98 protein-coding genes and 1 pseudogene (1 of these 99 running past the window's edge) are annotated in these 115343 nt (G+C 69.6%); 66 read left to right on the top strand and 33 right to left on the bottom strand.

Annotated elements, in window-relative coordinates; all coding sequences use genetic code 11:
- The first annotated feature begins 31 nt into the window (after positions 1-31).
- Positions 32-766, top strand: coding sequence for an ESX secretion-associated protein EspG (locus ACWEVP_RS04010; RefSeq protein ID WP_452061142.1), 735 nt, complete (start codon positions 32-34; stop codon positions 764-766).
- Positions 767-771: 5 nt separating this feature from the next.
- Here the strand turns inward: ACWEVP_RS04010 and ACWEVP_RS04005 are convergent, their stop codons facing one another.
- The 6 genes from ACWEVP_RS04005 to ACWEVP_RS03980 all read right to left on the bottom strand — a co-directional run bounded on the left by ACWEVP_RS04005 (position 772) and on the right by ACWEVP_RS03980 (position 6724).
- Positions 772-1353, bottom strand: a complete 582-nt coding sequence (locus tag ACWEVP_RS04005) for a DUF3558 family protein (RefSeq protein ID WP_452061141.1) — start codon at positions 1351-1353, stop codon at positions 772-774.
- Positions 1346-2332, bottom strand: a complete 987-nt coding sequence (locus ACWEVP_RS04000; protein ID WP_452061140.1) for a hypothetical protein — start codon at positions 2330-2332, stop codon at positions 1346-1348. The genes ACWEVP_RS04005 and ACWEVP_RS04000 overlap by 8 nt, the downstream gene beginning before the upstream one ends.
- Positions 2333-2334: 2 nt before the next feature.
- Complete coding sequence (locus ACWEVP_RS03995) at positions 2335-2622, bottom strand: hypothetical protein (RefSeq protein ID WP_452061139.1); 288 nt, start codon at positions 2620-2622, stop codon at positions 2335-2337.
- Positions 2623-2750: 128 nt separating this feature from the next.
- Positions 2751-5306: an FxSxx-COOH system tetratricopeptide repeat protein gene (fxsT, locus tag ACWEVP_RS03990; RefSeq protein ID WP_452061315.1), complete on the bottom strand. Its 2556-nt coding sequence runs from the start codon at positions 5304-5306 to the stop codon at positions 2751-2753.
- A gap of 84 nt (positions 5307-5390) precedes the next feature.
- Positions 5391-5750 (bottom strand): RIP homotypic interaction motif-containing protein, encoded by a 360-nt coding sequence (locus ACWEVP_RS03985; RefSeq protein ID WP_452061138.1) that lies wholly within the window; start codon positions 5748-5750, stop codon positions 5391-5393.
- Positions 5751-6328: 578 nt separating this feature from the next.
- Complete coding sequence (locus ACWEVP_RS03980) at positions 6329-6724, bottom strand: histone-like nucleoid-structuring protein Lsr2 (RefSeq protein WP_452061314.1); 396 nt, start codon at positions 6722-6724, stop codon at positions 6329-6331.
- A 576-nt stretch (positions 6725-7300) separates the two neighbouring features.
- Here ACWEVP_RS03980 and ACWEVP_RS03975 point away from each other — a divergent pair.
- The 11 genes from ACWEVP_RS03975 to ACWEVP_RS03925 all read left to right on the top strand — a co-directional run bounded on the left by ACWEVP_RS03975 (position 7301) and on the right by ACWEVP_RS03925 (position 18384).
- Positions 7301-9088 (top strand): ATP-binding protein, encoded by a 1788-nt coding sequence (locus tag ACWEVP_RS03975; protein ID WP_452061137.1) that lies wholly within the window; start codon positions 7301-7303, stop codon positions 9086-9088.
- A gap of 5 nt (positions 9089-9093) precedes the next feature.
- On the top strand, positions 9094-9948 hold the full coding sequence (locus ACWEVP_RS03970) for a replication-relaxation family protein (protein ID WP_452061136.1): 855 nt from the start codon (positions 9094-9096) through the stop codon (positions 9946-9948).
- Entirely contained in the window at positions 9945-11045 is a 1101-nt protein-coding gene (locus ACWEVP_RS03965) for a ParB/RepB/Spo0J family partition protein (protein WP_452061135.1), read from the top strand. The genes ACWEVP_RS03970 and ACWEVP_RS03965 overlap by 4 nt, the downstream gene beginning before the upstream one ends.
- Positions 11042-12133, top strand: a complete 1092-nt coding sequence (locus tag ACWEVP_RS03960; protein ID WP_452061134.1) for a DUF4417 domain-containing protein — start codon at positions 11042-11044, stop codon at positions 12131-12133. Before ACWEVP_RS03965 ends, ACWEVP_RS03960 begins: the two co-directional genes overlap by 4 nt.
- A complete protein-coding gene (locus tag ACWEVP_RS03955; RefSeq protein WP_452061133.1) occupies positions 12133-12438 on the top strand; it encodes a hypothetical protein in 306 nt (101 codons plus the stop codon). The genes ACWEVP_RS03960 and ACWEVP_RS03955 overlap by 1 nt, the downstream gene beginning before the upstream one ends.
- Before the next feature lie 12 nt (positions 12439-12450).
- Positions 12451-14868 carry a hypothetical protein gene (locus ACWEVP_RS03950; RefSeq protein WP_452061132.1) on the top strand — a complete coding sequence of 806 codons (2418 nt, stop codon included), beginning with the start codon at positions 12451-12453 and terminating at the stop codon, positions 14866-14868.
- On the top strand, positions 14868-16844 hold the full coding sequence (locus ACWEVP_RS03945; RefSeq protein WP_452061131.1) for a hypothetical protein: 1977 nt from the start codon (positions 14868-14870) through the stop codon (positions 16842-16844). Before ACWEVP_RS03950 ends, ACWEVP_RS03945 begins: the two co-directional genes overlap by 1 nt.
- Positions 16832-17278, top strand: coding sequence for a hypothetical protein (locus tag ACWEVP_RS03940; protein WP_452061130.1), 447 nt, complete (start codon positions 16832-16834; stop codon positions 17276-17278). The genes ACWEVP_RS03945 and ACWEVP_RS03940 overlap by 13 nt, the downstream gene beginning before the upstream one ends.
- A gap of 53 nt (positions 17279-17331) precedes the next feature.
- Complete coding sequence (locus ACWEVP_RS03935) at positions 17332-17640, top strand: hypothetical protein (protein WP_452061129.1); 309 nt, start codon at positions 17332-17334, stop codon at positions 17638-17640.
- A gap of 70 nt (positions 17641-17710) precedes the next feature.
- Complete coding sequence (locus tag ACWEVP_RS03930; RefSeq protein ID WP_452061128.1) at positions 17711-17944, top strand: hypothetical protein; 234 nt, start codon at positions 17711-17713, stop codon at positions 17942-17944.
- The gene (locus ACWEVP_RS03925) at positions 17941-18384 is read left to right on the top strand and encodes a hypothetical protein (RefSeq protein WP_452061127.1); all 444 of its coding nucleotides are present in this window, start codon (positions 17941-17943) and stop codon (positions 18382-18384) included. Before ACWEVP_RS03930 ends, ACWEVP_RS03925 begins: the two co-directional genes overlap by 4 nt.
- A 277-nt stretch (positions 18385-18661) precedes the next feature.
- Here the strand turns inward: ACWEVP_RS03925 and ACWEVP_RS03920 are convergent, their stop codons facing one another.
- Positions 18662-19717, bottom strand: a complete 1056-nt coding sequence (locus ACWEVP_RS03920) for a hypothetical protein (protein ID WP_452061126.1) — start codon at positions 19715-19717, stop codon at positions 18662-18664.
- Positions 19718-19808: 91 nt separating this feature from the next.
- On the opposite strand from ACWEVP_RS03920, the gene ACWEVP_RS03915 reads away from it, so the two are divergent.
- On the top strand, positions 19809-20669 hold the full coding sequence (locus ACWEVP_RS03915) for an N-6 DNA methylase (RefSeq protein ID WP_452061125.1): 861 nt from the start codon (positions 19809-19811) through the stop codon (positions 20667-20669).
- Positions 20670-20709: 40 nt separating this feature from the next.
- A complete protein-coding gene (locus ACWEVP_RS03910; protein ID WP_452061124.1) occupies positions 20710-20991 on the top strand; it encodes a hypothetical protein in 282 nt (93 codons plus the stop codon).
- Positions 20992-21516: 525 nt separating this feature from the next.
- Here ACWEVP_RS03910 and ACWEVP_RS03905 read toward each other — a convergent pair.
- Positions 21517-22500 carry a LacI family DNA-binding transcriptional regulator gene (locus ACWEVP_RS03905; RefSeq protein ID WP_452061123.1) on the bottom strand — a complete coding sequence of 328 codons (984 nt, stop codon included), beginning with the start codon at positions 22498-22500 and terminating at the stop codon, positions 21517-21519.
- Positions 22501-22691: 191 nt separating this feature from the next.
- Between ACWEVP_RS03905 and iolC the strand changes: the two genes are divergently transcribed.
- The 11 genes from iolC to ACWEVP_RS03850 all read left to right on the top strand — a co-directional run bounded on the left by iolC (position 22692) and on the right by ACWEVP_RS03850 (position 34384).
- Positions 22692-23645 (top strand): 5-dehydro-2-deoxygluconokinase, encoded by a 954-nt coding sequence (gene iolC / locus ACWEVP_RS03900; protein WP_452061122.1) that lies wholly within the window; start codon positions 22692-22694, stop codon positions 23643-23645.
- The gene (locus ACWEVP_RS03895; RefSeq protein WP_452061121.1) at positions 23638-24507 is read left to right on the top strand and encodes a Cgl0159 family (beta/alpha)8-fold protein; all 870 of its coding nucleotides are present in this window, start codon (positions 23638-23640) and stop codon (positions 24505-24507) included. The genes iolC and ACWEVP_RS03895 overlap by 8 nt, the downstream gene beginning before the upstream one ends.
- Complete coding sequence (gene iolB, locus ACWEVP_RS03890; RefSeq protein ID WP_452061120.1) at positions 24504-25325, top strand: 5-deoxy-glucuronate isomerase; 822 nt, start codon at positions 24504-24506, stop codon at positions 25323-25325. Before ACWEVP_RS03895 ends, iolB begins: the two co-directional genes overlap by 4 nt.
- Positions 25322-27181: a 3D-(3,5/4)-trihydroxycyclohexane-1,2-dione acylhydrolase (decyclizing) gene (gene iolD, locus ACWEVP_RS03885; protein ID WP_452061119.1), complete on the top strand. Its 1860-nt coding sequence runs from the start codon at positions 25322-25324 to the stop codon at positions 27179-27181. Before iolB ends, iolD begins: the two co-directional genes overlap by 4 nt.
- Before the next feature lie 10 nt (positions 27182-27191).
- The gene (locus ACWEVP_RS03880) at positions 27192-28676 is read left to right on the top strand and encodes a CoA-acylating methylmalonate-semialdehyde dehydrogenase (RefSeq protein WP_452061118.1); all 1485 of its coding nucleotides are present in this window, start codon (positions 27192-27194) and stop codon (positions 28674-28676) included.
- 14 nt (positions 28677-28690) lie between these two features.
- Entirely contained in the window at positions 28691-29632 is a 942-nt protein-coding gene (locus tag ACWEVP_RS03875; protein ID WP_452061117.1) for a TIM barrel protein, read from the top strand.
- A gap of 89 nt (positions 29633-29721) precedes the next feature.
- Positions 29722-31167 (top strand): sugar porter family MFS transporter, encoded by a 1446-nt coding sequence (locus ACWEVP_RS03870; RefSeq protein ID WP_452061116.1) that lies wholly within the window; start codon positions 29722-29724, stop codon positions 31165-31167.
- 2 nt (positions 31168-31169) lie between these two features.
- A complete protein-coding gene (locus ACWEVP_RS03865; protein WP_452061115.1) occupies positions 31170-31511 on the top strand; it encodes a universal stress protein in 342 nt (113 codons plus the stop codon).
- A 16-nt stretch (positions 31512-31527) separates the two neighbouring features.
- Complete coding sequence (locus ACWEVP_RS03860; protein WP_452061114.1) at positions 31528-32544, top strand: Gfo/Idh/MocA family oxidoreductase; 1017 nt, start codon at positions 31528-31530, stop codon at positions 32542-32544.
- Positions 32541-33404 carry a sugar phosphate isomerase/epimerase family protein gene (locus ACWEVP_RS03855; RefSeq protein WP_452061113.1) on the top strand — a complete coding sequence of 288 codons (864 nt, stop codon included), beginning with the start codon at positions 32541-32543 and terminating at the stop codon, positions 33402-33404. Before ACWEVP_RS03860 ends, ACWEVP_RS03855 begins: the two co-directional genes overlap by 4 nt.
- Positions 33401-34384, top strand: a complete 984-nt coding sequence (locus ACWEVP_RS03850; protein WP_452061112.1) for a sugar phosphate isomerase/epimerase family protein — start codon at positions 33401-33403, stop codon at positions 34382-34384. Before ACWEVP_RS03855 ends, ACWEVP_RS03850 begins: the two co-directional genes overlap by 4 nt.
- A gap of 1288 nt (positions 34385-35672) precedes the next feature.
- On the opposite strand, the gene ACWEVP_RS03845 is transcribed toward ACWEVP_RS03850, so the two are convergent.
- On the bottom strand, positions 35673-37160 hold the full coding sequence (locus tag ACWEVP_RS03845) for an MFS transporter (RefSeq protein ID WP_452061111.1): 1488 nt from the start codon (positions 37158-37160) through the stop codon (positions 35673-35675).
- A 397-nt stretch (positions 37161-37557) separates the two neighbouring features.
- On the opposite strand from ACWEVP_RS03845, the gene ACWEVP_RS03840 reads away from it, so the two are divergent.
- The 11 genes from ACWEVP_RS03840 (at position 37558) to ACWEVP_RS03790 (ending at position 48989) form a co-directional block, all read left to right on the top strand.
- Entirely contained in the window at positions 37558-39003 is a 1446-nt protein-coding gene (locus ACWEVP_RS03840) for an APC family permease (RefSeq protein WP_452061110.1), read from the top strand.
- 86 nt (positions 39004-39089) lie between these two features.
- Positions 39090-40742, top strand: a complete 1653-nt coding sequence (locus tag ACWEVP_RS03835; RefSeq protein WP_452061109.1) for a CocE/NonD family hydrolase — start codon at positions 39090-39092, stop codon at positions 40740-40742.
- Between the two features lie 134 nt (positions 40743-40876).
- Positions 40877-41995: a nitronate monooxygenase gene (locus tag ACWEVP_RS03830; RefSeq protein WP_452061108.1), complete on the top strand. Its 1119-nt coding sequence runs from the start codon at positions 40877-40879 to the stop codon at positions 41993-41995.
- Positions 41992-42543, top strand: coding sequence for an acyl-CoA thioesterase (locus ACWEVP_RS03825; protein WP_452061107.1), 552 nt, complete (start codon positions 41992-41994; stop codon positions 42541-42543). The genes ACWEVP_RS03830 and ACWEVP_RS03825 overlap by 4 nt, the downstream gene beginning before the upstream one ends.
- The gene (locus ACWEVP_RS03820) at positions 42540-43796 is read left to right on the top strand and encodes an NAD(P)/FAD-dependent oxidoreductase (protein ID WP_452061106.1); all 1257 of its coding nucleotides are present in this window, start codon (positions 42540-42542) and stop codon (positions 43794-43796) included. The genes ACWEVP_RS03825 and ACWEVP_RS03820 overlap by 4 nt, the downstream gene beginning before the upstream one ends.
- Positions 43797-43825: 29 nt before the next feature.
- A complete protein-coding gene (locus ACWEVP_RS03815; RefSeq protein WP_452061105.1) occupies positions 43826-44431 on the top strand; it encodes a CoxG family protein in 606 nt (201 codons plus the stop codon).
- Between the two features lies 1 nt (position 44432).
- On the top strand, positions 44433-44933 hold the full coding sequence (locus ACWEVP_RS03810) for a MaoC/PaaZ C-terminal domain-containing protein (RefSeq protein WP_452061104.1): 501 nt from the start codon (positions 44433-44435) through the stop codon (positions 44931-44933).
- Positions 44934-44957: 24 nt separating this feature from the next.
- Positions 44958-45746, top strand: a complete 789-nt coding sequence (locus ACWEVP_RS03805) for an SDR family NAD(P)-dependent oxidoreductase (protein ID WP_452061103.1) — start codon at positions 44958-44960, stop codon at positions 45744-45746.
- Positions 45743-47278: a class I adenylate-forming enzyme family protein gene (locus ACWEVP_RS03800; RefSeq protein WP_452061102.1), complete on the top strand. Its 1536-nt coding sequence runs from the start codon at positions 45743-45745 to the stop codon at positions 47276-47278. Before ACWEVP_RS03805 ends, ACWEVP_RS03800 begins: the two co-directional genes overlap by 4 nt.
- Entirely contained in the window at positions 47275-48129 is an 855-nt protein-coding gene (locus ACWEVP_RS03795) for a citryl-CoA lyase (protein ID WP_452061101.1), read from the top strand. The genes ACWEVP_RS03800 and ACWEVP_RS03795 overlap by 4 nt, the downstream gene beginning before the upstream one ends.
- Positions 48126-48989: a polysaccharide deacetylase family protein gene (locus ACWEVP_RS03790; RefSeq protein ID WP_452061100.1), complete on the top strand. Its 864-nt coding sequence runs from the start codon at positions 48126-48128 to the stop codon at positions 48987-48989. Before ACWEVP_RS03795 ends, ACWEVP_RS03790 begins: the two co-directional genes overlap by 4 nt.
- 12 nt (positions 48990-49001) lie before the next feature.
- Here the strand turns inward: ACWEVP_RS03790 and ACWEVP_RS03785 are convergent, their stop codons facing one another.
- Positions 49002-50678 (bottom strand): PucR family transcriptional regulator, encoded by a 1677-nt coding sequence (locus ACWEVP_RS03785; RefSeq protein ID WP_452061099.1) that lies wholly within the window; start codon positions 50676-50678, stop codon positions 49002-49004.
- Between the two features lie 230 nt (positions 50679-50908).
- On the opposite strand from ACWEVP_RS03785, the gene ACWEVP_RS03780 reads away from it, so the two are divergent.
- From ACWEVP_RS03780 to ACWEVP_RS03745, 8 genes and pseudogenes are all read left to right on the top strand, one after another.
- A complete protein-coding gene (locus ACWEVP_RS03780; protein WP_452061098.1) occupies positions 50909-52120 on the top strand; it encodes an NAD(P)/FAD-dependent oxidoreductase in 1212 nt (403 codons plus the stop codon).
- A gap of 183 nt (positions 52121-52303) precedes the next feature.
- A complete protein-coding gene (locus ACWEVP_RS03775) occupies positions 52304-53188 on the top strand; it encodes a nitrilase-related carbon-nitrogen hydrolase (RefSeq protein WP_452061097.1) in 885 nt (294 codons plus the stop codon).
- On the top strand, positions 53185-54270 hold the full coding sequence (locus tag ACWEVP_RS03770; protein WP_452061096.1) for a tartrate dehydrogenase: 1086 nt from the start codon (positions 53185-53187) through the stop codon (positions 54268-54270). The genes ACWEVP_RS03775 and ACWEVP_RS03770 overlap by 4 nt, the downstream gene beginning before the upstream one ends.
- A gap of 57 nt (positions 54271-54327) precedes the next feature.
- Positions 54328-55770: an aldehyde dehydrogenase family protein gene (locus ACWEVP_RS03765; RefSeq protein ID WP_452061095.1), complete on the top strand. Its 1443-nt coding sequence runs from the start codon at positions 54328-54330 to the stop codon at positions 55768-55770.
- A gap of 14 nt (positions 55771-55784) precedes the next feature.
- Positions 55785-56897: an alcohol dehydrogenase family protein gene (locus ACWEVP_RS03760; protein WP_452061094.1), complete on the top strand. Its 1113-nt coding sequence runs from the start codon at positions 55785-55787 to the stop codon at positions 56895-56897.
- Positions 56898-56953: 56 nt separating this feature from the next.
- Positions 56954-58615 (top strand): choline dehydrogenase, encoded by a 1662-nt coding sequence (locus ACWEVP_RS03755; protein WP_452061093.1) that lies wholly within the window; start codon positions 56954-56956, stop codon positions 58613-58615.
- A 296-nt stretch (positions 58616-58911) separates the two neighbouring features.
- Positions 58912-59394, top strand: a complete 483-nt coding sequence (locus ACWEVP_RS03750; RefSeq protein WP_452061092.1) for a MaoC/PaaZ C-terminal domain-containing protein — start codon at positions 58912-58914, stop codon at positions 59392-59394.
- Positions 59395-59416: 22 nt separating this feature from the next.
- A pseudogene (locus ACWEVP_RS03745) lies at positions 59417-60091 on the top strand (LLM class flavin-dependent oxidoreductase); the annotation flags it as partial.
- On the opposite strand, the gene ACWEVP_RS03740 reads toward ACWEVP_RS03745, so the two are convergent.
- Positions 60088-62418 (bottom strand): molybdopterin-dependent oxidoreductase, encoded by a 2331-nt coding sequence (locus ACWEVP_RS03740; RefSeq protein WP_452061091.1) that lies wholly within the window; start codon positions 62416-62418, stop codon positions 60088-60090. The pseudogene ACWEVP_RS03745 and the gene ACWEVP_RS03740 overlap by 4 nt on opposite strands.
- A gap of 157 nt (positions 62419-62575) precedes the next feature.
- On the opposite strand from ACWEVP_RS03740, the gene ACWEVP_RS03735 reads away from it, so the two are divergent.
- Both ACWEVP_RS03735 and ACWEVP_RS03730 read left to right on the top strand, forming a co-directional pair.
- Positions 62576-62818 (top strand): hypothetical protein, encoded by a 243-nt coding sequence (locus tag ACWEVP_RS03735; protein ID WP_452061090.1) that lies wholly within the window; start codon positions 62576-62578, stop codon positions 62816-62818.
- 110 nt (positions 62819-62928) lie between these two features.
- Positions 62929-63912 (top strand): ABC transporter substrate-binding protein, encoded by a 984-nt coding sequence (locus ACWEVP_RS03730; RefSeq protein WP_452061313.1) that lies wholly within the window; start codon positions 62929-62931, stop codon positions 63910-63912.
- A 13-nt stretch (positions 63913-63925) separates the two neighbouring features.
- On the opposite strand, the gene ACWEVP_RS03725 is transcribed toward ACWEVP_RS03730, so the two are convergent.
- On the bottom strand, positions 63926-64489 hold the full coding sequence (locus ACWEVP_RS03725; protein WP_452061089.1) for a 3,4-dihydroxy-2-butanone-4-phosphate synthase: 564 nt from the start codon (positions 64487-64489) through the stop codon (positions 63926-63928).
- A 12-nt stretch (positions 64490-64501) separates the two neighbouring features.
- Positions 64502-66094: a carboxylesterase/lipase family protein gene (locus tag ACWEVP_RS03720; RefSeq protein ID WP_452061088.1), complete on the bottom strand. Its 1593-nt coding sequence runs from the start codon at positions 66092-66094 to the stop codon at positions 64502-64504.
- A gap of 314 nt (positions 66095-66408) precedes the next feature.
- Between ACWEVP_RS03720 and ACWEVP_RS03715 the strand changes: the two genes are divergently transcribed.
- Both ACWEVP_RS03715 and ACWEVP_RS03710 read left to right on the top strand, forming a co-directional pair.
- Positions 66409-67728 carry an NtaA/DmoA family FMN-dependent monooxygenase gene (locus ACWEVP_RS03715; protein WP_452061087.1) on the top strand — a complete coding sequence of 440 codons (1320 nt, stop codon included), beginning with the start codon at positions 66409-66411 and terminating at the stop codon, positions 67726-67728.
- Position 67729: 1 nt separating this feature from the next.
- Entirely contained in the window at positions 67730-69550 is a 1821-nt protein-coding gene (locus ACWEVP_RS03710; protein ID WP_452061086.1) for a flavin-containing monooxygenase, read from the top strand.
- A 119-nt stretch (positions 69551-69669) separates the two neighbouring features.
- Here the strand turns inward: ACWEVP_RS03710 and ACWEVP_RS03705 are convergent, their stop codons facing one another.
- From ACWEVP_RS03705 to ACWEVP_RS03695, 3 genes are read right to left on the bottom strand one after another with little or no spacing between them, the layout of a single operon-like run.
- Positions 69670-70212 carry a TetR family transcriptional regulator gene (locus tag ACWEVP_RS03705; RefSeq protein ID WP_452061085.1) on the bottom strand — a complete coding sequence of 181 codons (543 nt, stop codon included), beginning with the start codon at positions 70210-70212 and terminating at the stop codon, positions 69670-69672.
- Positions 70209-71414, bottom strand: coding sequence for an NAD(P)/FAD-dependent oxidoreductase (locus ACWEVP_RS03700; RefSeq protein ID WP_452061084.1), 1206 nt, complete (start codon positions 71412-71414; stop codon positions 70209-70211). The genes ACWEVP_RS03705 and ACWEVP_RS03700 overlap by 4 nt, the downstream gene beginning before the upstream one ends.
- Before the next feature lie 34 nt (positions 71415-71448).
- Positions 71449-72075: a TetR/AcrR family transcriptional regulator gene (locus ACWEVP_RS03695; protein ID WP_452061083.1), complete on the bottom strand. Its 627-nt coding sequence runs from the start codon at positions 72073-72075 to the stop codon at positions 71449-71451.
- Positions 72076-72426: 351 nt separating this feature from the next.
- Here ACWEVP_RS03695 and ACWEVP_RS03690 point away from each other — a divergent pair, with 351 nt between their 5' ends.
- The 3 genes from ACWEVP_RS03690 to ACWEVP_RS03680 are packed head-to-tail and all read left to right on the top strand — an operon-like array spanning position 72427 to position 75826.
- Entirely contained in the window at positions 72427-74049 is a 1623-nt protein-coding gene (locus ACWEVP_RS03690) for a GMC oxidoreductase (protein ID WP_452061082.1), read from the top strand.
- A gap of 35 nt (positions 74050-74084) precedes the next feature.
- Positions 74085-75011 (top strand): ATP-binding cassette domain-containing protein, encoded by a 927-nt coding sequence (locus tag ACWEVP_RS03685; RefSeq protein ID WP_452061081.1) that lies wholly within the window; start codon positions 74085-74087, stop codon positions 75009-75011.
- Positions 75008-75826 carry an ABC transporter permease gene (locus tag ACWEVP_RS03680; protein ID WP_452061080.1) on the top strand — a complete coding sequence of 273 codons (819 nt, stop codon included), beginning with the start codon at positions 75008-75010 and terminating at the stop codon, positions 75824-75826. The genes ACWEVP_RS03685 and ACWEVP_RS03680 overlap by 4 nt, the downstream gene beginning before the upstream one ends.
- Here the strand turns inward: ACWEVP_RS03680 and ACWEVP_RS03675 are convergent.
- From ACWEVP_RS03675 to ACWEVP_RS03615, 13 genes are all read right to left on the bottom strand, one after another.
- Positions 75799-76965 (bottom strand): nucleotide disphospho-sugar-binding domain-containing protein, encoded by a 1167-nt coding sequence (locus ACWEVP_RS03675; RefSeq protein WP_452061079.1) that lies wholly within the window; start codon positions 76963-76965, stop codon positions 75799-75801. The two genes, ACWEVP_RS03680 and ACWEVP_RS03675, sit on opposite strands and share 28 nt — an antisense overlap.
- Positions 76962-77780, bottom strand: coding sequence for an alpha/beta fold hydrolase (locus ACWEVP_RS03670; protein WP_452061078.1), 819 nt, complete (start codon positions 77778-77780; stop codon positions 76962-76964). The genes ACWEVP_RS03675 and ACWEVP_RS03670 overlap by 4 nt, the downstream gene beginning before the upstream one ends.
- Positions 77777-78091: a phosphopantetheine-binding protein gene (locus ACWEVP_RS03665; protein WP_452061077.1), complete on the bottom strand. Its 315-nt coding sequence runs from the start codon at positions 78089-78091 to the stop codon at positions 77777-77779. The genes ACWEVP_RS03670 and ACWEVP_RS03665 overlap by 4 nt, the downstream gene beginning before the upstream one ends.
- A 16-nt stretch (positions 78092-78107) precedes the next feature.
- On the bottom strand, positions 78108-80726 hold the full coding sequence (locus tag ACWEVP_RS03660) for an acyltransferase domain-containing protein (RefSeq protein WP_452061076.1): 2619 nt from the start codon (positions 80724-80726) through the stop codon (positions 78108-78110).
- A 6-nt stretch (positions 80727-80732) separates the two neighbouring features.
- Positions 80733-87362 carry an SDR family NAD(P)-dependent oxidoreductase gene (locus tag ACWEVP_RS03655; protein ID WP_452061075.1) on the bottom strand — a complete coding sequence of 2210 codons (6630 nt, stop codon included), beginning with the start codon at positions 87360-87362 and terminating at the stop codon, positions 80733-80735.
- A gap of 13 nt (positions 87363-87375) precedes the next feature.
- A complete protein-coding gene (locus ACWEVP_RS03650; protein ID WP_452061312.1) occupies positions 87376-88149 on the bottom strand; it encodes an SDR family oxidoreductase in 774 nt (257 codons plus the stop codon).
- Between the two features lie 133 nt (positions 88150-88282).
- Positions 88283-89506: a PucR family transcriptional regulator gene (locus tag ACWEVP_RS03645; protein WP_452061074.1), complete on the bottom strand. Its 1224-nt coding sequence runs from the start codon at positions 89504-89506 to the stop codon at positions 88283-88285.
- Positions 89507-89731: 225 nt separating this feature from the next.
- Entirely contained in the window at positions 89732-90697 is a 966-nt protein-coding gene (locus ACWEVP_RS03640; RefSeq protein WP_452061073.1) for a transketolase C-terminal domain-containing protein, read from the bottom strand.
- Complete coding sequence (locus ACWEVP_RS03635) at positions 90694-91572, bottom strand: thiamine pyrophosphate-dependent enzyme (protein ID WP_452061072.1); 879 nt, start codon at positions 91570-91572, stop codon at positions 90694-90696. The genes ACWEVP_RS03640 and ACWEVP_RS03635 overlap by 4 nt, the downstream gene beginning before the upstream one ends.
- Before the next feature lie 22 nt (positions 91573-91594).
- Positions 91595-93073: a class I adenylate-forming enzyme family protein gene (locus ACWEVP_RS03630; RefSeq protein ID WP_452061071.1), complete on the bottom strand. Its 1479-nt coding sequence runs from the start codon at positions 93071-93073 to the stop codon at positions 91595-91597.
- A 5-nt stretch (positions 93074-93078) separates the two neighbouring features.
- Positions 93079-93390: a hypothetical protein gene (locus tag ACWEVP_RS03625; protein WP_452061070.1), complete on the bottom strand. Its 312-nt coding sequence runs from the start codon at positions 93388-93390 to the stop codon at positions 93079-93081.
- Between the two features lie 31 nt (positions 93391-93421).
- Positions 93422-95821: a CaiB/BaiF CoA transferase family protein gene (locus ACWEVP_RS03620; RefSeq protein WP_452061069.1), complete on the bottom strand. Its 2400-nt coding sequence runs from the start codon at positions 95819-95821 to the stop codon at positions 93422-93424.
- A gap of 2 nt (positions 95822-95823) precedes the next feature.
- Positions 95824-96786 carry an enoyl-CoA hydratase/isomerase family protein gene (locus ACWEVP_RS03615; RefSeq protein WP_452061068.1) on the bottom strand — a complete coding sequence of 321 codons (963 nt, stop codon included), beginning with the start codon at positions 96784-96786 and terminating at the stop codon, positions 95824-95826.
- 361 nt (positions 96787-97147) lie between these two features.
- Here ACWEVP_RS03615 and ACWEVP_RS03610 point away from each other — a divergent pair, with 361 nt between their 5' ends.
- The 6 genes from ACWEVP_RS03610 to ACWEVP_RS03585 all read left to right on the top strand — a co-directional run bounded on the left by ACWEVP_RS03610 (position 97148) and on the right by ACWEVP_RS03585 (position 102655).
- A complete protein-coding gene (locus ACWEVP_RS03610; protein WP_452061311.1) occupies positions 97148-97342 on the top strand; it encodes a ferredoxin in 195 nt (64 codons plus the stop codon).
- Positions 97343-97374: 32 nt separating this feature from the next.
- Positions 97375-98607, top strand: coding sequence for a cytochrome P450 (locus tag ACWEVP_RS03605; protein WP_452061067.1), 1233 nt, complete (start codon positions 97375-97377; stop codon positions 98605-98607).
- Between the two features lie 26 nt (positions 98608-98633).
- Positions 98634-99455 (top strand): SDR family NAD(P)-dependent oxidoreductase, encoded by an 822-nt coding sequence (locus ACWEVP_RS03600; protein ID WP_452061066.1) that lies wholly within the window; start codon positions 98634-98636, stop codon positions 99453-99455.
- 124 nt (positions 99456-99579) lie between these two features.
- The gene (locus ACWEVP_RS03595) at positions 99580-100203 is read left to right on the top strand and encodes a TetR family transcriptional regulator (RefSeq protein WP_452061065.1); all 624 of its coding nucleotides are present in this window, start codon (positions 99580-99582) and stop codon (positions 100201-100203) included.
- Positions 100200-100952: a TetR/AcrR family transcriptional regulator gene (locus ACWEVP_RS03590; RefSeq protein ID WP_452061064.1), complete on the top strand. Its 753-nt coding sequence runs from the start codon at positions 100200-100202 to the stop codon at positions 100950-100952. The genes ACWEVP_RS03595 and ACWEVP_RS03590 overlap by 4 nt, the downstream gene beginning before the upstream one ends.
- Before the next feature lie 38 nt (positions 100953-100990).
- A complete protein-coding gene (locus tag ACWEVP_RS03585) occupies positions 100991-102655 on the top strand; it encodes an FAD-binding protein (RefSeq protein WP_452061063.1) in 1665 nt (554 codons plus the stop codon).
- 55 nt (positions 102656-102710) lie between these two features.
- Here ACWEVP_RS03585 and ACWEVP_RS03580 read toward each other — a convergent pair whose 3' ends face one another.
- Complete coding sequence (locus ACWEVP_RS03580) at positions 102711-104189, bottom strand: aldehyde dehydrogenase family protein (protein WP_452061062.1); 1479 nt, start codon at positions 104187-104189, stop codon at positions 102711-102713.
- Between the two features lie 148 nt (positions 104190-104337).
- Between ACWEVP_RS03580 and folP the strand changes: the two genes are divergently transcribed.
- Positions 104338-105174, top strand: a complete 837-nt coding sequence (folP, locus tag ACWEVP_RS03575; protein ID WP_452061310.1) for a dihydropteroate synthase — start codon at positions 104338-104340, stop codon at positions 105172-105174.
- Positions 105171-105854 (top strand): hypothetical protein, encoded by a 684-nt coding sequence (locus ACWEVP_RS03570; RefSeq protein ID WP_452061061.1) that lies wholly within the window; start codon positions 105171-105173, stop codon positions 105852-105854. The genes folP and ACWEVP_RS03570 overlap by 4 nt, the downstream gene beginning before the upstream one ends.
- Here ACWEVP_RS03570 and ACWEVP_RS03565 read toward each other — a convergent pair.
- The gene (locus ACWEVP_RS03565; RefSeq protein ID WP_452061060.1) at positions 105797-106885 is read right to left on the bottom strand and encodes an enoyl-CoA hydratase/isomerase family protein; all 1089 of its coding nucleotides are present in this window, start codon (positions 106883-106885) and stop codon (positions 105797-105799) included. The genes ACWEVP_RS03570 and ACWEVP_RS03565 overlap by 58 nt on opposite strands.
- 26 nt (positions 106886-106911) lie before the next feature.
- Between ACWEVP_RS03565 and ACWEVP_RS03560 the strand changes: the two genes are divergently transcribed.
- Positions 106912-108066, top strand: a complete 1155-nt coding sequence (locus tag ACWEVP_RS03560; RefSeq protein WP_452061059.1) for a CoA transferase — start codon at positions 106912-106914, stop codon at positions 108064-108066.
- Between the two features lie 5 nt (positions 108067-108071).
- Positions 108072-109424, top strand: a complete 1353-nt coding sequence (locus ACWEVP_RS03555; RefSeq protein ID WP_452061058.1) for an amidohydrolase family protein — start codon at positions 108072-108074, stop codon at positions 109422-109424.
- Here ACWEVP_RS03555 and ACWEVP_RS03550 read toward each other — a convergent pair.
- Complete coding sequence (locus tag ACWEVP_RS03550) at positions 109417-110397, bottom strand: LLM class flavin-dependent oxidoreductase (RefSeq protein ID WP_452061057.1); 981 nt, start codon at positions 110395-110397, stop codon at positions 109417-109419. The two genes, ACWEVP_RS03555 and ACWEVP_RS03550, sit on opposite strands and share 8 nt — an antisense overlap.
- Before the next feature lie 36 nt (positions 110398-110433).
- Positions 110434-111204 carry an enoyl-CoA hydratase/isomerase family protein gene (locus ACWEVP_RS03545; protein ID WP_452061056.1) on the bottom strand — a complete coding sequence of 257 codons (771 nt, stop codon included), beginning with the start codon at positions 111202-111204 and terminating at the stop codon, positions 110434-110436.
- A 66-nt stretch (positions 111205-111270) separates the two neighbouring features.
- Between ACWEVP_RS03545 and ACWEVP_RS03540 the strand changes: the two genes are divergently transcribed.
- The 5 genes in view from ACWEVP_RS03540 to ACWEVP_RS03520 are tightly spaced (at most 20 nt apart) and all read left to right on the top strand, a layout consistent with a single transcriptional unit that may run on beyond the window.
- Positions 111271-112431 (top strand): thiolase family protein, encoded by a 1161-nt coding sequence (locus ACWEVP_RS03540; RefSeq protein WP_452061055.1) that lies wholly within the window; start codon positions 111271-111273, stop codon positions 112429-112431.
- Entirely contained in the window at positions 112428-113174 is a 747-nt protein-coding gene (locus ACWEVP_RS03535) for an enoyl-CoA hydratase (RefSeq protein WP_452061054.1), read from the top strand. The genes ACWEVP_RS03540 and ACWEVP_RS03535 overlap by 4 nt, the downstream gene beginning before the upstream one ends.
- 13 nt (positions 113175-113187) lie before the next feature.
- A complete protein-coding gene (locus ACWEVP_RS03530; RefSeq protein WP_452061053.1) occupies positions 113188-113685 on the top strand; it encodes a DoxX family protein in 498 nt (165 codons plus the stop codon).
- Positions 113682-114545 (top strand): crotonase/enoyl-CoA hydratase family protein, encoded by an 864-nt coding sequence (locus ACWEVP_RS03525; protein WP_452061052.1) that lies wholly within the window; start codon positions 113682-113684, stop codon positions 114543-114545. The genes ACWEVP_RS03530 and ACWEVP_RS03525 overlap by 4 nt, the downstream gene beginning before the upstream one ends.
- A gap of 20 nt (positions 114546-114565) precedes the next feature.
- A protein-coding gene (locus ACWEVP_RS03520) for a class I adenylate-forming enzyme family protein (RefSeq protein WP_452061051.1) crosses the window boundary here: on the top strand, positions 114566-115343 show its 5' portion. 713 nt of this gene lie beyond the right edge of the window; 778 of the gene's 1491 nt are visible here — the first part of the coding sequence; it begins with the start codon at positions 114566-114568; its stop codon lies off the right edge, out of view.

Raw genomic sequence — 115343 nt, 5'->3', positions numbered from 1 at the left:
GCCTGTCGTCCTACATCACGGAGTGTGTGTCGTGGCCGTCATCGACCGACCCATCGTCCTGCCCAAGCTCGCCTTCTTGACCGCGTGGAGCATGGTCGAGACGAGTGAGCTGCCGCCCGCGTTCGGTACCAGCCTGCACAACTGGGTCACCGCGGACGGTCGCCGTGAACTCGAAATCCGGGCGATGGCAGCGTTGACCGATCTCGGCTTGGCCCGTAACAATCGGCTGAATGGGCTGTGGAGGTCGACGGCGGCTGTGCTCGCTGGTGCGGGTCGTGAGTACTACGCGTTCAGCAACTTCGCAGACGGGCGCTCCTGCGCGGTTCTCCTGGCGGCGCGGAATGGTGACGCCGTCCGGGCGGTCATCGACGACAACGTCGTTTCGCTCGGGCCGGTACGGGACAAGTGGCTGGCGACCGCGCTGCTGGACACGTTGCCCGATGTGCCCGCTGCGAAGGTCCTGCCGACAGTCGTGACGAAGTCCGCGCGGAACGGTGGTGGCGCGTTGCCGGGGCACCCGAGCGACAAGGCAGCCGGCTACCTCGACGAGGTGATGCAGCGGCCGCGGCGCGCAGTCCACCAGATTTACGTCGCCCGTCGTGACTCCGCCGGCGAACGGCACCGAAGCATGCCGATCACCGCGATCGATCTCGAGGAGCCAGGCCGAGTACTCGTTTACTCTGACTCCGAAGACAACGTGGTCTTGATCCCGGCGGGCGCAAGGGAATTCGTCTCGACGCTGAACAAGACTTTTGCGGGCCTATGACGCCGTCAGCGGCGCAAAGCCGCGAGCACTCCCTCGACGAGCTGCGTCGCTTTGGCGCAGGAAGCGGTGACCGGTTCGCCGCTCGGGCCGTTGTACAGCGTCGCCAGACCTTGGCTGGGCGCGACGTCGACGATCACCTGGCAGGACGTGAAACTGCCGTCCTCTCCTTTGCTGAGCACCCATTCTCCGGCCGGGTAGCCGGCCACGGTCGTGGGTTTGACTTGACTGCCAGGGCCGGTGACGAGGGGTAGCGGGCGCGCCTTGGCGTAGAAGCGGACTTCGGCTGCGGCCGTAAGCGGTGGTCCACTCGATAGCTGGCATTCCGACTGGTCGCCTGCGCCGACGAGGACGGTGTCGTGGGCGTCTTTGCGCTGGGGGAGGCCGAGCTGCGTAGTGAGGTCGGTGGGCACTCCCGAGCATGGCTCCGCCAGGTGGGCAGCAACGTCCAGCGGGGTGGCTGTGACCGGAGGCGCGGTCGCCGACGGCGTAGTCGTCGTCGGTGACGTGCTGGGCCCGGTGCAGGAGGTGGCGGTCACGGAGATCGCGACGGCGCACAATGCGGCTCGGCGGCGGATCGTGTCAGCCATCGAGGCGCCTCTGAATCGGAGTGGCCGGGGCGGTGAGACCCGCGGGGCCGTGCTGGTCGATCAGCTTCCGGTGCTCCTGGTCCACTTTGGAGTCGAACCCCACAACCGGTCGGTCGCCGGAGGAAAAGTCTCCGTAGTGGAAGCTCGGCGACGCCACGGTGATGCTCGGCGGCATCGGGGCGAACAGCTCGTTCTTCTCGCCGAGCAGATCTCGTTCGGATTCCTGTACCCTGCTCAGCGCCGTCTGGATGACGTCTTGGTAGGTGGTCAGGACCTGGTCTTTGGCGGTTTTGTAGCCGGAGGCGACCTCGGCGAACTTGTCGCCGTCGACGGCCAGCTGCAGTCCTGCGGAGGACGCGCCGATGACCACGCCGGCGCTGGCGGTGAACCAGGCGCCACCGGTGGCGACGCCCAGAACGGCCGAGACGACGCTCGCGCCGACGGAGATCGCGATCTTCGTGTCGGCGTCGGCGTGCTGTTGCAGCGCCTTCGCGACAGCGGCGCTGGTGGCGTCGGCGGCGGCGATGTAGTCCCGCCGTGCTTGCACCGACGCGGCCAGCAGGATCGCGAGCGACTCGACGGTTTTGACGAGGTAGCTGGCTTGCTGGCCGAGGAAGGCCTGGATCATCGAGATCTGGTGCCGGAAGGCGTCGGCTCCGCCGCCCTCCCAGTCCTGGACCGAGTAGTCGATCGTGCGGAAAGCGTCGATGATGTCGGTCGAGGTCTCCTGGTCCAGAGCGCGGCCGACCTTCTTCATCCGCTCGAACTCGTCGATGATCTTCTGCGGATCGAGGCTGATGACCTTGCCGGCGTCATCGAGCAGGCCCCGCAGGAGGACGGCACCACCCCCGCTGGGGTAGGTCTCCGGTGAGCCGAGCCACTTGCCGTTGGGCTGTTCGTCATCAAAGAGATCGATGAGCCGGTGGGCAGCCTGGTCGGCGGCAGTGCGCACCTCGTCGTCGGTTTTCCAGTCGCTCACGGCTACCCCTGCCCGTCGGCGCGGCGGTAAAGCGCGACGATCGCTTTGGCGGCTTCCGCGGTGGCATCGACGACTTCGGCGCCGTGTTTCTGCCGGGCGGCGATTTCATCGGTAAATCGGGCGTAGGCCAGTTGAAAATCGTTGACAGCGCCGAACGAACCAGGTCCGCCGAGACCCTCGTGCGCGTTCAACACCGGCAGCTGAGCTTCCATGATGTCGCGTAACGCAGGAAGAGCGCTGTCGCCGACACGTTGCAACTCGTCGAGCGCGACCTTGAAGCCATTCCCCACGGGGCCTCCCCACCCTCGTACAGGTCATGTCAACTCACCATAGCTGATCGATTACACAGCGCAAGTAGGTTGCGTGGCGGACCACTGTGATGATTGCCGAGGCTTCGGCCGGCATGATCCGTTATGTGTTAGCGGTGTGAGTCTTCGGCGCGACCAAGGGCAGCGGAGTCAGTGGCGACGTCGTCGGCAGTGGCGAGGGTGTCCGGGTGATTGTCGCCGAGGATGCGTTTGCGGCGGGTCAGGGTGTCCCGGTTGAGGTCGTAGGCTCGTTGAAGCTCACCGAGTGCTCTGAGGTCGAGTGCGAGGTTGCTGGCGGTGGCCAGGGTCTCGGGGTGACTCTCGCCGAGGACGCGCTTGGACCGGGTCAGAGTGTCTTGGTTCAGGTCGTGCGCCCGCTGGTACTCACCAAGCAACCTGAGGTCGACAGCGAGGTTTTTGGCGGAAATGAGGGTATAGGGGTGGTTGTCGCCGAGGATGTGTTTGCGGCGGGTCAGGGTGTCCTGATTGAGGTCGTGCGCCCGTTGAAGCTCGCCGAGTGCTCTGAGGTCGAGTGCGAGGTTGCTGGCGGTGGCGAGCGTTTCAGCGTGGTCATTGCCGAGGACGCGTTGGAAGCGAGTGAGGGTGTCCTCGTTGAGGTCGTGGGCCCTCTGGTGCTCGCCGAGAGCTCTAAGAGTGAATGCAAGGTTGCCAGCCGTTACGAGGGTAATCCGGTGGTCGTCACCAAGGGCATGTCTGGCACGGACGAGGATGTCTTGATGGAGGTTGTACGCCCGTTGGTACTCGCCGAGTGCCCTGAGGTCGACGGCCAAGCTGCTAGCTGTGTCGAGGGTATCGGGGTGATCGTCGCCTCTTGCAGCCCGAAAAAGTTCGTAGCTACGCTCGAACAGAGGCAGGGCGGCCCGCGGGTCACCTCGAGTTTGAAGGTAGATTGCGGCGCGCTCAAGCATATATGCAACGTCTGAGATTGCTGGCTGGAGGTCGCGTTCACTATCTGTCGCGACGAGGATATGGGGCAACAGCGGTTGCCAAATTGGCCATGCGGATGGGTTACCCCAGGGATCGACAGGAGGAAGCCCGGCCCGAAGTAGTCGAACGACGACGACAGGCCAGTCGAGACTCCCTGCTGTGAGGACGTGTTTGGTGCGTGCACGTAGCAAAGCAGCGGGGACTCGGTGCAGTTTCGCGGTTGTCGCTGTGACATCAGCCATGCCGCGTGTACGAAGTATGGAGATGAGGTCAGCGAACGCTAACGGATCCCGGGCGACGGATGCCAGTTCTTCCGGCAGTTCGGCCAGCTGCTGAGTCAGCAGAGTGAGCGGGACCGGTTCAGGTGCGAGCCAGGCCATGCAGGTCAACGCAAGCAAGGCGGCGGGGTGATCGTGTGCGAGTCGGTCGAATGACAGTGTCCAAGATGCGGCCACTGAGATCGGATAGCCGCTGGTCTGTTCATGGCGCGCCAGCAGTTCTTCGGTGCGTTCGGCGAGCAGGCTGAGGTAGGTGTCGGCGGTCCATCGGGTGACGGATAGAAGCCAGCCGGCCTGGTCGACCGCGAGCGGGAGGTCGCCCAGTGCTTCGGCAATGCGATCGGCGTCAGCACCGGTCAGCTCAGCTAGGCGAGTCCGCAACACCTCGATCGACTCGGCGCGTGTGAACACGTTCACCGGCAGCGCGACGCCGACGCCGCCCCAGTTTGGGTTACGAGACGTGATGATCACGTGTCCCTCGCCGCCGGGCAGAAACGGTTGCAAGCTCTTGGCGTCTTCGGCGTTGTCGAAAATTAGCAACCAGTGGTTTCGTGTGCGCAGTGCGCCGTGGAGCCGGGCGAGAGCAGCGTTAGCCGAGTCTTGCTCGCTCGCAAGGTCCAGTGTGCGAGCGAGGTCGGCCAAGCGCCCTGCGATGAGGTCAGGATCTTCCGCCGGTATCCACCAGGCCACGTCGTAGTCATCGCCGAAGCGATGTGCGTACTCCAACGCCATGGTGGTTTTGCCGACCCCTCCCATCCCATACATTGCGTGTACTACTGCTGGTCGCCCGCTCTGGAGCGACTCATGCAAGCTGGCCAGTAAGCCTTCGCGGCCTGTGAACTCCACGGTCCGACCTGGTATTCCCCAAATCCGTCCTGCGGGCATCGATTGCTGCTGGGGGCGGGCAAGCTCCGTCAATGCCTGGAACAACGCAGTTTCCAATTGATCGGGCGTGGAGACGGTCTGGAGCGCGATCCCGCTTCCCTGCAGTCGCTGTCGGAACGCCTCCTGACGGTCGCCATGCCGCGGATCGCTGAATAACGCCCGCGGCCCCTCGGTCTCGTCGCCGAGCATGAAGACCAGTCGCGGTAGGCCAGCACTGGTCGCGGTCTGGAATTCTTGCTCGGTACTCGACATATCCGTGCGGCCGTGCGCTAGAGAGCCGTAGCAAAACCCGGCAAGCAGGACGTAGACATCGGCCTCAGCCAATTTCTCCAGATCAACTTGCTCGGGTGTGACGTTCCGGGTAGTGAAGTAGGCCATGTCTGCGACCGCGTCACCGGCTCGAGTAATTGCTGACTCCATAGCCTCTACGAAGGACCGTTGCTTCGGCAGTTCGCCGAGCTCGCTCGTGTGACTGAGGAAGACCCTTCTGGCGCATGGCTTTTTGGCCTGCTCCGGCCACAATGCAGCCCACGCTACTCGCGGGTGGATGTGCATCGTGTTACCAGAGCCGATTTGCATAGCTTGGCCGCGATCGATGTGGATGTGGGGATCCGGTGTCATCACTGCGCCTTAATCGGATCAGAATCTCAGATGCATCGTGTTGCCGTCACCTACTTGAATCCCTTGGGAGTCGTTGATTTGTATGTCGTACTTCCCCGCTTGGCCGAGCTGCGCCAATAGAGTCTGGGCGGCGATCAACACGTCATGGTCATCCGCGGCACCCGCCGCGGTTAGGGCTGTCACGAGCTCGGGTCGGTGCTCGACGGGGGTTTCGAGCAATGCAACGTCTGCTTCGCTACCTCTGATCAACAAGCGCCGGACAGCGTTCTGCAAGCTGGCATAGCTATCCTTCACGGCGGTGGTCGCCGTATCCTTCACCCCCGCAGCTGCGCCTGCCATCAGTGCCGTCACAACCAGCTCCACGGCGTCAACCGTCACCGCGCACCACTCCTCGAGAAGTCGGGCAGTACGCAAAAAGTCTGCTTCAAGCGGCTCTGCGTTACAACTAGTGGTGAAGTTCGGGTGCGTCGCCGATGGGGAAGTCGTCGCACGGGAGACCGACTCGGGGAAGATCATCGTCCGTGGCGACTCGTTGATGTTGGGGGTTTCTCTCCGGTGAGCTGGGCCGGGAGACCTAGCAGCGGAATCGTTGTCGGTCATCGCTCCGTCGGGTTCCAGCACCCAATCTTGACGGAAGGGCTTCGACCAGCCCTGATGGGTTGGGACGGAGCTTTCGGGAAGTTGGCGAACCCGTGCACGATCGGCGCCGCAGTCGGTCGTCGGGGTGCGGATGAGGTTGGCGCGGAGCGCAAGTCGTGAGACTGGTGATGAGCGTGGAGCGCGCGCGTCGGTGACCGGCGTGCTCAACAAGTTTGCCTACCCGACGTCGAGGTTCGGCGAGCGGCGTCCGAAGATGAAGCGTTCCATGTCGGCGGCGAGGGTGATGTCCCCTCGCCGCCGACCGCGCAACCGCTGTGAATCTCTCCCCAGTAATCTGCCAGCCGCGGTGCCTGGCGTCAGGCGGCGGCTTTCTTGCGCGGAGTGCGCTTCTTTGGCGCAGGGGCTTCCGCCTCCACGTTCTGCGCCGCCTCGTAAGCGGAGACCACCTCGGAGGACAGCCGTCCCCGTTCGGAGACCTCGTAGTCGTTCGCGTTCGCCCAAGCGCGGATCTGCTGATTGCGCTCACGATCGGACGTGGTGGTGGTCGACTGCCCGGTGGCGACGCGGACCTTGCGGCCGCCGATGCGTCGACCGGCGCCGATGTAGCGGGCCAGTTCGTCACGTAGGGCGGAGGCGTTCTCGTCGGACAGGTCGATCTCATAGGTCACGCCGTTGAGACCGAACTGCACGGTCTGGGCGGCAGGGCTGCCGTCGATGTCGTCGAGGATCTCGACGAGGACTTTCTGGGCCATTGAATGCTCCTCGGGGATGGATGTGCGTCCAGGAATCACCTGCAAGTTGCAGATTCTGCGACGTTCTGTCAGCGAGTGTATCCACAGTACAGCGAGAAAGGAAAAGTCACCCCCGTGGTTGGCTGCATCAAAACCGGGCTCGTCTCCCATGACTGATGGTGCATACCGTTCGTGGGAGGAGAACCCGCCGTGCATCGACAGTCGCCCTCTCCGAACGTTCACGTGGCGCGAGCCGAGCTCGTCCTCGCGCGGCCTGCACACCTTCCGTTGTCTGCTTTGCCGATCCGGCCGGACGATCCACTCCAGACGCTGGCGAACGCACTCGGCGACGTTCGCATCGATCTCGGCGAGTCGGTGCAGGTCTGCCTTGACCTCATCCCGTTGACGCCGGCGCGTATCCGGCACCTTGCTCGTCGAGCCGTGCCAAATTCCGGTGGAAACGGTCTGAGGCCGTTCGGCGTAGTCGTCGACGTTGCTGCAGAACTGGTCGGCGAGTTCTTGCCGATAGCTCGTACGCAGGCGAGCGCCCGTTTCCGGAATGTGACAGCGTCGCCTCGACGAGTGAAGAACAAGTTCGTGACCGATGAGCCGGTATTCGCCATCCAGCTCCTGATCCGCTGTGTCTCGGAAACCCCGGGCCGGGCGCAGGCGCACCTGCGCAGCGTCATCGGGGCGTTCGACATCTTCCGTGGCGAGAACTACTGGCGGGTACGTGGTCCGCGGGTGCTCGGCTGGCACTTCGGAGCGGACACCATGGGCGCGCGCTGGCTGTTCGACCGCCGCTTCCGGACAGGCCTGGCGAAGCCGCGTCCGGGCTCGCTGGTGACGACCAGCGAAATCGCCGGCCTGCTGAAGCCACCGTCGGGCCGCTGCCAGTCGCCGGCGATCGCCCGCTCCCGCGGCTGGGTGCTCCCGGCGCCGCGCGAGGTGCCGACCTACCGGCCGGGGACAGGACTCGTGCGGCTCGGATACGTCACCGACGTCAACGGCGATGAGCGTCTCGTCGGCGTGCCCCTGCGGGAACTGCTGTTCTCCGCCCGCTTCGGCAAGGCCGGCTTCGGGAAGACCGAGGAGGCCCTGGCCCAGGCGATCGAGATCGCGCGGCTCGGCGGCGGCGTCTGGTTCCTCGATCCGCACGCCGACGGCTGGAAACGCGCCAAGCCCTACCTGTCCGATCCGGCGCTGCGAAGTCGGCTCTGGGAGGTCAACCTCGACGTCCGCGGCCGGAGCAAGCGCTTGCCAGGCTGGAATCCGCTGAGCATGCAGGGCTTCACCGAGTCCGACATCGAGGACCGCGTCGACGCCGTCGTGACCTCGTTCGCCGCGGCGCTGGGCTGGGGTGACGCGGCGCCGCGGGCGAAGTCGATCCTCACCAAGGCCTGCGAGGCGCTCTGCTACCTCGCCATGCGGCTCCCGGTCGACTGCGCGCCGACGATCTTCCAGATTCCGACGCTGTTGGACGACGAGACCTGGCGCGAATCGATCCTGCCGGTGCTGAAGCCGTCGGTGCGCAGGTACTGGACGGACTCGTTCCCGAAGCTGGCTCCGGACGCGACGACGGTGGTCACGAACATCATCAACCGGTTGCGGACCAGCCCGACGCTCTCGGCGTTCCTTGGCTCCTCGGTCACGACCTACGACGTCCGGCGGGCGATGGACACGGGGCGGATCGTGTTCGTCTGCACCACCGGGACCGGCGAGACGAACAAGCTGATCACCTCGTTCGTGATCTACGACTTGTTCCGGGCCGGCCGCTCCCGCGCGGACACCGCGGCGGACAAGCGGCGCAGGTGCGATGCGTTCGTCGACGAGCTCGCGGCGGTCGACGGTGCCTCCCGCGGGTACCTCGCCGCGATCCTCGAGCAGCTGCGCAAGTACGGGGTCGCGCTGCACGCGATGAACCAGATGCCCGACCGGCTCGCCGCCGAGACGCGCCGGGCGCTGCTGCAGAACCAGTCGCTGCTGATGACCTCGGCCGCGGCGATCGACGGCGCGAGGACCGTGGCCCGGGAGTTCGGTGGTCTCGTGCAGCCGGCGACGGTGACCGAGCTGGAGCAGTTCCATCATGTCGTCACCGTCACCCTCGGCGGCCAGCGCACGACTCCGTTCAAGATTCGCGGCCTGCACGTCGACGACGAGTTCGCCGAGCACTTCCACCCCGAGTGGAACGACGAGGTCGACCAGGCCCTCGACGCCAACCTCGCCCGCCGCCCGATCGGGGACGTCCTCGACGAGCTCGAGGACCTGGATGACCGGATCCTCGATGCCCTGCAGGCCGAGCAGCCCGCTCCGCCGTCGCGACGTGGACGGCCGCCGACGCGGGGCAGCGGCGCCGGCATCGACCTGACCTCGACCGTGGAGTGATCGCCGTGGACGTCTTCCAACGCGAAGCCCTGACCGTCCTCTACTGGCACCGACTGGTGTCCACGGAGCAGGTCCGGCGCTTGGTCGCTCCGACCTTCTCCCCGGTCACCGTCCGGCGGAAGCTCGCCGGCCTGCGCCGTGCCGGCCTGGCCGACCGGATCGCCCGGGAACACCTGCCCCGCACCTGGCACGTCACCCTCGCCGGGGCGGAAGCGGTCGAGGCGGCCGGGACGGTCGATGCCCGCGCCTACCGGCTACCGGGCACCGCAGTGGCACACCTGCTGCAGGAGCACACCCTCGACGTCGTCGAGACCGGTCTCGCGTTCGTCGAGACAGCACGGGAACACGGTTACGAGTGCGGGCCCCTGTCCTGGACCCCGGAGGTCGCCCACCAGTTCCGTGACCGGTCTGGCGACCGGCGCGGGGTCGTGATTGCCGACGCGGTCCTGCACTACGTGACCGAGGAGGCCGGGCGCCGGACGCAGCGGACGCTGTTCGTCGAGCTGGACCGCGCGACGATGCCGGTCGCCCGGCTGGCGCGCAAAGTCGTCGGCTACATCCGCTATCACGACCACACCCCAGCTGGAGCAAGCCGAAGGACTGCCTGGCGGGAGCGCTACCCGAGATTCCCGCGGGTGTTGATCGTCCTGTCCGGTGCTGAGCCGCCGGTGCTCGAGCGCCGGCTGGCCGACCTGCGCGCCCACACGCAGGCGATGCCCGTGGTGAGCACGGCCGCCGGGCGGGTCGACATGGTCGTGACGACTTTGCCCCGGCTCCGGGAGCATGGCCCGCTGGCGCCGGTGGCGATGCCGCTGCTCGGCGACCCGCAATGGGTCAGCGTGTTCGGCAGGCTGTCATGACCGAAGTCGTCCAGCAGTTCGGGTTGTCACCGCGGCTGCGGCAACGCCGGTTCGCGCTGCTGCCGCTGCGCGGCGAGGGCACACCGTTCACCGAGCTGCAGGGGCGGCTGCCCGGCGACGCCACCACGCCGGCCGACCTCGCGGACCTGATCTCCTCGATCGCCAACGTCGGGGTGCTGCAGCCGGTGCTGGTCGAGGAGATCGACGTCGGCGACGGGATGCACCCATTGATGAAGCTGGCCGCGGGGGAGCGGCGGCTGCGTGCGTGCCGGTGGGGCGCGGTGAACCGGCCGGACAACCCGCACTTCGCCGCGCTGCCCGCCGTGATCTGCCCGGGGCCACTGTCCGATGAGGAACGGCGGATCTGGCAGCTGGTCGAGAACCTCGCCCGGGAAAGCTTGCGGCCCGGCGAGCTCGCCGCCGCGCTGGTGCTCGACCGCTGCGCCGTCCTGCTGGGCAAGCTCCTGGCCGGCGGGCACGCCGTCCCGGCCGAAGTCTACGCGATCGACGACCCGATCGCCCGCTTCGCCGCCATGGAGCGCATCCGCGGTACCGACAACCACTGCGCCGCCCCGTGGGCCGAGGTCCTGAGCCGGCTGGGCCTGCAGCTGAGCCCGCGCAAGGCCCGGGAGCTGGTGCGTGCGTTCGCCGAGATGCCACGCGAGGTCGCCGAGGAGATGGACGAGGCCAAGGTGTCCCTGCACACCCGCATCCGGTTCATCGAGCTGCGCCGCGGCCGTGAGCAAGCCGCCGCCGACATCTGGGCCGCGGTCAAGAACACCGGCCGCACCCGGCTGCTGCCCACCGCGCTCGCCGCCGCCACGGCCGACAACGAGCTGAGCGCGGAGCAAGCCCTGGACCAAGCCGAACGCGTCCAGGAGCGCGCCGACGCCGCTCGCGCCGACAAGCTCCGTTCGAAGCCAGAGGGGCAGGTCGTCGGCATCGACGCCCGGCTCGTCGAACGGGCGCTCGGAGCCCTGCGCCAGCTGCTTCTCGCGCTCGTCCAAGGCGCCGAGCTGGGCGAGCACGATCGCGGCTCGCTCGCGTTGCTGCTGGATCAGCTTCTCGACGTCGTCCACAAGGGAGCGGCCGCATGAGCACCTTCCTCGGCATGCCCACCGCGCCGGCCGCGCGGTGCGACTGCCGTATCTGCCCCTGGTACGTCGACGCGGATCCGGCGGTCGCGATCGCCCCGTTGTGCTCCGGCTGCAACTCCGACTGCGCCTACTGCGGCTGCGCCCGCTCGGACTGCCGGGCCTGTCCGATCCGCTGCGGCTCCCGCACCGACATCGACGCCTGGATGCGCGACGTCGGCGGCACGCTCGAGTTCGACGACCTCACGGTCGCCGCGCCGCTGCCGGCATCGATCCCGGCCTTCGTGCCGCAGGTCGACGGCTCCAGCGTCGCGGAGCTGGATGAGGTCGTGCGGTGGCCGGCGTACGCGGTCGGGCTGCGACGGGTGTTTTCTCCCCGCACCCACACGCTCTATCCACGGTGGACCGACGGCCGGACCGCCGCCGAGATCCTCGACGTTCCGGGCACCGCGCTGACCGTCCTGAGTGGATACGGCGAAGACCCACTCGTCGAAGCCTTCTGGACCGCCCGCCACCGCGACGACCTCATCACCCGGATCGCCGCCCTGCGGTTCGGCCTGGTGCTGGCGCCGAACTACTCGATCTACGGCAACTGGCCCCGCGCCGAGCACCTGATCAACATGCGCCGCTCGCTCATCATCGCCGCCGAGTTCGCCGCGGCGGGCGTCCCGACCGTGCCGAATCTGTACTGGTATCGGCTGGAGGACCTGCAGCGGATCGTGGACTGGATCGTCGCCGCTGAGCCGGCCGCGGTCGCGGTCAACGTCCAGACCGTCCGGGAGAACGCGAACTGGCAGAGCTGGGTGCTGCCTGGCCTGCACTGGCTGGCTGAGAACACCCCGCCGGAGCTGGTCGTGATCTTGACCGGGCTGTCCCGGCGCGACCGGGTCGGGACAGCGCTCGAGCTGTTCGGCGACCGGCTTGTCGTCATCAGCCAGAACCCGGCGCAGTACGCGCTGCACGGTGCCGTGATGACCGAGACCGGCCGCCTCGACGTCCGTGCCCGCATTCCCGACGCCTTCGCTCGCTCCGTCCGGTTCATGGCCTCGCTGCTGCCGCACGGCACCGTCACCACCAGGACAGCTGCGTGATGGCGCGGCAGATCTGGGTCCTGCTCGGTTGGTCCTCGGAGCACGGGGTGGCGAGCACTCCGGTCGGGGTGCTCGGTCTCGACGTGGCGGAGGTGTTCGTCGAATGGGTCCCGCGCGAGCACGCCGTCGGCCGGATCTGGCGCGAACGGCTGGTCGGCGCAGGCACCGCCGAGGCCGCAGAGCGGATCGCCGGGTGGGCCGAGACGCCGAGCGCACCGGCAGTGCGAGTCGAGCCGCTTCTGGATGGTGCGCTCGCTGATGTGGTGCGAGCGCAGCTGGACGACGTTCTCGGATCGGCGCGCTGACCGGCGGCGGGTATGGGAACGAACGCGAAAGCCGGCCACGCCGCCTACGCCGTTGCGCCCACCGGTGCGTCCGCCGAGGCGCCGGCGTCGGCAGATGACGCGATCCTGCAGCACCTCGTCGCGGTGTGCGCCTACGCCGTGGAGCCGGCGAACGCGGCGGAGGAGAACCTCAAGTTCGTGGCGGGCATCGTGGCCGGCGGCGTCGACCCCGAGGACCCGCTCGGGCCGCCCGCGATCGACCTGCCGGACGATCCGGTCGAGGGGTACGGCGTGTTCTCGGCCGCCGTCGCCAGCGCGCTCGCCGCCGAGAGCCAGCTGTCCGACACTGCGGCCGGTCCCTACCAGCAGCAGCTGCAGGCGCTGACCGCCGAGTACCTGGCCGGCCTCACGCCCGAGGAGCTCGAGGCGGCCGCGGCGGCGGCCGGGTTCGAGAACCCGGAGCTGGTCGGGTTCACCGGGCACGCGCCCCACCCGCTCGCGGTGTGGCTCGACCCGTCCATACCGGCCGACGCCGATGCCAAGAAGAAGATCCAGGCCCTCGCACAGGCTCGCCACGACGCCTTGTGCGCCGGGGCGGAGATCAACGGCAAGGGCCTTGGGCAGTGGGACCTTGCGGCGGCGTCATCTGCGCTGCCGGAGGGGTTCGACAGCTGGCTGGCGACCGAAGCCGACCTCGCCGAAGTCCAGTACGACCTCGACACCGCCGCAGCGGTGGTCGCTCACTTCGGCGAGGACGCGAAACCTGAGCAGGTCGCTCAGCTGGTGCGCCTGGAAAACCGGATCGCCACCGCGCAGAATTTCGAATCGGGCGTCGACTACGGGACCGCCACCGCGGCGGCCCGCCACCACGTCGACGAGCTGCTCGGTGCCGTCACCGCCGCCCAGCTCGGCAACGCCGTGGCAGAAGCCAAATACCACGGTCAAATCACCGACGCACAGCTTCAGACGCTCGACGCGCATCAAGTCCTGCAGCTGATGCGCGCGTCGACGCCGGCTGTCGAACGCCAGGACATCGCCGACACTGTCGCCGAACGAACGGCGCTGCTGGCCAACTCCGCCACCTGCGCCGCCAACGTCAGCGCCGCGCTCGAGGCCGGCCCTGTTGATGCGTCGAATGCCGGAGCGCTGGTGGAGGAGCTGCGGGCGATCGCCGAGGTCCACACAGCGGCGGCCTCGTGGGACACCTTCAGCGCGGCTCCGCTGAACCAGGCGGTGATGCAGGCCGGCCAGGCGAAGGTGCTCGCGTGGGCCGACGAGCTGAAGGTCGGCGCTCTGCGGAAGTTCCTCAGCGACACTGGCGTCACTACCGCGGCGCAAGCGGCCGTGGCGACCAAGTCCCAGCTCGGCAAGCTGCTGCAGGGCCACCTGAGCAACTCGAGCGCGGTCGTCACCGCGGTCAAGAACGAGCTGCCGCCACCGAAACCGGCGGCCAAGCCCGTCAACGCGCCATCCCCGAAGCCGGCGGAAGCAACGTCGGCCGCCAAGCCGAGCAGCCGATTCGGGATGCAGCACGCCCAGTTGCTCGCCGCGCTGCAGCAGGCCCAGGCCGCCCACGCCGCCGTCCCGAAGCCGATGGACGCCGCCGCGGTCGCGGAGTGGGACTTCGGACCGGGCACACCGGCGAACCTCGGCGGCACACACCCCAAGACCCTCCACACCGGACCCGACGGCGCCACCTGGATCGCGAAACGCGAAGGCAAGCCACACGCCGGCGCCATCACCCACACCGAGGCCGCCGCCTCACGTCTGGCCGCCCGGGCCGGGCTGCCCGTCGTCCCGGTCTACGCCACGAAGGTCGACGGCCACCCCGTCAGCGTCCAGCCCCTGCTGGCCGGCGCGAAGCCGATCTCGGGTAGCGAGTCGAGCTGGTCGCAGGCCGACGTCGACGAGATCGTCCGGCTGCACGTCACCAGTTGGGCGCTGGGCAACCACGACGCCCACCACGACAACGTCCTGCGCACCAGCACCGGCGGCCTCGTCCCCATCGACCAGGGCCAGGCCTTCAAGAACTTCGGCCACGACAAGCTGAAACTCGGCTACCGGCCCAGCACCACGGCCGTCTACCACCAGGTCTACGACGCCCACCTCGCCGGCCAGCTGGGCAAGGGCGTGCAGGTGAACCCGGCCGCGGCGCACTCGGTGATCCGCCGGCTCGAAGCAGTCCCCGACGCCGAATGGCGCGCCACCCTGCACACCGTCGCCCACGCCGGCGCCGCGCAGAACCTGACCTGGGTCGCGCCCATGCGGGCCCGCGCGGCGAAAACCCTCGGCATCGTCGAGTCCGCGGTCACCACCAAGCAGATCGCCGAGGCCTTCCTCGACCACGCCGTCGAGCGGAAGAACAACCTGCGGCGCGACTTCGTCGAGTTCTTCACCGGCGACCTGAAGATCGCCTCCGCCGCGGCCCTGCAGCACTTCGGCAAAGGCTGATGGGCACCAACGCCAAAACCACGCACACCCCATACGCCCTCGCGCCCGCCGGTAGCGACGAGCAGGGGGAGGTCGACGAGCCGATCCAGACCGACGACGACGTCGGCGAACCGCCGCTGACCGTCGTCGATGAGCTGCCGCTCGAACAGGGTCAGCTCCCGGTGACGCCGATCCCGCTGACCCCGGACGTCGGGCACGCCTACGGCGAACCCGTCCTCGTCGGCGGCGCCGACCTGCTCGCCTCGACCGCCACGCTGGTCAGCTACGCCAGCGATCACGGTCCCCGCACCGTGCTGCACGCCCGCGTCGACGAGGACGCCGAGGCCAAACTCCTGGACGCGCTGAACATCAGCCCGGAGATGGTTCCGACGCAGGTCGAGCAGCAGGTCACCGGCCGGCTGCCGATCGATGAGCAGCACAGCGTCGCCGAGAAGATCATCACCGCGGCTAAGAGCGTCAACCACCACATCGCCAACGGCACCCTCACGGCCGGCGGCGCGACCCCCGGGACGACCGCGGCGAAGATCGACGCCGCGGAGACCGCCATCGACGGGCTCGCCGGCGACCTCGGCGACGCCTCGCCCGTCGAGCAGGCGATGCTCGACCACTACGTGGCCCAGTTCCAGGCCGTCCAGCACGCCGTCTCCTCCGGCACCCCGGTCGACCACGTCACGCCGTTTCTGCACGAGGGCACCGCGGTGGTGACCGTCATGGTCCCGGCCCTGCCGTCGGAGTCGTTCGGCGGCGCTGCGGTCGCGGTGCTGCGCGCTGCGACGCGGATCAAGCCGACGCTGGACGCCGACACCGGGCAGGCGAGCTGGGGTGGCGATCGCACGACCGGCGTGCTGGGCAAGGAGTACGCGATCGACCTCGGCGAGGGTTACCAGGCGGTGTACCGCCCCTACGGTGTCAACGATCCGGCGAAGAGCGAGTACAGCCTGCGCGGCCGGCTCGAGATCATCGCGCCTGCAGGGGAGGGGCACGGGCCCGACGTCGTCCGCCGGCTTGGTCAGCTGAATCTCGCGAACCGGCCGATGACCCGCGACGAGGGGGAGTACAGCTATCTCGCCGCCAACGTCACCGCGCAAAGCCTCGGCGCGCATGCCGAGGTCGCGGCCGCGCAGGTCACCGGGGATCACCTCGAGGAGATGGTCCGGCAGGAGCTCTTCCACGAACGCGCTCACCAGGCGGTCGGCATGAGCGACGCTCAACTGGCGGAGTTCGCCAAGGACATCCAGCTCGAGGCGCACACCCGCGCGTTGCCGGCGAAGGTGGGGGTGCTGCGCGACGCGGTCGCCAAGGCCACCGGGTTCGCCGACGGCGCCGCGCTTGCGTCCAGTCCGGGCTACGACCCGGCGCCACGGCGCACGGCCGGCTGGCTCTCGTGGACGCGCTTCGATGTCGGCAACGCCACCGGCAAGCTCACGGCCGCGACTGCCGGCCGGTCCCTGACCCACTCGACATCCTTCACCGGACTGAAGGCAATGCTCGCCACCGGAGTCCTGGCCTCCACCGAACGCCGGGCGACGATGGGAACCGGCACAGGTATCGGCAAGAGCGAGGACGCGGACAAGCTCACCGGAGGCGCGAGCTCGGTCTTCCTGCGAATGCGGCAAAGCTCCTCGCTCGACAACTCGCCCACCCTGGTGTGGGACCAGCCGGAGCGGCTCCTGGCTCGCGCCGACTACTACGGCGCCAATGCCGACACCTTCGGCGTGATCAACCCGGCCAAGGCCGGCGAGTATGCCAAGGCGCCGCTGACCCGGAATCCCTTCAAAATCGCGAAGTTCAGCAATGCCTGCAACGAGGTCATGTTCGCCGACGGGATCGATCTGCTCGGCGCCGAAGGCCCCAGCCGCATCCTCTGCAAGACCACCGCGCAACGCGACGAGATCAAGGCGCTCCTGCACGGCAAGGGCGTCGCCAGCATCGCCGGCAAGCCGATCGAGGAAGTCGTCACACTATGCAGCACCTGACCGATGACACGCTCTGGACCACGCTCGGCGAGTTGCTTCGCGGCAGCGGCCAAGACGTCGGCGACGATCTGCCGGGAGCAGAACTGGTCGTGTTCGAGGGCGGAGTCGAGGTATTCCGAGCTGCACTCGCGCGGCACGCCCGTCGCGACCGCGATGACCCGGCGCTCATCTGGATCCGCCCGCTCGTCGCGCCTGCGGCCTCGCATGACGGGCTGCCGGCCTTTGACCTGGCGGTCGTGCGCCGCCGCGCGCTTCACGTCGCCGACGCTCGGATCGACGGGGACGGCCTGGCGCTCGACCTACACAGCGGCCAGCACGCACGCATCGAACCCGCACACGACGACTGCCTCGCTCGGCTGCAGGACTTCGACACCTGGATGACCACCCTCGCCCTCGAGCAGCGCACCGACCTCGAAGGGCTCGAGCACGACTGAATTCCGGCGGGACGGGGGCGACGTGTCTTCACCGAACGAAGCGGTGAGGCCACATGGGAGAAGAAGTCACGCCGACACCCAGGGCTGTCGAATGGGTCACCCATCACGGCGAGGCCCACGGCCACCTGCTCATCCGGGCCGGAACCCTCAGCGAGATCATCCAGCGCGCCCAGGCTACGCCAGGCACGGAGCGGGCGCGCCTGAAGATCCACCCCGGTTGGTGGCGCACCGAACGCTGCCGATGCCGACAGACCCTGGCCAGTTCGAACCACCCAGCCTGGCACTACCGCCCGGCGGCAGCGACGGACGACGGGGCATGGCGCGGTGCTGAAGTTCGGCTGATCCTCACCTGCCGCACGTGATCATGAATTAGTGGGCCTCGGCCACAGCCCTGTCTTCGTCGCACCGACGATTCGCCAGTGGGAGACAAGCATGGACGAGTACACCGAGGACGATCTCGACAACGCCGCCGCCTACGCGGCCCAAGGCTACGACCTCGACCAGGACGAAGCACGCAGCCTGGTCGACCTGGTCGCCGGAGCGCTCGGCGACGGCGGTGACGCGATCGACGACGCCGCGTGGGACGTGCAGAACCGCGACGCGCGCATCGACGGACAGAACTTCGTCGAAGACGTCGCGACGAACCTCGGCTACGACTTCCCATGACCACCGGCTTGGACGACGGCGCCGAGAACTACCTGGTGCTGCAACGAAAGGGGCAGCTGTTTCCGGCGGTCACGCTCGCCGCCTATCGGCTGCACCGAATCCCGGTCTGGCGCGACCGGGCACCGGTCGATCCGCAGCCGGCGTTCGACGCGCTGGAAAACGCCGTCGTCCAAGCAACGTTCTTCGGCGACGAAACCCTCAACGTAATGCTCGACAGCGTGTTGGTCACAGGCCGGTCCCTAGTGGAGACAGTTCGGATGATTCAGGACTCCAGTCGTGCGGGTTTCGGCGGCACCGTGCAGGAACCTCAACGTGGTGACGACGACGTTGCACGGCAGAAGTTCCAGGACACGATCGAGGGCTTCGTGACCGTCGCGCGGGCAGATCTGCGCATCGAGGGGGCTTGGCGGTCAGCGTTTGGTGATTCGCCAGCGACGTGACGAAGGGTCCCACGTCGCTTCCGCGTAGAGTCGGTTGAAGTCCGGGAAGCCGGTGTCGGTCGTGAGGTCGAAGATAAGGCAGTCCTGCAAGCCAGGCCAGTGCCCGTCCTAACGGTCGGCGCCGCACCGGCGTGCGGCGGTGCAACTGTTTCGCTGAAGTCCCGTTTTCAGGCAGCGGGCGACGTCGCACATCCGATCGTGCTTCCTGCTGGCAGCGGCATCGCAGCCAGGACACGTTTCGCTGAAGCAGGCTTCCATGCCCATTGTGGACCCTCCTTCAATCGCGAGGGCGGTCGAGCGGGGTGTCGACGAGGTTGACCTTCTTGGAGATCTGGACCGGTGCGTCGGCGGGTCCCCGCCAGTGCCCGGCGACAGGCGTGAGTTTGCGCAGCTGTCGACCGGGTCCGTAAGCCTGGCGCCGGAAGAACGGAGCGACCGGGAACCGCACGCTCACGGTGCGACTCGAAGGCTCGCCCCGGCGCGCGGACTTCGAGGACGTCCGATGCCGCACTGACACGACGCGAACCGGTGACGTCGTGTGCCCGGCACGTTCGGCCCGGACGCGCTGAGTTCGGGGCAGATGTTCCTCCGCCGTGTCGGTCAGCGTGTTGGGGCTGCAGAAGATCCAGCCCGCATGGACGGTCTGCAGCCAGGTGATCGTCGTCTCGGCGGCCGCGACCTTGCTCGGGTCGATCGATCGGACGCGTGGCAGCGACTTGTCGAGCGCCGGCGCGGTCGCGCCCCACGGCAGGTAGATTTCGTTGTCCCACGTCAGTTCGGCGTGTTGGCGCCGGGCCGAGACCTCAGCCTGCCGCTCGGTGGCGCCGGCTTCGCGGGCCAACCTCTTGGTCGTCGCGAAGTCCGTGACGCTCCAGAAGCTCAACCACAGCCCGCCGGTCTCACTGGTCAGCAACTCCGTGCCACCCCACGACACACCGACGATGTCGATCCGCTTGCCGTCGGTGTCCCGGATGTACTCGGCCATCGGCTCGGCGAACAGCATGAAACCGGTCTGGGCGGGAAGGTCGTGTGGCTGGATCTCCCACTTGTCCTGCAGGCTCGGCGCCGCTTGGCGGACGAGCTTCGTGATGTCGGCGGTCACGTAGAACAGCTGCGCGTCGCGGAGCCGCTGGTATTCGTCGGCCAGCAGGAGCACGGCTCCGGCTTCCGGGCCGGCGTCCGGCCGGAGGGTTCCGCGCCCTTCTCGCAGTGCTTTCGCGGTGAACAGGTACGCGTACTCGGTTTGCAGATAGTCGGCGAGGTGCTCGCGTAGAGCGGGCAGCTCTCGCGGTGCGGGTGGCCGCCACCGGGCTGGCTCGGGTTTAGACGTCATCGCAGCTCCATAAACCTTGTGTACTTGGTCATCTCGGTTTACGGTAAGCAAACTGCGAGTACTAAGTCAACAAGGATATTTGGAGGACGCGATGAATCACCGAGCGGGTGCGGCCGGGCCGGGGAACCCGATCAACGCCGAGTGTCATGCCCTGAAGATAGCCGTCGAGGTGGCTCGGGCCTGGCACCGCGGCGGCGGGCCCGACCGGCCGGATGTGCCGCTGGGGATCGTCGCCACACTGGCGCTCGCCGGCCTGGCCGGACGCCGGAATGTCGACTTCGCGGAGTGGGTCCGTGGCCGGTCGCCAGCCGAGTTCCTCGGCTTGGCTCGCTGGGTGTGGCGAGCGGTGCTGGCGCAGCGACCGGACGTCCTGCGCATGGCCGCTCCCATCGTGGACTGGCTCCACGGAGGGGACGAGCAGCTGGCCGTCCGCATCAAACGCACCGCCGACGCCGCCCTTGCGGCAGGGCAGCTCGAGCTGACCAGTGGTGACCGCCGGTTCGGCGCCGACCTGTTCGGGCCGGTGCTCGGCGCGCTGCGGTCTCCGGCGGCCACGAAGGTCGACGCCCAGATGTACACCCCTGGAGACGTCGCCCTCGCTCTGACCTCGGTCATGCTCGGGGACGTCAAGCCTGGCCAGTCCTTCGTCGACGACACGGTCGGCACCGGCGGGCTCTTCCGGGCGGCAGCGCAGGTGATCCGCAATCGCGGCTTGGACCCGACGGCTTTGACTTGGTACGGCGCCGACGTCGACGAGCTGGCGGTTGCGGCCGCCGCGGTCAACAGCGTGCTCTGGCAGCTCGGCCCGAACGTCGTCCTCTACGTCGGCGACCCGCTTGCCGAACCGGACTGGTCGGCCGCGGCTGCCCAGCAGAAGGTGCAGTTCCTGCGAGAGGTCAATGCATTGCGGGGCGTGCTGGTGGCGCTGGACCTGGAGAACACGCCGAGGTAAGTGCCCAGGTCGCAGCGGCAGTCCCTGCTAGGTTCGCCGGGTGGGCGACGGCCAGCGCAAGATCACCGACGGTCCTCCGGCGAACCCGGACACGACCTACCGCTACGTCGACATGGTCGAAATCGCCGGCTGGTTCGGCATCACCCACCGTGCGGTCGCCAACTGGCGCTCTCGTTACGCCGACACGCACCCTTTTCCCGAGCCCGACGTCATCATCGGCCGCACGCCGGGGTGGGCCCGGGATCGCAGGCCTGAGATCGAGATGTGGGCGGCCGGCCGTCCCGGCCCGGGAGTCGGAGGTGGGCGGCCGCGGAAGCTGTGACCGCCCAGTCGGCGGCCGTCATCCCGCGTGGCCGACGGCGCTCCTTAATGGGTCACCCCCTGGTTCGACGGCGAAGCCTTCCGAGGCCGCTTAGCCTCCCTCGTCGGTCCCTTCGTTCACTGTCTTGGTTCAGCTGAGCCGGTAGAGACGTCCGCTCTGGATGGCTAGCACGGCGAGGACTCCATGAGTGGTGTCGGCCGTTTCCTGGCCGCGCAATGCGACCTGCTCCAGCAGCTCTGGCCCAAGTGGGGCGGCTCGTGGGAGGCCGCGCACGCCTTCGTCCGCGCCGGAAGCGTGCCTGCTGTTACTCCGCAGCGAAGGGGCGCTTGTTGACCACTGTCGAGCTTGCGGAGATGGTCGGCCACCTCGTGAGGAACTGGCCGAGGCCAGGCAGGGGCAGGCGCGGAGCCGCTGTTCGAGCTCGGTTCGGTTGAGCTGGAACTGACGATCGCAATGCCCAGGGAGGCGGGCCGTCTGCGAAGGTCAAGTTCTGGGCGGCCGAACTGGGCGCGTAGTGCCGCGACGTCACCCGAGCTGGTCGCGCGGCGGCCCGGTCGTCCCTCGCACCACCAGCTTGGGGTCAAGGACGGTTTCCGTTGGCAAAGCCGAGTCGTCTTCGAGGCGGCTGATCGCCACGCGGACCGCGTGTTCCGCCAGTCCCGTCGCGTCCTGGCGGACCGTCGTCAGGTCGATGTGAGACAGGTGGGACAGGTGACTGTCGTCGTAGCCGACCACGGAAATGTCGCGGGGCACCTCCAACCCGGCCCGGGTCAGGGTGGCCATCAGGCCGATTGCGCACCGGTCGTTGCCCGCCAGCACCGCGGTCGGCAGATGGTCCTCGGCCAGCAGCTGCCGGGCTGCGGCCATGCCGGCCTCTTCATCGTGGGCGCCGGGCAGCACGCGGTCGGGGAGTTTGTGACGGCGGACGGCCGCCCGGTACGCGCGGCGGCGGTCGGCCGAGCCAGGTTCCTTGCCGCCGTCGATGTGGACGATCTCCCGGTGGCCCAGCTCTACCAGGTAGTCGATCGCCTGGCGGACCCCCTTCGTGTCGGCCGTGTGGACGCTGTCGACGTGGGCGCCCGGCAGCCGCCGTCCGACGATCGACACGACGGTGCGGCGCCCCAGCTCGTCCAGGGTGCGGTACTCGGCGGTGGGGCCGAGCAGGATGAGGGCCTCGCACCGGTGGGACAGCAGCGCTTCGACGGCTTTGGCCTCGTCCCGCGCCGGCGCCGTGGCTGACAGCAGCACGTCGTAGCCGAGCCGTTCGGCTTCGGGGTAAATCCCTTCGACGAGGTCGGCCTGGAACGGCTGGTGCACCGTCAGCATGACGCCGAGGGTGCGGCTGCGGCCGCGGGCGAGCAGCCGCGCGGCGTTGTCCGGGCGGTAGCCCAGCTCCTCCGCCGCAGCGAACACGCGGTCGCGGGTCTCCTGGCTGGCACCGGGCTGACCTCGGAAAACCAGCGAGACGAGCGCCCGGGAGACGCCGACCTTCGCAGCGACGTCCGCCATCGTGGGCTTGGCTGACCTGCTCGTGGGTTCGCCGTCGTGCACGTCCGCTCCGCCTCTGCTCCGTTGGCCGGAATCTGCCACCCCGATTCTTCCAGGGCCTTGACATCCCGTGTTCGAGGACAGCATAGTTCCTGCCACTAGAGCGCGCTAGTAGAGCGCGACAGTCAGCGTGACGCGGCGGAGGTACGCAGGTGGAACCGGAGTTCGAGGTGCTGACCATGGGCCGGGTGGGGGTGGACGTCTACCCGCAGCAAGTCGGGGTCGGGCTGGAGGACGTCACGTCCTTCGGCAAGTTCCTGGGCGGCAGTGCGACCAACGTGGCGGTCGCCGCGGCCCGCCACGGCCGCCGGTCGGCCGTGGTCACCAAGGTCGGGGCCGACCCGTTCGGCCGGTTCGTCTACAAGGCCCTGGGCGGCTACGGGGTTTCGGACCGTTTCGTCGGCGAGTCCGCGGACCTGCCCACCCCGGTGACGTTCTGCGAAATCTTCCCGCCGGACGACTTCCCGCTCTACTTCTACCGCGCGCCGAAGGCGCCTGACCTCGACATCGCGCCGGACGAGGTCGACTTCGACGCCGTCCGGGCCGCGGACGTGTTCTGGGTGACCGTCACCGGGCTGTGTGAGGAACCGAGCCGCGCCGCGACCCTGGCGGCGCTGGAAGCCCGCGGCCGCCGGGGCGTCACCGTGCTCGACCTCGACTACCGGCCGATGTTCTGGGCCTCCCGCGACGAGGCTCGGCACTGGGTCGGCGAGGCCCTGCGCCATGTCACCGTCACCGCTGGGAATCTCGACGAGTGCGAGACGGCGGTCGGCACCCGCGACCCGCACGAGGCAGTCAAAGCCCTGCGAGACAAGGGTGTTTCGCTCGCGGTCGTCAAGCAGGGCCCCCGCGGCGTGCTCGCGGCCGACGACGACGGGCCGGTCGAGGTGCCGCCCGTCCCGGTCGAGGTGGTCAACGGCCTCGGTGCCGGTGACGCGTTCGGCGGCGCGCTCTGCCACGGCCTGCTCGCCGGCTGGGACACCCGCCGCACGATCGGATTCGCCAACGCCGCCGGCGCGCACGTCGCCGGAGAGCTGTCCTGCGCCGACGCCATGCCCACCGAGGCCCAGGTCCTTGCCAAGCTCGCGGAGGTCTCCCGTGTCTGACCGTGTCCGCACGATCGTCACCACTCGCGTCCAAGACCCCGGCGCGATCGCCGAGGCCGCGGCGAAGCGCGCCAAGGCGAAGTCCGTGCTCGGCGACCACGGCCGGGCCATGATCATCGCCGCCGACCACCCTGCCCGCGGCGCGAACGCCGTCGGCGCCGACCCGGCCGCCATGGCCGATCGCGGTGAACTGCTCGACCGTCTGTGCGTCGCGCTCGAGCGCCCCGGCGTCACCGGTGTCCTCGGGACCGCCGACATCCTCGAGGATCTGCTGCTGCTCGGCGTGCTCGACGGCAAGAGCGTGTTCGGCTCGATGAACCGCGGCGGCCTCGCGGGGTCGGCGTTCGAGATCGACGACCGCTTCACCGGCTACGACGCCGAAACCCTCGCCGACCTCGGCTTCGACGGCGGCAAGATGCTCACGCGCATCGCGCTGGAGGACCCGGCCACCGCCGATGCGCTCGAAAACTCCGCCCACGCGATCGACGCTCTCAACGACCGCGCCCTCATCGCCATGGTCGAACCGTTCCTGTCCCACTGGGAGAACGGCCGCATCCGCAACGACCTCACCCCGGACGCGGTGATCAAGTCGATCACCATCGCCTCCGGTCTCGGCCGGCGCACCGCGTACACCTGGCTCAAGCTCCCGGTAGTGGACGACATGCCCCGCGTCCTGGCGGCTTCCACGCTGCCGGTGCTGCTGCTCGGCGGCGAAGTAGCCGACGCCGAGGCCGCCTTCAAGGCCTGGCGGCAGGCGCTTGCTCAGCCGACCGTGCAGGGCCTGGTCGTCGGCCGGTCGCTGCTCTACCCGGCCTCCGGCGACGTCGCCGGCGCGGTCGACCGGGCGGTGAGCCTGCTGTGAGCAAGCACCACCTGCCCGCGCTGTCCACGAGCGACGGTCCCTTCCCGACGGTCGTCAGACCCGAATCCGCCGGCTGGGGCTACTCCGGCCTGCGCATCCTCGACCTGCCGCCAGGTGGCTCGGCCCGGATCACCACCGGCGACGCCGAGCACCTCGTCCTCCCATTGTCCGGATCCTGCCGCGTCACGACCGACGGCGACGTCTTCGACCTGGCGGGCAGGAAGGACGTCTTCGATGGCGTCACCGACTTCGCCTACCTGCCGCGCGACACGGAGTTCACCGTCACCAGCGACGCCGGGGGCCGCTTCGCGCTGCCGTCCGCGCGGTGCGAGAAGCACCTGCCAGCGCGGTACGGCCCGGCCGCCGACGTGCCGAGCGAAGCCCGCGGCGCCGGCACGTGCGCCCGCGAGGTGCACAACTACTGCCTGCCGGGCACGTTCGACGCCGATCGGCTGCTGGTCTGCGAGGTGCTCACCCCGGGCGGGCACTGGTCGTCCTACCCGCCGCACAAGCACGACGAGCACGGCGAGAACGAGCGCGAACTGGAGGAGATCTACTACTTCGAGGTCGCCGGCGACGGGATGGGCTACCAGCGCGTCTACGGCACCGAAGACCGCCCGATCGACGTGCTCGCCGAGGTTCGCTCCGGCGACGTCGTGCTCGTGCCGCACGGCTGGCACGGCCCGTCGATGGCCGCGCCCGGCTACGACCTCTACTACCTCAACGTCATGGCCGGCCCCGGTACGGACCGAGCGTGGCTGATCACCGACGATCCGGCGCACGCCTGGGTCCGCGAAACCTGGGGGAGCGTCCGATGAGGCTGACCACCGCTCAGGCACTCGTCCGGTTCCTGGCCGTCCAGTACAGCGAGCGCGACGGCGTCGAACAGCGGCTCATCCCCGGCTGCTTCGGCATCTTCGGCCACGGCAATGTCGCCGGGCTCGGCCAGGCCCTGTTGCAGGCCGCCGAGACCGGCGAAGCTGACCTGCCGTACTACCTGGGCCGCAACGAGCAGGGCATGGTCCACGCCGCCGCGGCCTACGCCAAGACCCGCGACCGGCTGGCGACCTTCGCCTGCACCGCGTCCACCGGCCCGGGCTCGACCAACATGATCACCGGTGCCGCGCTGGCCACCACCAACCGCCTCCCGGTGCTCCTGCTGCCCAGCGACATGTTCGCCACCCGCGCGCCGGACCCCGTGCTCCAGCAGCTGGAGGACCCCCGTGCCGGAGACGTCACGGTCAACGACGCCTTCCGTCCGGTATCCAAGTACTTCGACCGCATCACCCGGCCCGAGCAGCTGATCCCGGCCGCCCTTTCCGCGATGCGGGTGCTCACCGACCCGGCCGAAACCGGCGCCGTGACGCTCTGCCTGCCGCAGGACGTCCAAGCTGAGGCCTACGACTGGCCGGAGGAGTTCTTCCGCCGCCGCGTCTGGCACATCGGACGTCCGGTACCCGAACCGGACGCCGTGATCCGCGCCGTCGAAGCACTGCGCAAGGCCCGGAAACCGCTGATCGTCGCCGGCGGCGGGGTCGTCTACGCCCAGGCCACCGCACAGCTGCGCGCGTTCGCCGCGGCCACCGGCATCCCGGTCGCCGACACCCACGCCGGCAAGGGCGCGATCCCGTGGGACCACCCGTGCGCGGTCGGCGGCCTCGGCTCGACCGGCACGGCGGCCGCCAACGCACTCGCCGCCGAAGCCGACGTCGTGCTCGGCATCGGCACTCGCTACAGCGACTTCACCACCGCCAGCCACACCGCCTTCGGCGACCCGGTGTTCGTCAACCTCAACGTCACGCGCCTCGACGCGGTCAAGCACGCGGCGATCCCGCTGCAGGCCGACGCCCGCCTCGGCATCGACGCCCTGCACCAGGCCCTCGACGGCTGGCAGGTCGACGACGCGTACCGCACCCGCCCCCGGCTGCTGGCCGACGACTGGCGCCGCACCACGGACGCCTGCTTCACCGCCGGGCATGGGCCCCTGCCCGCACAGACGGAGATCCTCGGCGCGCTGCAGGACGTACTCGACGACCGAGATGTCGTGATCAACGCCGCCGGCTCGCTCCCCGGTGACCTCCAGATGCTCTGGCGCGCCCGCGACCCCAAGTCGTATAACGTCGAATACGCCTACTCGTGCATGGGCTACGAAGTCGCCGCGGGGCTCGGGGTCAAGCTCGCGGCGCCGGACCGCGAGGTCGTCGTGCTCGTCGGTGACGGCTCGTACCTGATGATGGCCCAGGAACTGGTCACCATGGTGTCCGAAGGACTCAAGGTGATCGTGGTACTCGTGCAGAACCACGGGTTCGCCTCGATCGGCTCACTCTCGGAGTCCTTGGGTTCGCAGCGGTTCGGCACGCAGTACCGCTACCGCGGCGACACCGGCCGGCTCGACGGCGGTGTGCTGCCCGTCGACCTGGCGGCCAACGCGGCCAGCCTCGGCGCGAACGTGCTCCAAGCGTCCACCGTCGCGGACTTCCGCGCCGCCATGGCCCAGGCGAAGGCGGCCCGGGCGACGACCGTCGTGCATGTGGAAACCGACCTCTACGGCCCGAATCCGCCGGGATCCGGCTGGTGGGACGTCCCGGTGAGCGAAGTGTCCGAACTGGACACCACCCGCAAGGCCCGCGAAGACTACGCCGCCGCGAAACGCGGCCAGCGCCACTACCTCTAGGAGAACCAGCGTGCAGACCATCGAACACCGGATCAACGGCTCCGCCGCCGGTTCCGGCCGGGCCGCCCCGGTCTACAACCCGGCCACCGGCCGGCAACAGGCAGAAGTCCTCCTAGCCGGCAAGTCCGAGGTGGACACCGCCGTCGCCGCGGCGGGCAAGGCCTTCGAAACCTGGGCCAACTCGTCGCTCTCGCAGCGATCCCAGATCCTGTTCGCCTTCCGCGAGCTGCTCGTCCGGCACGAGACCGACCTGGCGAAGATCATCTCGGCCGAGCACGGCAAGGTCCTCGACGACGCCCGCGGCGAGATCGTCCGCGGCCGCGAGGTCGTCGAGTACGCCTGCGGCATCGCCGACGCGCTCAAGGGCGGCTTCTCCGACCAGGTTTCCCGCGACGTCGACGTGCTCAGCTTCCGCCAGCCCCTCGGCGTGTGCGCCGGGATCACGCCGTTCAACTTCCCGGTGATGGTCCCGTTCTGGATGCACCCGATGGCCATCGCCACCGGCAACACCTTCGTGCTCAAACCGAGCGAGCGCGTCCCCTCGGCGTCGAACCTCGTCGCCGAGCTGTACGCCGAGGCCGGCCTGCCCGACGGGGTCTTCAACGTCGTGCACGGCGACAAGACCGCCGTCGACGCGCTGTTGGAGCACCCGGACGTTGCCGCGGTGTCGTTCGTCGGGTCGACGCCCATCGCGAAGTACGTCCACGAGCGCGCCACCGCGACCGGCAAGCGCGTGCAGGCACTCGGCGGCGCGAAGAACCACGCCGTGGTCCTGCCGGACGCCGATCTGGAGTTCGCCGCCAACCACCTGACTGCGGCGGCGTTCGGCTCGGCCGGGCAGCGGTGCATGGCGATCTCGGTCTCCGTCGCGGTCGGCGACGCCGCGGACGCGCTGGTCGCGACGCTGGCCGCCAAGGCCCGTGCGGTCAAGGTCGGTCCCGGCGACGACCCGGCCAGCGAGATGGGCCCGGTCATCACCGCCGCGGCCAAGGACCGCGTCGAGAACGCCGTCGCGACCGCCGCCGCCCAGGGCGCCACCGTGGTCGTCGACGGCCGTGAGCTGGACGCCGGGGGCGACGGCTTCTTCACCGGCCCGTCGCTGGTCGACCACGTCCGGCCGTCGATGGACGTCTACCGCGACGAGGTTTTCGGTCCCCTGCTCGCCGTCGTGCGCGTCGAGACCCTCGACGAGGCGATCGCCCTGATCAACGCCAACCCCTACGGCAACGGCACCGCGCTGTTCACCTCCAGCGGCGAGGCCGCGCGCCGGTTCCAGCGCGAGGTGCGGGTCGGGATGATCGGCGTCAACGTGCCGATCCCGGTCCCGATGTCCTACTACTCCTTCGGCGGCTGGAAGGACTCCCTGATCGGCGACAGCCCGATCCACGGCCCCGAGGGCATCCGCTTTTACACCCGCCCGAAGGTCGTCACGACCCGATGGCCGCGCGTCACCCGATCCGTCGACGCCGCCTTCCACTTCCCGACCTCGTCCTAGAAAGGGCCCCTTCCGTGACAACGACGTCCGCACGCACCGTCGCCGGCAATCTCTGCCTGGGCTCCGCGCCCGACTCCTGGGGGGTCTGGTTCCCCGAGGACGCGCAGCAGGTGCCCTACACCCGCTTCCTCGACGAGCTCGTCACCGCCGGCTACACCTGGCTGGAGCTCGGCCCGTACGGCTACCTCCCGACCGACCCGCGTGAACTGGCCGACGCGCTGAGCGTTCGCGGCCTGCAGGTCTCCGGCGGCACCACGTTCGGCGCCCTGCACCGCCCGGAGGCCTGGGACACGATGCTCGCCGAGACCCGCCGGGTCGCCGAGCTGACCGCCGCGGCCGGAGCGCACCACCTGGTCTACATCCCGCCGATGTACCGCGACGAGAAAACCGGCGAGTACACCGAAAGCCCGGAGCTGACCGCCGAGCAGTGGAACTCCCTCGGCGGCCGCGCGAACGAGCTCGGCCGGATCCTGCTGGAGGAGTACGACGTGCAGCTGTGCCTGCACCCGCACGCCGACAGCCACATCCAGACCCAGCCCGAGATCGAGCGGTTCCTGAACGAGACCGACTCGCGCTACGCGAACCTGTGCCTCGACACCGGGCACGTGGCTTACGGCGGCGGTGACAACCTCGACCTGATCCGCCGGTTCGGTGAGCGTGTCGGGTACGTCCACATCAAGCAGATGGACGCCGACGTGCTGGCCCACGTCGCCGCCGAGAAGCTTTCCTTCGGGGAGGCGGTGAAGCGCGGTGTCTGCGTCGAGCCGCCCGCCGGCGTGCCCGACCCGGCGTCGATCGTCGACGCGCTGGCCGCCCTGGACGCGGATCTGTTCGTCATCGTCGAGCAGGACCTCTACCCCTGTGCCGCCGAGGTGCCGCTGCCGATCGCGGTGCGCACCCGCGAGTACCTGGCCGGGTGCGGCTTGTCCGGCCGCAAGCGGCCCGCCGCCCGCTGAACCATCCGACGCACCAGGGATCCACGGGGACACCAAACCGATCCGCGCCGGTGGGGACCGGCGCACCACTCCTGCACAGGAGCACATCCATGGCACACAGCGCAGCAACGAAGCCGCCGGCTGTTCCGCTCGACACCAAGGGCCCGCACGGGCGCCGCCTCCGGCTGGTCACGATCATCGCCACCTTCGGCGGCCTGCTCTTCGGCTACGACACCGGCGTCATCAACGGAGCCCTGCCCTACATGGCCACCGACCTCGGGCTCACCCCGTTCACCGAAGGCCTGGTCACCAGCTCCCTGCTGCTCGGCGCCGCCCTCGGCGCGGTCGTCGGCGGGCGGCTGTCCGACCGGCGCGGCCGGCGCAGGAACATCCTCATGCTGGCCGTCATCTTCTTGCTCGGCACGCTGACCTGCACCTTCGCCCCAACCACGGCGGTGATGGTGCTGGGCCGGTTCGTCCTTGGCCTCGCCGTCGGCGGCGCGTCGGTCACCGTGCCGACCTACCTCGCCGAGGTGTCGCCGACCGAACGGCGGGGACGGCTGGTCACCCAGAACGAGCTGATGATCGTCACCGGCCAGCTGCTCGCCTTCACCTTCAACGCGATCATCGGCAACGCCTTCGGCGAGTCCGGCGGCGTCTGGCGCTGGATGCTCGTCATCGCGACCTTGCCGGCGGTCGTGCTGTGGTTCGGCATGCTCGCCATGCCGGAAAGCCCGCGCTGGCTGGCGTCGAAGGACCGCTTCGCCGATGCGCTGGCCGTGCTGAAGCAGGTCCGCTCGGCGCAGCGCGCCCAAGCCGAGCTGGCCGAGGTCGAGCAGCTGGCGCTGGAGGACAAGAAGTCCCAGACCGGCGGCTTGCGCGACCTGGCGACGCCGTGGATCCGGCGGCTCGTGTTCGTCGGGATCGGGATCGCGATCGTCCAGCAGATCACCGGCGTCAACTCGATCATGTACTACGGCACGCAGATCCTGAAGGACGCCGGCTTCTCGGCCAACGGCGCCCTGACGGCGAACATCGCCAACGGCGTCATCTCGGTGCTGGCCACGTTCGTCGGGATCTACCTGCTGGGAAAGGTGAACCGGCGGCCGATGCTGATCGTCGGGCAGCTCGGCACGACGACTGCGCTGCTGCTGATCGGCGTGTTCTCCCTGCTGCTGCCGGCGGGGGAGGGCCGCGCGTTCGTCGTGCTGGCGCTGACGGTCACGTTCCTGGCGTTCCAGCAGGGCGCGATCTCGCCGGTCACCTGGCTGATGCTCTCGGAAATCTTCCCGCTCAAGCTGCGCGGGTTCGGGTTCGGCATCTGCGGGCTGGTGCTCTGGCTGACGAACTTCGCGATCGGGCTGACCTTCCCCGTGCTGGTCGACGCCCTGCACATCTCGAACACGTTCTTCATCTTCGTTGTCCTCGGCGTCGCAGCGATCACCTTCGTCGCGAAGGTCGTCCCGGAAACCCGGGGCCGCTCGCTGGAAAACCTGGAAACCGAGCTGCACACCCGGTTCACCCGGGAGCCCGCCATCGCCGGAACGGAGGCCTGACCATGGCGATCCTCGTGGCCGTCACCGATTCCGAGGAAGGCGACCTCGCGCTGGCCCGCGCGGCTGAGGAAGCCGAGCTGCGGCGCACCCCGCTGCTCGTGGCGAACCTGCGGTTGAGCCCGCTCGAAGCACCCGCCGACGCGAAGGTGCTCGAACGGCCGCCGAACGTCGACGTCGCCGACCACGTCCTGGCGCTGCTCGACGAGCGCGCCGGCGAGGTCGACCTGCTGGTCATCGGCATGAAACGTCGTTCGCCGGTGGGCAAGCTCGTGCTGGGCAGCCTCGCCCAGCGCCTGCTGCTCGCCGCGGACGTCCCCGTCTTGGCCGTGAAGACGGCCGACTGAGAAAGGAGAGCCCGCCGTGACCGTACGGGTGGGAGTGATCGGGGCCGGCATGATCGGCCAGGACCACGTGCGACGCCTGACCGATGTCATCACCGGCGCGGAGGTCGTCGCCGTGACCGACCTCGACGCCGCGCGCGCCACCGAGGTCGCCACCGCGGTGGGGGCCCGTGCCGTCGAGTCCGCCGATGTCCTCATCGGACTGCCCGAGGTAGATGCCGTGCTGGTGACGTCGTGGGGGCCGACGCACGCCGAGCACGTGCTGGCCGCCATCGCCGCCGGCAAGCCGGTGTTCTGCGAGAAACCGCTGGCCACCGAGGCCGCGGACTGCCTGCGGATCGTCGAGGCCGAGATGGCGTTCGGACGCCGGCTGGTCCAGGTCGGCTTCATGCGGCGCTACGACCGCGGCTACCGCGAGCTGAAGTCCGTTCTGGACGCCGGTGAGATCGGCGTGCCGCTGATGGTGCACTGCGCGCACCGCAACGCGACCGTGCCGGAGTCGTACCACTCGGAGATGGCCGCGCTGGACACCGCCGTGCACGAGATCGACGTCTTGCGCTGGCTGCTCGACGACGAGATCACCGGCGTCCAGGTCCTGACGCCGCGGCGGACCCGCCACGCCCGCGAGGGGTTGCGGGACCCGCAGATCATGCTGTTCGAGACCGCGGCGGGCGTCCGGATCGACCTTGAGGTGTTCGTCAACTGCCAGTGGGGCTACGACATCCAGTGCGAGGCGGTGGGGGAGACGGGGCTGGTTCGCCTCCCCGAGCCGGCGCGCGCCGCGGTCCGGACGTCGGGTACGACCCGGACCGCCGTCCCGGCGGACTGGCGCGAACGGTTCGTGACAGCCTTCGATGTCGAGTTCCAGGAGTGGGTCGACGCCGTCGCGGTGGGCGAGCCGACCGGGCCGTCGGCCTGGGACGGCTACGCCGCCACCGTGATCGGCGACGCGCTGGTCGAAGCTTTGCGGACCGGCCGGATCGTCGGCGTCACGATGAAGGACCGGCCCGCCTTCTACGCCGGAGGTGCGCGGTGAAGATCGCCCTCGACCCGTACATGTTGCGGAAGCTGCCGATGGCCGAGATGGTACGGACGGTGGCGGACATCGGCTACGAGTACATCGAGCTGTCGCCCCGCGATGACTTCATGCCGTTCTTCCTGCATCCGCGAGCCGACGACGGCAAGGTCGCCGAACTCAAGGCGGTGCTGCGCGAGTCCGGCGTGTCGCTGTCGAGCGTGCTGCCGCTGTACAAGTGGTCCAGCCCGGACGAGACCGAGCGGCAGGCCGCCGTGCGGTACTGGAAGCGGATGATCGAGGTCACCGCCGAGCTCGGCTGCGAGCTGATGAACTCCGAGTTCAACGGCCGCCCGGAGCGTGCGGCCGAGAGCGAGGCCGCGTTCTGGCGTTCGATGGAGGAGCTGCTGCCGGTGTTCGAGCGCGAGGGCATCGCGCTCACCCTCGAGCCGCACCCGGATGATTTCTGCGAGGTCAACGACGCGGGTGTCGACCTGGTGCGGGCGATCAACAAGCCGTGGGTGAACTACCTCTACTGCGCGCCGCACACGTTCCACCTCTCCGGCGACGACCCCGGTGCCGACGTCGGCCGGATGCTGCGCTACGCGGGACCGAAGCTGACGCACTTGCACCTCGCCGATTCGTTCAACCACAAGGGTTCTTCGGGCCTGCGGTACATCATGAACCCGCCCGGCACGCCGGCGCGGATCCACCAGCACCTCGACATCGGCCAGGGCGAAGTCGACTGGGACGCGTTCTTCGGCACCCTGCGGGACATCGAGTTCGACGGCGTCGCGACGGTCTGCGTCTTCGCCTGGGAAGAACGCGCCGTCGAATCCTCGAAATTCATGCTCGAACGTGTCACGAAGGAGCTGGGATGAAGCTCGGCGTCTACACCGCGATCCTGCACGACCGGCCCCTCGCCGAGGCCCTGGACGTGATCGCGTCGCTCGGTCTCACGGGAGCCGAGGTGAACGCGGGCGGCTTCCTCCCCGCGCCGCACCTGCCGGTCGCCGACCTCCTCGACGGTTCGCTGGCCGCCGCCGACTACCTGGCTGTGTTCGAGAAGGCGGGGTTGGAGCTGACCGGGCTCAACGTCAACGGCAACGTCCTGCACCCCGACTCGGCGGTCAGCGGGCCGGACGCCGAGGAGCTGGAACGCGCGATCCGCGTCGCTGGTCTGCTCGGCGTTGGCCGGGTGGTCGCCATGTCGGGGTTGCCGGCCGCCGAGCCGGTTGGCACGGTCCCGGCCTGGAACGTCGTCCCGTGGGACAGCGCGTACCTGGATTCCCTGGAGTACCAGTGGGAGCTGGCAGCCGAGTTCTGGCGGCGGATCGACGCGCTCGCCGTCGAGCACGGCGTGAAGGTGTGCCTGGAGATGCACCCGCACAACCTGGTCTTCAACCCGGCGACGCTGCGGCGGCTGGTCGAACGGATCGGTGCCCGCGCGCTGGGCGCGGAGCTGGACCCGAGTCACCTGTTCTGGCAGGGCATCGACCCGGTCGCGGCGGTAGAGGACCTGGGCGAGCTGGTCTTCCACGCCGCGGCGAAGGACACGCGGATCAACGACCGGGCCCGCGTGAACGGGGTGCTGGACGACCGCTTCACCCGGGTCACTCGCGATCCGGTGTCCCTGGGCGGCCGGTACACGCTGAACGCGTGGCCGCCGGCGTCGAGCTGGGACTTCGTCGCGGTCGGCCGCGGGCACGACACTGCGTGGTGGACGGAGTTCCTGCGTGCGTTGCGCAAGGTCGACCCGGACATGGCGGTCAACATCGAGCACGAGGATCTCGAGCTGGGCACCTTGGACGGCCTGCAGGTGGCGGCAGCAGCCCTGATGAAGGCAGCGGCCGGGGCATAGTCGCCTTCCTTCATGCTCGACTTCGGCGGCCACCGCGAGTCGATTCGGTCCGACCGGCCAGACCGCTCCGCCATGTTCCGCCGGCCAACGGCCTTCTCGCCCGCATGGACAATCGGCCTGGACTAACGTGCGAACCTTTTTGGTTTGTCCGCTTCTTCGTCGAAGCGTCGTCGCCAGACGGTGGTGGCCGGATTTCCCGGGCTGAATGCTGGACAGGACAGGTCCCTTGCGCGGTGCTCCACTCGCCGTCCGGCCAGCCCGATGCGCTGGAGGCTTCGGCCATGCTGCAGATCTACTGCTCGAGCTAGTCGGCTCGCCAAGGGCGCAGGTGCCAGGCGCGCAGCCGATATGCCGGGGACTGTCTGATGATCGGCGAGGCTCCGCTAAGCACCTCAGAAGACCAACGGTATCTGAACCCGCTTGTTAAGAGTGGTGATCTCTAGGTTTCGGATGGTGTGAAGTTCGTAGGAATGTTATCGGCGACACCACGGGATGACGACGAGGAACACCCTGCGCGTCGGTGACCGCGGAGCCGGCCTTCCAGGCGCGGCGGTCAAGTTGCCCGATGAGGTCGGCCGCGGCGGTGAAGATCGCTGTGGGGGCCGGCTGGACGGGAAGTCGGCCAGGGTGAAGCAGCGGCCGAGGTCCGGGAGGACTGGTTCGCCCCGTCGGGGATGCCGGAGATGGCACAGCGCGGCGTAGGGCAACCGTGGAAACACGCGCTGCCTCTGCTTGCTCGCCTTTCACGAGATCATCGCGGGTACGTAGTAGGAGATAGTCGGTGCCCGGACTCGCGCTCGCAGGTTCCGGTGCCCGCCGCCTTCACGCGCTCGGGCGGCTGGATTCGCTGCGCGCCAAAGGATGATCTGTGGCAGGCGACAGTCCTCCGAGAAGCGTGGCCGGGGGAGGCTAGCCCGGCATGCTTGACGAGCCCGGCCACCGGGCGGACCGTCGCCCGGGGCCGGTCAGCGCGGCCTCGTCCCAATCGCGCTCGGTCAGGGGCTGGAGCCGCTGATCGCGCGCCGGACGAAAACAGCTGGGAGCTGCGGGGGAGGCGCCCGCGCGTTGCGGGGGCGGGGAACTTCTGTGTGGCAGGGAAACGAGCTTCGAGCGCACGGCGTCCCGGCATGGCGCGCACGCCGGTACGAGCACGGTCCGCCTGCTTCCCGCCAGCGGGACAACCGCTCCGGGCTGGGCCGCTCCGGCGCAGATGTTGTGTTCGTGGCCGGACGGGACGCATAGGCAGAGACATTCGGTGGTCGAGATCATCATCGGTCCCATCTTCGAATTACCTGGCGCGGTTTCCCGGTTCGGCTGAGCTGCTGTCGGCCAGGGAAAGCGGCATGGCGTCGAGGTCGAGGTCCGGGTTGTCGTCCTGGGTTCGGACCAGCTCAGCCGCCTCGGCCTCGGAACCGGCGGTGGGTAGCGAGCCCGGTAGCGGACGCCGTGCTGTCTCCCGGATGAAGAAGACGGACACCCCACCGATCACGGCCGCCGCGATCAAGTAGTACGCGGGGATCAGTTTGTCGCCGGTAGTGCCGATCAACGCTGCGATGACGAGCGGAGCGGTACCGCCCAGCGCGGCGTTGCCGACGTTGTAGGAGAGGCCAAGCGCACTCGACCGTGCTCGCGTGGGGAACTGCGCTGGCAGGGTTGCCGCGAAGCTGGACGAGAACACCATCGCCGGGAGGGCGATGAACGCGGTGCCCAGGAGAGCCTCGATCGGCCGACCGCCGGCCATCAGAAGGAACGCGGGTATGGGCAGCACGATCCCGGCTGCCGCGCCGAAGAACAGGATCGGCTTGCGTCCGAGGCGGTCGGACAGTGTCGCGAAACGCTGTACACCGATCGCGGCCACGACGTAGAGCGGAAACGTCACTGCCGCGCCTTGGGTCGAGCCGAATCCGAGAGACGACGTCAGGTAGGTGGGCACGTACGAGGTGAGGGTGTAGGCGATGACGTTCCCCGCGGCCGAAATCCCCGTCACCGCGAGGATGCGCCGCCACTGCGACTTCAACACCGTCGCCACGCCATCCGGTTTCGTGTCGGTCGCGAAGGCGTTTTTCGCCGCATCCGAAAACGCCGGAGATTCTTCGATGCGGTACCGGAAATAGACGGCGATGCCGGCGAGTGGGGCGGCGATGAGGAACGGGAGGCGCCAGCCGAACCGCACCATCTCGTCGTGGTCGAGGCCGAGTTCCAGCAATGCGACGAGGCCGGCGCCGAGGGCGAAGCCGAGGTAGCTGGTGCCCATGAAGCCCGTATAAAAGCCGCGGCGGCGGTCCGGTGCGTGTTCGCTGATGAACGTGGCGCCGCCGGTGTATTCGCCGCTGGCCGAGAACCCTTGCACGAGTTTGAGGAACACGAGCAGGACCGGTGCCCAGAACCCGATGACCGCGTAGCCGGGCAGCAAGCCCGTGGCGAACGTGGCGATCGCCATGACGAACAGCGTGATCGTCAGCGTGCGCCGGCGTCCGATGCGGTCGCCGAGCCAGCCGAAGAAGATGCCGCCCAGCGGGCGCGCGAGGAAGGTGACGGCGAACGTGCCGAACAGGTAGAGCGACTGGACCGCCGGGTCCGACTTGGGCAGGAAGACAGCGCCCATCGTGGTGACCAGGTAACCGAATACGCCGAACTCGTACCATTCGATGACATTGCCGACGATCGTTCCGGTGACCGCCCGGCGCAACACCGGCCGATCGACGATCCGGACGTCGCCGGGCCGCAGCCGGCGCTTCGGCAGGTGGCCCTCGGGCTGTGGTGCGGGGCTGGGCATGTGTTCTCCGCTTCTACCGGACTCGGGTGCCTCGCCGGCGCGGCGGTCGCCGTGTCGATTGTGGAATCGTGGCCGACGACGGGGCTTCGGGCCATTGGCCGGATTGCGACCCTGTCGGTGATCTTTGGGAGAAATCCGACTGGCTCAACTGGCAGGGCCCCGATGGCGAGCGGGGTACCGTGTGCGGAACGCCGGTTGCCGGTTCGCGGACGACTGGTGAAACACCAAATGCCCGCCTCGCGCCTTGGTCATGTGACTAGTGCCACAGGGGTGTGGCATGCGCGCATACTCGCACAACTTCACCAGCAGAGGCGTTCCCCGTACCGGGGCACCGCGTTTGACGCGGGGTGTCACCAGGACGAGCGTGGAGCGTCCCTTCCCACGAAAGAGGACCGGCGTGAGCAATTCGCAAACCTCGACCGACGCCGTGCGGCAGGACGGTCCCCGCCTCCGTGGCAATCTCGGGCCGCTCGAGCTCTTCTTCAGCATCCTGGGCTACAACGCGCCACTGGTGGTCGTCGTCGGTGTGCTCCCGGTGATGCTGATCGCCGGCAACGGCATCGGCACCCCTATGGTCTTCGTGATCAGCGGTGTCATCCTCGCCGCCTTCGCGAACGGCTTCATCCGCATGTCCAAGGCCTTGCCCCGGCCGGGCGCCTTCTACTCGCTGATCACGGAAGGATTGGGCCGGGCAGTCGGTCTCGGGTCGGGCTTCCTCATGCTCGTCGCCTACTTCGTCGTCGCCTTCGGCACCATCGTCTTCGGTGGCATCGTGCTCGGTTCGCTGGTCACCGACACACTGCACGGTCCGCACGCACCCTGGTACGTCTGGGGAGCCGTGTTCTGGGCGATCACCGCCGTGCTGGGATACCTGCGCATCAGCGTTTCGGCGAAACTGACCACCATCCTGCTGTTCTGCGAGCTGATCGTCATCGCCGTCTACGACTTCGCCGTCGCCGGACATGGCGGCGCGTCGGGGATCAGCGCGGCGCCGTTGTCGCCGAGCCACCTGTTCGACGGGTCCTTCGGGGTCGGCCTCCTGCTGGCGATGAGCATGTTCGGCGGGTTCGAGGTCGCCGTTCTGTTCCGCGACGAGGTGCGCAAGCCGGATCGGACGATCCCGCGGGCGACGTACGGCGTGATCGTGGCCGCCGGCCTGATCTACGCCCTCACGTCGTGGCTTTTCATCAATTCGCTCGGCGTCGATCACGCGATGGCGATTGTAACGGGTGACCCGGAGGGAAGCATGCACTCCAGCATGCAGACGTTCGGCGGTCTGTTCGTCGCCGACGCCGCCCGGGTGCTGGTCAACACCAGCTCGTTCGCGGTCCTGCTGTGCGCGCACAACTACGCGGCGCGGTACGCGTTCAACCTCAGCGCGGACGGCATTCTGCCGAGCGCGCTGAGCGGGATCCACAAGAAGCACGGATCACCCCACATCGCCTCGATGGTGGTGACCGTCGCGTCGGCACTCGTCATGGTTCCGGTTGTGCTGCTGAACGTCGAGCCCTACGAGTTCTACGCGGCGAGCCTCGGGGTCGCGGCCCTCGCCGGTATGATCGTGTTCTTCACCAGCAGCGTTGCCGTGACGCGCTACCTGCGCAGGAACGGCACAGGGGAGCGGGCACTCAACCGGACCGTGCTGCCGGTCGTCGCGACCGCCGGGCTTGGCATCACCCTGGTCCTGGGCGTGCTGAACTTCCCGGTGCTGACCGGTGGTTCGGCGCTCGTCTCCAACCTGCTGATGGCGCTGGTCGCGCTGATCTTCGCGCTGGGGGTCGCGATTGCGATCAGGTACCGGCGCACCCGGCCGGAGGTGTACCAGCGCATCGGACGTCAGTGACCAACGTTCCCGCCCTGAGCGGCGTGCCTGGTGAGTCCCGGGCACGCCGCGTTCAGGGCCTTGACCCGATTGCAGGAGGACAGTACATGACAGCGATCCGGATCGAGTACGACGTCCCGGTTCCCATGCGGGACGGAGTCGTGCTGCGCGCCGATGTCTATCGGCCCGAGGGTGATGGGCCCTGGCCGGTCATCGTCGCCCGGACTCCCTACGACAAAGGTAACCAGGACGAGCTGCTGTTCCTCGCCCCGACCTCGGCCGCGCGCCGTGGCTTCATCGCTGTCGTCCAGGACGTTCGCGGCCGGCATGCGTCCGAGGGCGACTTCCTTCCGTTCGTGAACGAGGCGAACGACGGCGCGGACACTATCGACTGGGCCGCCGTACTGCTGGGTTCGAACGGCTCGGTGGGCATGTGGGGTCTGAGCTACTTGGGAAACGTGCAGTGGCAGGCGGCCGGACGGCAGCCGGCGGCGCTGAAAGCCATTGCTCCGGAAAGGACTTTCCGGGAACCCGACGCGGGACTGGCCTACCGCGGGGGAGCCTACGAGCTGGGCCTTGTTCGCAGCTGGGGCATCCTGACCGGCTTCGACCGGATCTTGCGCACTCACACCGAAGACGAGGAAGAGCGGACGAAACGGCTGTTGAGTCTCGCCGCGGCTGCCGACGGCATTCCAGGGAGGACGTACCTCGAGCTGCCGACCGGCAGTGATCCGGTCATCGCGCGGCACGAACTGCCCGATCTGGCGGATCTCGCGTGCGTCGAAGCCGCGAATGTCGTGGCACACGAACAGAACGTCACGGTCCCCAGCCTGCATGTCGCCGGCTGGTACGACTTGTTCGTCCAGCCGACGATCGACAACTACGTCTCCGCCGCGCGGCGTACGCCGGCAAAGCTGGTCATCGGCCCATGGAACCATGTCGGGCAGACCTCGCTGCAGGGCGACGTCAACTTCGGACTGGCCGGAGACGGGTCGTTGATCGACTTCTCCACCTCCGTCCTGGACCTCACTTTCGACTGGCTGCATGCGTGGCTCACGACCGGACAGGCGCCGGACGACGACCTCCCGGTGAAGATCTACGTCATGGGCGCCAACGAGTGGCGCTCGGAGCCGGAATGGCCGCTGCGGCGTGCGGTGCCCACTCGCCTCCTGCTAGGCGACGACGGGCGTCTCGCGCAGGTGGCGGAGCTGCCGCCGGGCCGGCTCACGTTTGCCTACGGCCCGGCGGACCCGGTGCCCACCGTCGGCGGCGCGTGCACCATGCCCTACCCGCCGGCCGGGGCCTTCGACCAGCGTGTCGTCGAGGAACGCGCCGATGTGCTCGTCTTCACGAGCGATGTCCTCGCCGAGGATGTCGAGGTGACCGGCCGCATCACTGCCACCCTGACCGCGGCGACCGACGGTCCCACGACCGACTGGGTCGTACGCTTGTGCGACGTGCATCCCGACGGGCGTTCGTACAACGTCGTCGACGGGATCCGCCGCGTCGAGGCGATCCCGGGCGAGGCGTCCACGGTGGACGTCGACCTGTGGTCCACCAGCATGCTCTTCAAGGCGGGCCACCGAATCCGCGTGCAGGTGACGTCGAGCTGCTTCCCACGCTGGGATCGGAACCTCAACACCGCGGCCGGCCTGCGGAACGGCGAGATGCGGGTGGCGGCCCAGACGCTCCACGTGGGAGGCCAGTCGCCATCGTTCGTGACGCTCCCGATCGTGCCCCGCTCCGGCGCGCCGGCCTAGCCCGAAAGGACGTCCCTTTCGGAATCTCTCCGGCGATCGGGCCAGATCTTCGGTCAACGCCCAATGCCGTCGCGGCAGGTGCCGACTTAGTGTGGATGTCAAGGCGACGCTCGGATGTGAGGAACGACAGACGCATGCAAACACCGATCACCGAAACGCTCGGCATCGAGTTGCCCATTTTCGCGTTCTCCCACTGCCGCGACGTGGTCGCGGCGGTCACCAAGGCCGGGGGGATGGGTGTGCTGGGCGCGGCGTGGATGACGCCGGACGAGCTCGACATGTCGATCGAGTGGCTCGAAAGCGAAGTGGACGGCAAGCCGTTCGGGGTCGACCTGGTCTTCCCCGGCACGGCGATGGACGAGGAAAAGACACCCGAGGAGTACCTCGCCGCCATCCCCGACGAGTACCTCGGCTTCGTCACGCGGATGCTGGACGACGCCGGCCTCGCCGACCTGACGCCGGAGGACCGCGAGGCCTACATGGTCGAGAACGCCCGCAAGATGGCGATGACCAACACCAAGAGCCGCGAGCAGCTCGACATCGTGCTGGCGCGGCGGTCGGTGGGGCTCATCGTCGGAGCCCTGGGCGTGACGCCGGACTGGGTGGTCGAGAAGGCGCACGCCCAGGGCGTCAAGGTCGGCGCGCTCGTCGGTACCGCGCGGCACGCGGCGAAGCAGCGGGAAGCCGGCGTGGACCTGATCGTGGCGCAGGGGACCGAGGCGGGCGGCAGCGTCGGATCGGTCGCCTCCATGGTGCTGTGGCCGCAGGTCGTCGAGGCCGCGGCCGGGATTCCGGTGCTGGCGGCGGGCGGCATCACGCGAGGCTCGCACCTGCTCGCGGCGCTGTCCCTGGGCTGTCAGGGGGTGTGGCTGGGTTCGCTGTGGCTCGGCACGGTCGAAGGTGAGCTCACTCCGGAGATGCGGGAACGGCTGTTCGCCGCCGAGTCGGAGGATGCGGTCATCGCGCGGGTCATGACCGGCAAGCAGGGCCGCATGCTCGGCACCGAGTACGTGCGGCGCTGGCAGGAACCGGACGCCCCCGCCCCTCTGCAGTGGCCGATGCAGTCGATCCTCAACGGCTACTCGTACAAGCGGGCCGAGCGCGGGCGCAACCTCGACTACTGGACCTACGCGGCCGGGCAGGCGGTGGGCGACATGAAGAACCACACGACCGTCAAGCGGGAGATCGAACGCTTGCTGACGGAATACAGCGACGCTCTCGACGCGCTGTCGCGCGTTGCCGGCCTCGAATGACGCCGGCCGCCTTCACCCACCGGGTTCGCTACCACGAGACCGACGCGCAGGGGTTCCTGTTCAACAGCCGCTACCTGGAACTGGCCGACGTGGCCATGACCGAGTACTTCCGCGCGCTCGGCTTTCCCTACGGCGAGCTGAACGACGCGGGAATGGACCCGTCGGTCGTCAAGGCCACCGTCGACTGCAAACGGCCGGCCCGATTCGACGACGCCCTCGACGTCACCGCGGCCTGCACGAGGGTCGGCAGGTCCAGCTTCGACCTCGCCGTCGCCGTCGCCCGGGACGGCCAGGCGATCGCCGAGGTGAACCTCACCTACGTCAACGTGGAGGCGCAGGACGCGACCTCACGCCGCATTCCGGCGGCGATCGCCGGCCTCCTGCGCCGTGACGCGTCCGGTCGCCCGGCGGAGGCGTTGGAGATCCACCAAGAATCCGGCGGATTCCTCGCGAACCGACCAGTGGTTGGGGGTTCCGGGGATGCCGCATCCTCGTTTCAGCAGAGCTCCGGCGACCGAGCCGTCGACCACGAAGGACTGATGCGATGACAACCGCCTCCGCGTCCGCGCACCGCGGCGTCCCACCCGCGAGCACGATCGTCGTCGGCGCCGGGATCGTCGGTGCCGCCACCGCGCTGTACCTCGCCCGCGAGGGTGTGTCGGTCACGCTCGTCGAGCGCCACCACGCCGGGTGGGGCGCATCCGGACGCAACGCCGGATATGTCTCGATGATCACCCGATCCGGTGGTCCGCAGCTGGAGCTGGCGCAGGTCTCCCGCCGGCTGTACCCGCAGCTGGCCGAGGAGCTGGACGACTTCGAGTTCAAGGCGAACGGCGCGCTCGTCTACTACTACGAAGAGCAGGTACCGCTGATCGAGGGCTTCGTGGCCCGGCGGCAGGCCGACGGGCTCGACATCGAGGCGGTGAGCCCCGAGCGGGCCCGCGAGCTCTGCCCGCTGCTGCCCCACGAGGTCGTCGGCGGCATCCACAGCAAGCTCGACTGCCAGATCCACCCGGGCAAGCTGCTGGATGCGCTGGTCGCGGCCGCCGTCGAGGCCGGCGTGCAGGTCGTCACGGGGGACGTCGTCGAACTCCAGGTGGAAGCGGACCGCTGCACCGGCGTGCGGACGACCAGCAGCCTGCTGACGGCCGATACGGTCGTGCTGGCCGCCGGTTCGTGGACGGCCGAGCTGATGACCAAGGCCGGCCTGCCGTTCCATCTGCTGCACATGCGCATGCAGATGGCCGAGACCGCGCCGGTCCGGGACCGGTTCGACGTCGTCGCCTACGGTCCGAGCCTGTTCCACGAGTACGCGTTCGTGCGTGAGCTGCCCGGCTACGAAGACGACATCGTGCTGCACCCGCTGCAGCAGATCATGCCGGAGGTCGGCCTCCTGGAACTGGTCTGCCAGCGTGACGACGGGCGGCTGTGGCTCGGCTGTCCGATCGAGTTCGTCGACGGCCCGGACGCGAACCAGGAACCGACAGTGGCCGGGATGGCGCAGACTTTCGGGGTCCTGGGCGACCACGTCCCGGCCCTGCAGCACGTCCCGGTGGAGCGGACCTGGGGCGGGATCGCTCCCCAGACCGGCGACGGGTTGCCCGTCGTCTCGGCGGTCGGCGCCCTGCCCGGCCTGTACGTCGGATCGGGTCTCGCCTACGGCGCGACAGTCGGGCCGGGCAGTGCCCGCGTCCTCGCCGACCTGGTCCTGGGCCGTGAACCGGAGATCGACGCCACGCCCTTCCGCTACGAGCGTCCCGCCGTCACGGAGGGCATGGCCCGCTCGGCCACGCTCGGCTGACCCACGACCACGAGCACAGGAGACTGCACATGGCCACCAAGAAGGTGGACTGGAGCAAACGCACGGCCAAGAAGACGGCCGGCACGACCGTGGAGCTGGACGACACGATCACCGTCCCGGTGACTTCCGAGGTGGCGTGGAGCCGACTCGAGGACACGCCCCTGGTCGCGTCCTGCCTGCCCGGACTCGACCCCGCGTCGCTGCAGGAGGACGGTCCGAACGCGTTCCGGGCCCGGATGACCCACTCCGTGATGGGCATCAGCGCCAACTGGGACCTCCGCGCGACCCTCGCGCCGGACCCTGCGCGGCGTGCCCTGCGCGTGGTCATCGACGGCGAAGATTCCCGGCTCAACATGAAGCTGGGTGGCGTCGCCGACGTCTCGGTGCGCTCCGGTGAGAGCGGCGACGCGCAGCTGGACTACACCGCGAACCTGCGGGTGGACGGAAGCCTTGCCGCGATGGGCGGACCGGTCATCCGGTCGATCCTCGCCGACGCGATCTCGCAGTTCGTAGCGGTCATCGGCGGGGAGCACAACGGGCGACGGAAGCCGTCCAGGCGGCTGCTCGGGCGCCTTCGCCTGTGGTGGGCGCGCCTGACCCGGAAGACCGCACCCACGACGACAAGGACTCGCTGACATGAACCTCACCGTGGCGCCGGCGCGCTCCGCACAGATCGAGCGCGGCCTGTACCTGGAAGACTTCCGCCCCGGCCAGTCCTGGGTGACGCCGGGGCGCACGATCACCGACGCGGACCTGGTGAACTTCGCCGGGCTGTCGGGTGACTACAACCCGCTGCACACCGACGAGGAGTTCGCCCGGAGCACCCAGTTCGGCGGCCGGATCTTCCACGGGCCCGGCGTCTTCGCGGTCGCCATCGGCCTCGAATCCCGCCTCGGCCTCAAGGACGGCACCGCCATCGCCTTCCTCGGCATGACCTGGGACCTGCGGCTGCCGGTGGGGATCGGCGACACGATCAGGGTGGAACAGCGCGTCGCGGAAGTCCGCCCGTCCACCTCGAAGCCCGACCGCGGGATCGTCACGTTCGACGTCGCGGTGAAGAACCAGCGGGGCGAGGTGTGCCACGACGGGCAGTGGGTCGTCATGTTCCGCCGGCGCGCCTGCGCCGAGACCGTTTGATCACCCGAGGAAGAGAGGCTCACATTGTCGGCCAGCACACCCCGTACCGTCGCGATCACCGGAGCGGGCTCGGGTATCGGTCGAGGTATCGCGCTCGCGTTCATCGAGGAAGGCTACGAGGTCTTCGCCGGCGACGTGTCGCAGGACCGTCTCGACCAGACCGTCAAAGAATTCGGCAACCCCGCCAACCTGCACATCCGGCGGACCGACGTCAGCGACTACGAGTCAGTCGCCCGGTTCGTCGACGACGCGGCGTCCCTCACCGGGACCCTGGACGCCGTGGTCAACTCCGCCGGCGTGTTCGACGGCTACGCCGACGTGCAGGAGACCACGCCGGAACTGTGGCAGAAGATCATCGGCGTCAATCTGACCGGCGCCTTCCACGGCTGCCGGGCCGCCGCGCTGAAGATGATCCCGCAGCGCTCCGGCCGCATCGTCACGATCGGATCCGTGGCCGGGCAGCGCGGCGCCGCGGACGGGCTGTCCTACGTGGCCTCGAAGGCCGGGCTGGAGGGCCTCACCCGGCGGCTGGCCATCGACGTCGGGCCGCACAAGGTGACGGCGAACCTCGTCGCCCCGGGGGTCATCCGGACCAACCTGCGCGCCACGTCGGAGGAACTGCTCGGCGACTTGGTCTCGACCCAGCAGCGGGGGATCGGCGTGTCGCCGGAGATCATGGACTTCCTGATCCCCGCCCACCGCTCGGCCGAGCCCGCCGAAGTGGCCGCCGTGGTGCGCTTCTTGGCCTCGGAGGAGGCGAGCTACGTCAACGGACAGGTGATCGCGGTCGACGGCGGATGGACGGCGACGTGACCGCTGTCGGCGATCCCGTGTCCGGGACATCGGATTGCGCGGCCGCGTTCGCTCTCGTGGCTGACCGGCAGCCCGGCCGGCCCGCGGTCGTCGAGGACGGCCGCGTGACGACCTTCGGTGCCCTGCAATCCGACGTCGTCCGGCGGGCTGACGCGCTGCTCGACGCCGGCGTCCGCAGCGGTGACCGGGTGGCGCTGGTGGCCGAGAGCTCGGCCGGCTTCCTCGCGACGGCGCTCGCGGTCTGGCGCATCGGCGGCGTGTTGGTCACGGTCTACCCGTCGTCGGGCGCGGACGACCTCCGCTACGCGCTCGAGAGCAGCGACCCGGTGCTGGTCGTCGCGGGAGCCGAAGTCGGCGGCCGGGTTGTCGCGGAGGCCGCAGGCGCGACCCCGGTGACGTCGGTCGAGGACTTCGCGCCCGTGGAGGTCCGCGCCGGCACCGCACCGAACCCGGAGGGCTTGCGGGAGCCGCTGAGCCTGATCTGTTTCTCCTCGGGCACGACCAGCCGGCCCAAAGCGATCATGGTGAGCGCCCGCACGGTCCTCAACTGCGCGGAAACCTACGGCGAAGTCTGGCACTTCGGCCCGGACGACCGGGGTATCGTGTGCCTGCCGATGGCATGGATGTACGGCTTGGCCAGCACCTCGCTGGCCTTGCTGCTACGCGGCGCCACCGCCGTCGTGGTCCGCCGGTCCCGCCCCGAGGTCCTGCTCGCCGCGCTCGTGGACCAGCGGGCGACCTTCTTGGCCGGCGTCACCACGACCTTCACCAGACTGGTCCACCACCTCGAGAACAACCCGGTCGGCCCGACGGCGTTCGAGGCGCTGCGGCTGTGCATCTCCGGTGGCGAACCGCGCAACGAGGAAGCCTTCGAGCGGTGGCGCTCCCTCAGCGGGGCGCCGGTCTTCGACGCCTACTGCTCGTCCGAATGCCTACCGCTGGTCACCTACGACCCCTGGGAAGACGCCGCACCGAAGCCCGGGGCCGCCGGGCGGCTGGTTCCCCGGGCCCGCCTGAAGATCGTGGATCAGACCGGCTCCGAGGTGCCGCCCGGCGAGGTCGGCGAAGGACTGTCGTCCGGCCCGGGCCTGATGCTCGGCTACTGGCGGGACCCGGAACTGACGCGCGAAGTCCTCACCGAAGACGGGTGGTACCGGACCCAGGACCTGCTGCGCGTGGACGAGGACGGCTATGTCCACGTGGTCGGCCGGTTGTCCGACGTGATCATCCGCAGCGGGGTGAACATTTCGCCGGCCGAGGTGGAGCGCGTCCTGCGCACCCATCCCGCGGTCGCCGACGCGGCGGTCGTCGGGCTGGCGGACGCTGTGTACGGACAGCAGGTGGTGGCCGCCGTCGTGCCGGCTACCCCGCTCGATATCACCGAGCTCGACGCTCACGCACGCCGGCAGCTGACGCGCTACAAGGTGCCCGGCGAATACGTCGTGGTGTATCAGCTGCCGGTGAACGCGACCACCGGGAAAATCGATCGACGAGCCTTGGCCGCGAGCCTGGCAGAGGGGGATACGCCGTGAAAACCGAGGACAACGGACACCCGTACTGGACCTCCCAGGTCAGCGCGATCACCGACGACAAGGTCTACGTCCGAGGCTATGACCTGGAGGACCTCATCGGGGAGCTGTCGTTCACCTCCGCGGTGTTCCTCCTCATCCGCGGGCACCTGCCGACCCCCGGCCAGGCACGGGTGCTGGACGGCGTCCTGAGCGCGGTGCTCGACTACGGCCTGGAGAAGCCCGGCACGGTGGCGGCCCGCTTCGCGGTCTCGGCGAACCCGAGCATGGCCGCCGGGCTGGCTGCGGCGTGCCTGTCCGTCGGCAGGTACACCCTGTCCACCGAGGACACCAGCCGGTTCATCATCGAGGCCCATGACCGGTTCCAGCAGTCGGGCCTGAGCATGGCCGAGTTCGCGGACCGGGAAGTCGCGCGGCTGTCGCAGGCCAGGCAACGGATTCCCGGCCTCGGGCACCCGGTCTTCAAACGCGTGGACCCGCGGGCAGCGGTGCTCCGGCGCCTCGCGGTCGAGGAGGGCTGCTGGTCGGAACGCGCGGATCTCTACGAAGCGGTGCACGCCGCGTTCACCCGGAAGCCGGGCAAGGCGGACGTACCGATCAACGACGTCGGCATGATGGGCGCGGTGCTCGTGGCCCTCGGCTTCACCCCGGAGGAGGGGAGCGGCATCGCGATCCTGTCGACGATGCCCGGCGTCGTCGCCCACATCTCCGAGGAACTCGCGACCGGCCGGCCGATCCGGGTCGTCCCCCGCGCGCAGGTCGGCTACGACGTCGAGCCAGGCCGCGACTACCGGAGTGACCGCGCCGCCGCGGGATGGCAGGACCCGCACGTCGCTTCGGCGGTGAAATCGTGACGATCCGGATGCCCGACGGCAAGCGGCTCGCGGTCTGCCTCAGCCCGGACTTCGACGCGCAGAGCGTCTGGATGGGCACCTTCCGGTCCCAGTCCCAGTCGTTGATGTCCCGCGGCGAGTTCGGTGCCGAGGTCGGCGCCCCGCGGCTGCTCGAGTTGTTCCGGCGCTACGGGATCCGCACCACGTGGTGCGTCCCCACGCACACGATGCAGACCTTCCCGAAGGCCGTCGACGCCGTGGTGGAGGACGGTCACGAGGTGGCGGCGCACGGCGTCTATCACGAGTACATCCCGGCTCTCGACCTCGCCGAGGAACGCCGCCTGCTGGAGCTGCAGCTGGAACAGCACCAGAAGATCCTCGGCACGAGGCCGCGCGGCTACCGCTCGCCCGCCCTCGACATCACCGACAACACGCTGGCCCTGCTCGCCGAGCTGGGTTTCGACTGGGACTCCTCGCTGATGGGCCGCGACTTCGAGCCCTACCGGCCGCGGATGGTCGTCGAATACGACCTCGAGAACGGCAACCGCTTCGGAGAACCGAGCGACGTGCTGGAGTTCCCCGTCTCCTGGGCGCTGGACGACTTCCCGGAGCTGGAGACCTTCAAGACCAGCCCGCTCATGCAGAGCAATGACGCAGTGTTGGCTCGCTGGACCGACAGTTTCGACTTCGCTTACGAGCACTGCCCGGGCGGGCTCATGACGTGGACGCTGCACCCGCAGACGATCGGCCGCAGCCACAACCTCCTGATGCTGCAACGCTTCCTGGAGCACGTGACCGCGCACGACAGGGTGTGGTTCCCAACCCTGTCCGAGGTGTTCGACTCCTGGCAGGACATCGCGGCGGGCCCGGTCGGCGGCTGAGCCGCCGCCGGGTCAGCGGCCCGGGTCGAACACGACGCCGGTGCGGTCGGCCGCACGGGAAACGAAATCGACTGGCGTGCGCGGGGCCTCGACGTCGGTCGGCTGACTCGTGCGAACCGTCCGCGTCGCGCGGGGCTGCGGACCGCCCTGCCGCTCGAGGTCGCGCGCGGTGAGGGCCAGGAACAGCGAGGACACCGCGGCCGGGTCGCGCATGCTCAGTCCCAGCGCCTCCTCGACCTTGGCCAGCCGATAGCGCAGCGAGTTGTGGTGGATGTTCAGCGCGTGTGCCGCCGCGTTCATGTTCTGGCTGTGCGCGAAGTAGGTGCTCAAGCCCTCCAACAGCTGCGGGCGCTCGTCCAGCGGGGTGAGGAAGTCGCGCGCCCAGGCGATCATCCGGTCCGCACCCACGTCGGCGAACAACCGGGTGGCGAAGTCGAAGTTCTCATAGGGCATGAGCTGGGCGCCCTTGGCGGTGCGGCTGAGCCACTGAACGGCCAGCAGAGCGTCGTGGTAGGAGTCCGCGACCTCACCGACCGCCCGGACCGGCCGTCCGACGCCGATGTGCACTTCGGGAACCGAGGTCTTCGACGCGGCGAGCACTCGCCGCAGGGTGCTCGGGGTCGCCTGCACCAACATGATCGCGACCTGGTCGCGAACACTCGTCAGCTGGGCGATGCCCTGGCCTTCGAGCGCGGCGATCAGGCCGTCGGCCACGGTCCGCGCGCTCAGTCGCTCGCGGCCCGTCACGGCCGGCCGGGCCGGCCGGACGACGACCGCGCGCAGGCCTTCCGCGAACGCCAGGCCCAGGCTGGCGATCCGCCCCGCGAGCTCCGGGTCGTCGGGTGTCTGCCGCAGGGACAGCGCCTCTTCCAGGAGGGACGCCCGGATGGCGCGCTCCTGCTGCCGCGCGACGAGCGTCAGCCGCTCGATGGCCTCGAGCAAGGCCGTCGCGACGTGCACCGCCGACATGACGTAGGGGTCCGGAAACGATTCGCGGCGGGACGCCATCACGAGCCAGCCGGTGAACTCCCCGTCTTCGCCGGGCTTGTGCACGCGGTCGGCGATCCCCCGCCACCCGTCGATGTCCAGCATCTGGGTCTGCACCGAGGTGCGGCTGAGCTGGCCGAACAACAGGACGAGCGGAATCGGGCCGGTGGCGCGCACCGCGCGTCCGCGCGTGTCGACCACCGCCGCCTCGGCGTTGCAGGTCGCCTTGAGACGTGCGAGCAGGGCGTCCGCCGGCTCCGGTTCGCCGAGTGCCTGCGTGAGGGAGCGCTGCAGGGAGGCCAGCCGCCTCGTCATCGCGGTCTCGTCGCGCTGGTCGAGGGCGCGCGCGATCGAGAGGACGACGTCGGCCGGGTTCACCGGCTTGCCGGTCTCCGCGACCACATGCCCGCGGAACCGGCCGGCAAACTCCGCGGCGTCGAGGTGGCTGGGCCCGGCCAGGATCAGCAGGCGGACGGGGGAGGTGCCCAGCCGCCGCGCGAGGGCGTCGAGGTCGTCCACTGAGGCCACACCCGGGTGCACGAGGATCACGCCCGGGTCGTCCGGCAGGGCCGAATCGCCGACGAGGCTGGCCCCGGTCACCGGCTTGCCCACATCCTTCTCGGAGCCGCTCAGCAGGCGCACGTCATCGCCGAGCTCAGCGAAGACCGCCCCGAGGGTGGTCGTTCGAGCTTGCGCGATCATCGTCTGCTGACCTCCAGCGTGAGGCGGCCCCCGGCGACTCGGTGTCCACCTACGATAGGGCGCACGCGGCCGACCGGCATCAGGAAGTTCACTATGAAACGACCATCGCGTTGTGAGGATACCAGTACGCTACGGTCGCTTCTGTCCATAACGTGGTCGGAAGAGTGCCGCGACGTCGAGCGGCGGTTCCGATCGGTCCGGGACCCGGAGGACGGTGGAAGGTGCCGATGATGAGCAGCACGGAAACGTTGGCCACCGCCGATGTCGTCGTCGTCGGGGCCGGGATCACCGGACTGTGCACCGCGTGGGAGCTGAGGCAGCGCGGATTCGGCGTGGTCCTGGTCGACCAGCGGTTTCCCGGGTACGGCGCGTCGTCGCGGAACCCGGGCGCGCTCTGGCTGCAGACGCGCCGCGCCGGCCTCGAACTCGACCTGGCGCGCGCGGGGAAGCTGAAGTACGAGGAGTACCTCGACGTGCTCGGCGACGTGTTCGACTTCCGCCGCGAAGGCGGCCTGTTCTTCTTCGAGACCGAGGAACAGGGTGAGGTGCTGCAGGCCTACGTGAACGACCGGCGCGCCGCTGGGCTCACGATCGACATGGTCAGCCGCAAGGCCGCGGCGAAAGCGTGCTCGATCCTGCCGGACACGGCGATCGGCGCGGTCCAGTGCGCCGACGACGCCCAGATCGACGCGTTGAGCTTCATCAGCGCGATGGAGTCCGCCTGCGTCCGGGGCGGGGTCCACTTCTTCCGCAACACCGCGGTGCTCTCGACCCTCCGCGAGGGCGACCGGGTCGTGGGCGTTCGCACCGTCCGCGGCGAAGTGCTGGCGTCCGGTGTGGTCTGGGCGACGGGTGCCTGGGCGACGACCCTGCGCGCCGAGGGCATCCTGCTGCCCGTCGAGACCACCCGGGTCGGGCAGCTCATGATGCAACCGGTGGACGCCGGCGCCAGCCCGCTGGTACACGGGCCGAAAGGCGTGCGCGGGTGTGGTGCGCTGACCGATCTCCCGGAATACCGCCGTGATTTGTTCGCCGGCCCGCTCAGCGGGGAATCCGGCATCGAAGGCTACGACGACGCGGCGATGCTCAATCGCGGCGGCTCGTTGTACATCGGTCACACCGTGGACGGACGTCATTCCCTGAATCCGCACATCACCTTGACCGCCACGCACGCGATGACCGGAATCGGCCTCGAACGGTATGCGCGCTTCGCGGATTACGGCGTTACCGGGTTGTGGGCGGGCCTGGGCTGTGAGACGCCGGACGACCTGCCGGTCGTCGACCGGGTCGAAGGCACCTACGTCAACGTGGGGCACGCGTGGGGCGTGTCCAGCGGGCCGATCTGCGGTCAGGTGCTGGCCGAGATCATCGCCGGCGAACGCAGTGAGTTCGCGTCCGGCTTGCGCGCCGATCGGGGCGCACTGCACCCGGCCGCGAGGTGAGCCCGGCCGCCGCGAGGCGGCTTGGAATTCTCACGAACATCTGTCGTTGATTCGCCACTCTTGCCAATACGGCCTCGCCGCACGCGGGGTTAACGTTGTCGCATCAAGCTTGCCGGTGTTCGTCGTTTTCGGAGACACTAGAACTGTGAGGACTTGATCGTGGCCTCTCTTACCGTCGCTGCGGTGCAATTGGCGTTGCGAGCCGAAAGCACCGTTGACGGATTCGTCGCCCGCCTGGACGGTCTCGTGGGCAAAGCCGCCGCCCAGGGCGCGGGCGTGGTGGTGTTCCCCGAATTGGCCAGCACCGGCCTGCTCGCCTCCATCACCGACCACACCGTGACGACCGCGACGGTTTCTGCGGACTACTGGACGGTTCTGCCGACGTTCACCGACGCCATAGCCGAGGCGGCGCGCCGGATGGCCGAGGAGCACCAGATCGTGGTCGTGGGTGGAAGCCACAACCGGCTGGCCGGCGACGGCTCCCTGCGCAACACCGCCTTCGTGGCCCATCCCGACGGGCGCGTCGAGCTGCAGGACAAGATCCACCTGACGCCGCAGGAACACGATCTGGGGGCCGTGGGCGGCGACGAACTGCTCGTGACGTCGGTAGGACCGTTCACCGCGGGCGTGCTGATCTGCGCCGACATCCAGTTCCCGGAGCTGTCCCGCTACCTCGTCCACCGCGGGGTCGACCTGATCTTCTGCCCGTCGCTGACCTGGAACCGGCGCGGCGTGCACCGCGTCCGGACCGGCTGCCAGGCCCGCGCGATCGAGAACCAGCTCTACGTTGTGATGTCGCCGCTGGTCGGCCACAACGGCCTGCCCGCGGACGCGCCGATGTACGCGGTGGGCCGGGCGGTGGTGGCCGGACCGGTCGACAAGACCGTCGGGGTCAACGACGGAATCCTCGCCGCCGCGGAGTCCGACGGTGAGCAGATCGTGTTCGCGACATTGGACCACGATCTCCTGCTGGCCTCGCGCGCCGAGCCGGAGGCCCCCGGCCTCGCGTTGCGGCGGCTCGATCTGTACGACACCCTCTACGCCGGACAGCGGGGTGGCGCGCGATGAACCGCTACACCATCGACGTCATCGCCGGGGACGGCATCGGCCGGGAAGTGGTGCCGGCCGCGATCCGGTGCATCGACGAGCTGGCCCTCCTGGAGGGTTTCGAGATCGCCTGGCGCGAACGGGATTGGGGTTCGGAGCGCTATCTGCGGGACGGCGCCATGATGCCACGCGACGGCGTCGACGAACTCGCCGACGGCGACGGTATCTTCCTCGGCGCCGTCGGCGCCCCGGGTATCCCCGACCACGTCACCCTCTGGGGACTGCTCATCCCGATCCGTCGCTCGTTCCTGCAGTACGTCAACCTCCGGCCGGTGCGCTTGCTGCCCGGCATCCGCGCCCGGGTTGCCGGGGCGGAGAACCTCGATGCGGTGATCGTCCGGGAGAACGTCGAGGGCGAGTACTCCGAAATCGGCGGGCGTGCCTACGACGGCCGCGCCGAAGGCCTCGCGATTCAGCAGACCGTCTTCACGCACGCGGGTGTCGAACGGGTCGCGCGGTTCGCCGCGGATCTCGCCGCCGGCCGCAGTGGGCGTCTCGTCTCGGCGACGAAATCGAACGGGATCCTGCACACGATGCCGTTCTGGGACGAGGTCGTGCGGAACACCGCCGGCGTCCGCAGTGACGTCGAACTGGAGTCGGTGCTGATCGACGCGCTCGCCGCGCGGGCGGTCCTGAAGCCCGAGACGCTCGACGTCATCGTCGCGTCCAACCTGTTCGGGGACATCCTGTCGGACCTGCTGGCCGCCGTCGCCGGGTCGATCGGCGTGGCCCCGTCGGCGAACCTGAATCCGCCGCGGGATCACCCGTCGATGTTCGAGCCGGTCCACGGGTCGGCGCCCGACATCGCGGGGAAGGGATTGGCCAACCCCGTGGGACAGATGTGGGCCGGCGCCCTGATGCTCGAGCACCTCGGCGAGCAAGCTGCGGCGGACCGCCTGGTCCGGGCATTCGAGCAGGCGCTCGCCGATGGCGTGCGTACCGCCGATCTCGGCGGCACGGCGTCGACGTCGGCGTTCACCGACGCGGTGCTCGACTGCCTCCGTGCCACGCCGCCGGTCCCCGGAAAGTCCACAGTCGACTAAGTGAGTGCTCAGCGTGTCCGCCCGTGTTTCTGTTTTCGGCCAGCAAGGAGCGTTATCGTGACCACCTCCGTCGATCACCGCGGCGCCGCGGCGCAGTGGGTCGCCGACGTCGGCGACCCCGGTGTTTCGGTCGTCGTCAACCCCGCGACCGAACAGCCCATCGCGGCGTACCGGAACGCCACCGACGAGGATGTCGACGCCGCCGTCCGGACGGCGGCGGGCGGCGCCCGCGCGTGGGGCCGCACTTTTCCTGCGGAGCGCGCGGAGGTGCTGCTGCGGATCGCCGACGCTGTCCAAGCCGAGGCGGACGAGTTCGCCGAGCTCGAGTCCGAGAACGTCGGCAAGCCGATCGCGCACGCGCGGGGTGAGATGCCGTGGGTGTGGGACGTGATTCGCTACAGCGCCGGCGCCGCCCGCAATTCGCACGCGCCGGCGGCCGGCGAATACGCCAACGAGAGCACCTCGTGGCTCCGGCGGGAGCCGCTTGGTGTGGTCGGGCTGATCACGCCGTGGAACTATCCGCTGCTGATGGCGGCGTGGAAGATCGGGCCGGCGCTCGCCGCGGGCAACGCCGTGGTGCTCAAGCCGTCGGAACTGACGCCGCAGACCACCATCAAGCTGGTCGACGTGGCCAACCGCTTCTTACCCCAGGGGGTGCTGAACCTGGTGCTCGGCGATTCGTCGGCCGGGAAGGCCATCGTGGCGCATCCGGACGTGCGCATGGTCGCTCTGACGGGTGACGTCTCGACCGGCAAGGCGGTCGCGGCCTCGGCCGCGGAGACGCTGAAGAAGGTCGGCCTGGAACTTGGCGGCAAGGCACCGGTTCTGGTGTTCGCCGACAGTCCGGTCCGGGAGACCGCGCGCGATCTCGTCGACTTCGGCTTCGCCAACAGCGGGCAGGATTGCACCGCGGCCTGCCGGCTGATCGTCGAGGACTCCGTGTACGACGAGTTCGTCGCGGCGTTCTGCGCCCGCGCCGCTGAGCTGCGTGTCGGTGACCCCGGTGATCCGGCGACGGACATGGGCCCGGTGGTGTCCGAGGTCCAGCTGGAGCGGGTCGCCGGCTTTGTCGACCGAGCCCGCGCCGCGGGGGCCACGGTCCCGCTGGGCGGCGAGCGGCTCCCGCGGGACGGCTGGTTCTACGCCCCGACGGTGGTGACCGAGGCGGAGCAGTCGTCGGAGATCATCCAGCGCGAGGTGTTCGGCCCGGTGGTCACCATCCAGCGTGGCCGCGACGAGGACGAGATGCTGGCCATGGCCAACGACGTCCAATACGGACTGTCGGCGAGCGTGTGGACCACGAATCTCGGCCGGGCGCTGCGGCTGACTCGCGAGCTGGACTTCGGGACGGTGTGGGTCAACCAGCACATCTTCACCGCGTCGGAGATGCCGTTCGGCGGTTTCCGCGGTTCGGGGTACGGCAAGGAGCTGTCCGGGATCGGCATCGACGAGTACTCCCAGCTCAAGCACGTCATGGTCAAGCCCGAGCTGCTCAGGTGACGGGGTCGCGGACGATGAACGGCGACTTCGCAACCGTGCCCGCGACGATGCGCGCGGTGGTCCTCACCGGACACGGCGGGCTCGACAAGCTCGAGCACCGCGATGTGCCCACCCCGGTCCCCGGACCGGGTGAAGTGCTCGTCCGGGTCGGCGCCTGCGGGCTCAACAACACGGACATCAACACCCGCACCGGCTGGTACGATCCGGTGGTGGAGACGAGTGTCTCCGAAGAGCTGGGCGTGCGCGGACGCGACGACGGTGCCGCGTCGTCGTGGGACAAGAACACCGTGCGGTTTCCCCGTATCCAGGGCGCGGCCGTCGCCGGGCGTATCGGGGCCGTCGGCGCGGGCGTCGAGGCCTCTCGTATCGGGACCCGGGTCCTCGTCGACCCGTCGGTCCGTGACCCGGACGGGCCGGTTCGCGCGCAGCTGGCGGAGTACCTCGGGAGCGAACGAGACGGCGGCTTCGCCGAATTCGTCGTCGTGCCGGCGATCAATGCGCACACGATCGAGACCATGCTCAGCGATGCCGAGCTGGCGACCTTCCCGTGTTCCTACGACACCGCGGAGGAGATGCTCCAGCGCGCCGGCCTCGCCAAGGGCGAGACCATCGTCATCACCGGCGCGGCCGGGGGCGTGGGAACGGCGCTGATCCAGCTTTCCCTGGCCCGGGGAGCGTATGTGGTCGCCGTCGCCGGAGCCGCCAAGGAGGTGCGTCTGCGTGAACTCGGCGCGCACCACGTGGTGGCGAGGGAAAGTGAGAACTTCGGGCGTGCGGTCGAGGCGCTGATCGGTGAACGCGGCGCCGACGTGGTCGCCGACGTCGTCGGTGGTCCGTTGTTCGGTGCGCTGCTGACGCTGTTGCGGCGCGGGGGCCGCTACACCACGGCCGGCGCGATCGGTGGGCCGACGACGAGGATCGACCTGCGTGAGGTGATCTACAAGGATCTCGAACTCCACGGGATCACCTGCCCCTCCGCGGAAACGTTCGCCCGGCTCGTGGAGCTCGTGCGGAGCGGTCGTCTGCGGCCGTTGCTGGAAGACGTGTTCCCGCTGTCCGCACTGGCCGAGGCCCAGACCGGATTGCTCAAGCGCGAGCACGTCGGGAAGTACGTCGTCGTTCCGTGAAACCCGCGCGCAGACCGGGTGCGATGCCCCGTGTGAGAACAGAAGAAGGACGTCAGATGAAGCACGAGAGCTACGACTACATCATCGTCGGCGGAGGTTCGGCCGGCTGCGCGCTCGCCAACCGGCTTTCCGCCGACGAGCGCACCAAGGTGCTGGTCCTGGAGGCCGGCCGGGGGCATTCGCGGTTCGACTACCCGATCCGGGTGCCGGCTGCCTTCCTGTTCGTCATGGGCAACCGTTGGTACGACTGGCAGTACAAGTCCGAGCCCGAGCCGATGCTGGGCGGGCGGCGGATCGAGCACTACCGCGGCAAGCTCGTCGGCGGCTCCAGCTGCATCAACGGCATGTTCTTCCAGCGCGCGAATCCACTCGTCTACGAACGCTGGGCCGAAGCTCCGGGCATGGCGGACTGGGACTATGCCCACTGCCTGCCCTACTTCAAGCGCCTCGAGCAGTTCACCGGTACCGATCTGTCGGGCCAGTACCGCGGCCGGCTCGGACCGATCCCGGTCCACCGCCACCGCGCGGACAACCCGTTGTTCCGGGCCTTGTTCGACGCGGCACGGCAAGCCGGCTACGCGGTCGTCGACGACGTCAATGGCTACCGCCAGGAGGGATTCGCGGCCTTCGACTGCAACATCGAGGACGGGGAACGCTACGACGCGGCCCGCACGTACCTCGACCCCGTCCGGCGGCGGACCAACCTCACCGTGTCGACCGGTGCCCTGGTGAGCCGGGTCCTCTTCGAAGGGTCGCGGGCGGTCGGTGTCGAACTGCTCTCCCGACGCGAAGGACGAACCGTCGTTCGTGGCACGGAGATCATCCTCTGCGGTGGCGCGTTCAACTCGCCTCAGCTGCTGCAACTGTCCGGCGTCGGCAACGGCGGCGAGCTGAACCGGCTCGGCATCGACGTCGTGGCCGACCTGCCGGGCGTGGGCGAGAACATGCAGGACCACCTCGAGGCGTTCATCATGTACGCCTGCACCCAGCCCGTGTCGATGGCGGGCATCCTCAAACCGAAGAGCTGGCCGGGCATCGGGGTGAACTGGCTGCTGCGCCGCAAGGGGCCCGCGGCCACGAACCACTTCGAGGCAGGCGGTTTCCTCCGCTCGAACGACGAAGTGGACATGCCGAACCTGATGCTGACCATGCTCGCCCTCGGCGTCCGCAACGACGGGACCCCAGCGCCGACCGAGCACGCGTACCAGATCAACCTCGGACCGCAGACGCCGCAGTCGAAGGGGCACCTGAAGCTGCGCGCGAACGACCCGGCCCAGGCGCCGGTGCTGACGTTCAACTACCTGTCGGTCGAGCAGGACCGCAAGGAATGGATCGACGGCGTCCGGAGCACCCGGGAGCTGCTCAACCAGGCGGCGTTCGAACCTTTCAACGGCGGAGAATTGTCGCCGGGGCCCGAGGTCCGGACCGACGACGAGATCCTCGAGTGGGTCGCCCGTGACGCGGAGACGACCTATCACCCGTGCGGCACCTGCAAAATGGGCACCGGCGAGGACGCGGTGGTCGACCCGCGGACGATGCGCGTGCACGGCCTCGACGGGATCCGCGTAGTCGACGCGTCGGTCATGCCCGTCATCCCGAACGCGAACCTCTACGCGCCGGTCATGATGATCGCCGAGAAAGCTGCGGACCTGATCCTCGGCCACCGCCCCGCCGCGTCCGAGCACGTCGACTTCTACCGGCACGAGAAGATCGCCTGAGAAGCTACTCCGGCGGTCCATCCCGCGAGCCGAAGGCGCGCGCACCCCGAGGAGGTCGATCACCCAGGGCCAAGGAAGTGGCCGGCGTCGACCGTCTCGGCGGAGCGGTTCGGCGACGGCGGGCTCGCCGAGTGCGAAGCGCTCAAGGGACTGGACTATCGGCTGAAGCGGACGGATTCGTGAGGATTCCGGGCGACGAGGCGCCGGTTCGGGGAACGGCCAATGGCCGGAGCACGGCCGCGGGAGCACAGTTGTGGAGTCTCCACCGGGAGCAAGGCGAAGGGGCGGAAATCACCATGACGATCGAGCAGGCACCGGCGAAGACTTCGAGCGGCCTGTACTTCGACGAGTTCGAGCCGGGCATGACCTGGACGACGCCGGCGCGAACCATCACCGAAGCCGACCTGGCCGCGTTCGCCGGGCTGTCCGGCGATTACAATCCGCTGCACACCGACGAGGAGTTCGCGAAGACCACACAGTTCGGCGGCCGCATCTTCCACGGTCCCGGCGTCTTCGCGGTCGCGACCGGCCTGGAGTCGCGGCTGGGGATCAAGGACGGCACCGCGCTCGCGTTCCTGGGCATGACCTGGAACCTCAAGGACGTGGTCCGGCCCGGTGACACCATCCGGGTGCGGCAGGCGGTCGCCGTGGTGAAGGCGTCGGCCTCGAAGCCCGACCGCGGGATCGTCACCTTCGACGTCCAGGTGCTCAACCATCGTGACGTCGTCTGCCAGGAAGGGCAGTGGGTCGTGATGTTCAAGCGGCGGACCGCGGCGTAGCCCGAAGTCCTCACGCACGCCCACCCTGACCTCGATGACAGCCGCCGGCCCCGACTACGTTTCGGGCGGCCGGTTCACCCCGGGGTGGGAGCCAGTGGTCCGCAGGTTGTCGGAGGCTTTCACGGCATCAGTACGACGCCCCCTGGGGTGCACCAGCGAAGTCATCGAGATCTGCCGCAAGGTCTGGCGCCGTGAGCCTCTGGACTACGACGGCAATCGTTACCGCGTGCCGTTGAGGAAGGAGAACGGAGGCTCCGGGCTGGGCAGGCGGCTGAAGATCATCAACCACCCGGTGCGCACGGAGCTCCCGGTCTCGGTCGCAGCGCTCGGCATCAGAAACGTCGCGAGCTCGATATCCGACTCCAGGTCCACGTCCGCCTCGGTGAGCCGCCGCCGGAGGCGGTGCAAGGTGCGTAACCAGTTCGCGCGGCCGTGCTGCGGGACCTGGTGGATGTGGTCACTGATGGGCGACGAGGATTCGATCCGCAGCCAAGTGACGGAGTTTCCCGCCTCGCGGGTACGGACGTTCCTCCTCAACCCGCTTGCGGGGTATCCGGCAGAGCGCGTGGAGCAGGTCCGCGCCCTGGCCGGCATCGTCGCCCGGGAGATCGCGGAAGAACAGCCTGAGGACGCCTCATCCGGGAGCGTCGGCTCCCGGGACAAGACATACTGCCGCGGCAGCACCCGCGCCGGCTAATCGGCATTGGCGGTGACAGGGCCGTTTCCGACGAGCGGTGGCGGCTTGTCGACGGCCAGCGGCGGCACCGGTTCTTCCCAGCGCTCCACTTCGACGAGGGTGTGCTGGGCCGTGGTGCCCTGGGAAAGGCTCGACGAGGGAAGGTCCGGGCTCAGGACGTTCGGGTTGCCATGCCGGCAGAAGGAGGGATCGGCCGGATCAGGGTCGTACCACGCGCCGGTCGACAGCTGCACGACGCCGGGCCGCAGCGCGTCGGACACGATCAGCCCGGCCAGGCAGGAGCCGCGCTGGTTCCGGATCCGGATGACGTCGCCGGAACGGAGGCCGCGGGTGGCGGCGTCGGCCGGGTGCATCCTCGCGGGCTCCCGCCCGTGGATCTTGCTTTCCTGGCTCGTGGCACCGATGTCGAGCTGACTGTGCAGCCGCGTCGCGGGCTGATTGGAGATCAGGTGCAACGGGTACGCGCGATCACCGCCGCCGAGCCACTCGCGAGGCTCCAGCCAGACGGGGTGGCCGGGACAGTCCGCGTAGCCGAAGGACTCGATGCGTTCGGAGAACAGCTCGATGCGGCCCGACGGCGTGGCGAGCGGGTTCCGCACCGGGTCGGCGCGGAACGGTGAATGCAGCACCTGTCGCGCGTCGGTAACCGGGATCGAGATGTGGTCGCTGCGCCAGAATTCCTCGAAGGACGGAACGTCGTGGCCCCGGTCGGCGAGGCGCCCGCGCCAGCCGGTGTAGAGATGGCGTAACCAGTCCTCGACCGACCGTCCTTCGGTGAACCTACCGCCGAGGTCGAGCCGCTGCTCGAGTCCGGCGAAGATCGCGTAGTCGTCCTTCGCTTCGCCGGCGGGCTCGGTCAGTGCGGGCATGGGGAAGAACAGTGGGTCGTTGCGGCCGGCGCCGAAGTCGTCGCGTTCGATCGACATCGTCGCCGGGAGGACGATGTCCGCGTGGCGGGCCGTGCTGGTCCAGAACTGTTCGTGGACCACAACCGTCGCGGGCCTGGTGAAAGCCCTGCGGAGCTTCGCCAGATCCTGGTGGTGGTGGAACGGGTTGCCGCCGACCCAGTAGACCAGTTCGATCCGGGGCAGCGTCATTTCCTTGCCGTTGAAGGGAATCACCGCGCCGGGTTCGAGCAGCATGTCCGCGATGCGTGCCACCGGGATGAACTCCGGCTCCCGGTTGACGCCCTGGGGCAGCGCCGGCGGATTGAGCACCCGGTCGGCCAGGCCGACGTCGGCGGACGAGCCGTAGCCGTGCTGAAACCCGCCGCCGGGAAGCCCGATCTGGCCGAGCATGGCGGCGAGGGTGACGCCGAGCCAGATCGGCTGCTCGCCGTGGTGTTGCCGCTGCATGGACCAGCTGAGGTTGATCATGGTCCGCGACCGGCCCATCCGCCGGGCGAGATCGACGATCGTCCGCGTGGGCACATCGCTGATGCGGGCGGCCCATTCCGGAGACTTGGGCTCGCCGTCGTGTGTTCCGCGAACGTAGTCGATGAAGCGTTCGTAACCGACGGTGTGCGTGGCCAGAAAGTCGTGGTCCACCAGGTTTTCCGCGTCGATGACGTAGGCGAGTGCCAGCATCAGCGCGGCATCCGAGCCCGGCCGGGGAGCGATCCACCAGGTTTGGGCCTCGGGAAACGCGTCGTCGCGAATCGGGGTCACGTCGACGAACCGGCAACCGGCATCGTGAGCTCGCCGGATCGCCGCGCGGGTGTCGTGCCGCCCGATTCCGCCGGGGCCGATCGCGGTGTTCTTGTGCGACAGACCGCCGAAGGAGACGAACAGCTCGGTGTGGTCGCGGATCACCTCCCACGTGGTCGCCCCGGCCATGATGTCCTTCGCGGATCCGATTACGTGGGGCAGCAGAATTCCCGAGGTGCCGTAGCTGTAGTCACCGACCGCCGAGACGTAGCCGCCGAGGCAGTTGAGGAACCGGTGAAGCTGGCTTTGCCCGTGGTGGAACCGGCCGGCGCTCGACCACCCGTAGGACCCGCCGTAGACGCCGGAGGAACCGTGGGCCGAGTAGACCCGGCGCAGCTCGGCGCTGAGCAGGTCGAGTGCCTGGTCCCAGCTGACCTCGACGAACGGCTCGTCGCCCCGCCCGCGTCCGCCGGGGCCGTGCTCGAGCCACCCGCGGCGGACCGCGGGCCGCGTGACTCGGGTCGGGTGGTGCTGACTGCCGGCGACGTTGTGGATGATGCGCCGCGGGTCGGGATCGCCGTCCCAGCCGGTGACGGCCGACAACGACCTGCCGTCGGATTCGGCCTCGAGCACGCCGAAGTGCGTCAGGTGGTGGGACCTCGTCGTGGGGCGGATGTGCACCCTTCACAGGGAACCGCACCAGGGCGGCCGGCGCACTGTGGGGAAGTACAGGAAGCGCGGGTGCCGGCTGTCGGATGTCCAACGCGGTGGTGTCCGGCTGAAGCGGCGTGCTGCGTCGTGCGCCGGTCGGACACGGACACCTGCGCGAAGCCCGACCGTGCTCGCTGAAGCCCGATCGGACGCCTGGGCGGTCGCCGCGCATCTCGGGTTCACCGATGCCGCGAACTTCGGCCGTTACTCGTGGGAATACACCGGCCTCATCCCGGTCGCCTTCGCGGCTTCGCCGTCCAGCGGACCACCAGCTCGGTCAGCCGCACGACATCTCATCTACACCATCGATGCATTGACATTCGATGATAAGCGAGAAGTTCGTGGGCCTGAAAAACGCTCACTCGCTTGACGATGCTCAACCGTCAAGCATAACGTCCCGGCCGCTGAATCGGTACTGTGTCAACCGTACCCTTGGAAAGGGAATTTCTTTTGTCGGGAAGCTTTGCCGGCCGCGTATGGGTGCGCCGGATCGTGTCGGATGTCGTTGTTGTGATCGCGCTATTGGCGGCAGTAAGCGGTTGCCGGATCCTGGGATCGGACGACGCGAGCGCGCCGTCGGGCGGATCCGGTGTCGAGAAATCGAAGATCAGAGTGTCGATCCAGCCACTCACCGATCTCGGTCCTTTCTGGCTCGCCCAAGACGCGGGCTACTTCAAGGCCGAGGGGCTTGACGTCGAGACGGTCATGGCCGCAAGCGGGCAGGCCTCGACGGCGAACGTCGTCTCGGGAGCGGTTGACATCGCGTTCTCCAGCTATGTCTCGTTGTTCACCGCGAAGGGCAGTGCGGATCTCCTGCTGGTATCCGATGCGACTTCGGTCAGTCCGAACAGCAATGCCATCGTGGTGGGACCCAACTCGCCCGCGAAGACCTTAAGTGGCTTGGCCGGGCGGAAAGTCGCGATCACCGCCAAAAACACCGCATCGGACGTGCTCACGAAATCGGTGATGAGTGACCACCGTGTTCCCTACGACTCGGTGATCTGGGTTGAGCTGCCTTTTCCGCAGGTGGCGGCCGCGCTGCGGCAAGGCCGGGTCGATGCGGCCTACGTCGCGGAACCCTACGTCACCATCGCGGCCGACGAGGCCGACGCGATTCCCGTCATCGACATCGGCTCCGGAGCCACCCAGGATTTCCCGCTGGCGGGGTACGGGGCGACGAAGAAGTGGGTGCACGACAACCCGAGGACGCTCGCTGCTTTCCAGCGCGCGATGAAGAAAGCCACTCTCGACGCCGCCGGCGACCGTTCGAAGGTGGAGCCTCTGCTGGTGAAGCACGCGAAGATCAACGAGACGGTAGCGAAGCTGCTCTCGATGCCTGCCTTCGGCTCGACGCTGGACGCTCGTCGCATTCAGCGTGTGCCCGACCTGTTGCTGCGGATGGGTGTGATCACCGCACCGGTGGATGCGGCGAGGCGGATCGCTCCACAGCAGGATCCGCGGTGACCGTCGCCGGCGATCAGACCACGATGACGGCGAGACCGTGTTCGGCGGCGAATTCTCCGAGCTCGTCCCCCTGCGCCATGCGTGATGGATCGATCCGGGACACCAGGGTGCTGTACCCCGCTGCCGGCGGGTGACCGGATCGCCGCACCAGCTCGATCGCTGTCTCGGCCACGCCACCGCGTCCGCCCGTGCCCGCTTCCACTGGGACGACGTGTCCGGGACGGGTGAAGTCGGCGGGGGACGAGTGCGGCGCGGCGAGTGCGGCGATCGTCCTCGCGCGGTCGGTGGCCGAGATGCCGGTGCCCGGCCCCCGGAGGTCGACCGTCACCCGCTGCGCGGGATCACCCCGGTAGTGCATCGGCGGGAGGTCCAGCCGGAGACAGTCTTCGACGGTGAGGGCGACCCGCACGAAACCGGCGGTGTGGCGCACGGTGAAGGCCAGCAGTTCGGGCGACGCGAGGGCCGCGGCGAAGACCAGGTGGCCTTCGCGGCCGTCGGCGACGACGACGGGTTCTCCCACGGCGAGCGCGGCGATGGCCGCGCCGAGTTCGGGACGAGTGGGTGAGTGAGTGATCATGCTGGTCTCCCGTCACCACAACGCGCAGTGGTGGTCGGTGGTGAATGTGGCGAAGGGGGCAGTCCGGTTCGGTGCCAGGCGCTGTACCGGCGATGAGGTCTGGGTGACGGCCGGCCATTCGGGCCGCCCAGCACCGTTGGGGTTGCCGGTCGCGGCGAACGTGGTCCAGTAGCCGATCAGCTGCTTCGAGAGTCGTTTCTGGGCGTCGTCGAGGACGATAGGAGTTCCTTGCAGACTGGAGGTCAGATACATGACGTCCGAGCCGTGGTAGGCCTTGAACTGCCACAGCAGATCGAGGGACAGAGGCGGCGTGACCGGTGCGGTGGTGTCGGCGAATTCGTAGTGGTACAGCGGCTGGTCTGAGCCCCGAACCTCGGCGACCACTTTGTTCGCGGCGCAGGAGAAGCCGCCGTCGGTGATCACGTCGGATATTGCCGTATCGGCGTCGATCGGGCTCAACGGCGGGTAGGTGGACTCGAGCGCGGCCGTGCTGGCACCGGCAAGTAGCCGGATGTGTTGTCGCAGCTCCTCGACGTTCGACGCGCGCAGTTTTCCGAAGTGGAATTCGAGCGATACGAATAACCGGCCCTCGTCCCGTGTGCTGCCCGTGATCAGAGGGACGTGGTGGTACCGGCCGGCGGCCAAGGCGTCTGCGATGGGCTCTTGGATCACGGTCCCGTCGATGGTCGGTGTCCAGGTCAGGTCGCCGATGGCGAGGCTGCTGCCTTGCGCGTTCACCAGGTCCGTCGTTGTCATGCTGCGCAGGCAGGCGAGACGGGTTGCGCTGTCCCGGCAGCCGGCCTTGTCGGCGAACGCCGATGAGCGGGTGTACGCGGTGGCGGCGGGTGTCGGTCCGAGGTTGGTGCCGATGCATCCTCCGCTCTGCGAGATCGCTTTGTCGAACAGCCCGGACGCGCTGGGGGAGATCAACTGCGTGCAGACGCTGTGGCCTCCCGCTGACTGGCCGAAGAGGGTGATGTTGCGGGGATTTCCGCCGAATGCGGCGATGTTGCGCCTTACCCACTTGAGGGCGGCTTGCTGATCGAGGATCCCGTAGTTGCCGGTGGTGCCGGATTCGGAAATCAGTTCCGGTAGGCCGAGGAAGCCGAGCGCGCCGAGGCGGTAGTTGATGCTGACCACGATGACCTTGCCCATGGTGACCACGGGGCTCAAATCGAACGCGGACGCCGAGGCGGAAGTGTAGGCACCGCCGTGGATCCACACCATGACCGGGAGGTTGCGGGACTCGGGCTCCGGCGGGGTGCGGACGTCGAGCACCAGGCAGTCTTCGTCGGTGTCCGATGCGAGCGTCTGGGGGCAGGCCGGTTGCGGAAGGGTCGCATCTCGCACTCCGGTCCACGGCGCCACCGCCTGGGGCGGGCGGAAACGGAGGTCGCCGGTCGGTGGCGCCGCGTAGGGAATGTCGGAGAAGTGCCGTCCGCCGGAGTCGGCCTGACCGCGGAGTGTCCCGTCGGAGATCGTAACGACGGTGCCGTCGTCGGTCGCCGCGGCCGGTGTGATCGTCGTTGACGCGAGGAGAAGGGCCAGGGCGGTGGCGCGTACCCCGGCGCTTCGAGCACGGCGAAGTGTCCCGTTGCGTCGCATGGCGTCTCCTTTGACCGCTGCCGAGTCGGGTGATCGGACGCTAGGTGCCGGTGTTCGGCCACGTCAAGCAGGTGAGTGTTCCGGGGCCGACATCGCGAGGAAGTTGGCGCCAGGTATCAAAAACGGTCATGGTGCGCCCACTGACGACGACGTCGAGACTCAGGTTTTTGAATCAACCAGTTGACTCAAAATGCCGCTGGGTGTTCACTGCTGTGACGTGGCGTTGCCCACGTTGGCCGGTACACCGGGGTGCCTGTCCCCGGTCTGGTGCGACACGAACACCGCAGTGATGCACGGACCAAGGAAGAGAACCGATGTCGGATCGACGCTACCTCCACCTGAACCTGGTGGGGAACGACCTGAACCTCCACCAAGGTGCCCTCGCCTACGAGCGGGCGCAGACCGGACGGCCGCATCAGGACGCTTTCACGCGCCTGATGGAGTACGGGAAACTCGCCGACGAGGGCCTGTTCACCGCGGTGTTTCTCGGGGACGTTCCCGGTGCGGTGAACTCGCCCGCTCCCGACGGGGGTCCCGCCGAGCCGATCACCGCGTTGACCGCCATGGCGGGTGTGACGCGGCACGTGGGACTGATCGCGACGGCTTCGACGACGTTCTACGACCCGTACACGCTGGCTCGTCTGCTCGCTTCCCTGGACCAGGCTTCGGATGGGCGCGCCGGGTTCAACGCCGTGACGACCGCGGGCGACCACTTCGCCTTGGCCTACGGGTTGAAGGCGCACCCGGATCGAGAGACCCGGTACCGGCGCGCGGACGAGTTCCTCGATGTCGTGACCGCCTTGTGGGAGAACCGTGAGCTGCGCACCGATCCGGACGGTGTGACCCGGTTCTACGCGACCCAGATGAAGCACGAAGGCGAGCTGTTCCGTGTCGAAGGAGCACTGAACGTCGCTCCGAGCCGGCAAGGGCGCCCGCTGATCGCGCAGGCCGGGGGATCCGGACCAGGCATCGCGGTGGCGGCGAAGCACGCGGAGATGGTCTTCACCAACGCCACGACGCGTGAGGGAGCCGCAGCCTACCGGGCCGACCTCGACAAGGCCTTGCTCAAGGCCGGACGTCCGGCCGGCAGCGTCCCGGCGATTCCCGGCTTCATCCCGTTCGTCGGCCGCACCGCTGCCGAGGCCGAAGAGAAGATGCGCGCTCTCGACGACTACGTCGACTGGGAAATGTTGGCGCCCTTCGCACTCGGGCAGTTCGGCATCTTCCTCTCCTTCGACGACGTGAACGAGCCGTTCCCAGTCAACGTGCTGCCCAAGCCCGAGGACGTGGAGAAGACCATCACGAGTACCTTCGGCAACTACGTGGGGCTGTACAACTGGATCCACGAGCGTCCGGGTGTGACGGTGCGCGACGTGACAGCGCACGCGATCGGCCGTGGTGGCGCTACCCACCGCAAGTTCGTCGGATCCTACGACGAGATCGTCGACGACTTCGCCCTGTGGTTCGAAGACGGCGCGGTGGGCGGCTTCAACCTCATGTTCCCGGTCGGCCCGCTGTCGATCCGGGAGTTCATCGACGAAGTCGTGCCGCGTCTGGTCGACCGCGGTATTCACCGGCCCGACCCCGACGACCGGCCGCTGCGCGAGCGCTTCGGCGGGACGGGGAGTCGCTGACATGACGGTTACCGCGCCGGGGCCTCAGCCCGAGGGATACGACCCGGACTGGGTTCGCGCCAAGTACGCCTACGAACGCGCGAAGCGGCTCCGCGCCGACGGGGTCGACCAGTTCGTCGAAGTCACCGCGGAGTTCTCGCACTACGCCGATGATCCTTACACCGATCGAGTCGACCGTGAGCCGGTCGACGACGAGGTGCAGGTGCTCATCATCGGTGCCGGGCTGGGTGGGCTGCTGGCCGCGGTACGCCTGCAGGAGGCCGGGTTCTCCGACATCCGCCTCCTCGACAAGGCGGGTGACGTCGGTGGTACCTGGTACTGGAACCGCTATCCTGGCATCCAGTGCGACATCGAGTCCTACATCTACCTGCCGCTGCTGGAAGAGCTGGGTTATATGCCTACCCAGCGCTACGCCTTCGGAGCCGAGATTCGCGAGCACCTCCGGGCGATCGCACAGCACTACGGCCTGTACCAGGACGCTCTGTTCCAGACCGGCGTCACCGGGATGACGTGGGACGAAACGGCCAAGAAGTGGATCGTTTCAACGGACCGGGGCGACCGCATCACCGCCGCGGTGGTGGCGGTCTCGCCAGGGTCTTTGCATCGGCCCAAGCTCCCTGGTATCCCCGGCATCAACGAGTTCCGCGGCCACACCTTCCACACCAGCCGCTGGGACTACGGCTACACCGGTGGGAGCGAGGCCGGAGACCTCACCGGGCTGCACGACAAGGCCGTCGGCATCATCGGCACCGGTGCCACCGGCCTCCAAGTGGTGCCGCACCTCGGCCGCTCGGCCCGGCAGCTCTACGTTTTCCAGCGCACGCCGAACGCCGTCGACGTCAGGGACAACCGCCCCACCGATCCCGGGTGGGCGGCGAAACTCGAGCCAGGCTGGCAGCGTCGGCGCATGGAGAACTTCACTCGCGTGACGGCGGGTGCCGAACTCGAGCTGGACCTCGTCGGTGACGGTTGGACCGAGGTCTCGTTCGAGCTGACGGCCGCCGCGGTGATGAAGGAGATGGCCCGGCGCGACGGTGCCATGACGATGGAGGACATCTTCGATTTCCTCTATGAGCAGGACTACCACTCGATGCAACGGGTCCGCGACCGCATCGACTCGATCGTCGTCGACAAGGCGACCGCGCAGGCCCTCAAGCCCTGGTACAAGCGATTGTGCAAGCGGCTCGGTTTCCACGACGAATACCTCCAGACCTTCAACCGCGACAACGTCGAGCTCGTCGACACCGACGGCCGGGGTATCGAGCGGCTGACCGAGGACGGCGTCGTCGTCGGCGGAGTCGAGTACAAAGTGGACGCGTTGATCTTCGCCACCGGGTACGAGGTCGGCACCGGCTACACCCGCCGGACGGGCTTCGACATCATCGGCCGGGACGGCCTGCGGCTGTCGGACAAGTGGAAGAACGGACCCCGCACGTTCCACGGCCTGCAATCCCACGGCTTCCCCAACTGCTTCTTCCTCGGCTATACCCAGACCGGCATCGCGCACAACTACACCCACACCGCCGAGGAGCGGGCCCGGCACCTGGCCTACTTGCTCGAGCAGTGGGCGGCCAGGGGAGCCGGCACCATCGAAGCCGATCCGGCCGCCGAGGACGCGTGGGTGGCGACCATGCACGAGCTCTCCGTCGCGGCGATCGACTTCTTCCGGGACTGCACCCCCAGTTACCTGGACACCGAGGGGGATCACGAGAATCCCGACAGCCTCCTTTCGGCCGGCTACGGAGCCGGTCCGGTCCAGTTCTTCGAGCTGCTGGAGAAGTGGCGGTCGACAGGTGAGCTGGACGGAGTGACGATCGTCTAGCGGATCAGGCCGGGCCGGTCGCCTTCGGACGCGCTCGCGGACGTCGGCGACCGGCACTCCGTCCGCTGACCCGAAACTACGGTCGTGTTCGCCAGCAGCTCTTCGCCGAGTTCAGCATGTCAACGGTGTTCGGCGCGTGGTAGACCCGCGAGTTCCGCCAGCGGTTCGAGCAGGGCTTGCTCCCGTGCCGATGCGAGTGGCTGTAGTCCCGCCGAGCGCAGGAGCGCGACTCCGATCGCGGCAGCGAGGAGCAGCTGGGCCGGCAGGACGTACTTCTCCCCATCGTCGCCGGTCTGCTGCGCCGACTCCGCGGACAACGCTGTTCCGAAGGCGCGCAGCCCCGCGAGCCGGATGCGGTTGGCCCGCTCGGTGCCGGGGTGGTGGGCGAGCAACAGCAAGTGCTGGTGGTCACCGAGGAGAAGCTCCGCCGCTCGGCTGCCGGATTCGTCGAGCACGCGCGCGGTACCCCTGGCCAAGCAAGCGCTGAACAACCCCTCCTTCGAACCGAAGTAGCGGTTGATGAGGGCAACGTTCGCGCCGGCGGCGTCGGCGATGTCCCGCACGGAAGTGCTCGCGTAGCCGTCGCGGGCGAAGAGAAGCGCAGCGGCACTCAGCAGCCGAGTTCGGGTGCTTGCCGCGTCGCGACGCGGGGCGATCGTCACGAAACCGGGTCGAGCAGGCCGTCGACGACGTCTTGCCGATGTAGCCGGGTCTGCTTGGGCATGTTCCAGCCCAGCACTCCGGTGACACGCCCGCCCTGGCGGTATTGGACGACGAATCGCCGGTCGGAAGGATTTCCTTCGACGATGGCTGTCTCTGCGGTACCTCCGACAAATCCGTGCACTTGCAGCTTCGCGTTGTACTGGTCAGTCCAGAAGTAGGGCACCGGTGTGTAAGGCCGGTCTTCGCCCAGGATGTTCGCAGCGACCGCCGCCGCTTGTTCGATCGCGTTGGTCCGGTTCTCCAGCCGGAGCAGACCGCCGAGCTGTTCGTGGTGCCATCGCGCGACGTCCCCGACCGCGTAGATGCCTTCGGAGGCCCGGCACTGGGAGTCGCAGATGATGCCGTTGCCCAGTTCGAGACCGCTGTCGGCGAGCCAGTCCGTTACCGGGACCGCCCCGATCGCGACGACTACCACGTCGGCGGGCAGGAGTTCGCCGGTGTCGAGCCGCACCCCGGATACCCGGCCATCGTTGCCGGTCAGGTCGCTGACCCCGGTGCCCAGGCGCAACGCGACGCCGTGCTCCAGGTGCAGCTTCGCCAGGTGGGCGCCGACCATGGGCCCGACCTGAAGCGTCATCGGCGCCGGTTGCGGACCGGCGATGGTTACTTCCAGGCCCATACCCCGGGCAGTGGCGGCTATTTCGGCGCCCAGCACGCCCTCGCCGACGACGACGAGCCGATTCGACCTGAGGAGGTCGCGACGCAGAGCCGCGGAATTCTCGAGAGTCCGCAGGACGTGCACCCCGGCCAGGGTCGGCTGGCCCGGCAGCGTGCGGGGACGAACTCCGGTCGCCAGGACGACCGCGTCGGCGGTGAGGTCACGCCCACCGGCGGTTTCGATCGTCCGGCTTTCGCTGTGCAGGCGCACCGCCGCGTCCGCCAGGATGAATTCGGCGTCGAGCGCGACCAGCGCGGCCGCGGAACGGAGTGCGGCGCGCTCGGGCTCCCAGGTGCCGGCCAGGACCTGTTTGGACAGCGGCGGCCGGTCGTAGGGCAGGTGCGGTTCGGCGCCGAGCACGGTCACCCAGCCGAGGAAGCCCCCGCGGCGGAGAGCCTCCACTGTGGACAAGCCGGCGGCCGAGGCGCCGACGACGAGGACACTCTGGGGCAGGCCGGTTCCCTCGGTGGTGCCGGGTGTCATGCTCGAACCTCTTTCGTTTGGGGCGAAACGCCGTTCACGAGCATCCGCTCACCGGTGCCAGCCAGATCCCGACGATGGCGTCGACCAGGCCGTCGGCCGCCTCGTCCCAGCCGACGCGCGGGGCGAGCCCTTCTTCGGCGAGTACTTGCTCTCGTTCGGCGAGCATGTGCACCAGGAGTTGACGAGCCATGTTGTGCCGCCCGGCACGGATGGCCGGTGGCAGGTCTGCGACGCAGGCGTCAAGACCTTCCACGGTTCGGATCAGTGCCGGCGAGTTCATGGCGTCCGCCGTCATGAACTCGCGGTAAGCCGGGCTAGTGGTGATCTGCGTGGCGAACCGGCCGAACCAGCTGGGGACCCCCAAGCTCGCGAGGTGGCGGCTGACCGGGCGGACCAGGCAGGTCACCCATTCGCGAAGCCCGGGACTGTCGCCGACTGCGGCGACCTGCCCGGCCCGCAGCCGCTCGACGGCCTCGTTGTGCCTGATCACGATCGCTCGCACGAGTTCGGTCTTCGAGCCGAAGTGGTAGCCCACCGCCGCGTTGTTCCCCTGGCCCGCGGCTTCGCTGATCTGGCGGTTGGACACGGCCTCGATGCCGAATTCGGCGAACAACCGCTCCGCCGTGAGCAGGATCGACTCCCGGGTGGCGTTACTGCGCACAGAGCGGGATGTCCGGCCGCTCGTGGCCGTCACCGGGTGGGGCATCGCCAACCTCCTTGGCGCTGGGACCCCCAGTCAACCGGTCGGCAAAGTTTCAGTCAACCGGTTGATTTAAATATGCCTCGGATGGGTGACGCCGAGCCGGCGTCGACGGTCGGGCTGGACGGTTTTAGCACCAGGTGCTATCGGTTCGAGGCAATTGTTGTTTTCGATTACCATTATCCAAGCATGAGCTGGACGGGTAATGTCAAAGTGTCCTTCTGGCCGGTTATTGGCCCTCGCGAACCATTGTTCACTGTGAAATGACCATGACGCTTGTTCCTCGCAAAGCGGATGACAATGGAGTCAACCATGCCTGAAAACTCCCCGGTCCCCGGAGAAGCGCGCATCAGCCGCCGACACGTGCTCGGTGCGGCGGCGTTGGGTGCGGTGGCCGTCAGCGGTGTGCTGGCCGGCCCGGGCCGGGCCGCCGCGGCGCTCGTCGGCTCCTCCACCACCGTGACCGAGCAGCGAGAGCGCGCGGTCGTCGTCGGCTCGGGATTCGGTGGTGGCGTGTCCGCGCTGCGATTGGCGCAGGCCGGGGTGTCGACCCTCGTTCTCGAACGCGGTCTGCGGTGGCCGACCGGTCCGAACGCCACCACGTTCTGCCGCTTCGCCAACATGGACAACCGGTCCGCCTGGCTCACCGACCACAGTGTCGTCCCCGGCGTCGACAAGACGTGGACGCCGTTCACCGGCGTGATCGAGGCCGTACAGGGTAACGGCATGACCGCCAACTGCGGCGCGGCCGTCGGCGGTGGCTCGCTCATGTACCACGGGATGTCCCTGCAGCCGACCAAGGCGAACTTCGCGAAGTCGATCCCCGCGGCGGCCGGGCTCTACGACGAGCTCAACCTGTGGGCCTATCCCCGGGTCGCGCAGATGCTGGGTATTTCGACCATTCCCGACGACATCCTGAAGACCGATCCGTACAAATCGTCGCGCCTGTTCACCGACGTCGCCGCCAAGTCCGGGCTGAAGACCTTTCGCGTTCCCTTGCCGGTCGACTGGAACTTCGTCCGCGGTGAACTGGACGGGCGTTACGAGCCCACCTACACCACGAGCGACATCGCCTTCGGGGTCAACAACGGCGGCAAGCACTCGATCGACGTCACGTACCTGGCGGCCGCGGAGGCCACGGGCAAGGTCCGCGTGGCACCGCTGCACGTCGTGCGCGACATCGCGATGGACTCGAACAAGCGCTGGGTGCTGGAGGTTGACCGGATCGACACCGCCGGAGCCGTCCAGGAAAAGAAGCGGATCATCGCCGACTCGGTGTTCCTCAACGCCGGTTCACCCGGTACGACCAGGCTGCTCGTGAAGTCGAAGGCGAAGGGGCTCATTCCCGATCTGCCCGACTCCATCGGTACCCAGTGGGGAAACAACGGGGATCGCATCTACGCCTGGATCGGGATGAACGGCGATGCCGGCACCCAGCAGGGCGGCCCCGCCTGTGTCGGTGGGAGCGACCCGGCCAGCCCGATCCCGCTGACGATCATCCACGCCGGCGCACCCGCGTCCCTGGACGGCGTCAAGCTGATGACGGTCGTCGGGTTCGGGGTCGTGCCGGCCGCCGGCACCTGGGCCTACGACGCCACGAAGGACGACGCCGTGCTGACCTGGCCGGTCGCCGCCGACGCCGCGCTGCAGACACTGATCGCGGCGCGCATGGCGGCGCTCGCGCTGGCCGGTGGCGGTCTGATGGTCGACACGAACACCACGGCGCCGTCGACGTGGCACTCGCTGGGCGGTGTTCCGCTGGGATCGGCCGTGGACCTGTACGGCCGGGTGACCGGCCACCAGGGGCTCTACGTCCTGGACGGATCGCGCATCCCGGGCTCGACCGGTGCCTGCAACCCGTCGATGACCATCGCCGCGCTCGCCGAGCACAGCATGTCGAGGATCGTGGCCCAAGACGTCGGGCGGGTGTTCTGAGCGGGCGAGGCGGGGCCGGCGCGTCGCCGCGCATCGTGACCGCGGAGCTCGGCAAGTCCTACGGGCAGGTGCAGGCCCTGGCCGAGGTCAGCTTCGCGGTCGGCCGGGGCCGGATTCTGGGTGTGCTCGGGCACAACGGGGCGGGAAAGACGACGTTGGTCGACATCCTGTCCACCCGCGTGCGGGCCGACACCGGAACCGCGAGGGTCTGCGGCTGGGACGTCGAACGAGGTGGCGCGCAGGTGCGCCGCCGCATCGGGGTGGCCACGCAGTTCGCCGCGCTCGACGAGAACCTCTCGGGTGAGCAGAACCTCGTGCTCCTCGCCCGGCTGCTCGGCGCGACGGCCAAACAGGCCCGCGAACGAACAGCCGAGCTGCTCGCGGCCTTCGACCTGACCGAAGCGGCGGGACGCAGGGTCCGAACCTATTCCGGCGGGATGCGGCGGCGGACCGATCTGGCGGCCTGCCTGCTGGGGCGTCCGGAGGTCCTGTTCCTCGACGAACCGAGCACCGGGCTCGATCCGGTCGCCTGCCGGCAGCTGTGGGACACGCTGAAACACCTGGCGGGCACCGGGATCACGGTGGTGCTGACCACGCAGTACCTGGCCGAAGCCGAAGCACTGGCCGACGACGTGCTCGTGCTCGCGGGTGGCCGGGTCGTCGCCGCGGACACGCCCGCCGCGCTCAAACGCCGGCTGGGCAGCCAGCTGCTGACCCTCTCTTTTCCGGGCCAGTGGCACCGCGATCAGGCGATCCGCCGCTTGCACGGCCTCGGGATGCCCGGAGTAGTCGATCCCCGGTCCGGGGCCGTCGTGCTGCCGGTGCACGATGGACGTGACGTGGTGGCCGCGGTGCGCGCACTCGACTCCGTGCAGCTTCCGGTGACGCAAGTGCGCGTGACCGAGCCGACCTTGGAGGACGTCTACCTCGCTCTCCACGGCGCAGGACAGGCACGCCGGTGACCGCGCGGGTGAGCCTGCCGGCCCCCACGGCCACGGCCTGGGAGAGCAGCTCGTTCGGCTACCAGGTACGGGTGCTGACCGGTCGCTACGTGCGCGCCACGCTCGGAGACCCGAAGCTGTTGTTCTTGGGCCTGCTGCAGCCGGTGGTGCTGTTCCTGCTGTTCAGTCAGGTCTTCGCCGGGGTAGGGGCCATTCCCGGGGTGGCCGCGTTCGCCGGTTACCTCAACTTCCTGTTGCCGGCGACGATGGTCAACATCGCTCTGACCACGGCCATGGGTGCGGGATTCGGCCTGCTCAGCGATACCTACACCGGGTTCGCCGGACGGTTGCAAACCATGCCGGTGGCGAGGATGTCGCTGCTCACGGCCCGGACCCTGGCAGACGCGATCCGGCTGGCGCTGCAGCTGGTCGTGATCTTGGTGATCGCGTGGCTGGCGCTCGGGTTCCGTCCGGTGAACGCCGGAGGACTCGCCGCGGCCGCGCTGTTCACGGTCGTCGTCGGCTGGTCCCTCTGCTGGGTCTTCCTGGCGATCGCGGTGTGGCGCCCGCGGCTGGAGGCCATGCAGGCGGTCACGTTCGTCGTGATGTTCCCGCTCATGTTCAGCTCGAGCGCTTACATGCCGGTCGAGACTATGCCCGGGTGGTTGCGGGTGCTGTCGAAGGTCAACCCGGTGACCTATTCCGTCGACACGACCCGGGCACTGGCCCTCGGCACTCCAGCGGGCCCCGCGCCGTTGATCGCCGCCGTGCTGGCGGCGATCTTCGCCGGCGTGGGCGCGTGGACGGCTTACGCGCGGGTCTCGCGGGAGCGGTGAACTCCGGCCGCGAGATTCTCCAGCGCGGTGGCGGCGGCCGGTGCTCCGCCCGCGGCGGCGAACGAATCCCGGACCTTCCCGGCCGCCGTGGTGAACGCGGGGTCGCCGAGCACCCGGTCGAGGGCAGCTCCGATGTGCTCGGCCCGGCTGTGGCCGAACCGGAGCCGGGCGCCTGCTCCGGTCGCGGCGACCTGCTGGGCGATGATCGGCTGGTCGTCGCGGATGGGGGCGACGACCAACGGCACCCCGTACGCGAGGCTCTCGCAGACGGTGTTGTGGCCGCCATGGCAGACGACCGCGGACACGTGCGGCAGCAGCTCCGGTACAGGTAGCCAGGGAGCCCGGACGAAATCGCCGGGCTCGTCCCGCAGGTGGTCGCCGGGGTCGGCGAACACGGCCTGTAGACCGGGCCGCTCCCGCAGCGCCGTGGCGCATTCGCGCAGGAAGCCACCGGTGACCTCGGTGTTGGCCGTGCCCATGGTCACGAGCACGGTGGTTCGTCCGGGCGCGAGCCGTGCCCACGGGAAGTCGGCACGGTCGCCCGAAGCGTGGCGCACCGGCCCGACGAACTGCGCCGGGGCGGCCGTCGGGCCGGCGAGGACAGCGGTCGTGAACGCGATGACCAGGTGCGGGGAGAACCGCGGATCGACGCCGGACGGCACACCGTGCCGCCGGCACAGGTCGGCGAGCCGGGCGGCCAGCCAGTCCCGCACCTTCGGCGTCACCGCGAGGGGGTCGGTCAGCTCGGCCGACGTCGACGCTGACGTCACCCACAACAGCCCCGCCCGCTCGGCGGCCAAGGCGCCCGCGAAGGCCTGCTGATCGGCGAGAACGACGTCAGGGGACACGCGCTGCACCGCCTCGCGCACATCCGGCGCCATCGCGTCGGCCAGCGGCAGCAGGATCTCGTCCCACAGGTGTTTCAGCGCCGCGTAGCCACGGAGCTGGGGTGGCCGGGTGACGTCCGCGGAGCGCGCGCACGCGTGAACCGGCCAGTAGCCCGCCAAGGAACTGTTCAGGGCGGTCTCGTCCCCGGCCCAGGCGATCTCGTGGCCGCGGGCCCGCAGTTCTTCGGCGACCGGGACGAGCGGATTGATGTGACCGGTGAAGGGCGGCACGACGACCAGGAACCGGCTCACGGCCGGTCCCCGGCCGCGGTCAGTGCCCGGTGGTGCCGGGCGATCCAGTCCAGGATGACCGGCCGGATTTCGTGGTGGCGCTTGACGAGCACGGAATGATCTTGGCCTTCGACGATGTGGGTGCGACAGTTCGGCAGCAGCCGTTGCAGGCCGTGGAGGTCTTCGCTCTGGAACCCTTCGCTGCCCACGACGGAGAGCACCGGATGGAGAAGAGAAGCCAGTGTGGCCTCGTCGAAGAACGGTCCGCTGGGTACGTCTTCGACGATGGTGGTCGCGCGAATGATCTTCACCGCGGCCCGGGTCAGCCTCGCTTGGTGCGCGCCGAAGGTGTCTTCCACCCAGGCCAGGTAGCGTTCGGTGGCCATGCCGTCGACGACGCCGCTGAGGGTCCGCGCCATCTTCTCCGACCACGCCCCGGTCGGCGGTTCCCCTTCGATGGCCACGATGCTGCGGACGCGCTCGGGATACTGGTGCGCGAAGTCGAAGGCCACCGTCGCACCGAAGCTGTTGCCCACCAAGTGCACCGGTCCGGAGATGCCCAGCCCGTCGAGCAGGACCAGCAGGTCGGCGGAGAAGTCGCGGACGAGGTAACCCGTCGCGGGCCGGTCGGTCCGGCCATGAGCCCGCAGGTCGTAGGTGAGCACGTCGACACCCGCGGCGGCCATCGGCGGCGCGAGGGTCAGGTAGAAGCTGGCCAGGCTGTCGTAGCCCAGGCCGTGGACGAACACCGCTTGCGGCACGGGTCCGGACTCGGGGTTCTTCGCGTGCAGGCGCTGGTAGTGGGTGCGGACCCCGTTGGTGACGAGGTAGCTCACGCGGTCAGGCCTGCCTTTTCCGAGAGGGCCGAGTGCACGTAGTCGGCGAGCAGACCGAGCCTCAGCCCGATCACGTCGTCGATCTCCAGGCCGGCGAGGAACTCGGCCAGGTTGACCCGGTCGCCGTAGCGCTCGGCGAGCATCCCGCCGAGAGTCACCAGATCGATGCTCTCCAACCCGAGGTCGTCGTGGAAGAGGGTGGCCGGGGTGACGTCGGTGCCGTCGAAGCCGTACTGGTCGAGCAGGTCGGTCACCATCGACCGGATCACCTCGAACACGGCTTGGGCGGTGGGGTCGGCGGGGTAGCTCATCGTGTTTCTCCTGAGATCAGTGGGAAAGGACGTGGTAACCGGGGGAGCCTGCGCCGGCGGTGATCGCAGTGCCACCGGCCGGGGCCGGTCCTTCGGCGATTTCGATCGGGTTCGGTGTGGATCCGGCCGGTCGGACGCGCGCGACCGCGGCGGCACCCAGCCGGGCGACGGCGATGTCGAGGTCGGGAACTTCGAGCCCGTGCCGGCCGGTGACCCGGCACCGCCCGGACGGGTCTTGGTGCACGCGGAGTTCGGCCGGGTGGACGGGGCCGGCGCCGTCGTCCCAGAGCCGGCCGCGGACGGCGTCTTTGACCACGGCGAGCTTGAGAAACCAGGCCCGCTGCTCGATCGGGGGCAGTCGCTCGTACTCGGCGTACTCCTCGGCGCTGGTGTAGCGGCGGAGGTAGAAGTCGCGTGAGGACAGGGTCCGCCAGCGTTCGGTGATCGACCACAGCCCGTCGGTGCGGCGTTCGGACAGGGTCGCGGTGCCGGGTTCGCGGTGGACCAGTCCGGTGCGCTCGTCACCGTCGAACCGCCGGTCGACCCAGCCTCGGACGGAGACGATCGGAACTCCCTCCCGGCGGAGCTGCCCGTCCATGGTCACCGTGTCCGAGTCCAATCCGGTGACCCGGACGAAGCAATCCACGGTGGAGCCGGGGGCAGGTTCCGGTGCGTGCCATTCGATACGGGTGATGCGCGCGGGGAGCGCGATGTAGCGGTCCGGCACGGTTTCCACCAGCCACTGCCCGAGGTACTGGCCGAGGTTGTCCAGGAGCGCACCGGGTGCGGGGGGCACGGTGATCACTCCGCGCATGCTCCGGTCGGAGACCGCGATCGATCGGGTCATTCCCTGGAACGCCGGGCCGTGGAACAACCAGCCCTGCTCGTACAGGTCGCGAGCGGCCAGCTTCGGGGACCGCTCGCCCGGTTCGGGGGCCCACGACGGGGGCGCCGGCGGCCGGGTGTGAGCCAGTTCGATCGTGCCTTCGGCGTGTTCACCCAGGCGGACGTGGGCACGGCCGGGGCCGCTGGGCTGGACGGTGACCGGAACCCTTCTCGGCGGAAACGCCGGAAGCCAGCGGTGGAAGGTGAGGTCTTCGGCCGCGACAGCGGTCAGGCCAGGATAGGCGCGTTCGGCGGCTTCGAGCATGTGCGTGACCATCGTGGTGGCCGGGACCAGGGGGCGCAGGTCTTCGACGTCGGGCCAGCCGGGGCGCTGCCGCATCAGGCAGTGGTCGAGCAGGTACGGCATTGCCGCGAGGGAGACGTCCAAGGATTCGGCCGGACCGGCGGCGCGCAGGACAGCGGCGACGGAGGTCGCTGTGTCATCGAGGAAGCGGGCCATCTCGTCGGCCAGGGGAGTTCCCAGCGCCGCGAGGCCGGTGACCCCGGCCGGCGCGGGGAGGTGCGGTTTCGCGGCGCCGGGTGACTGCGACGCGGCGACCGGCGTCGGCCGTGACACCGCGGGTGCGGGCCGATCGAGCGCGCTGAAGTCCGGATCGGCGCCTTCGGTCCACAGCGCGACAGCGCACCGGCGCAGCTGGTCGAGACCCGCACGATGCGGGGAGTTCGCAGCCAGCACGAGGAACTCCGCCCCCGCGAGATCGTGGCGCAGCGTGTCGTCGATCAACGAGCCGAGTTGCCCCGGCCCGGCCTGCACGAACGCCCGCACTCCGTCGGTGTACAGGGCGCGCACGACCTGGCGGAACCGGACACGCTCGACCAGGTGGCGCAGGCACAGAGCACGTGCGGCGTCGGGTTCGTCCGGGAACGGGGCGGCCGTGGTGGCCGACCAGACCGGGGTGGTGGCCTGGCGCATCCGGAGTGCGGGCAGCCCGTCCCGGAAGTAGCGGAGATAGGGCTCGAGCATGGGGGTGTGGAAGCCCGACCGGAACGGCAGGGGGCGACAAATCACCTTTTGGGCTCGCAGGGCCGCGGTGACCTCGCTCAGGGCCGCGGCCGGTCCACACACGACGGTCTGGTTCGTCGAGTTCTCGTGCGAGATCACCACGTCGGGCCGGTCGGCGATCGCCGCCTCGGCGCGGGTCGCGTCGCAGCCGAGGACAGCGAACTCGACACCGGGTACGCGCAGGGCGTCGAGGTCGGCAGTGTCGACGAGAGCATCGAACTCGGCCCCCGACACGATGCCGCCGGTGATCATCGCCGTCCATTCGCCGACACTGTGCCCGGCCACCGCGTCGGGTCGCACCGCGAGGCGGCGCAGGGCCGTGTCGAGCAACCGGCCCACTGCCATGACGGCCGCACCGTGGCGACCGAGTGTCTTCGCCGACAGTTCGGGAACCGGCGTTCCCAGGTGCTTGGCCACGTCGGCGACCTGGGGCTCGAATTCGCCTTCGAGCCCGGGGAAGATGAACGCGGTGCGTCCGCTGCCGGCCAGCAGCGGGGCCGGGCTGAACCACAGGTCGCTGCGCCGGCGGACCGGCGTTCCTCGGGCGATCAGCCGCCGGGCGGTGGCAAGCAGATCCGGAGTGGGATCGACGAGGCCCAGCCGCGGCCCCGGTCCGCGGTAGGTCGCGTTCCGCGGCTCGCGGGAGTCGAGCGCGGTCAAGATGCCGTCGAGGTCGGGCGCGGCGAGCAACAGTACGCGGTCGGTCGTGGCTGCCGAAGTTGTCATGCGCGCCTACCAGGCCGACGCTGTGTAGAGGACCGCGGGCGAGAAGCCCCACGCGAGTTCGCGAAACAGCGCCGGGACCGCTGCCTCCGGTGCCAGCAGGCTGATTCCGCGTTCGGCGTAGGACCGGGCCAGTTCGTCACTCACCATGCCGCCGTGCCGTTCACGAGGCGCCCACGGTCCCCAGTGGACGGTCAGAGCGCGGGTACCGCTCCGCTTCGCCCACGCCTCGCCCAGCCCTTCCAGCGCGTCGTTGGCCGCGGCGTAGTCGGCTTGCCCGCGGTTGCCCAGGACGGCCGCGATGCTGCCGAAGAGTACGACCCTCGGCGGCTCGGTCAGTTCCTCGAGGGCGTCGAGCAGGGCCCGGGCGCCGTCGACCTTGGTGCGGTAGACGCGGGAAAACGACTCAGGAGCCTTGTCGGCGACCAGCCGGTCTTCGATCACTCCCGCGGCGAAGACGACCAGGTCGAGGCGTCCGTGCTCGGCGTGGACCTGCTTGACCAGCCGGCTGACCGCGTCGGCATCGGTCACGTCCACCGGGTGGTAGCCGACCGCGCTTCCGTGCCCGCGGATGTCGGACAGCGTTGCTTGTACCTCCCGGCGGGCCAGAATGTCCTTTGCGCGCCGGTCGATCTCCGCCGGTTCGAAGTGGCCGAGACCGGCCACCGCGCTGCGCAGCGCGGTCAGGTCGGTGGCCGTGGCGACGCTGTCCGGTTCGGGTTCGGCGGCGGTGGGAGCCGGGGTACGGCCGGCCAGTTCGATCCGGCACCGGGTGGCGGCGGCGAGCTCCGCGGCGACCCGGGCGGTGATGCCACGGGCGCCTCCGACCAGCAGGATGACGGAGTCCGGGCCGAGCCCCGCCGCGGTCAATTCGGCCGCGCCGTCACCGGCTGGACCGGCACCGGTCGCGGCGAGCCCGCCCAGCGACGTCGGGGTCGTTTTGGGAACCTGCCGTTGCGGCGTGTAGCAGACGACGGGCCCTCCTTCGTGGGTTTGAAGCTCGCCGGTCACCATTTCGGCGATTTCGCCTTCGTCGGGGGCACCGGTGAGCTCGACGAGCCGGGTGAGGACGTCCGGGTACTCCCGGGCGAGGCTCCGGAAGAAACCGCGCAGACCCCAGGCCCGTCCGCTCGGGCCCGCGACCGCCACGCACCAGCGCACCCGAGGAAGCACCGACGCGACGAGCGGGAAGATCTCGGGCAACGCGGGTTCGGCGGTGGTGAGGGCGTGCAAGGAGATCAAGCCGTCCAGTGGCGTGTCGATGGCCACCGGCTCGTCGTCGTCGAGCACGACGGGAATGGCGCCACTGGCGGAGAGGCGGCCCGCCAGCTCGTCGGCCAGCAGCCGGTTTCCGCCTGCGATGGCGATCGTCGTGCCGACGAGGGCAGCCGGGTCGGGCGTGGCCGGAGCGTCCACGAGGTCTTCGACGAACCGGCGCGGCTCGTCGCCCGTGACCTGCGGTGGGGTGTCGGCCGGCGGTTCGGGTGCGGGAGCGGTCGTGGTTCCGCCGAGCACCTCGGCCATCGCGCGGGCGGTCCGGCTCCGGACGAGCTCGTCCACCAGGTCGCGGCCATCGCCTACGGCACTGGACAGTTCGCCGGCGATCTCGGTGCGCTTGATGGAGTCGACGGACAGGTCCGCTTCGAGGTCGAGGCCGGGGTCGATCATCTCGGGTGGGTAGCCGGTCCGTCGGGCGATCACCCCGACGACGACGGACAGTGGGTCGGCGGCCGGAGCATCCGGCTCGGCAGGGGTTTCCGGTTCGGGAGCTGCTGCGATCGTGATCGGAGCAGTGACGACGACCGGTGCTGTGCTGGGGGACGGGGCAAGGGTGGTCGTGACCGGCGCGCCCAGGTAGCCGAGCATCACGTCGCGCTGCGCGGTGACGAGTTCCCGGCTGGTGCGGAGGAAGTCCGCGACGAGCGCGTCACGACCCTGTGGATCGGGCATGGTGTCCGTCCTCGGTGCTGAGAAGGGATGGATGCGGCGGACCGGGGTCAGCCCGCCGGGGAGCACGGCACCGTCCACGGTGCGGACGCGGTGCCCGTCGACCGTCCACCGCGGACGCTTCGGGGGCTCCGCGAACGTGAGGTCCAGGCCGGGCCGGCCGTGGTGCAGCCAGCCCGCGCGGACGTCTACCCCGGCCGCGGCCAGCCGGGCGAGACCGGTCAGGAATCCCTGCAGGCCGTCGTCGCCGAGACTGACCATGGTGTGGGGCCGGTCGTGCAGGATGCGGCCGACCAAGCCGCCGAGCACGGCACCCGGCCCGGCTTCGACGAAGATCCGGGCGCCATCGGCGTACATCGCCTCGATCTGGTCGGCGAAGCGCACCGGCGCGCCGATCTGTGCCGCCAGCTCGGCCCGGGGAGCGTCCACTTCGTCTGGGTAGGGTGCCGCGGTCCGGTTGGCCCAGACCGGCCGGTGGCGTTCCCGGAAGTCGACGCCGGCCAGGACGTCGCCGAAAGTGCGCCCGGCTTCCGCTACCACCGGACTGTGGAAGGCGCACGCCACCGGGAGCGAGGTGGCCGGCAGAGCCGCTTCACGCAGCACCGCCAGCGCGGTCTCGACCGCGGGGGTGGGGCCGGCGATGACGGTCTGCTCAGGTGAGTTGTGATTGGCGATCACGACACCGTCGAGGCCGTCGAGTACACGCTCGACCTCCGGGGAACCGGCCGACACGGCGGCCATCGCGCCGGGGTCCGCGCCGGCGGCGGCCAGGATGGACTCGGCCCGTGCTGTGCTGAGCGAGACGAGCGCCTCGTGGTCCAGCGCACCCGCCGCGGTGAGCGCGACCAGCTCGCCGTAGCTGTGCCCGGCGAACATGTCGGCGTGCACGCCGGAGCGCACCAGCAGTTCGTGCACAGCCAGCCCCGCCACGCCAAGCGCCGGCTGGGCGCACCGGGTGTCGCGCAGCCGGTCGCGCTGGGCGCGGTTCTGGTCCGGGCTGAACGCGGCCGGGGGGAACACGTGGTCGAGAACGGGGCCGCCCAGCCAGGCGATCCGGCGCAGGTCGGGAAACGTCACGAACAGTTCGGACAGCATGCCCGGCCGCTGGCTGCCCTGGCCGGGGAACAGCACCGCGACCTTGCCCGCCGCCGCGTCGTCACCGACGAAGACCTCGGGCGGGGTTTCCCCCGCGGTCAGCGCTTCGACGATCCTGGCCAGCTCGTCGAGAGTCGTAGCCACGAACGCGTACTTGACCCCGAAATGCTCGCGCGCGCTCCACACCGACACTGTCTTGGCGAAGTCGCGCAGCGCCCACGGGCGGCCGTTGGTGTCGTTGGCGGTCAGCAGGGTGCGCAGCCGCTGCAGCTGGCGGACGGCCGAGGCGTGGTCGATGCTGCGGACCAGGAACAGCTCGGCGGGCCAGGCAGTCCGGCCGTGCCGGTTCAGGTCGGCGGTGCCGTGCCCGGCGAGCACCAGGTGGAAGTTCGTGCCGCCGAAACCGAAGGCGCTCACCCCGGCAATCCGGTTCGCCGCCGGGGCGAGCCAGGGCGCGGGCCGGGTGCGGAAGGCGAAGGGGCTGTCCGGTGTCCAGGCCGCGTTGGGCGTCTCGATCCTGGTCGGCGGCAGCACACCGGTGTGCACGGCCAGCGCGGCCTTGATCAGTCCCGCCATCCCGGCCGCGCACTTGGTGTGCCCGATCTGCGACTTGACCGAACCGAGCACACACCCACCCGGCATCGCCCCGGCTTCGCGGTAGAGCGCGGTGATCGTCGTCAGCTCTGTGCGGTCGCCGACCACCGTGCCCGTGCCGTGCGCTTCCACCAGCCCGACTTCGGCCGGGGACACGCCGGCGGCGCGGTAGGCCCGTTCCAGTGCCCGCCGTTGTCCTTCAGCTCGTGGGGCCGTGAGCCCCAGGGCCCGGCCGTCGCTGCCGCTGCCGACGCCCTTGATGACGGCGTATACGCGGTCACCGTCGCGTTCGGCGTCGGCCAGTCGTTTGAGCACGAGGCAGGCAACGCCCTCGCCGAGGGCGATTCCGTCGCCTTCGGCGTCGAAGGTCCGGCATCGCCCGCGCGGCGACAACGCACCGACCGAGGCGAACATGAGGAAGTCCTCGATCGAGTTGTGCAGGTCCGCGCCGCCGCACAGCACGACGTCGCTGCTGCCGGCGAGCAGTTCCTTGCACGCCGCGTCGACCGCCGCCAACGACGAACCGCAGGCCGCGTCCACCGTGAAGTTCGCGCCGCCGAGATTCAGGCGGTTGGCGATCCGGCCCGCGATGACGTTGACGAGCTTGCCGGGGAAAGTGTCCTCGGTCAGCCTCGGGAGTTGCTCGTCCAGTTCCGGGGGCAGGTCGTCGAGGTAGGTCCGCAGCATGATGCGCAGGGTGTTGGCGCGGGAGAGGTCACTGCCGGCCTCGGTGCCGAAGATGACGCTGGTGCGGTCGCGGTCGAACGGCTTGTCTTCGTAACCGGCGTCACGCAGGGCCCGCTGGGCGGCTTCGAGGGCGAGCAGCTGCACGGGCTCGATCGAGGCGAGCGCGGTCGGCGGAATCCCGTAGCGAAGCGCATCGAAGGGGATCCGCGGAAGAAAACCGCCCCACTTGGAGTACGTGTGGTCGTCGGTGCCCTTCTCCTCGGCATAGAACCGGTCCGCATCCCACCGGTCGGCAGGCACCTCGGTGATCGCGTCGGCCCCCGAGAGGATGTTCGCCCAGAACTCCGGCAGTTCGGCCGCGCCGGGGAACATCGCCGAAATGCCGACGATCGCGACGTCGAGCGGCCTCACCGCCGTGGGGCGATCGGGTTTCTCCGGAGGCGCGGCGTGCGCGGCGAGGAACTCGGCCGCGCCGGTGGTGACTTCCGCGTGGAGGGTCGCGAGGGTGGTGGTGGCCGACCGCAGGACCGCCACCTGCCCCGCCATGTACAGACCCTCCGCGTGCTGGCCCGCCTCGTCGACATCGGCCAATTCGCTGCCGACGCGGCGGATTCCCTTGCTCGCGATGCGCAGGCGGCCGACGTTGAGCTCTTCGAGGCGTTGCCACACCTCGCGGTCGTCGGTGCCCTGGCGCCGTAGTTGGCGGCGCAGCGAGCCGAACTCTTCGGTGAACGGGCTGGGCAGGCACCGGGTGACGTGCCCGGGTGCCGTCTCCAGCAGGACGGTCCGCTCGGCGGTGACGGCTCGCTCCCGGAACAGGGGCCGCACCGCGCCGTGCGCAACGGCTTCGTCGGTGAACAGATAGGCCGTGCCCATCAGGAGCCCTGCCGCGGCGCCCAGTTCGGTCAGCGGGGCGGTCGCAGCGGCGACCATGGCCGAGGAACGTGCGTCGTGGATTCCGCCGGCGAAGAGGATCTGCAGTTCGTGGGCCGCACCACCTGCCGCCGCGAAGTCGAGCAGGACGTCGATGACCGCCTGCCACAAGCAGAAGCTGGTCCGAGGACCGACGTGCCCGCCGCACTCCGAGCCTTCGAAGACGAACTTGCGCGCGCCGGCGGCCAGGAACTGCTGGAGCAGGGCGGGCGAGGGGACGTGGAGGAACGTGGCGATCCCGGCGCTCTCCAAGGCCGCGGCCTGATCGGGGCGGCCACCGGCGATCAGGGCGACGGACGGGCGGAACTCCCGGATGGCCTTCAGCTGCCCGGCTCGCACCTCTTCCGCCGCGAAGCCCAGGACACCGACGCCCCAGGGGCGGTCGCCCAAGCGGTCGCTGGTCTCCTCGAGCATCGCTGCCGTCTGCTCGGCCGAGGACAGGGCAAGGGCCAGGAAGGGCAGGGCACCTGCGTCGGCGACGGCACGGGCGAAGCCGGCTTGGTCGCTGACTCGCGTCATCGGGCCTTGGGCTACCGGCAGCGTGATGCCCAGCGCCCGGGCGAGCGGCGATCCCGGTGCAATGGCGAGGCATTCGCTGTCCACCGGACGGTGAAAGGCCTGATCCACTGCCCTGATCGCCCGCGCTGTGGTGCCGAAGCGGGCGGCGAATCCGGCCGCGAGGAAGCAGTCCTGCCCCACGGGCAGCCGGCTGTCGTCGCCCAGCGGCAGTGTCCGACGCCCGGTGTGCAGTTCGGTGTTGGTGCCGTCGCTCACGGCGATGTGCGCTTGAGCATGCTCGGGTAAGCCGGACTCTTCGAGCAGCGCGAGCTGGGTGTCCAGGACAACCCCCGCGGCCCCGCCGGCCGCGGCGGCAGCGGCGGTGGCCGGCCCGATGCCGCCACAGGCCAGCACAGGCAGTCGCGTCCCGGCATCGAGGAGGTGCTGCAACAGTACGAACGTGCCGAGTTCGCTGACCCGGCCGCCGGCTTCCGAACCGCGCGCGATCAGGGCCTGTGCACCTTCGGCCCAGGCGACCTCGGCTTCGGCGGCCGACGTGACTTCCACGACGACTGGCCAGTGCGCGGCGGTGTCGGCGACCGGCCAGGGTGCGCCGGCGGCGAGGACGACGACGGCGGGCTCGGCCGCTGCCGCCACGTCGGTAATGGACGCGGCGCAGGCTGCCGTCACGCGGATGCCGAACGGCCGGCCACCTGCCAGCCCGCCGACCCGGTCGAGCTGGTCGAGGGCCGGGCGGTCGCCGTGGCCGAGGTCGAGCACACCCAGGGCTCCCGCCCGGCTCGCCGCAGCGCACAGCACCGCGTCCGGTACCTCGCACGGCGTCACCGCCACGACCGGCCACGGCCAGTCGGTCCTTGCTCCCATGGAAAGCCCTTTCTCAGTCACGGCTCGGCGGTGCGGCGAGGTGTCGCCGGATCCAGGTGTCGGGATCCGCGGCCTTGGCGGCGTGCAGCGCGGCCACCTCGCGGTGCGGGAAGATGAAGAAGGAGTCTTGGGAGAGGCCGGTCACGACGCTTTCGGCGACGTCCGCCGGTTCAAGGATTTCGGCGGAGTCGGCGACCGCGCGGGCTGCCCGGTGGCCGACTCGCAGGCCGTCCATCAGCAAGTCCGTCCGCACTCCGAGCGGGCACAGGGCACGCACCCGGATTCCGAGATGCCCGTAGCTGACCGCCAGCCACTCGGCGAGACTCACCGCGGCGTTCTTCGTCACCGAGTAGGGAGCGTCGCCGGGCAGGCCGAGCAACCCGGCCGCAGACGCGGTGATGACGATCTGTCCGGCCCGGCGCCGGGCCATGCTCGGCAGCACCGCCTGGGCGAGGTGGAGGTGGCCCATGACATTGACCGACCAGGCGCTCTCCCAGACCGGACGCGCCGCGTGAATGCCCATTCCGGTGGCGATACCCGCGTTCGAGCAGAGCAAGTCGACCGGGCCGAATTCGTTTTCGGTGGTCGCGACGAGATCTTCCACCTCGTCTTTCCGGGTCACGTCCGCGGCGACGGCGACGACGGCCGCGCCGGTTGCGCGTAGGGTTTCGGTCACTGCTTTCGCCGCGTCGGCGTCAACGTCCGAAACCACGATGCCACGCGGCTTCTCGGTCACGAACCGGTGGGCGAGTGCGGCTCCGATTCCCCGCGCTCCTCCGGTGACCACGATTGTCTTGCCCGAAAGATTCACAATTTTCCCATGAGGTGACCGCGAACGTCGTTCGGAAATGATCGACGGACTGGAACGGTAAGGTGGTGACAATTCAACTGTCAAGATGTGCGTGATTTTTGTGAATCACTCACTGCGGTGCCGCGGGTGCGTTGTCATCGATTGAGTGGTGTGACCGCTCCGGCCGGGAATCGGGATCGAGCAGCAGGTCCGCGCGCAGCGCCAGCTCGAGCGTCAGCCGGGCGTCCGGGTCCGCCAGCTTGTCGCCGAGCAGTTCCTGCAGCTGGTGGATCCGGTAGCGGAAGGTCTGCGGGTGTACATCCAGGCTGGCGGCGATTTCGCTGTGCGTGCCGCGGCTTTGCAGCCAGGCCAGCAGGGTGGTCGCCATTCGCCGGCGCTGTTTGGGTGTGAGCCCGGCGAACGCGGCGTCGGTGTGCTCGCGCAGCTGGCCGGTCAGGAACGGGTCCACCAGCAGCATCAACGTCGGCAAGTGGTCCTGGCACCAGGCGATCCGGCCGGATGGCCTGCCCTGCAACTGGAGGAGCCCGAGCAGCCGCCGGGCCTGGATCAGGGATCGGTTGACCTCAGCCGGGCTCACCGCGGGCCCGACGGCACCACGGCGCCCGCGCAGCAGGTCCACGATCGGCCGCCGGTGTTCACCGGGATCGGGTAGCAGCACACAGGGGGCGGAGCTTTCGAGGTCGACCAGCGCCTCCCGGCGCGCGAGTACGTCGCGGAGGTCGTCCTTCTCGTCGCGTCGTTCCACGGCGACGACGAGCAGCCGGTCCGGCATCGGCCAGCGCGCGGCCTCGGCCAGCGCGCGGATCCACTCCTGGTCCGCCGGTTCGCCGGAAAGGATCATGCGCACCAGCTGCCGGCGCGCGGCATCCGGGAGGTCCGGTGCGCCGCATTCGCCACGCACGCGGGTCTGGGCCGCGTGGTGGCCGGCGATCGCGACGGTGCTGAGTTCGTCGACCCAGGCGAAGATCGCTTCGGCGATGACGAACAACGACTCGGTGGGGATGCCGATCGAGGGCGCTTGGGCGCTGATGTGCTGCCAGACGACGCGCGCGCCGATCCGTACGGCGGCCTGCAGCGGTTCGGTGGTCCGGCCCTCCATGAACTCGAGCTCGCCGGCCCGGCGGAAGACCGCCCGCCAGGCGCTCCAGTCCGAGACTGACCCGTCGACGGCGTCGAAGCACTGGTGGATGGCGGTTTCGATGGCTCTCGTGAGGGTCTTGCGGATGCGGTTGTCCATGGTGCGGGAGTACGCCCCGACGGCGCGTTGGATCTCTTCCTGCACTTCCTGGACCAGGATGTCGGTCAGCGGTCGCAGTTTCTCGGCGAGCTCCACCGGAATGGTCGACCACAACCGCAGCGCGGGACTGCCATCGTCGGCTGGTGCGGTCGCGGTGTGGCCGGCGGTCGGGTACGAGGATGAACGGACAGGAGGAAGCATGATCGCCCCCCGGCGATGGGGTCGCGGCGACCGACGTATCGGCGTGCGCGACATGCTGAATCGGGTGTGGTTCGGTTCAGGGGTGAACCGCCCGTGGGGACCGCACGAGCTTGCCCGGGATCACCGGGTGGGGACGCGCGAGCGGGAGTAACTGCACACTCTGTGGACCGCGGCGGCGATGTCCACGGGTCTCGGGCCGCCGGGATCCGCGGCCGCCACCTGTTCGACCGGCGCGGCGAGCAAGCCGAGCAGTTCCCGGCCGGCCAGTTCGGCGATGGCGCCGTATCGCGCTTGGGAAGCACCCGATCCGGGGGCGAGGACGAGGCGCCGGGTGCGGGCGACAGATCGCAGGACTGCCTCCGTGTCCAGCGATTCGAGGCCGCGAAGGGGAACGACGTCAACCTCGACGCCCTCCGCCGTGAGGTCGGCGACAGCGTGCATGGCCGCAACGCGCGCGGTGCCGCACGTGACGATGGTGACTTCGGCGACCACGCCCGTTCCGGCGGTCGCGTCGGCGATCGAGGTTCCTTCGGCGGGGTCGGCCCGTGGACCGATCGCGTCGTAGAGCCGGACCGGTTCGAGGACTACACACGGCGCCGGATCGCGGATGGCCGCGAGCAGCAGCTGTTCGGCCTCGGCCGGCGTGCTCGGCTGGACGACCTTCAGGCCGGGAATGCACGCGAACCGGTCCAGCTGAGGGCCGGACCCCGCCTCGGGAACGGGAAGGGGGATGCGGAAGACCGGTGTGGGACAGGGCGCGGCCGGTGGCCGGTCACGGAAGACGGCAAGGTTCGCCAGCTGGTCCACGGCCGCGCCGCTGACCGGGGCAGCGGGCAGTTCGACGATGGGGATCAGGCCTTCGAGGGCGGCGCCGACGGCCGCACCGCACATCGCTGTCACCGAGGCGGGGAGGTCGAGCACACGGTGCGGTCCGTGCGTGGTCGACAAGCCGCGGGTGACGCCGAAGCGGCCGCCGATCGGGTCGGCCAGGTCCTGGCCGAGGAGCAGGACGCGGAAGTCGGCGCCGAGGGCCCGATCGAGGGCTCGGTTGAGCGCGGCGCGTCCGGAGTAGTCGGAGGTGCTCATCGCCGGCCGCCCGGGGTGGTCTGTCCGGTGATCAGCTTCAGCACGTCGGTGAGCCGCTCCACTTCGGACATCGCCTTCGCGGAGATCCGGACGAGCTGTGCCGCGTCCGCGCCGATCTTGGTGAGCCGTTGTTCGTACCGGTGCAGCGGATCGTCGCCGGACGCGTGGCCGTCGGTGAGCCGGAGAGTGACGCACTCGACGAAGGTCGGGCCGCCGCCGTCGCGGGCGCGGGCGATGGCTTCGGACACCGCTCGGCGCACCTTGACCGGGTCGCTGCCGTCCACGGTCAGTCCGGTCATGCCATACCCTTGTGCGCGGGCGGCGATGGGACCGGTTGTCGCGCCGTCGAAGATTTCGTTCCGGCACAGCAGTACCAGGGGCAGCCGGTGGGCCGCCGCCAGGTTGGCGCCTTCGTGGAAGGCGCCGGTGTTCACCGCGCCGTCGCCGAAAGAGACCACCGTGACGCGTCCGCTGGCTGTCGCCTTGGCGGCCAGGGCAGCGCCGGCGGCGACGGGAAGGCCGGCGCCGGGGGCCTCGGCCGAGAAGATCACTCCGTGGGCCCGTGCAATCGGGTCGGCGACCGCGGGGGTCCAGGGGGTGAGCAGCATGCCGATGACGTCGCGCAGCGGCATTCCGCATGCGATCAGCTCGTGCAGGCAGCGTTTCGTCGTGACCAGCCGGTCGCCGGGTGCGAGCGCGGCCACGGTGCCGGCCGCGACGGCCTCCTGACCGCGCACCGGCCGGTAGGCGATCGGGTGGACGGCGGTGTCGAGCCGGCGGAGTACAGCGGTCTCGCACATGCGGGTCTTCACCATCGCCGTGTACATCGCGAGCAGCGTGTCCTGGCTGCTTGCTGGTCTGGTCAGGACGGCCATCCCGGATCACCTCGATTCTCGGTCAGCGGGTCAGGGCGGCCACGACGTCGGGGCGGCGGACCTTGCCGGTGTCGGTGCGCGGGAGCTCGGGCCAGATGACGATCCGGTCGGGGGTTTTCGAGCTGCGGAGGGCAGCCCGCACCGCGTCCCGCAGCCGTTCGGGGTCGACGTCGATACCCGGCTCGGACGTCACCACCGCCTCGATCCGCTGGCCCCAATCTTCATCGGGTACGCCGACGACGACCGCGTCCGCGACGCCGTCCTGGCGCAGTAGCACGTCCTCGATCTCGGCGGGGGCGATGTTCTCGGCGCCCCTGATGATCGTGTCGTCCTGCCGTCCCTCGACGTAGAGGAAGCCTTCGCCGTCGAGGTGGCCGAGGTCGCGGGTGTCGAACCACCCGTCGCCGCGGGTCTCGTTCATCCCCGCGTACCGGCCGGAGACCTGTGCGCCGCGGATCCAGATCCGGCCGGACACGCCGGGGGGCAGGCCGGCGCCGTCCGCGGCGCGGATTTCGATCTCGATGCCGGGGACCGGCCGGCCCGCCGAGTGCAGCCGGGCTCGCGCTGCCGGTTCGGTGGCGGCGAGCGCGGCGCGGTGTTCATCGGGGCCGAGGATGGTGACGGTCGAGCTGGTTTCGGTCAGTCCGTAGGCGTTGACGAACCCGACGTGCGGCCACTCGCGCAGGGCCCGCTCGATGACCCGGGGCGGCATCGCGGCGCCACCGTAGGCCAGCGTGCGCAGGCTGGGCACCGACCGGTCTGCGTCCTCGGCACCCATGATCCGCGCCAGCATGGTCGGCACGACCATCGCGTGCGTGACCTGCTCAACCCGGGCCAGCTCGAGCCAGCCCGCCGGGGAAAAGGGGTCCAGGAAGGTGATCCGGCGGCCGGCGTAGAGGTTGGTGAGCACATTGGACACCGCGGCGATGTGGTAAGGCGGCACGCAGAGCAGGGTCGCGTCCCCGGCTTCCGCGGCGGCGAATTCCACCGTGCCGATCACGTAGGAGACGAGGTTGTCGTGGCGCAGCAGGACGCCCTTGGGGGCCGACGTCGTGCCGCTGGTGTAGATGATCACCGCGGTGTCCTCCGGCGAGGGTTCCCGTTCCGGTTCGGCGGCGCCTGTTCCGGGAGGCCACTCCGCCGGTGTCGCATGACCCACGGCCAGGGGCGCCACCAGGTCCGTGTACTTCTCGTCGGCGACGACGAAAGCTCCGGAGTGGTTGCCGAGCACGGTTCTCAGCTGGGCTTCGCCAAGGCGGTAGTTGACCGGGACGAAGGGCACCCCGGCGACCGCGGCGCTGAAGAGGGCCACGGGGAACGCCGGTCCGGTGGTCGCGAGGTAGACCAGTGCCGAGGCGCCGGACGCCACCAGCGCTGCTGCGCCGCGGCGCGCCGCGGCGCGAAGTTCTTCGCCAGTGAGCCCGGACTGTGCACTCCCGACCGCGACGCGCCGGTCCGGCGCGCCTTCGGCGGTCATGTCGAGCAGTGTCGTGAGGTTCATGGGCGTCAGTCCGATGCCGGAAGGGGTTTGGCGCTCTTCACCGTCAGCGGCGTGCCGTCCAGGGCGAGTGAGCCCGGGCCTGCCTTGGTGCACAGGAGTTCCACAGAGCCGTCGGCGTCGGTGTAACGCTTGCCCAGGACGGTGCCGGCGGCGTGCGCCGGATCGACGGCACCGCCGGTGTTGCCGTCGTGTTCGGTCTTGCCGACCACGGGAGCGCCGCCGCAGGTGAGGTCGGCCGAGCCGGCGGACCAGCGGACCACCACCACGGCGGTGGTGTCTACAGTGCTCAGGAGCGTCGTCCCGACGCTGGGTTCCATGCCCGGTCCTTTCGTTCGTCCGTGCGGGGTGTCACCAGGACGGCCGGTCGCCGATGACGCCTTCCGCGGTGAGTGAGCTGATTTCGTCCTGGCTCAGGCCGAGTCCGGTGAGGACTTCGTGGTTGTGCTGACCCAGCAGCGGTGCGGGACCGCGATGGATCGGTCCGTTGTGGTCGGACAGCCGGAAGGGCAGGGTGCTGTAGCGGGCGTCGCCGCCGACCGGGTGGCCCACGGTCTCGAAGAAGCCGCGTGCTTGCAGCTGCGGGAGTTCGGTCTGGCGGTGCGGCTGCAGTACCTTCGCGACCGGCACGCCGGCGGCCCACAGCGCTTCGACGATCTCGTCGCCGGTTCGTGGCAGGCACCAGCGGCCGAGTTCTTCGTCCAGTTCGTCGTGTCGCGCGTGGCGGCCGGCGGCGTGGCGCAAGCCGTCATCCTCGGCCCAGTCCGGCTTGCCGAGCACGGAGCACAGGGCGGTCCACTGCTCGTCGGTGGCGACCGCGATCGCGACCCACGAGTCGCGGCCGCCGAACTCGTCCGCTTCGGCTGTCCGGTAGAGGTTCTGCGGTGCGGCCACCGGACCGCGGTTGCCGTCGCGGTTCAGCACGACGCCGTAGGCGCTGTGCTCAATGACTTGCTCGGCGGTGATGTTGAGCGCCGCTTCGGCCATGGCGGCTTCCACCAGGGCGCCCTCTCCAGTGCGGCGGCGGTGTTCCAGGGCGAGCAGCAGGCCGGTGAAGGCGTGCAGGCCGGCGTTCGGGTCACCGATCGAATACGGCTCGACGGGGTTCTGGTCGGGATGCCCGGTGAGCCACGTCAGCCCGGACACGTCTTCGATGACGTAGGCGAGCGCGACGTTGTCGCGGTACGGGCCGTCGAGGCCGAAGCCGGGCATCCGCACCATGATGACGTCGGAACGGATGGAGCGGACTTCGTCGTACCCGAGCCCGGCCTGGTCGAGGACGCGAGGCGTGTAGTTCTCGACCACGACGTCGCAGGTCGCGATGAGGTCGCGGAGCACGGCCTTCCCGCGCTCGGTCTGGAAGTTGACGGTGACGCTCTTCTTGCCGGTGTTGAGGCCGGCGAAGATGGGCGAGCGCTCCCACCACTGTTCCTCGGTCATCGGGACGCCGGCGATGAGGCGCGTGCCGTCCGGACGGCTCGTGGACTCGACGTGGATGACCTCCGCGCCCAACATGCCGAGCATCTGGGTGCTGAACGGGCCGGCCCAGAAAGCCGTCAGGTCCAGAACCCGCAGCCCCGCCAGGGGCAGGTTTGCCGCGTCGTCGGTGGGATTGCTTTTCGGAGCTGACTTGTCGATTTCGAGACCGTTGTTCTCGCCGAGCGCGGGCGCGGGCGTCGGTTCACGCAGGAAGTCCGGCCGGAGCCGATACGGTGGAGCGGGCTGCAGGAAGCCGTCCCGGGGATTGGGCCGGAAGCTTCCGCGAGCGGCGAACTGCTCATTGCCGGCGACGGTGGCGCCGGTGTTGACCGGTGCGTTCGGGATGCGGAACGCGCTGGCGAGCTCGCGAACCTCGGCGACCGTCCGTTCGGCGACCCAGCCGTAGAGCTCGGGTGCCACCTTCGTGGCCAGCTCGGTGAGTGCCAGTGGGGCTTCGGGGTCGATCCACTCGGGGTGGCCGACCATCGCACAGAGGTCGAACCACTGCTGCGCCGTCGCGCAGCCGATGGCCACGAGCCCGTCCGCGGCCTGGGCAACGCCGGGTACGAACAACGCGCGGCCCGCGCGGAACGGCCTGCCCAGCAGCTCGAAGAAGGTCACCGGGTGGTAGGTCAGGCACAGGACTTCGACCTCCAGCAGGGAGACGTCGACCAGGCGGCCGCGTCCGGTCTGCCGGTTGCGGATGCGGGAAACCAGGGTTCCCGCGGCGGCGTAGGCGCCGGCGAGCCAGCAGCCGACCTGGCCGCCGATGTGCACCGGCGCCCGGTCGGGTGCGCCACGCCCGAGCCCGATGATCCCGCCCGACCAGGCCTGGACGGTGAACTCGGTGGCCGGTTTGTCGCGCCACGGCCCCTCCAGGCCGAACGGCGTGATGGCGGTGACAGTCAGGTGCGGGTGCACGCGCAGCAGCTCGGCCGGCTGCAGGTCCGGGTGGTCCGCGAGCTCGGTGCCCTTCGACCAGACGACGGCGTCCGCGGCGCGCAGCAGGGCGTGCACGGGGGCCAAGTCGGCCGGGTCGGCGGTCACGCTGCGTTTGGAGGAAGCCAGGAAGCTGAACAGGGCGCCGTCCGTCCCGGCGGAGGTGGCCGAGCCGGAGGCCGACCAGGTCCGCAGCGGATCACCGCCGGGTGGCTCGACCTTGACGACGTCGGCACCGCCGTCGGCGAGGATCTTGGTCGCGTAGCCGCCGGCGATGCCCGAGGAGAGGTCGACCACGGTGTAGCCGGTCAGGGGTGAGGTCGGTTCGGCCATGGCTATTCGGGCTTCCTGCGGCCGGACCGGCTGAGCCGGAAGTCAGGGGGGAACCGGTCGTCGTTGTCCTTGACCGCGGTGCTCAAGCCGCGTTCGAACATCCCGTCCAGCATCATGTCGCCGCCGTCGGGCCGGACGTAGTTGCCGAGGGTCTCGAACAGGCCGGTGAGGATGCTCCCGAGGTACTCACCCTGCTGCTGCTTGAACATCGTGAAGAAGAGCTTCTGCTGGTACACGGTGTCCGTCGGGCGGGTGCGGGAGCAGGCGAGCGCGTATTTCGCCACTTCGTCTTCGAGGACCTCGCGGGAGACCACCTTGTTGAGGAAGTTGCAGTCGTACATTTCCGCCGCGGTGAAGGGACGGCCGGTGAAGACCATCTCCTGGAACTTCCGCAGCCCCATCGTCTGCGCCCAGGTCCACATCCGCGGGCCCCAGCCGGCGTAGCGGAACGCCGCGTGGCCGAAGAGCGCGTCGTCGGAGGAGATCACCAGGTCCGCGTCGGCCGCCTGGTAGAAGTGCCAGCCGTAGCAGTAGCCCTTGACCTCGAGGATGCTGATCTTCTTGAAGTCCTGCAGCGTCCGGCAACCGGACCGCGGGTCGGCGAACCATTGGCTCACCTGGGCGCCGCCGCGGAAGGAGCTCGACGGTGGCAGGTGCACATCATCCTCTTCGGACAGCCGGAACTCGCCCAACCGGGCCTCGTCGTCCGGGGATCCGTAGACCTCCATGAACTCGGGCAGGTCGACGCCGCTGCCGAGGTCGTTCCCGGCGCCCCGGATGACCAGGACCTTCACTTCGTCGTCGATGTTGGCGCGGTGCAGCAGCTCGGCGTAGCGGAGCCGCGCGCCGATCGTGGGCGCGTTCAGGTGGTCCGGGCGGTTCAGCGTGATGGTGGCGATCCGCGTCTTCGGATCCTTCTCGTAGAGGATGATCTCCTCGGGGGAGGGACGCGTGGACTCGGACATGGCGTGCTCCTTGCCTTCGAAAGACCGCGGGCCGGTGGCCCGGGACGACCCGGCCGCCGGGTGTCCGCCGCATCGAGGGAGCCGCGAACTCCGAAGACGGCTCCGCAGCGAGCCCGGGCGCGGCGTTCGTGATCCGGCCACGAGGCAGAGTGAACACCGTGCCACGTTTTGAGTCAACCGGTTGATTTGAAACTGCGGTGAATTTTGAATCAACCGGTTGACTTACAACTCGGCCGGGTGTTCACTCGGGTCCACCCCAGGACGTGGCCGGTGGAGCGCGATGTCGCCCATGCGGCCTCAGTGGCCGGTCGACGAGTCGGTGCGCGCCGGTCCGGGACCGCCACCGATGAAGAGGACGACGATGGAGATCAGCATCGAGCCGGACCGGTGCGTCGCGGCGGGCCAGTGCGTGGCCGCCGCACCCGAGGTCTTCGACCAGCGCGACGAGGACGGCATCGTCGTCCTCCTGGCCTCTTCGGCCCCGGACGGTACGGAGAACGGTGTCCGGCACGCCGCTGCCGGCTGTCCCGCGCAGGCGATCCACCTGCAGGCCTGAAAGTCCACCGCAGCGAAGGAGCGCGGAAACACATGTCCGAGTCACTGACGTCGGCCGCCACCGGGGAAGCTCCCTACTTCCCGATGGAGCGGGCGGCGGGTTGCCCCTTCGACCCGCCGAGCGAATTAAGCGCGACCGTCGTCGAGCACCCCGTGTCCCGAGTGCGGATCTGGGACGGCAGCACACCGTGGATCGTCACCGGCCACGCCGAACAGCGCCTACTGTTTTCCGACCCGAGGGTCAGCGTCGATGACCGGCTCCCCGGCTTCCCGCACTGGAACGAGGGCATCTCGAAGATGGCCCCGCTCCGCTCCGACTCCGTTTTCAACACCGACCCCCCGGTGCACACGCGGTATCGCCGGATGATGACCGCGCCGTTCACGTTCAAGCGGGTCAACGCCATGCGCCCGGTCGTGCAGCGCCTCACCGAAGAGCTGCTGGACAAGATGACGGCCGGTCCGGCGCCCGCCGACCTCGTGGCCGCGCTGGCGCTGCCGCTGCCCACGCAGGTGATCGGGGAGATCCTCGGCGTGCCGGCCGAAGACCACGACTTCATCCACGAGCAGGCGACCATCGGCGTCGATCGCTACGCGACCGAAGAGCAGGCCATGCAGGCGTTCGCGGCGCAGGTCCAGTACCTCGTCGGGCTCGTCGAGAAACGCGCCGCCGACCCGCGCGACGACGTCATCTCCGACATCGCGCAGCGCGTGGTGGCCGAGGAGATCTCCGTCCTCGAAGCGGCGCAGATGGGCCTCGGTCTGCTGGTCGCCGGACACGAGACCAGCGCGAACATGATCGGCCTCGGCGTACTGGCCCTCTTGGAGAACCCGGAGCAGCTCGCGGTCCTGCGGGACACCGAGGACCTGGCCGTGGTCGCGAACGCGGTGGAAGAGCTGCTGCGCTACCTCGGCATCATCCACAACGGACAGCGGCGGATCGCCAAGGAGGACATCGAGGTCGGCGGTGTGGTCATCCGGGCCGGCGAAGGGATCATCATCGACCTCTCGACCGGCAATCGCGACCCGCGCACGTTCGTCGAACCGGACAGCCTCGACCTCCACCGCGCAGCCCGCGACCACCACGCCTTCGGCTTCGGCATCCATCAGTGCGTCGGCCAGCAGCTGGCCCGGGTCGAGCTCCAGGTCGTCTTCGGCACCATCTTCAAGAGGGTGCCGACGCTGCGCCTCGCGACGTCCGTCGAGCAGATCGACTTCAAGCACGACCGGCTCGCCTACGGCGTGTACGAGCTGCCGGTGTCCTGGTGACGCCCCGACCGGAAGGAAGCAGGACGGTGGACGAACTTTCCGGCCGGGTCGCCGTGGTGACCGGCGCGGCGAGCGGGCTCGGCCGCGGGATCGCCGAGCGGTTCGCCCGGGAGGGGGCCCTGGTCGTGGTCTCCGACGTCGACCAGGAGGCGGGCGAGAAGGTCGCGGCCGAGATCGGCGGCGACGCCGTCTTCCACCCGGCCGACGCCGGTGACCCGGACCAGATCCGCAACCTCGTCCGGTTCGCGGTGGACACCCTGGGCGGGCTGCAGGTCATGGTGAACAACGCCGGGGTGTCCGGCGCGATGCACGCGAAGTTCTTCGACGACGACTTCGCCGACTTCGTCCGGGTGATGTCAGTCAACCTGCTGGGTGTCATGGTCGGCACGCAGGTGGCCGCGGCGCACATGGCGGCGCACGGTGGTGGCTCGATCATCAACGTGACGTCGATCGGCGGGATCACCGCCGGGCGGAGCGTCTTGAGCTACCGCGCGTCGAAAGCCGGCCTCATCCACATGACCAAGTCGGTCGCGATCGACGTCGCCGAGCACGGGGTCCGGGTCAACTGCATCGCGCCCGGCAACATCCCGACCGGCCTGCTGGCGAGCTCGATGTCCGGAGAGGCCGGCGCCCGGATCGCCGGGATCCGCGCCGTGCAGGCGCTGTCGAAGCCGCTTCCCCGCGAAGGCACACCCGCGGACGTCGCCGAGGCAGCGCTGTTCCTGGCCGGGGACCGATCGGCGTTCGTCACGGGTATCGTGCTGCCGGTCGACGGCGGTTCCTCGGCCGGGTTCCCGCTCAAAGCCGAGGACTTGATGAAGCTCGCAGCGGCGGGGACCGGCGCGTGACGGTGGCCCGGCCGGTCCGGGGAAAGGAGGCGTGGTGAACGGTTCTCGTCGTCCCTTGCCCACCGGGCCTCGTGCCTGGCCGGGCGGGGCGGACTTCGCCTCCCGGCGAGGTAGCCGTCGCCCGGTGATCCGGTTGACGAGCTTGGACACCGCCGAGCGGTTCTTCGTCGAGCAGGGGACGTTCGCCCCCGCCGGCCGCCGCTTCCGTGACGGGACGGCGCCGCTGGCCGCCCACCAGTTCCGCACCAAGGCCGATCTCGTGCGGGCGATCGCCCGCCGGTTCACCGCGGAAACCGAGCACTCGCGAGTGGCCTTGATCGCCGGGATGGACGACGCCGCCGGTATCCGGGACTGGCTGGGCTGCCTCGTTCACCCGTGGACCGAGCGGTTCGCCCAGGGCCCCACGTACTTCGCCAGGCTCTGCGCCCAGGTGATGGCCGATCCGGCGCTGCGGGCCGTGGTGACCGAAGAGGCGATCCTTTCGCCGACCTTGCGCCGGACCCGCGAAGCTCTCGAGCGGTGCCTGCCGGTCATGCCGGCCGCAGTCGCGGCCCAGCGGGACGAGATCGTCCAGCAGCTCATCGTGCGCACGTGCGCCGAACGGGAAGCCGCAGTCGCGGTGGGCGCTCCGACCGTGTGGGCCAGCTGGCAAGACCTGGAAACCGGGCTGGTCGACGCGCTGGCCGGCATCTGGACCGCGCCGTTCACGACCACAGCACCACCGAACGTACTGGGGAAGAGCACATGAGTCACCCGCACAAGGCCCAGCGACGCCGCAAGGCACGGCCCGGGCCGGTGGACGACACCGATACCCCGGGCACAGTGCGCGGCGGAGGCGGCGCGACCGCGGACATCCGCCGGGTCGCGACCCGGAAAGCCATCCTCGAGGTCGCCGTCCGGCTGTTCGCGGAAGAGGGAGTGCTGGCGGTGTCCAACCGCCAGATCGGCGCTGCCGCCGGCAAGGGCAACACCTCGGTCGTCGGCTACTACTTCCCGTCGAAGGCGGATCTGGTCCGCGCGCTGATGCGGCAGTTCAACGAGCGCGTCGAGGTCAAGCGAGAAGCCAGATTCGCTCGAATGGGTGATGATCCTGGGCTGCGCGACTGGGTCGCCTGCCTGGTCCACCCCTACACGGAACTCCTCGACGAAGACGGGCCGCCGAGCTGGCACGCGCGGTTCATCGCGCAGGTCCTCGCCGATCCCGGGCTGCGCGAGATCGCGGTCGAGGAAGCCGAGTCGGAGTCGGTCGCCCGCATCATCCGCGGCGTGAGCGAGTGCCTGCCGGAACTGCCCGCCCACGTCCTGCGGGAACGGTCCCGCATCGTCAGCCACGTCATCGTGCAGATGTGCGCCGAGCGCGAGCGCGGGCTGGCCGAGGGGACGCCGGTCCACCCGGCAACGTGGGACGAGACGGCCATCGGCCTGGTCGACGTCCTCGTCGGCATGTGGACGGCATCGGTCAGTCCCGCCGAGAAAAAGAAGAAAGCCCGTTCCTGAGCAAACGACCGGCGAATACGCCGAGTTCGGAGACAACGATGTCACCTTGGGATTGCTCGTACGACTTCGTGAGCGTGGGCAGCGGGGGCGGCGGTCTAGTCGGCGCCCTGCGCGCGGCCGACACCGGGAGTTCCGCGCTCGTCATCGAGAAGCAGGCGCTCGTCGGTGGCTCGACCGCCATGTCGGGCGGGATGGTGTGGGTTCCGGACAACCCGCTGATGCGGTCGGACGGGATCCACGACTCCTACGTCGACGGCATGGCGTACTTCGACGAGGTGGTGGGCGACGCCGGCCCGGGATCGTCGCCCGAGCGGCGGCACGCCTACCTGATGGCCGGCCCGCGGATGATCTCGTTCCTGCAGGACGGCGGCCTGCGCTTCCAGCGCTGTGCCGGCTATCCCGACTACTACGACAACCGCAAGGGGGGCAACGCGGCCGGCCGGTCCGTCGAAGGCGTCCCATACGACGCGCGCCGGCTTGGCGAATGGCGGCACAAGCTGCAGCCCGGCCTGGCGGCGTCGATCGGGTTCCCGGCGATGACCGAAGAGATCCCGTACATGATGCACTTCAATCGATCGGCGCGCAGTTTCGCCGTCGCGGCTCGCATCGCCCGACGCGGGCTCATGGCAAAGTTGCGCCGCCGGCCGTTGCTGACCAACGGTTCGTCTCTGGTCGGGCAGCTGGTCGAACACGCCGTGGCGGCGGGTGTTCAGATCTGGCTGGAAAGCGCTCTCACCGAACTGGTCGTCGAGGACGGCCGGGTGTGCGGTGTCCGGGTCAGGCAGAGGGACAGCACGAAGACCGTCGAAGCGCGGAAGGGAGTGCTGCTCGCCGCAGGCGGGTTCGCGCACAACGCGGAAATGCGCCAAGCGCACGGGGGAGCCCAGCGCACCACCGGCGAGTGGTCGATGGCCAACCCGGGCGACACCGGTGAGGTCCTGGCCACGGCGATGGAACTCGGCGCCCGCACCGATCTGCTGGACGAAGCCTGGTGGCTGCCGGGGCCCTCGACGTACTTCGGCATGTCCGCGTTGAACAGCGCCCGTCAGCGGGCGCACACCGTGTTCGTCGATGCCGCGGGCAAGCGCTTCTGCAACGAGGCCAACTCCTACGTCGAGGTCGGCAAGGCCATGTTCGCGCGAAACCAGGAGACCCCGGCGGTCCCGTGCTGGCTGGTCTTCGACGACAACTACCGGCGTCGCTACACGCACTCGCAAACCAGCGTCGGGCGCCTGCCCGCGGACTGGGTGAAGAGCGGGGAAGTGAAGAAAGCCGCCACGGTCGCCGAACTGGCGCGCGCGTGCGGAATCGACCCCGACGGGCTGGTTGCCACGCTCGGCCGGTTCAACGAGCACGCGGCTCAGGGCCGCGATCCGGAGTACGGGCGTGGCGAGTCGCAGTACAACCGGCATCTCGGCGACCCGGGGCACCGGCCCAACCCCGCGCTCGGCCCGGTCGACCGCGCTCCCTTCTACGCGCTGAAGATCTTCCCGGGTGATGTCGGAACCTGTGGTGGTCTCGTCACCGACGAACACGCCCGCGTGCTGGGGCAGGACGGGCAACCGCTGCCTGGGCTCTACGCAACCGGCAACATCACTGCCACGGTCATGGGCCGGAAGTACCTCGGCGCGGGCGGCAGCATCGGCGGCACGATGGTCTTCGGTTTCGTCGCCGCCGAACACGCCTGCTCCGACGCCGCTTAGCCCGGGCAAGGCGTGAGTGGGAAACAGTGTTTTAACCTGTTTCCCACCCACGACGTCAGCGGGCCGCCCAGGTGATGGCCTTGGTCTGGAGGTACTCGTCCAGCCCGAACTCGCCCCATTCCCGGCCCAGGCCGCTCTGCTTGTAGCCGCCGAAAGCCAGGCGGGGGTTCACGCCACCGCCGCCGCCGTTGAGCACGACCGTGCCGGTGCGCAGCCGGGTCGCCATGGCGTGCGCGGTCGCCGTGTCGGCGCTCCAGATCCCGCCGGACAGACCGTAGGGGCTGTCGTTGGCGATGCCGACCGCCTCATCGTCCGTGCGGAACGGGATGACGACGCCGACCGGGCCGAAGAACTCCTGCTGCGCGATGGTCATGGCGCTGCCGACCCCGGTGAACAGCGTCGGTTCGAGGAAGAAGCCCTTGTCCAGCCCGGCAGGGCGGCCGCCGCCGGTGACCAGCTGCGCGCCTTCCTCCTCGCCGGTCCGGATCAGCTTTTCGACTTTGTCCCGCTGCGACGAGCTGATCAGGGGTCCCATGGTCGTGGCCGGATCCGCGGGGTCGCCCACGACAACTCCGGCCAGGCCGGCGCGGATGCGTTCCACGAGCTCGTCGTGGACGGATTCGTGCACGATCGTCCGGGTGAGCAGGGAGCAGCCTTGACCGGCGTGCACCGTGATACCGGCCAACGCCGATCGCGCCGCCCCGTCGAGATCGGCGTCGGCGCGGACGATGCTCGCGGACTTGCCGCCCAGCTCCAGAACGACCTTCTTCAGCGACGTCGCGGCCTGCGCGTAGACGGACCGCCCGACAGTGTCGGAACCGGTGAAGCTGACCAGATCGACCATCGGATGCGTGGTCAGCTCGCGGCCTGCTTCGACTCCGCCGGTGACGACGTTCAGCACACCGGGGGGAAGCCCGGCGGCGTCGGCGAAGTCGCCGAGCAGCAGCGATTCGAGAGGCGTTGCCGGCGCCGGTTTCAGCACGACGGTGCAGCCGGCGGCCAAAGCCGGGATCAGCTTCATCAAGCCGAGGAAGAAGGGGAAGTTGTAGGCCGGGATCAGCGCGCACACGCCGAACGGCTCGCGGCGCAACTGACCTTGTGAAATGCCCACGCCGGCAGTGATGGTCGGCTCGATCGAGCGCTCCCAGGCGAAGGCGGGCAGCACGCGTTCGGCCATGTCGCGCAGATGTGCGATCGGCACGCTCGTCTGCAGGCTTTCGGCGAGCCACCGCACCGATCCCGCCTCGGCCATGTTCACCGCGACCAGCTCGGCGAGGCGGCGCTCCATCTCCTCGGCCAGGCGCAGCAGCACGGTCGCGCGCTGCGACGGCGCAAGCCGGGGCCAGGGTCCCTCGTCGAAGGCCCGCCGTGCCGCGGCAACGGCATGGCGGACGTCGTCCACCGAAGCGTCGGGCACCTCGGCGACCGGTTCCTCCGTGGCCGGGTTGCGGACGACGACTTCTCGGCCGGAACTGCCGTCGGTGCGGCGGCCGTCGATGTACAGCTGTGTTGAGAACGGATGTCCCGCCGTCATGCTGTCTCCTCATTGATGACACTCATTACGAGCAAGGTGATCTCGATCGTACGCGGAAGACGGGGTCGATCTTGTGGTCAGAGACCAATTGAGTAACCTGAACACCATGTCAGCTGAGTCGCCCGAGATCCGGTTCAGAGGCCGGGTGATGCCGCGGGACCGGACCCTGCTCATGGCGATCGTGAACCGCACCCCGGACTCGTTCTACGACCGCGGTGCCACCTTCGACCGGGAACGTGCGCTCGCGGCCGTCGAACAGGCGGTCGCCGACGGTGCGGACATCGTCGACGTCGGCGGCGTCAAAGCCGGTCCTGGGACCGCGGTGGACGTTCCGGAAGAGGTCCGGCGTGTGGTGCCGTTCGTGACCGAGGTCCGGGCGCGGTTTCCCGACCTGGTGATCAGCGTCGACACCTGGCGCCACGAGGTCGGCCGCCTCGCCTGCGAAGCGGGTGCCGACCTGCTCAACGACACCTGGGCCGGGGCGGACGCGAAACTGGCCGAGGTGGCCGCCGAGTTCGGCGCCGGCTACGTGTGCACCCACACCGGCGGCGCCACGCCCCGAACCCGCCCCCACCGGGCTGGGTTCGCCGACGTGGTCACCGAGGTCGTCACCGAAGTCACGCGCCGGGCCGAGGCGCTGGCCCGAGCCGGGGTGCCCGCGGCCGGCATCCTGATCGACCCGACGCACGACTTCGGCAAGAACACTTGGCACTCGCTCGAGCTGACCCGCCGGTTCGGCGAGTTCGTACGGACCGGGTGGCCGGTGCTGGCATCACTGTCCAACAAGGACTTCGTCGGCGAAGCCCTCGGTGCGGACGTGCCAGACCGGCTGTTGGGCAGCCTCGCGGTGACCGCGTTGTGTGCCGGGGAAGGCGCCGCTGTCGTCCGGGCCCACAACGTCGCGGAAACCCGGCAAGTACTGGACATGGTCGCGATCGTGCACGGCCGGAAATCCCCGGCCCGGGTCGTGCGGGGGTTGGCGTGATCGTCCGTGCCGCCACCTGTCCGCATCCGCCCTTGCTGCTGGCCGGTGTCACCGGGGCTCCGATCCCCGAGGTCGAGCAGCTGAGGGCTGCCGGTCGTGCGGCCGTCGACGACCTCATGGCGGCGGAGCCCGACGTCCTTGTCGCTGTCGGCGCTTCGCGCGGGACGAAGGCGTGGTCCGCGGACGCGCCTTCGCCCCGCCACCTCTTCGCTCCCGGTACCGGACCAGTGTCGGCGGGTGAACCCCTTCCGCTGTCCCTCGCCGTGGCGAGAGACTTCACCGCGGGCGTTCGCATCCCGGTGGAGTTCCACGGAGTGGATACGGCGCTGCCGGTGGGGGAGTGCCGTGGTTACGGCCGGTGGCTCGCCGAGCGGGCGGGACGGATCGCTCTGCTGGTCATGGGGGACGGAAGCGCTCGCCGGGGGCCTCGCGCACCTGGCTACGAAGACACCCGTGCTCTGCAGGTCGACCACATCCTGGGGGAAGCCCTCCACACCGGCAAGGCCGAGCCGTTCTACAACCTCACGCCGGAGCTCGCCGACGAACTGCTGGTCGGCGGCCGGGTTGCCTGGCAGGTGCTGGCCGGTGCCTGCGAAGGGCGGACGGTGGACTCGAAGTGCCGCTACAGCGACGATCCGTTCGGCGTCTGGTACCCGGTGTTCACCTGGTCGCTCGCCTGATCGGCCAGCTCGTCGACCAGGCCCCACCGCGCGGCCGTCGCGGCGTCGAGCGGTTCGCCGGTGACTGCGGCGTAGAACGTGCGCCAACGCCCGATCCGGCGGGGCAGGCTCACGGTCCCCCCGGCGCCCGGCACGAGGCCCATCCCGAGCTCGGGCAATCGGAACGTGGTGTCCGGTGTCGCGAGCGCCCGTCCGGCGAAGGCGGCCAGCTCGACGCCCGCGCCGACGCAGCTGCCGTGCACCCGGACCTCGGTCCGCCCGGCGAGGCGGTGCAGTGGCAGGGCGGCTCCGGCCCGGGTGCGTACGAAGTGCGCGGTCACGAGGTCCGGTGCGGTCCCGAACTCGTCGAGGTCACCGCCGGAGCAGAACACCGGCCCGGCCCCGGTGAGAATCACTTTCGCCACGCTGTCGTCCAGTTCCGCGACGTGCAGAGCCTCGACGAGCGCGTCCCGCAGCTGACGGCCGTAGGCGTTGCGGCGCTCGGGCCGGTTCAGCCGCACGTGCAGGACGTTCCCGATCCGCTCGGCTCGCACCGGGTCGCCGGCGCTCGCGGGAACCGGGCGGGGACCGCGTCGCTCGAGCCAGCGTCTGAAGTCCGGCCCGGTCAGCAACGTGGAGTAAGCTAGCGATTCGGCCTCCAGCGCGGCGGGGACGGCCAGCTCACCGGTGGTGCGCAGCAGGTGCGCGAGGACGAGGACCGCCTGCGGATGCAGTTGAGCGGCGGCGTGCAGCTGCGTGGCGACCGCTCCGGGATCGTCGACGGCCACGAACTCCCGGCTGCTCTCGGTCGGCGCGAGCGTCAGATCCAGGGCTGCGGCCAGAGCCTGGCGGTCGGCGTCGAGCAGGTCCGCGCTCGTGATGCCGACCAAGACGCGGTCGGCGGACCGGGCGGCGGCCAGCGTGCCGGCGTCGGCGGGGGTGTCGAGGTCGACGAGCAGCAGCGGCTGGGTGATCCGGCCGCGGTCGTCGAGCAGCGGCGCCCGGACTGCATGGGCGAGTTCGTCGCGCCGCAACGGAAGTCGACTGTCCACAACGGATTCAGCGTACCATTCGAGGTATGCAGGGAGAATCCCTCGCGGACTGGCTGGACAGCGGGGTGGTCGCGCTGACCGGTGCGCCGGACGGCCCGCCACTGGTTCCGCCCGGCCGCGCCGCCACGGTCGCCCGCGAGATCACGCGGCGGTGCGGCTTGCCGGTCGACGGCGCGCACCTGCTGGCCGAGCGGGCTGCGTTCACCGGGCGCGGTCGCGGCGGCCGCGTCTCGGTCGGCGGGAGCTGCCGCCTCCTGCGGACGGCCGACGGCTGGGCCGCGGTGTCCTGCGCCCGCCCCGATGACCCGCTCCTGCTCGGCGCGCTGGTCGGGGTGGAACTGCCCGCCGATCCGTGGCCCGGGGTGATCCGCTGGGTGCGCGAGCACACGGGTGATGAGCTGGTCGCCCGCGCCACTCCGCTCGGTGTCGCCGCCGGCCCCGTGCGGCCGCAGGCCGACAAGCCGCGCCTGCCCGTGCCGGGACGACGACGGTCGGTCGAAGGGCTGCTTGTCGTCGACTTCAGCGCACTCTGGGCCGGGCCGTTGTGCGCGCACCTGCTCGGCCTGCTCGGCGCCGACGTGATCAAGGTCGAGACGCCGCAACGACCGGACGGCGCCCGCAACGGCAACCCGGCGTTCTACCGCCTGCTCCACGCCGGGCACCGCTCGGTCGTCCTCGACCCGGGCACCGCCGACGGCCGCAGCGCCATGGCCCGCCTGGTCGAGGCGGCGGATGTCGTCATCGAAGCTTCCCGGCCGCGGGCACTAGCCCGGTTCGGCCTCGACGCCGCTGCTGCGGCTGCCGGAGGCACCGTCTGGATCTCGATCACGGCCTACGGGCGCGACAGCGACCGCGTCGGCTTCGGCGACGACGTCGCGGCCGCGAACGGGCTGGTGGTCGACGGGGACGATGGCGTGCCGTACTTCTGCGGTGACGCCCTGGCCGACCCTCTGACCGGGCTGGCAGCGACCGAGCTGGCACTGTGCAGCCGGGAAGGGGGCGCGCTGGTCGACGTGGCGATGGCCGACGTCGTCGCAGCCACCCTGGACCCGGATCTGCCCGGTCGCCGGCCGCCCCGAGGGTTTCCGGTGGCCGCGCCCCGGCACCGGAAAGCAGTGGGCAGCGCACCCGCGAGCGGTGCCCACACCGCCGAGGTGCTGCACGGTCTGGGGCTCCGGTGACCGGCATGCTGATCCGGGCCGCCGAGCTGGACAGCCGCCGGGCCGACGTCCGGATCGACGGCGGATCGGTGATCGAGATCGGGGCGGTGCTGGACCGCCGGCCGGGCGAGGAAGTACTCGACGCGAAAGGCGGCGCGCTCCTGCCGGGGCTGTGCGACCACCACGTGCACCTGCACGCCCTTGCCGCTGCCGCGACGTCGGTGCCGTGCGGTCCCCCCGACGTCCGCACACCGGCCGACCTGGCGGCCGCGCTGTCCGGGGCACCCGCCGATGACCACGGCTGGGTAAGGGGTATCGGGTACCACGAGTCCGTGGCCGGTCCGCTGGACTCGGCGGTGCTCGACCGCCTGCACCCCGGGCGGCCGGTCCGCGTTCAGCACCGCAGCGGCGCCTTGTGGGTGGTGAACATCGCCGGCGCCCGTGCGATCGGGCTGTCCGCGGGCACGCACCAGGGTATCGAGCGGGATCCGGACGGGCTGGTCACCGGGCGGCTGTGGCGGGCGGACGACTGGCTGCGCGGCCGCCTTCCCCGCAGGGCACTGCCGAGCCTCGACACTGTGGGTGCGCGGCTCACGCGGCTTGGCATCACCGGCGTCACCGACGCGACGCCCGACCTCGACGCGGCCGCCGTCGACTCGTTCGACGAGCTGCCACAGCAGGTCCTCCCGCTCGGCGCGCCGCTGGGACACCCCAGGGTGACGGGACCCTACAAGATCGTCCTGGCCGACTCCGAACTGCCGGACTTCGCCTGGCTGACCGGCCGGATCCGCGCGGCGCACGACGCCGGCAGGTCCGTGGCGGCGCACTGCGTGACCAGGGAAGCGCTGGTGCTCCTGCTCGCCGCTTTCGAAGAGACGGGACACCGCGCCGGTGACCGCGTCGAACACGCGGCCCTCGTACCCGGCGAACTGGTGCCGCGCCTGGCGGGACTGCGCGTGGTGACGCAGCCGGGGTTCTTGACGTGGCGCGGCGACGACTACCTGCGCGACGTGCCGGCGGCCGATCAGCCTGATCTGTACCGCTTGGGATCGCTCGTTTCAGCCGGAATCCGTTGTGTCGCGTCGAGTGATGCGCCGTACGGGCCGCTCGACCCGTGGGCGGTGATCCGCGCCGCCGCTGAGCGGCGCTCGCCGTCCGGGCGGGTCGTGGGGCCGGGCGAGCGGATCAGCGCGGCCGCGGCGCTGGACGGGTACCTGAGCGCGCTGGACGACCCCGGTGGTCCGCCCCGGCGGGTTCGGCTGGGGGCGCCGGCCGATCTGGTTCTGCTGCACGTGCCGTTGACCGAGGCCTTGCGCCGGTGCGATGCGGGAGTGGTTCGCACGACGCTCATCGGCGGCGATTCGCGCGGGATCAGGTGAAAGTACCCAGCAAGCCCAGGCTCGCGCGGGCGTACGCCGCGCGGCGCTTGTGCCCGACCAGAAAGCTCGGCGGCGCGAAGTACGCCACGTCTCGGGGCAACGACAAACGCCGGCGCGCCAATGCTTCTTTCGCATCGCCGGTCGTCCCGCAGATCGCGATGGCGGCCAGCATGTCGTCGGTCACCGCTTCGGCCATGCCGTCGGTGTCACCCGCCCGGAACGCGGTCCGCAGCCGGGCGACCGGGCCCTCCCAGCCGTGGTGGGCCACGTACGGGTCATACGTCTTGACTGTCAGGTAGAAGCCGATCATGCGCCGGGCGTCGGCGATCGCGCGCTCGGGTGCGGCGTCGTCCACCGCGGTGATCACCCAGCCGTGTTCCACCGGTCTGCGGCCCGGCGCCGCGACCGCAGGACGGACCACGTCTTCCCACCAGGAGGCCGTGAACAGCCCGTGCCCGATCACGCCGTCCGCGACCCGGCCGGCCGCGGCAGCCATCCGCCGGTTGAACGCCCCGAGGAGGATGGGGAGTTCGAGCCGTCCCAGGACCGGTGCGCGGACGTCGGCGTCGAGGGAGTGGAACTCCCCCGAGAACCGGACCTTCTCGCCGTTCTCCGCGTGCAGCCATGCCCGCACGGCTTCGACCGTTTCCGCCACCCGTGCCACCGGGCGGTCGGCCGGTACCCCCAGCCAGTCGCGGTTGACCCGGAACGCGCCGGATCCGAGTCCCAGGAACAGCCGGCCGGGTGCCTTCGCGTGCAGCTGGCGCATCGCGGTGGCGTGGGCGTACGGCGTGCGCGCGAACGCGTATGCGATCGCAGGACCGACCAAGGCCCGCTCGGTGCCGGCCACCATCTCGGCGAGCGTCGTGTAGGCGTCGTGGTCGGCGAACTCACCGGTGCAGAAGGCCCCGATCCCTGCCTGCTCGGCCTCGCGGGCGACCCCGGCGCCGGGCCACGGCATTCCGAACAACATCGCAGCTCCTAAAGAGGGTACTCTTTTGTGAGCAGGCTAGCGCAGAGTCCACTTGCGCGACACCGTCGCGCGATCCACCTCGGCCGTTCCGAGGGGATTGCCGAGCTGGGTGTAGGAAAGGCCGGTGCGCAGGGCCTGGGTGCGCGTCGCGTCGAGGGACTCCCAGATCGCGCGGACGGTGCCCTGGATCGCGGCGGGTGGCTTCGCCGCGATGATGCGGGCGATCTCGTCGGCTCGATCCCACAGGGCGTCGCGGTCCAGAACTTCGCTGACCAGGCCGATCTGCAGGGCTCGTTCGGCCGACAGGCGCTCGTCCAAGCCCAGCAGCGCGATGCGCAGGGTCTCCCCCAAGGGGATGCGCCGGGCGAGCCCGATCGGTTCGAGCGCGGCGGTCAGGCCGTAGCTGACATGGGGATCGAAGAAGGTCGCGTCTTCGGAGCACACTACGATGTCGGCTTCGTTGAGCCAGTAGAACGCTCCGCCGGCAGCCATCCCGTGCACGGCGCACACCAGGGGCTTCCACACCTGGTTGGTCTTCGGCGACAGTTTCTCGCCCGGGTCGGTGCGGCTCCACACGTTGGAGTGCCGGTCGATGCCCTCCTTGACGTCCATGCCGGTGCAGAACGCACGCTCGCCCGCGGCGCGCAGCACCACGACCCGGATCTCGTCGTCGTCCTTGACTCGCCGCCAGATCGCGGCGAAGTCGTCGAGCATCGCCTGGGTGAAGCTGTTCATGGCCTCGGGCCGGTTCAGCGTGATCGTCGCGACGTGGTCGGTCACGGCGAACAGCACGGTCTTCGGGTCCATTCGGCGCCTCCGTCTTCTCCGGCGCCGCTCTTCCGGTCGGCACCGGAATAAAGTATAACGAATTCCATGACCGACGCTGTGCTGCTGTCAGCCTGCCGGACCGCCATCGGCACCGCCCGCAAGGGAACTCTGCGTGAGACGAGTGCCTTCGATCTCGCGACGGTGGTGGTCCGCGAAGCCGCGCAACGCTCCGGCCTCCCGCCTGAGGCGCTCGATGACGTCGTGCTCGGCGAAACCCTCGCCGGCGGCGGGGACATCGCCCGCTACGCGGCGTTGGAAGCCGGCCTCCCGCATGTCCCCGGCGTCGCGGTCAACCGGCACTGTGCCTCCGGCCTCGCGAGCGTCGCGAGCGCGGCCGCGAACATCCGCGCCGGGATGGACCGCGCCGTGGTCGCGGGCGGAACCCAGTCGTCCTCGACCGCGCCCGTGGCCCGCAGGCGTATTCCCGGTACCGACGACTGGGAAGATCCGTGGAGCTCGCCGTCCCACGTACCCACGCCGGATGCGCCGAACCGGGACATGGCGGTCCTCGTCGGCTGGAACACCGCTCGGCTGGCCGGGATCAGCCGGGCGGAGATGGACGCGTGGGCCCTGCGTTCGCACGAACGTGCTCTGCGTGCCATCGACACCGGCCGGTTCGCCGACGAGATCGTCCCGGTGAAGCTCGCCGACGGCGAGGTCTTCGACGTCGACGAACATCCGCGGCGCGGCACCAGCCTGGAGAAGCTGGCGACGTTGAAGGTGCTGCACCCGGAGATCGACGGGTTCTCCATCACCGCGGGCAATTCCAGTGGCGTGAACGACGGCGCCGCGGCAATCGTCGTCGCCGACGCGGCGCTGGCGGGCGAACACGGCCTGGACCCGCTCGCGACCATTCGGTCGTGGGCGAACGTCGGCGTCGATCCGGTGCGGACGGGGTTCGCGCCGATCACCGCCATCCGCAAGGCACTCGCTCTCGCCCGTCTCGGTCTCGCCGACGTCGACCTGTTCGAGGTGAACGAAGCCTTCGCGTCCGTCGCCGTGGCCACCACCCGCGAACTGGGGCTCGACGAAGACCGGGTCAACCCGTTCGGCAGTGGCTGCAGCCTGGGCCACCCCATCGCCGCGACCGGTGCCCGGATGATCACCACCCTCGCCCACGAGCTGCGCCGGCGCGGAGGTGGCACCGCGGTCGCCGCGATGTGCGCCGGTGGCGGCATGGGCTCGGCGCTGGTCCTCTCCGCGTGAGCGACGTCGACGGCCTCACCAGCCACTGGGTCGAAGGCGCGCGGTGGCTGACCCTCGACCGGCCGGAATCGCGCAACGCGCTGACGATCGCCATGCGACGCGGCCTGATCGCGGCCGTCCAGGCGGCCGACGCCGACCCGGACACCCGCGTGATCGTGCTGACCGGCGCGGATCCGGCGTTCTCGGCGGGCGTTGACCTGGAAGAAGCGCTGCGGGCGTCGCGCGGGGCGAGGACCGATCCCGCGGAGGTCGTGCGCGCGGCCCGCACGCCCGTGCTGGGAGTGATCAACGGGCCCTGCTACACCGGTGCGCTGGAGCTGGCGTTGTCCTGCGACTTCCTGATCGCTTCCGAGCGCGCGCGGTTCGCCGACACGCACGCCGCCCTGGGGCTGGTGGCGGGCTGGGGAATGAGCGCGCTGCTGCCGAGGGCGGTGGGCGTGCGGCTGGCTCGCCAGATGATGCTGACCGGAGAACCGATCGAGGCAGGCCAGGCCCTGCGCACCGGACTGGTCAACGAGGTGGTCCCGCACTACCGGCTGGCCGAGCGGGCCCGGCAGGTCGCCGCGGGGATCGTCGGCGCCCGGCCGGAAGCGGTCGCCGAGACCCTGGAGCTGCTTGCCGGTGGCGACGGCGCCACCACGGCCCACGCGCTCGCCCTGGAATCGGTGGCGAAGCTGCGACGGCAGACGGACGTGGCCGAAGTGACGCGCCGGTTCGCCGAGCGCGTCGCCCACAAGGACTGACGAAAGGCACAGGATGAGTGGCAACGACGTTGCGCGCTGGGCGCTGCGAGCCGCGATCGGCGGCACGATGATCGCGCACGGAGTGCGGCACGCTCGCACGCTCGACGGCACGGCCAAGTGGTTCGGTTCGGTCGGCTTCCGGCGACCGGAACTGCAGGCCCGGGCCAGCGCGATGGTCGAGATCGGAGCCGGCGCCGCACTGGTGGCCGGAGCTGCGACACCCCTGGCGGCCGCGGCTGTCGTCGGGACGATGGGTGTCGCCGCGCGGGCTGTGCACGTGGGCAACGGGTTCTTCGTGCTGAACGAGGGCTACGAGTTCGTGCTCAACCTCGCTGCCGCGTCGGTGGCCCTCGCCGCGCTCGGCCCCGGCCGGTTCAGCGTCGACGGGGCACTGGGCCTGGCGGACCGGGGGACCGGGCCGCGCCGGGCCGCGCTGGCCGCGGGATTGGGGCTCGGGGCGGCGGCCGGGCAGCTCGCCGCTTTCTGGCGCCGGCCCGGTGCCGGGCGATGAAGAACTTCTCGCAGATCCGCTGCGAGGTCGCCGACCGTGTCCTGACCGTCACGTTGAACCGGCCCGACCGGCTCAACGCCTTCACGACCACCATGGCCGAGGAGCTGATCGACGCCTTCGATCTGGCCGACACCGATGATGGCGTGCGTGCGGTCGTGCTCACGGGAGCTGGACGCGGTTTCTGCGCCGGCGCGGACCTGGCGGCCGGCGCCGCCACCTTCGACTACCCGGCCGGCGCCGAGCACCGCGATGACGCGGGCCGCGTTTCGCTGCGGATCTTCGATTCGCTGAAGCCGGTGATCGTGGCCTTCAACGGTCCGGCGGTCGGGGTCGGCGCCACGATGACACTATCCGCCGACATCCGGCTCGCCTCGGCCGACGCACGATTCGGATTCGTCTTCGCCAGCCGGGGCATCGTGCTGGAGGGTGCGTCCACGTGGTTCTTGCCGAGGCTCGTCGGCATCAGCCAGGCCTTGGAATGGTCGGCCACCGGCCGCCTCTTCGACGCGGCCGAAGCCGCGCGGGCCGGACTCGTTCGATCGGTGCACCCGCCCGGTGAGCTGCTTCCGGCCGCGTATGCCATCGCGCACGAGATCGCCGAGCGCACGGCACCCGTCTCGGTCGCGCTCAACCGGCAGATGCTGTGGCGGATGCTCACCGTCGACCACCCGATGACTGCCCACGTCCTCGAGTCCCGTGCGGTCCAGGAACGCGGCGTCTCCGAAGACGCGAAGGAAGGCATCGCGGCCTTCCTCGACAAGCGCCCCGCCGAGTTCCCCGAGCGGGTGTCGGCCGACATGCCGCGGTTCTACCCGTGGTGGCCAGCCCGCCCGTTCCGCCCGCTGGGTGGTACCTCGTGACCACCCCGGAGGAACCGCGCGTGGCCACCGACCGACCCCTTCCCGCGCGGCTGCGCAGGGTTCTCACGGCCGCACCGGAGGAAACCGCCCTGCTTTTCGAGGACCGGAGCTACACCTGGGCTTTCCTGTGGCGGGCGGTCGGGGGCCTCGAACACTTGCTCGCCGAGGCGGGGACGCCCGATGCCCGCCGGATCGGCATCGTGCTCCGCAACCGCCCGGGCCACCTGGCCGCGTTGGTCGCGACGATCGCCACCGGCCGCCAGGTCGTGACGCTGAGCCCCTTTCACGGGGACAGTGCGCTGGCCGACGACATCACGACGCTCGCTCCCGACGTCGTCATCGCGGGTCCGGAGGACTGGGCTCGGCCCGGTGTGCTGGCCGCGGCCGCGCGGATCGCCGCTGTGCCGTTGGTGACCGGCGAAGGAGACCGTCCCCTGGCGGCCCGACCGGCGGACTGGCAGCCTGACCCGACCTCGGCGTGCACCGACGACGTCGCGGTGGTGATGCAGACCAGTGGCACGACCGGGCGACCGAAGCGGGTCGAGCTGACCTACCGCAAGCTCACCGCCGCCTTCGAGGCTTCGGGCACCCCCGTCGCTTCGGCTGAGGTACGGCTGCGCAGGCACCCGTCGATACTCTGGATGTCCCTGGTCCACATCGGTGGCCTGTACTTCGCCATCGCCAACGTCGCAGCCGGCTTGCCCACCGCGCTGCTGGAGAAGTTCGACGTCGAGCGCTGGGCCGCGCTCGTCCGCCGGACGCGACCCCGCCGGGTCCGCCTCGCTCCGGCGGCGCTCC

Source organism: Amycolatopsis sp. NPDC003865, from assembly GCF_053605345.1.
The sequence above is the reverse complement of the archived record's forward strand: the minus strand, read 5'-3'. Positions and strand labels throughout refer to the sequence as shown.

Excerpts from the sequence above, each read along its gene's own strand:
- ACWEVP_RS03640 (WP_452061073.1), bottom strand. The coding sequence starts at position 90,697 with ATGAGCACCTCCGACTACTCCGGACGCGCCGCGCTCAACCGAGCCCTC.
- ACWEVP_RS03590 (WP_452061064.1), top strand. The coding sequence starts at position 100,200 with ATGAGTCACCCGCACAAGGCCCAGCGACGCCGCAAGGCACGGCCCGGG.
- iolD (WP_452061119.1), top strand. The coding sequence starts at position 25,322 with ATGAGGCTGACCACCGCTCAGGCACTCGTCCGGTTCCTGGCCGTCCAG.
- ACWEVP_RS03980 (WP_452061314.1), bottom strand. The coding sequence starts at position 6,724 with ATGGCCCAGAAAGTCCTCGTCGAGATCCTCGACGACATCGACGGCAGC.
- ACWEVP_RS03945 (WP_452061131.1), top strand. The coding sequence starts at position 14,868 with ATGGGCACCAACGCCAAAACCACGCACACCCCATACGCCCTCGCGCCC.
- ACWEVP_RS03785 (WP_452061099.1), bottom strand. The coding sequence starts at position 50,678 with ATGATCGCGCAAGCTCGAACGACCACCCTCGGGGCGGTCTTCGCTGAG.
- ACWEVP_RS03550 (WP_452061057.1), bottom strand. The coding sequence starts at position 110,397 with ATGTTGTTCGGAATGCCGTGGCCCGGCGCCGGGGTCGCCCGCGAGGCC.
- ACWEVP_RS03580 (WP_452061062.1), bottom strand. The coding sequence starts at position 104,189 with ATGACGGCGGGACATCCGTTCTCAACACAGCTGTACATCGACGGCCGC.
- ACWEVP_RS03935 (WP_452061129.1), top strand. The coding sequence starts at position 17,332 with ATGGGAGAAGAAGTCACGCCGACACCCAGGGCTGTCGAATGGGTCACC.
- ACWEVP_RS03930 (WP_452061128.1), top strand. The coding sequence starts at position 17,711 with ATGGACGAGTACACCGAGGACGATCTCGACAACGCCGCCGCCTACGCG.
- ACWEVP_RS03920 (WP_452061126.1), bottom strand. The coding sequence starts at position 19,717 with ATGACGTCTAAACCCGAGCCAGCCCGGTGGCGGCCACCCGCACCGCGA.
- ACWEVP_RS03865 (WP_452061115.1), top strand. The coding sequence starts at position 31,170 with ATGGCGATCCTCGTGGCCGTCACCGATTCCGAGGAAGGCGACCTCGCG.
- ACWEVP_RS03610 (WP_452061311.1), top strand. The coding sequence starts at position 97,148 with ATGGAGATCAGCATCGAGCCGGACCGGTGCGTCGCGGCGGGCCAGTGC.
- ACWEVP_RS03815 (WP_452061105.1), top strand. The coding sequence starts at position 43,826 with ATGGCCACCAAGAAGGTGGACTGGAGCAAACGCACGGCCAAGAAGACG.
- ACWEVP_RS03950 (WP_452061132.1), top strand. The coding sequence starts at position 12,451 with ATGGGAACGAACGCGAAAGCCGGCCACGCCGCCTACGCCGTTGCGCCC.
- ACWEVP_RS03605 (WP_452061067.1), top strand. The coding sequence starts at position 97,375 with ATGTCCGAGTCACTGACGTCGGCCGCCACCGGGGAAGCTCCCTACTTC.
- ACWEVP_RS03545 (WP_452061056.1), bottom strand. The coding sequence starts at position 111,204 with ATGGACCCGAAGACCGTGCTGTTCGCCGTGACCGACCACGTCGCGACG.
- ACWEVP_RS03825 (WP_452061107.1), top strand. The coding sequence starts at position 41,992 with ATGACGCCGGCCGCCTTCACCCACCGGGTTCGCTACCACGAGACCGAC.
- ACWEVP_RS03655 (WP_452061075.1), bottom strand. The coding sequence starts at position 87,362 with ATGGGAGCAAGGACCGACTGGCCGTGGCCGGTCGTGGCGGTGACGCCG.
- ACWEVP_RS03750 (WP_452061092.1), top strand. The coding sequence starts at position 58,912 with ATGACGATCGAGCAGGCACCGGCGAAGACTTCGAGCGGCCTGTACTTC.
- ACWEVP_RS03870 (WP_452061116.1), top strand. The coding sequence starts at position 29,722 with ATGGCACACAGCGCAGCAACGAAGCCGCCGGCTGTTCCGCTCGACACC.
- ACWEVP_RS04005 (WP_452061141.1), bottom strand. The coding sequence starts at position 1,353 with ATGGCTGACACGATCCGCCGCCGAGCCGCATTGTGCGCCGTCGCGATC.
- ACWEVP_RS03615 (WP_452061068.1), bottom strand. The coding sequence starts at position 96,786 with ATGTCCGAGTCCACGCGTCCCTCCCCCGAGGAGATCATCCTCTACGAG.
- ACWEVP_RS03585 (WP_452061063.1), top strand. The coding sequence starts at position 100,991 with ATGTCACCTTGGGATTGCTCGTACGACTTCGTGAGCGTGGGCAGCGGG.
- ACWEVP_RS03905 (WP_452061123.1), bottom strand. The coding sequence starts at position 22,500 with ATGGCGGACGTCGCTGCGAAGGTCGGCGTCTCCCGGGCGCTCGTCTCG.
- ACWEVP_RS03525 (WP_452061052.1), top strand. The coding sequence starts at position 113,682 with ATGAAGAACTTCTCGCAGATCCGCTGCGAGGTCGCCGACCGTGTCCTG.
- ACWEVP_RS03560 (WP_452061059.1), top strand. The coding sequence starts at position 106,912 with ATGCAGGGAGAATCCCTCGCGGACTGGCTGGACAGCGGGGTGGTCGCG.
- ACWEVP_RS03835 (WP_452061109.1), top strand. The coding sequence starts at position 39,090 with ATGACAGCGATCCGGATCGAGTACGACGTCCCGGTTCCCATGCGGGAC.
- ACWEVP_RS03620 (WP_452061069.1), bottom strand. The coding sequence starts at position 95,821 with ATGGCCGAACCGACCTCACCCCTGACCGGCTACACCGTGGTCGACCTC.
- ACWEVP_RS03665 (WP_452061077.1), bottom strand. The coding sequence starts at position 78,091 with ATGAGCTACCCCGCCGACCCCACCGCCCAAGCCGTGTTCGAGGTGATC.
- ACWEVP_RS03720 (WP_452061088.1), bottom strand. The coding sequence starts at position 66,094 with ATGCGACGCAACGGGACACTTCGCCGTGCTCGAAGCGCCGGGGTACGC.
- fxsT (WP_452061315.1), bottom strand. The coding sequence starts at position 5,306 with ATGCACATCCACCCGCGAGTAGCGTGGGCTGCATTGTGGCCGGAGCAG.
- ACWEVP_RS03955 (WP_452061133.1), top strand. The coding sequence starts at position 12,133 with ATGGCGCGGCAGATCTGGGTCCTGCTCGGTTGGTCCTCGGAGCACGGG.
- ACWEVP_RS03940 (WP_452061130.1), top strand. The coding sequence starts at position 16,832 with ATGCAGCACCTGACCGATGACACGCTCTGGACCACGCTCGGCGAGTTG.
- ACWEVP_RS03530 (WP_452061053.1), top strand. The coding sequence starts at position 113,188 with ATGAGTGGCAACGACGTTGCGCGCTGGGCGCTGCGAGCCGCGATCGGC.
- ACWEVP_RS03845 (WP_452061111.1), bottom strand. The coding sequence starts at position 37,160 with ATGCCCAGCCCCGCACCACAGCCCGAGGGCCACCTGCCGAAGCGCCGG.
- ACWEVP_RS03690 (WP_452061082.1), top strand. The coding sequence starts at position 72,427 with ATGCCTGAAAACTCCCCGGTCCCCGGAGAAGCGCGCATCAGCCGCCGA.
- ACWEVP_RS03760 (WP_452061094.1), top strand. The coding sequence starts at position 55,785 with ATGAACGGCGACTTCGCAACCGTGCCCGCGACGATGCGCGCGGTGGTC.
- ACWEVP_RS03810 (WP_452061104.1), top strand. The coding sequence starts at position 44,433 with ATGAACCTCACCGTGGCGCCGGCGCGCTCCGCACAGATCGAGCGCGGC.
- ACWEVP_RS03710 (WP_452061086.1), top strand. The coding sequence starts at position 67,730 with ATGACGGTTACCGCGCCGGGGCCTCAGCCCGAGGGATACGACCCGGAC.
- ACWEVP_RS03770 (WP_452061096.1), top strand. The coding sequence starts at position 53,185 with ATGAACCGCTACACCATCGACGTCATCGCCGGGGACGGCATCGGCCGG.
- ACWEVP_RS03630 (WP_452061071.1), bottom strand. The coding sequence starts at position 93,073 with ATGAACCTCACGACACTGCTCGACATGACCGCCGAAGGCGCGCCGGAC.
- ACWEVP_RS03555 (WP_452061058.1), top strand. The coding sequence starts at position 108,072 with ATGCTGATCCGGGCCGCCGAGCTGGACAGCCGCCGGGCCGACGTCCGG.
- ACWEVP_RS03635 (WP_452061072.1), bottom strand. The coding sequence starts at position 91,572 with ATGGCCGTCCTGACCAGACCAGCAAGCAGCCAGGACACGCTGCTCGCG.
- ACWEVP_RS03965 (WP_452061135.1), top strand. The coding sequence starts at position 9,945 with ATGACCGAAGTCGTCCAGCAGTTCGGGTTGTCACCGCGGCTGCGGCAA.
- ACWEVP_RS03830 (WP_452061108.1), top strand. The coding sequence starts at position 40,877 with ATGCAAACACCGATCACCGAAACGCTCGGCATCGAGTTGCCCATTTTC.
- ACWEVP_RS03755 (WP_452061093.1), top strand. The coding sequence starts at position 56,954 with ATGAAGCACGAGAGCTACGACTACATCATCGTCGGCGGAGGTTCGGCC.
- ACWEVP_RS03780 (WP_452061098.1), top strand. The coding sequence starts at position 50,909 with ATGAGCAGCACGGAAACGTTGGCCACCGCCGATGTCGTCGTCGTCGGG.
- ACWEVP_RS03850 (WP_452061112.1), top strand. The coding sequence starts at position 33,401 with ATGAAGCTCGGCGTCTACACCGCGATCCTGCACGACCGGCCCCTCGCC.
- ACWEVP_RS03820 (WP_452061106.1), top strand. The coding sequence starts at position 42,540 with ATGACAACCGCCTCCGCGTCCGCGCACCGCGGCGTCCCACCCGCGAGC.
- ACWEVP_RS03700 (WP_452061084.1), bottom strand. The coding sequence starts at position 71,414 with ATGACACCCGGCACCACCGAGGGAACCGGCCTGCCCCAGAGTGTCCTC.
- ACWEVP_RS03915 (WP_452061125.1), top strand. The coding sequence starts at position 19,809 with ATGAATCACCGAGCGGGTGCGGCCGGGCCGGGGAACCCGATCAACGCC.
- ACWEVP_RS03960 (WP_452061134.1), top strand. The coding sequence starts at position 11,042 with ATGAGCACCTTCCTCGGCATGCCCACCGCGCCGGCCGCGCGGTGCGAC.
- folP (WP_452061310.1), top strand. The coding sequence starts at position 104,338 with ATGCCGCGGGACCGGACCCTGCTCATGGCGATCGTGAACCGCACCCCG.
- ACWEVP_RS03540 (WP_452061055.1), top strand. The coding sequence starts at position 111,271 with ATGACCGACGCTGTGCTGCTGTCAGCCTGCCGGACCGCCATCGGCACC.
- ACWEVP_RS03625 (WP_452061070.1), bottom strand. The coding sequence starts at position 93,390 with ATGGAACCCAGCGTCGGGACGACGCTCCTGAGCACTGTAGACACCACC.
- ACWEVP_RS03660 (WP_452061076.1), bottom strand. The coding sequence starts at position 80,726 with ATGACAACTTCGGCAGCCACGACCGACCGCGTACTGTTGCTCGCCGCG.
- ACWEVP_RS03925 (WP_452061127.1), top strand. The coding sequence starts at position 17,941 with ATGACCACCGGCTTGGACGACGGCGCCGAGAACTACCTGGTGCTGCAA.
- ACWEVP_RS03715 (WP_452061087.1), top strand. The coding sequence starts at position 66,409 with ATGTCGGATCGACGCTACCTCCACCTGAACCTGGTGGGGAACGACCTG.
- ACWEVP_RS03725 (WP_452061089.1), bottom strand. The coding sequence starts at position 64,489 with ATGATCACTCACTCACCCACTCGTCCCGAACTCGGCGCGGCCATCGCC.